112 protein-coding genes, 1 tRNA gene and 1 riboswitch (1 of these 114 only partly in view) are annotated in these 111,521 nt (G+C 66.6%); of the genes, 73 read left to right on the forward strand and 40 right to left on the reverse strand.

Features of this window, described 5'->3' with window-relative positions:
* Positions 1-162 precede the first annotated feature (162 nt).
* The 7 genes from minC to HCU76_RS16660 all read left to right on the forward strand — a co-directional run bounded on the left by minC (position 163) and on the right by HCU76_RS16660 (position 5,912).
* Positions 163-912 carry a septum site-determining protein MinC gene (gene minC / locus HCU76_RS16630; protein WP_218510041.1) on the forward strand — a complete coding sequence of 250 codons (750 nt, stop codon included), beginning with the start codon at positions 163-165 and terminating at the stop codon, positions 910-912.
* A gap of 64 nt (positions 913-976) precedes the next feature.
* Complete coding sequence (minD, locus tag HCU76_RS16635) at positions 977-1,789, forward strand: septum site-determining protein MinD (RefSeq protein ID WP_218510042.1); 813 nt, start codon at positions 977-979, stop codon at positions 1,787-1,789.
* 3 nt (positions 1,790-1,792) lie between these two features.
* Positions 1,793-2,062 (forward strand): cell division topological specificity factor MinE, encoded by a 270-nt coding sequence (gene minE, locus HCU76_RS16640; protein WP_213959003.1) that lies wholly within the window; start codon positions 1,793-1,795, stop codon positions 2,060-2,062.
* 221 nt (positions 2,063-2,283) lie between these two features.
* Positions 2,284-2,823, forward strand: coding sequence for a TIGR01841 family phasin (phaP, locus tag HCU76_RS16645; protein ID WP_213959004.1), 540 nt, complete (start codon positions 2,284-2,286; stop codon positions 2,821-2,823).
* Positions 2,820-3,728, forward strand: coding sequence for an alpha/beta fold hydrolase (locus tag HCU76_RS16650; protein WP_371319842.1), 909 nt, complete (start codon positions 2,820-2,822; stop codon positions 3,726-3,728). The genes phaP and HCU76_RS16650 overlap by 4 nt, the downstream gene beginning before the upstream one ends.
* 79 nt (positions 3,729-3,807) lie before the next feature.
* Positions 3,808-5,529 carry a long-chain fatty acid--CoA ligase gene (locus HCU76_RS16655; RefSeq protein WP_218510043.1) on the forward strand — a complete coding sequence of 574 codons (1,722 nt, stop codon included), beginning with the start codon at positions 3,808-3,810 and terminating at the stop codon, positions 5,527-5,529.
* 134 nt (positions 5,530-5,663) lie between these two features.
* Positions 5,664-5,912 (forward strand): hypothetical protein, encoded by a 249-nt coding sequence (locus HCU76_RS16660; RefSeq protein ID WP_213959006.1) that lies wholly within the window; start codon positions 5,664-5,666, stop codon positions 5,910-5,912.
* A 122-nt stretch (positions 5,913-6,034) separates the two neighbouring features.
* Here HCU76_RS16660 and HCU76_RS16665 read toward each other — a convergent pair whose 3' ends face one another.
* Together HCU76_RS16665 and HCU76_RS16670 are read right to left on the reverse strand one after the other, a co-directional pair.
* The gene (locus tag HCU76_RS16665; RefSeq protein ID WP_218510044.1) at positions 6,035-7,741 is read right to left on the reverse strand and encodes a hypothetical protein; all 1,707 of its coding nucleotides are present in this window, start codon (positions 7,739-7,741) and stop codon (positions 6,035-6,037) included.
* A gap of 299 nt (positions 7,742-8,040) precedes the next feature.
* Entirely contained in the window at positions 8,041-8,934 is an 894-nt protein-coding gene (locus HCU76_RS16670; RefSeq protein ID WP_218510045.1) for a transporter substrate-binding domain-containing protein, read from the reverse strand.
* Positions 8,935-9,090: 156 nt separating this feature from the next.
* Here HCU76_RS16670 and HCU76_RS16675 point away from each other — a divergent pair, with 156 nt between their 5' ends.
* On the forward strand, positions 9,091-10,350 hold the full coding sequence (locus HCU76_RS16675; RefSeq protein WP_213959009.1) for a D-amino acid dehydrogenase: 1,260 nt from the start codon (positions 9,091-9,093) through the stop codon (positions 10,348-10,350).
* A 160-nt stretch (positions 10,351-10,510) separates the two neighbouring features.
* On the opposite strand, the gene HCU76_RS16680 is transcribed toward HCU76_RS16675, so the two are convergent.
* Positions 10,511-11,080: a cob(I)yrinic acid a,c-diamide adenosyltransferase gene (locus HCU76_RS16680; protein ID WP_218510046.1), complete on the reverse strand. Its 570-nt coding sequence runs from the start codon at positions 11,078-11,080 to the stop codon at positions 10,511-10,513.
* A 99-nt stretch (positions 11,081-11,179) separates the two neighbouring features.
* On the opposite strand from HCU76_RS16680, the gene HCU76_RS16685 reads away from it, so the two are divergent.
* A complete protein-coding gene (locus HCU76_RS16685) occupies positions 11,180-12,604 on the forward strand; it encodes an FAD-binding oxidoreductase (RefSeq protein WP_218510047.1) in 1,425 nt (474 codons plus the stop codon).
* A 277-nt stretch (positions 12,605-12,881) separates the two neighbouring features.
* Here the strand turns inward: HCU76_RS16685 and HCU76_RS16690 are convergent, their stop codons facing one another.
* The 9 genes from HCU76_RS16690 to HCU76_RS16730 all read right to left on the reverse strand — a co-directional run bounded on the left by HCU76_RS16690 (position 12,882) and on the right by HCU76_RS16730 (position 21,283).
* Positions 12,882-13,769, reverse strand: a complete 888-nt coding sequence (locus HCU76_RS16690; RefSeq protein ID WP_218510048.1) for a CsgG/HfaB family protein — start codon at positions 13,767-13,769, stop codon at positions 12,882-12,884.
* A 101-nt stretch (positions 13,770-13,870) separates the two neighbouring features.
* Positions 13,871-14,812 (reverse strand): ParB/RepB/Spo0J family partition protein, encoded by a 942-nt coding sequence (locus HCU76_RS16695; protein WP_218510049.1) that lies wholly within the window; start codon positions 14,810-14,812, stop codon positions 13,871-13,873.
* A 66-nt stretch (positions 14,813-14,878) separates the two neighbouring features.
* On the reverse strand, positions 14,879-15,424 hold the full coding sequence (locus HCU76_RS16700) for an alpha/beta hydrolase (RefSeq protein WP_218510050.1): 546 nt from the start codon (positions 15,422-15,424) through the stop codon (positions 14,879-14,881).
* Between the two features lie 47 nt (positions 15,425-15,471).
* Entirely contained in the window at positions 15,472-16,338 is an 867-nt protein-coding gene (locus tag HCU76_RS16705) for a ParA family protein (protein ID WP_218510051.1), read from the reverse strand.
* A 154-nt stretch (positions 16,339-16,492) separates the two neighbouring features.
* On the reverse strand, positions 16,493-17,107 hold the full coding sequence (locus HCU76_RS16710) for a LysE family transporter (RefSeq protein WP_213959016.1): 615 nt from the start codon (positions 17,105-17,107) through the stop codon (positions 16,493-16,495).
* 100 nt (positions 17,108-17,207) lie between these two features.
* Positions 17,208-17,855: a 16S rRNA (guanine(527)-N(7))-methyltransferase RsmG gene (rsmG, locus tag HCU76_RS16715; protein ID WP_213959017.1), complete on the reverse strand. Its 648-nt coding sequence runs from the start codon at positions 17,853-17,855 to the stop codon at positions 17,208-17,210.
* On the reverse strand, positions 17,852-19,798 hold the full coding sequence (gene mnmG, locus HCU76_RS16720; RefSeq protein ID WP_218510052.1) for a tRNA uridine-5-carboxymethylaminomethyl(34) synthesis enzyme MnmG: 1,947 nt from the start codon (positions 19,796-19,798) through the stop codon (positions 17,852-17,854). Before mnmG ends, rsmG begins: the two co-directional genes overlap by 4 nt.
* 375 nt (positions 19,799-20,173) lie before the next feature.
* Positions 20,174-21,097 carry a transglutaminase family protein gene (locus HCU76_RS16725; RefSeq protein ID WP_213959019.1) on the reverse strand — a complete coding sequence of 308 codons (924 nt, stop codon included), beginning with the start codon at positions 21,095-21,097 and terminating at the stop codon, positions 20,174-20,176.
* On the reverse strand, positions 21,098-21,283 hold the full coding sequence (locus tag HCU76_RS16730) for a DUF1328 domain-containing protein (protein WP_218510053.1): 186 nt from the start codon (positions 21,281-21,283) through the stop codon (positions 21,098-21,100).
* Between the two features lie 177 nt (positions 21,284-21,460).
* Here HCU76_RS16730 and gstA point away from each other — a divergent pair, with 177 nt between their 5' ends.
* A complete protein-coding gene (gene gstA, locus HCU76_RS16735) occupies positions 21,461-22,069 on the forward strand; it encodes a glutathione transferase GstA (protein WP_213959021.1) in 609 nt (202 codons plus the stop codon).
* A gap of 30 nt (positions 22,070-22,099) precedes the next feature.
* Here gstA and HCU76_RS16740 read toward each other — a convergent pair whose 3' ends face one another.
* Entirely contained in the window at positions 22,100-23,344 is a 1,245-nt protein-coding gene (locus HCU76_RS16740) for a YbfB/YjiJ family MFS transporter (protein WP_218510054.1), read from the reverse strand.
* A gap of 150 nt (positions 23,345-23,494) precedes the next feature.
* On the opposite strand from HCU76_RS16740, the gene HCU76_RS16745 reads away from it, so the two are divergent.
* Entirely contained in the window at positions 23,495-24,598 is a 1,104-nt protein-coding gene (locus tag HCU76_RS16745) for an alkene reductase (RefSeq protein ID WP_213959023.1), read from the forward strand.
* Between the two features lie 117 nt (positions 24,599-24,715).
* Positions 24,716-25,120 (forward strand): VOC family protein, encoded by a 405-nt coding sequence (locus tag HCU76_RS16750; protein ID WP_213959024.1) that lies wholly within the window; start codon positions 24,716-24,718, stop codon positions 25,118-25,120.
* 107 nt (positions 25,121-25,227) lie between these two features.
* Here HCU76_RS16750 and HCU76_RS16755 read toward each other — a convergent pair whose 3' ends face one another.
* The 4 genes from HCU76_RS16755 to HCU76_RS16770 form a co-directional block, all read right to left on the reverse strand.
* Complete coding sequence (locus HCU76_RS16755) at positions 25,228-25,515, reverse strand: hypothetical protein (RefSeq protein ID WP_213959025.1); 288 nt, start codon at positions 25,513-25,515, stop codon at positions 25,228-25,230.
* 40 nt (positions 25,516-25,555) lie between these two features.
* A complete protein-coding gene (locus tag HCU76_RS16760; RefSeq protein ID WP_213959026.1) occupies positions 25,556-27,148 on the reverse strand; it encodes a mechanosensitive ion channel family protein in 1,593 nt (530 codons plus the stop codon).
* 80 nt (positions 27,149-27,228) lie between these two features.
* Positions 27,229-27,660 carry a YidH family protein gene (locus HCU76_RS16765; protein ID WP_213959027.1) on the reverse strand — a complete coding sequence of 144 codons (432 nt, stop codon included), beginning with the start codon at positions 27,658-27,660 and terminating at the stop codon, positions 27,229-27,231.
* Positions 27,661-27,761: 101 nt separating this feature from the next.
* A complete protein-coding gene (locus HCU76_RS16770) occupies positions 27,762-28,193 on the reverse strand; it encodes a response regulator (protein WP_213959028.1) in 432 nt (143 codons plus the stop codon).
* Positions 28,194-28,287: 94 nt separating this feature from the next.
* Here HCU76_RS16770 and HCU76_RS16775 point away from each other — a divergent pair, with 94 nt between their 5' ends.
* The 3 genes from HCU76_RS16775 to HCU76_RS16785 are packed head-to-tail and all read left to right on the forward strand — an operon-like array spanning position 28,288 to position 29,747.
* The gene (locus tag HCU76_RS16775) at positions 28,288-28,773 is read left to right on the forward strand and encodes a RidA family protein (protein WP_213959029.1); all 486 of its coding nucleotides are present in this window, start codon (positions 28,288-28,290) and stop codon (positions 28,771-28,773) included.
* Positions 28,774-28,799: 26 nt separating this feature from the next.
* Positions 28,800-29,432, forward strand: coding sequence for a hypothetical protein (locus HCU76_RS16780; protein WP_218510055.1), 633 nt, complete (start codon positions 28,800-28,802; stop codon positions 29,430-29,432).
* Positions 29,433-29,453: 21 nt separating this feature from the next.
* A complete protein-coding gene (locus HCU76_RS16785) occupies positions 29,454-29,747 on the forward strand; it encodes a DUF2007 domain-containing protein (protein ID WP_213959031.1) in 294 nt (97 codons plus the stop codon).
* A 61-nt stretch (positions 29,748-29,808) separates the two neighbouring features.
* Here the strand turns inward: HCU76_RS16785 and HCU76_RS16790 are convergent, their stop codons facing one another.
* The 3 genes from HCU76_RS16790 to HCU76_RS16800 form a co-directional block, all read right to left on the reverse strand.
* Positions 29,809-31,194, reverse strand: a complete 1,386-nt coding sequence (locus HCU76_RS16790; RefSeq protein ID WP_218510056.1) for a sensor histidine kinase — start codon at positions 31,192-31,194, stop codon at positions 29,809-29,811.
* Complete coding sequence (locus HCU76_RS16795) at positions 31,187-31,888, reverse strand: response regulator transcription factor (RefSeq protein WP_213959033.1); 702 nt, start codon at positions 31,886-31,888, stop codon at positions 31,187-31,189. Before HCU76_RS16795 ends, HCU76_RS16790 begins: the two co-directional genes overlap by 8 nt.
* Positions 31,889-31,992: 104 nt before the next feature.
* The gene (locus tag HCU76_RS16800) at positions 31,993-34,224 is read right to left on the reverse strand and encodes a cation-translocating P-type ATPase (protein ID WP_218510057.1); all 2,232 of its coding nucleotides are present in this window, start codon (positions 34,222-34,224) and stop codon (positions 31,993-31,995) included.
* 130 nt (positions 34,225-34,354) lie between these two features.
* Here HCU76_RS16800 and HCU76_RS16805 point away from each other — a divergent pair, with 130 nt between their 5' ends.
* The 6 genes from HCU76_RS16805 (at position 34,355) to HCU76_RS16830 (ending at position 38,968) form a co-directional block, all read left to right on the forward strand.
* A complete protein-coding gene (locus tag HCU76_RS16805) occupies positions 34,355-34,549 on the forward strand; it encodes a heavy-metal-associated domain-containing protein (RefSeq protein WP_213959035.1) in 195 nt (64 codons plus the stop codon).
* Complete coding sequence (gene cueR, locus HCU76_RS16810; RefSeq protein WP_213959036.1) at positions 34,546-34,947, forward strand: Cu(I)-responsive transcriptional regulator; 402 nt, start codon at positions 34,546-34,548, stop codon at positions 34,945-34,947. The genes HCU76_RS16805 and cueR overlap by 4 nt, the downstream gene beginning before the upstream one ends.
* A gap of 75 nt (positions 34,948-35,022) precedes the next feature.
* Positions 35,023-36,084: a cupin-like domain-containing protein gene (locus HCU76_RS16815; protein ID WP_213959037.1), complete on the forward strand. Its 1,062-nt coding sequence runs from the start codon at positions 35,023-35,025 to the stop codon at positions 36,082-36,084.
* Positions 36,085-36,182: 98 nt separating this feature from the next.
* Positions 36,183-36,932: a two-component system response regulator CreB gene (creB, locus tag HCU76_RS16820; protein WP_213959038.1), complete on the forward strand. Its 750-nt coding sequence runs from the start codon at positions 36,183-36,185 to the stop codon at positions 36,930-36,932.
* Positions 36,929-38,371 (forward strand): two-component system sensor histidine kinase CreC, encoded by a 1,443-nt coding sequence (gene creC / locus HCU76_RS16825; protein WP_218510058.1) that lies wholly within the window; start codon positions 36,929-36,931, stop codon positions 38,369-38,371. Before creB ends, creC begins: the two co-directional genes overlap by 4 nt.
* Positions 38,372-38,407: 36 nt before the next feature.
* Positions 38,408-38,968: a hypothetical protein gene (locus HCU76_RS16830; RefSeq protein ID WP_213959040.1), complete on the forward strand. Its 561-nt coding sequence runs from the start codon at positions 38,408-38,410 to the stop codon at positions 38,966-38,968.
* Between the two features lie 179 nt (positions 38,969-39,147).
* On the opposite strand, the gene HCU76_RS16835 is transcribed toward HCU76_RS16830, so the two are convergent.
* Positions 39,148-39,519 (reverse strand): DUF4148 domain-containing protein, encoded by a 372-nt coding sequence (locus tag HCU76_RS16835; RefSeq protein ID WP_213959041.1) that lies wholly within the window; start codon positions 39,517-39,519, stop codon positions 39,148-39,150.
* Between the two features lie 283 nt (positions 39,520-39,802).
* The gene (locus HCU76_RS16840) at positions 39,803-40,720 is read right to left on the reverse strand and encodes a LysR family transcriptional regulator (RefSeq protein WP_218510059.1); all 918 of its coding nucleotides are present in this window, start codon (positions 40,718-40,720) and stop codon (positions 39,803-39,805) included.
* A 110-nt stretch (positions 40,721-40,830) separates the two neighbouring features.
* On the opposite strand from HCU76_RS16840, the gene HCU76_RS16845 reads away from it, so the two are divergent.
* From HCU76_RS16845 to HCU76_RS16855, 3 genes are read left to right on the forward strand one after another with little or no spacing between them, the layout of a single operon-like run.
* Positions 40,831-42,078: an aromatic ring-hydroxylating dioxygenase subunit alpha gene (locus HCU76_RS16845; RefSeq protein WP_213959043.1), complete on the forward strand. Its 1,248-nt coding sequence runs from the start codon at positions 40,831-40,833 to the stop codon at positions 42,076-42,078.
* 2 nt (positions 42,079-42,080) lie between these two features.
* Entirely contained in the window at positions 42,081-42,551 is a 471-nt protein-coding gene (locus HCU76_RS16850) for an aromatic-ring-hydroxylating dioxygenase subunit beta (protein ID WP_218510115.1), read from the forward strand.
* A 49-nt stretch (positions 42,552-42,600) separates the two neighbouring features.
* Positions 42,601-42,915, forward strand: coding sequence for a non-heme iron oxygenase ferredoxin subunit (locus HCU76_RS16855; RefSeq protein WP_213959045.1), 315 nt, complete (start codon positions 42,601-42,603; stop codon positions 42,913-42,915).
* Positions 42,916-43,305: 390 nt separating this feature from the next.
* Here HCU76_RS16855 and HCU76_RS16860 read toward each other — a convergent pair whose 3' ends face one another.
* Together HCU76_RS16860 and creD are read right to left on the reverse strand one after the other, a co-directional pair.
* Positions 43,306-45,699: a penicillin-binding protein 1A gene (locus HCU76_RS16860; RefSeq protein ID WP_256354235.1), complete on the reverse strand. Its 2,394-nt coding sequence runs from the start codon at positions 45,697-45,699 to the stop codon at positions 43,306-43,308.
* Between the two features lie 28 nt (positions 45,700-45,727).
* Complete coding sequence (gene creD, locus HCU76_RS16865) at positions 45,728-47,149, reverse strand: cell envelope integrity protein CreD (RefSeq protein WP_218510061.1); 1,422 nt, start codon at positions 47,147-47,149, stop codon at positions 45,728-45,730.
* A gap of 190 nt (positions 47,150-47,339) precedes the next feature.
* Between creD and HCU76_RS16870 the strand changes: the two genes are divergently transcribed.
* The 19 genes from HCU76_RS16870 (at position 47,340) to HCU76_RS16955 (ending at position 64,078) form a co-directional block, all read left to right on the forward strand.
* Positions 47,340-49,406: a VIT domain-containing protein gene (locus HCU76_RS16870; RefSeq protein ID WP_218510062.1), complete on the forward strand. Its 2,067-nt coding sequence runs from the start codon at positions 47,340-47,342 to the stop codon at positions 49,404-49,406.
* Between the two features lie 13 nt (positions 49,407-49,419).
* Positions 49,420-50,313, forward strand: coding sequence for an exosortase Q (gene xrtQ, locus HCU76_RS16875; protein WP_218510063.1), 894 nt, complete (start codon positions 49,420-49,422; stop codon positions 50,311-50,313).
* Positions 50,294-50,875 (forward strand): hypothetical protein, encoded by a 582-nt coding sequence (locus HCU76_RS16880; RefSeq protein ID WP_218510064.1) that lies wholly within the window; start codon positions 50,294-50,296, stop codon positions 50,873-50,875. The genes xrtQ and HCU76_RS16880 overlap by 20 nt, the downstream gene beginning before the upstream one ends.
* A 181-nt stretch (positions 50,876-51,056) precedes the next feature.
* A tRNA-Gly gene (locus tag HCU76_RS16885) sits at positions 51,057-51,132 on the forward strand.
* Between the two features lie 415 nt (positions 51,133-51,547).
* The gene (locus HCU76_RS16890; protein WP_218510065.1) at positions 51,548-52,804 is read left to right on the forward strand and encodes a biosynthetic peptidoglycan transglycosylase; all 1,257 of its coding nucleotides are present in this window, start codon (positions 51,548-51,550) and stop codon (positions 52,802-52,804) included.
* A gap of 3 nt (positions 52,805-52,807) precedes the next feature.
* Positions 52,808-53,605 (forward strand): GNAT family N-acetyltransferase, encoded by a 798-nt coding sequence (locus HCU76_RS16895; protein ID WP_218510066.1) that lies wholly within the window; start codon positions 52,808-52,810, stop codon positions 53,603-53,605.
* An 85-nt stretch (positions 53,606-53,690) separates the two neighbouring features.
* Positions 53,691-54,779, forward strand: a complete 1,089-nt coding sequence (locus HCU76_RS16900) for an ABC transporter ATP-binding protein (RefSeq protein WP_218510116.1) — start codon at positions 53,691-53,693, stop codon at positions 54,777-54,779.
* A 155-nt stretch (positions 54,780-54,934) separates the two neighbouring features.
* Entirely contained in the window at positions 54,935-56,215 is a 1,281-nt protein-coding gene (locus HCU76_RS16905; protein WP_218510067.1) for a PotD/PotF family extracellular solute-binding protein, read from the forward strand.
* Positions 56,216-56,345: 130 nt separating this feature from the next.
* The gene (locus HCU76_RS16910; protein ID WP_218510068.1) at positions 56,346-57,263 is read left to right on the forward strand and encodes an ABC transporter permease; all 918 of its coding nucleotides are present in this window, start codon (positions 56,346-56,348) and stop codon (positions 57,261-57,263) included.
* Between the two features lie 15 nt (positions 57,264-57,278).
* Complete coding sequence (locus tag HCU76_RS16915; RefSeq protein ID WP_218510069.1) at positions 57,279-58,169, forward strand: ABC transporter permease; 891 nt, start codon at positions 57,279-57,281, stop codon at positions 58,167-58,169.
* Between the two features lie 31 nt (positions 58,170-58,200).
* Positions 58,201-58,932 carry an aspartate/glutamate racemase family protein gene (locus HCU76_RS16920; RefSeq protein ID WP_218510070.1) on the forward strand — a complete coding sequence of 244 codons (732 nt, stop codon included), beginning with the start codon at positions 58,201-58,203 and terminating at the stop codon, positions 58,930-58,932.
* 75 nt (positions 58,933-59,007) lie between these two features.
* Positions 59,008-59,916 carry a pirin family protein gene (locus HCU76_RS16925; RefSeq protein WP_218510071.1) on the forward strand — a complete coding sequence of 303 codons (909 nt, stop codon included), beginning with the start codon at positions 59,008-59,010 and terminating at the stop codon, positions 59,914-59,916.
* 235 nt (positions 59,917-60,151) lie between these two features.
* Complete coding sequence (locus HCU76_RS16930; protein WP_213959058.1) at positions 60,152-60,478, forward strand: thioredoxin family protein; 327 nt, start codon at positions 60,152-60,154, stop codon at positions 60,476-60,478.
* A gap of 141 nt (positions 60,479-60,619) precedes the next feature.
* The gene (locus HCU76_RS16935; protein WP_218510072.1) at positions 60,620-61,057 is read left to right on the forward strand and encodes a YciI family protein; all 438 of its coding nucleotides are present in this window, start codon (positions 60,620-60,622) and stop codon (positions 61,055-61,057) included.
* 19 nt (positions 61,058-61,076) lie between these two features.
* Positions 61,077-61,367: a YciI family protein gene (locus tag HCU76_RS16940; RefSeq protein WP_256354236.1), complete on the forward strand. Its 291-nt coding sequence runs from the start codon at positions 61,077-61,079 to the stop codon at positions 61,365-61,367.
* Positions 61,368-61,517: a hypothetical protein gene (locus HCU76_RS36655; protein WP_256354237.1), complete on the forward strand. Its 150-nt coding sequence runs from the start codon at positions 61,368-61,370 to the stop codon at positions 61,515-61,517.
* 26 nt (positions 61,518-61,543) lie between these two features.
* Positions 61,544-62,086 carry an SRPBCC family protein gene (locus tag HCU76_RS16945; protein ID WP_218510073.1) on the forward strand — a complete coding sequence of 181 codons (543 nt, stop codon included), beginning with the start codon at positions 61,544-61,546 and terminating at the stop codon, positions 62,084-62,086.
* A gap of 57 nt (positions 62,087-62,143) precedes the next feature.
* On the forward strand, positions 62,144-63,415 hold the full coding sequence (locus HCU76_RS16950; RefSeq protein WP_218510074.1) for an RNA polymerase sigma factor: 1,272 nt from the start codon (positions 62,144-62,146) through the stop codon (positions 63,413-63,415).
* 132 nt (positions 63,416-63,547) lie between these two features.
* The gene (locus HCU76_RS16955; protein ID WP_218510075.1) at positions 63,548-64,078 is read left to right on the forward strand and encodes a Spy/CpxP family protein refolding chaperone; all 531 of its coding nucleotides are present in this window, start codon (positions 63,548-63,550) and stop codon (positions 64,076-64,078) included.
* Between the two features lie 100 nt (positions 64,079-64,178).
* On the opposite strand, the gene HCU76_RS16960 is transcribed toward HCU76_RS16955, so the two are convergent.
* Positions 64,179-64,544: a serine/threonine protein kinase gene (locus tag HCU76_RS16960; protein WP_213959064.1), complete on the reverse strand. Its 366-nt coding sequence runs from the start codon at positions 64,542-64,544 to the stop codon at positions 64,179-64,181.
* Between the two features lie 230 nt (positions 64,545-64,774).
* Between HCU76_RS16960 and HCU76_RS16965 the strand changes: the two genes are divergently transcribed.
* From HCU76_RS16965 to HCU76_RS16975, 3 genes are read left to right on the forward strand one after another with little or no spacing between them, the layout of a single operon-like run.
* Positions 64,775-65,533 carry an endonuclease/exonuclease/phosphatase family protein gene (locus HCU76_RS16965; protein WP_371319843.1) on the forward strand — a complete coding sequence of 253 codons (759 nt, stop codon included), beginning with the start codon at positions 64,775-64,777 and terminating at the stop codon, positions 65,531-65,533.
* 21 nt (positions 65,534-65,554) lie between these two features.
* A complete protein-coding gene (gene clsB / locus HCU76_RS16970) occupies positions 65,555-66,790 on the forward strand; it encodes a cardiolipin synthase ClsB (protein WP_218510076.1) in 1,236 nt (411 codons plus the stop codon).
* Complete coding sequence (locus tag HCU76_RS16975) at positions 66,787-67,785, forward strand: YbhN family protein (protein ID WP_218510077.1); 999 nt, start codon at positions 66,787-66,789, stop codon at positions 67,783-67,785. Before clsB ends, HCU76_RS16975 begins: the two co-directional genes overlap by 4 nt.
* A 61-nt stretch (positions 67,786-67,846) precedes the next feature.
* Here the strand turns inward: HCU76_RS16975 and HCU76_RS16980 are convergent, their stop codons facing one another.
* Positions 67,847-68,485: an acyloxyacyl hydrolase gene (locus tag HCU76_RS16980; RefSeq protein WP_218510078.1), complete on the reverse strand. Its 639-nt coding sequence runs from the start codon at positions 68,483-68,485 to the stop codon at positions 67,847-67,849.
* A gap of 119 nt (positions 68,486-68,604) precedes the next feature.
* Here HCU76_RS16980 and HCU76_RS16985 point away from each other — a divergent pair, with 119 nt between their 5' ends.
* Complete coding sequence (locus HCU76_RS16985; protein ID WP_218510079.1) at positions 68,605-69,105, forward strand: polyhydroxyalkanoate granule-associated phasin; 501 nt, start codon at positions 68,605-68,607, stop codon at positions 69,103-69,105.
* 6 nt (positions 69,106-69,111) lie between these two features.
* Here the strand turns inward: HCU76_RS16985 and HCU76_RS16990 are convergent, their stop codons facing one another.
* The 3 genes from HCU76_RS16990 to corA form a co-directional block, all read right to left on the reverse strand.
* On the reverse strand, positions 69,112-70,281 hold the full coding sequence (locus HCU76_RS16990; RefSeq protein WP_218510080.1) for a metallophosphoesterase: 1,170 nt from the start codon (positions 70,279-70,281) through the stop codon (positions 69,112-69,114).
* A gap of 116 nt (positions 70,282-70,397) precedes the next feature.
* Positions 70,398-70,859 (reverse strand): carboxypeptidase-like regulatory domain-containing protein, encoded by a 462-nt coding sequence (locus HCU76_RS16995; RefSeq protein ID WP_213959071.1) that lies wholly within the window; start codon positions 70,857-70,859, stop codon positions 70,398-70,400.
* 90 nt (positions 70,860-70,949) lie between these two features.
* A complete protein-coding gene (corA, locus tag HCU76_RS17000; RefSeq protein WP_218510081.1) occupies positions 70,950-71,927 on the reverse strand; it encodes a magnesium/cobalt transporter CorA in 978 nt (325 codons plus the stop codon).
* Between the two features lie 1,475 nt (positions 71,928-73,402).
* On the opposite strand from corA, the gene HCU76_RS17005 reads away from it, so the two are divergent.
* The gene (locus HCU76_RS17005) at positions 73,403-74,194 is read left to right on the forward strand and encodes an HNH endonuclease (protein WP_213959073.1); all 792 of its coding nucleotides are present in this window, start codon (positions 73,403-73,405) and stop codon (positions 74,192-74,194) included.
* A gap of 78 nt (positions 74,195-74,272) precedes the next feature.
* Here HCU76_RS17005 and gyrB read toward each other — a convergent pair whose 3' ends face one another.
* The 3 genes from gyrB to dnaA form a co-directional block, all read right to left on the reverse strand.
* Complete coding sequence (gyrB, locus tag HCU76_RS17010; protein ID WP_218510082.1) at positions 74,273-76,891, reverse strand: DNA topoisomerase (ATP-hydrolyzing) subunit B; 2,619 nt, start codon at positions 76,889-76,891, stop codon at positions 74,273-74,275.
* A gap of 146 nt (positions 76,892-77,037) precedes the next feature.
* Positions 77,038-78,156, reverse strand: a complete 1,119-nt coding sequence (gene dnaN / locus HCU76_RS17015; RefSeq protein WP_213959569.1) for a DNA polymerase III subunit beta — start codon at positions 78,154-78,156, stop codon at positions 77,038-77,040.
* A gap of 52 nt (positions 78,157-78,208) precedes the next feature.
* Positions 78,209-79,588 carry a chromosomal replication initiator protein DnaA gene (dnaA, locus tag HCU76_RS17020; RefSeq protein ID WP_213959568.1) on the reverse strand — a complete coding sequence of 460 codons (1,380 nt, stop codon included), beginning with the start codon at positions 79,586-79,588 and terminating at the stop codon, positions 78,209-78,211.
* A gap of 283 nt (positions 79,589-79,871) precedes the next feature.
* On the opposite strand from dnaA, the gene rpmH reads away from it, so the two are divergent.
* From rpmH to HCU76_RS17050, 6 genes are all read left to right on the forward strand, one after another.
* Positions 79,872-80,006 (forward strand): 50S ribosomal protein L34, encoded by a 135-nt coding sequence (rpmH, locus tag HCU76_RS17025; protein WP_007834827.1) that lies wholly within the window; start codon positions 79,872-79,874, stop codon positions 80,004-80,006.
* An 80-nt stretch (positions 80,007-80,086) separates the two neighbouring features.
* The gene (locus tag HCU76_RS17030; RefSeq protein ID WP_218510083.1) at positions 80,087-80,530 is read left to right on the forward strand and encodes a ribonuclease P protein component; all 444 of its coding nucleotides are present in this window, start codon (positions 80,087-80,089) and stop codon (positions 80,528-80,530) included.
* On the forward strand, positions 80,530-80,814 hold the full coding sequence (gene yidD, locus HCU76_RS17035) for a membrane protein insertion efficiency factor YidD (protein WP_218510084.1): 285 nt from the start codon (positions 80,530-80,532) through the stop codon (positions 80,812-80,814). The genes HCU76_RS17030 and yidD overlap by 1 nt, the downstream gene beginning before the upstream one ends.
* Positions 80,811-82,553 (forward strand): membrane protein insertase YidC, encoded by a 1,743-nt coding sequence (gene yidC, locus HCU76_RS17040; RefSeq protein ID WP_218510085.1) that lies wholly within the window; start codon positions 80,811-80,813, stop codon positions 82,551-82,553. The genes yidD and yidC overlap by 4 nt, the downstream gene beginning before the upstream one ends.
* 89 nt (positions 82,554-82,642) lie before the next feature.
* Entirely contained in the window at positions 82,643-84,052 is a 1,410-nt protein-coding gene (mnmE, locus tag HCU76_RS17045; RefSeq protein WP_218510086.1) for a tRNA uridine-5-carboxymethylaminomethyl(34) synthesis GTPase MnmE, read from the forward strand.
* Between the two features lie 83 nt (positions 84,053-84,135).
* Positions 84,136-84,603 carry a Crp/Fnr family transcriptional regulator gene (locus HCU76_RS17050; RefSeq protein WP_218510087.1) on the forward strand — a complete coding sequence of 156 codons (468 nt, stop codon included), beginning with the start codon at positions 84,136-84,138 and terminating at the stop codon, positions 84,601-84,603.
* On the opposite strand, the gene HCU76_RS17055 is transcribed toward HCU76_RS17050, so the two are convergent.
* The gene (locus HCU76_RS17055; protein WP_218510088.1) at positions 84,596-85,126 is read right to left on the reverse strand and encodes a hypothetical protein; all 531 of its coding nucleotides are present in this window, start codon (positions 85,124-85,126) and stop codon (positions 84,596-84,598) included. The two genes, HCU76_RS17050 and HCU76_RS17055, sit on opposite strands and share 8 nt — an antisense overlap.
* Before the next feature lie 70 nt (positions 85,127-85,196).
* On the opposite strand from HCU76_RS17055, the gene HCU76_RS17060 reads away from it, so the two are divergent.
* Both HCU76_RS17060 and HCU76_RS17065 read left to right on the forward strand, forming a co-directional pair.
* Positions 85,197-85,742: a hypothetical protein gene (locus HCU76_RS17060; protein ID WP_218510089.1), complete on the forward strand. Its 546-nt coding sequence runs from the start codon at positions 85,197-85,199 to the stop codon at positions 85,740-85,742.
* Positions 85,743-85,870: 128 nt separating this feature from the next.
* Entirely contained in the window at positions 85,871-86,554 is a 684-nt protein-coding gene (locus tag HCU76_RS17065) for a hypothetical protein (protein ID WP_213957306.1), read from the forward strand.
* 17 nt (positions 86,555-86,571) lie between these two features.
* On the opposite strand, the gene HCU76_RS17070 is transcribed toward HCU76_RS17065, so the two are convergent.
* Positions 86,572-88,557, reverse strand: coding sequence for a monovalent cation:proton antiporter family protein (locus HCU76_RS17070; RefSeq protein ID WP_213957305.1), 1,986 nt, complete (start codon positions 88,555-88,557; stop codon positions 86,572-86,574).
* 133 nt (positions 88,558-88,690) lie between these two features.
* On the opposite strand from HCU76_RS17070, the gene HCU76_RS17075 reads away from it, so the two are divergent.
* From HCU76_RS17075 to HCU76_RS17090, 4 genes are read left to right on the forward strand one after another with little or no spacing between them, the layout of a single operon-like run.
* Entirely contained in the window at positions 88,691-89,692 is a 1,002-nt protein-coding gene (locus HCU76_RS17075) for an SIS domain-containing protein (protein WP_213957304.1), read from the forward strand.
* Between the two features lie 8 nt (positions 89,693-89,700).
* Positions 89,701-90,252, forward strand: a complete 552-nt coding sequence (locus HCU76_RS17080; protein ID WP_371319845.1) for a KdsC family phosphatase — start codon at positions 89,701-89,703, stop codon at positions 90,250-90,252.
* Positions 90,249-90,932 carry an LPS export ABC transporter periplasmic protein LptC gene (gene lptC / locus HCU76_RS17085; protein ID WP_256354238.1) on the forward strand — a complete coding sequence of 228 codons (684 nt, stop codon included), beginning with the start codon at positions 90,249-90,251 and terminating at the stop codon, positions 90,930-90,932. Before HCU76_RS17080 ends, lptC begins: the two co-directional genes overlap by 4 nt.
* Complete coding sequence (locus HCU76_RS17090; protein WP_218510091.1) at positions 90,929-91,708, forward strand: SDR family oxidoreductase; 780 nt, start codon at positions 90,929-90,931, stop codon at positions 91,706-91,708. Before lptC ends, HCU76_RS17090 begins: the two co-directional genes overlap by 4 nt.
* Before the next feature lie 62 nt (positions 91,709-91,770).
* Here HCU76_RS17090 and HCU76_RS17095 read toward each other — a convergent pair whose 3' ends face one another.
* Positions 91,771-92,304, reverse strand: coding sequence for an RNA-binding protein (locus tag HCU76_RS17095; RefSeq protein ID WP_213957301.1), 534 nt, complete (start codon positions 92,302-92,304; stop codon positions 91,771-91,773).
* 248 nt (positions 92,305-92,552) lie between these two features.
* Positions 92,553-92,735: riboswitch (yybP-ykoY riboswitch) on the forward strand.
* An 8-nt stretch (positions 92,736-92,743) separates the two neighbouring features.
* Between HCU76_RS17095 and HCU76_RS17100 the strand changes: the two genes are divergently transcribed.
* From HCU76_RS17100 to HCU76_RS17135, 8 genes are all read left to right on the forward strand, one after another.
* On the forward strand, positions 92,744-93,304 hold the full coding sequence (locus HCU76_RS17100; RefSeq protein WP_218510092.1) for a TMEM165/GDT1 family protein: 561 nt from the start codon (positions 92,744-92,746) through the stop codon (positions 93,302-93,304).
* Between the two features lie 229 nt (positions 93,305-93,533).
* Entirely contained in the window at positions 93,534-94,694 is a 1,161-nt protein-coding gene (locus HCU76_RS17105; RefSeq protein WP_218510093.1) for a homoserine O-acetyltransferase, read from the forward strand.
* Positions 94,695-94,835: 141 nt separating this feature from the next.
* A complete protein-coding gene (metW, locus tag HCU76_RS17110) occupies positions 94,836-95,420 on the forward strand; it encodes a methionine biosynthesis protein MetW (RefSeq protein ID WP_213957298.1) in 585 nt (194 codons plus the stop codon).
* Between the two features lie 85 nt (positions 95,421-95,505).
* Positions 95,506-96,768, forward strand: a complete 1,263-nt coding sequence (gene otnK, locus HCU76_RS17115) for a 3-oxo-tetronate kinase (RefSeq protein ID WP_218510094.1) — start codon at positions 95,506-95,508, stop codon at positions 96,766-96,768.
* The gene (locus HCU76_RS17120; RefSeq protein WP_218510095.1) at positions 96,765-97,442 is read left to right on the forward strand and encodes an aldolase; all 678 of its coding nucleotides are present in this window, start codon (positions 96,765-96,767) and stop codon (positions 97,440-97,442) included. The genes otnK and HCU76_RS17120 overlap by 4 nt, the downstream gene beginning before the upstream one ends.
* Positions 97,443-97,504: 62 nt before the next feature.
* Positions 97,505-98,326, forward strand: coding sequence for a 2-oxo-tetronate isomerase (otnI, locus tag HCU76_RS17125; protein ID WP_218510096.1), 822 nt, complete (start codon positions 97,505-97,507; stop codon positions 98,324-98,326).
* Positions 98,327-98,911: a YigZ family protein gene (locus HCU76_RS17130; protein WP_213957294.1), complete on the forward strand. Its 585-nt coding sequence runs from the start codon at positions 98,327-98,329 to the stop codon at positions 98,909-98,911.
* 218 nt (positions 98,912-99,129) lie between these two features.
* Positions 99,130-99,681: a polymer-forming cytoskeletal protein gene (locus HCU76_RS17135; protein WP_213957293.1), complete on the forward strand. Its 552-nt coding sequence runs from the start codon at positions 99,130-99,132 to the stop codon at positions 99,679-99,681.
* A gap of 55 nt (positions 99,682-99,736) precedes the next feature.
* Here HCU76_RS17135 and HCU76_RS17140 read toward each other — a convergent pair whose 3' ends face one another.
* Positions 99,737-100,507: a DUF72 domain-containing protein gene (locus HCU76_RS17140; protein ID WP_218510097.1), complete on the reverse strand. Its 771-nt coding sequence runs from the start codon at positions 100,505-100,507 to the stop codon at positions 99,737-99,739.
* Positions 100,508-100,674: 167 nt separating this feature from the next.
* On the opposite strand from HCU76_RS17140, the gene HCU76_RS17145 reads away from it, so the two are divergent.
* Together HCU76_RS17145 and HCU76_RS17150 are read left to right on the forward strand one after the other, a co-directional pair.
* Positions 100,675-102,171, forward strand: a complete 1,497-nt coding sequence (locus HCU76_RS17145; RefSeq protein ID WP_213957291.1) for a M20 family metallopeptidase — start codon at positions 100,675-100,677, stop codon at positions 102,169-102,171.
* A 5-nt stretch (positions 102,172-102,176) separates the two neighbouring features.
* Positions 102,177-103,043: an alpha/beta hydrolase gene (locus tag HCU76_RS17150; RefSeq protein WP_218510118.1), complete on the forward strand. Its 867-nt coding sequence runs from the start codon at positions 102,177-102,179 to the stop codon at positions 103,041-103,043.
* A 9-nt stretch (positions 103,044-103,052) separates the two neighbouring features.
* Here HCU76_RS17150 and HCU76_RS17155 read toward each other — a convergent pair whose 3' ends face one another.
* The 4 genes from HCU76_RS17155 to HCU76_RS17170 form a co-directional block, all read right to left on the reverse strand.
* Positions 103,053-104,231: an MFS transporter gene (locus HCU76_RS17155; RefSeq protein ID WP_218510098.1), complete on the reverse strand. Its 1,179-nt coding sequence runs from the start codon at positions 104,229-104,231 to the stop codon at positions 103,053-103,055.
* Between the two features lie 107 nt (positions 104,232-104,338).
* A complete protein-coding gene (locus HCU76_RS17160; RefSeq protein WP_213957289.1) occupies positions 104,339-104,818 on the reverse strand; it encodes a YidB family protein in 480 nt (159 codons plus the stop codon).
* 322 nt (positions 104,819-105,140) lie between these two features.
* Complete coding sequence (locus tag HCU76_RS17165; protein ID WP_218510099.1) at positions 105,141-105,863, reverse strand: 16S rRNA (uracil(1498)-N(3))-methyltransferase; 723 nt, start codon at positions 105,861-105,863, stop codon at positions 105,141-105,143.
* 11 nt (positions 105,864-105,874) lie between these two features.
* Complete coding sequence (locus HCU76_RS17170; RefSeq protein ID WP_218510100.1) at positions 105,875-106,966, reverse strand: aminoglycoside phosphotransferase family protein; 1,092 nt, start codon at positions 106,964-106,966, stop codon at positions 105,875-105,877.
* 182 nt (positions 106,967-107,148) lie between these two features.
* Here HCU76_RS17170 and HCU76_RS17175 point away from each other — a divergent pair, with 182 nt between their 5' ends.
* The 3 genes in view from HCU76_RS17175 to rsmA are tightly spaced (at most 11 nt apart) and all read left to right on the forward strand, a layout consistent with a single transcriptional unit that may run on beyond the window.
* Positions 107,149-109,557: an LPS-assembly protein LptD gene (locus HCU76_RS17175; RefSeq protein WP_256354239.1), complete on the forward strand. Its 2,409-nt coding sequence runs from the start codon at positions 107,149-107,151 to the stop codon at positions 109,555-109,557.
* An 11-nt stretch (positions 109,558-109,568) separates the two neighbouring features.
* Positions 109,569-111,017: a peptidylprolyl isomerase gene (locus HCU76_RS17180; RefSeq protein ID WP_213957286.1), complete on the forward strand. Its 1,449-nt coding sequence runs from the start codon at positions 109,569-109,571 to the stop codon at positions 111,015-111,017.
* Positions 111,014-111,521 carry the 5' portion of a 16S rRNA (adenine(1518)-N(6)/adenine(1519)-N(6))-dimethyltransferase RsmA gene (gene rsmA / locus HCU76_RS17185; RefSeq protein ID WP_218510101.1) on the forward strand. The gene runs 257 nt beyond the window's last position, so the window shows 508 of its 765 coding nt (coding positions 1-508); the start codon lies at positions 111,014-111,016; its stop codon lies off the right edge, out of view. Before HCU76_RS17180 ends, rsmA begins: the two co-directional genes overlap by 4 nt.

The raw sequence follows: 111,521 nt of genomic DNA on the forward strand, positions 1-111,521 counted from the left end.
CGCGTCGCGGCCGCGACTAGGGTTTTTCCGCACGCATCTGGCGGGCGCAGGAGCCGCCGCAAGTGCAACCTCATGCAAAGAATGTTGGCGCAGGCGGTCCTCCACGCCGGGGCATCCCGCTGCGCCCGTTAGACTCCAACGCTTTCCGCAAAGACGTTTTCCATGGCAGATGCATCCGCCGCGCGTACCCGAGCGGTTTTCGAATTCAAGAGCGCGACGCTTCCGCTGATTGCGGTGATCCTCAAGACGGCCGACCTGGCCGTGCTCACCGAGGCCATCGACGCACAGCTTGCGGACTCTCCCGATTTCTTCGAGCAGGAGCCGGTGGTCATCGACCTCTCGCAATTGCCGGGCGAGGACGTCGCGGCGACGCTCGATTTCGCCGCATTGCGCACCTTGCTGGCGCGCCACCAGACGCAGCCCATCGCGGTGCGCGGCGGGAGCGACGCGCAGAACAAGGCCGCGCGCGCCGCCGGCCTGTCGATCGCGGCCATGCCGGTGGCACCGCCGGCCCGCGCGCCTGCGCCCGCCGAGGCGCCCAGCCCCGCGCCGCAGATCGTGCGCGAGGTGCCGGTGCCGGCCAATGGCACCCTGGTGATCGACAAGCCGTTGCGTTCCGGCCAGCAGGTGTATGCACGCGGCGGCGACGTCATCGTGACCGCCGTGGTCAGCGACGGCGCCGAGGTCATCGCCGACGGCAACGTGCACGTTTATGCCCCGTTGCGTGGCAAGGCAATTGCAGGGGCTCGCGGCAACACCGCCGCGCGGATCTACACGACCTGCCTGGAAGCCCAGCTCGTGGCCATCGCCGGGATCTACCGCACCGCCGAGGTGCCGTTCCCGGCCGCGGTGGCCGGCAAGGCGGCGCAGATCAGCCTCGACGACAAGAAGCTCGTGATCGACCCGATATGAACGCCCGAGGCGGCCCGGCGGCCGCAAACTCATTCGACAGTATTTGAATTCAGAAGGAACGTAGATGGCCAAGATTGTGGTGGTGACCTCGGGCAAGGGCGGCGTCGGCAAGACGACCACGAGCGCGAGCTTTGCATCCGGGCTCGCGCTCGCGGGCAAGAAGACGGCGGTGATCGACTTCGACGTCGGCCTGCGCAACCTCGACCTGATCATGGGTTGCGAGCGTCGCGTCGTGTACGACCTGATCAACGTGATCCAGGGCGAGGCCAACCTGAACCAGGCGCTGATCAAGGACAAGCAGTGCGACAACCTGTTCGTGCTGGCCGCCTCGCAGACGCGCGACAAGGACGCGCTCTCGCAGGAGGGCGTCGAGAAGGTGTTGAAGGACCTCTCCGACATGGCGTTCGACTACATCATCTGCGACTCGCCTGCCGGCATCGAGACCGGGGCGCTGATGGCCATGCACTTCGCCGACGAGGCGCTGGTCGTGACCAACCCGGAAGTCTCCTCGGTGCGCGACTCCGACCGCATCCTGGGCATCCTCAGCAGCAAGACCAAGCGCGCAATCGAGGGCAAGGAGCCGATCAAGGAGCACCTCCTCATCACGCGCTACAACCCGAACCGCGTGGCCGGCGGCCAGATGCTGTCGCTGGAAGATATCCAGGACATCCTGCGCATCAAGCTGATCGGCGTGATCCCCGAATCCGAGACCGTGCTCAACGCGTCCAACCAGGGCATCCCCGCCATCCACGACAAGGGCACCGACGTCTCCGAGGCCTACACCGACGTGGTGGCCCGCTTCCTCGGCGAAGACCGGCCGCTGCGCTTCATCGATGCGCAGAAGCCCGGCTTCTTCAAGCGCATCTTCGGGAGATAAGCCATGTCCTTTCTCTCGTTCCTGCTCGGCGAAAAGAAGAAGACGGCCACCGTTGCCAAGGAACGGCTGCAGATCATCCTGGCCCACGAGCGCAGCGGCCGCGGCAGCCGGCCCGACTACCTGGCCGACCTGCAGCGCGAACTGGTGGCGGTGATCTCCAAGTACGTCTCGATCAAGCCCGAGGACATCAAGGTGCATCTGGAGCGGCAGGACGATCTCGAGGTCCTCGAGGTCAAGATCGAATTGCCCGACGCGATGGTGCCTGCGCGTTGAAACCGCCTGACGCGCAAACCGGTCTTCCGACAGCCACACACGCCCGCCAGCCCTGCGCTCGCGGGCGTCGTTGTTTGGGACAGGACCCTTCGCGCCACTCAGTCCCGCGCGGGACAGCGGGAAAGCCCGATGCAAAAAAGTGGGGATGAGGCTCCACGAACGTGCGCTCTCAGCGTATCGTGTCAGCCCAATTCATCAACCCCCCAGAGGAGATTCACGCCATGGCAACTGCAAAGAAGACCGCCGCCAAGAAAGCTGCAGCCAAGCCTGCAGCGGCGCCCGCCGCAAACCCGGTGCAGGACATGCAGGAGGCAATGACCAAGCCCTTCAAGGGCGCGGTCGAGAAGCTGAAGAGCCTGAAGCTGCCGGGCGTGCCCGAGGCGTTCAAGAACGTGAATCTGCAAGGGGCGGCCAGTGCCGTGCTGGACAACCGCCGCAAGGACCTCAAGGCGCTGGTCGAGGCCAACGAGAAGTCGTACAAGGGCCTGCAGGCCGTGGTGCAGCGCCAGGCCGAGATGCTCAAGACCAACATTGGCGAATGGCAAAGCGCCGTGAAGGGCATGCCGGGCAAGGACCCGAAGGAAAACCTGGCCAAGCTCGACGAGATGGGCCGCGCCGCCTTCAAGCAGGCGCTGGCCGACATGAAGGAGCTGGCAGAGCTGGCCGCTAAGTCGCAAGCTGACGCGTTCAACGTGGTGCGCGATCGCATCAACGACAACGTGAAGCAAGTCAGCGATCTGCTCAAGACCGGCGGCAAGTGAGTCAGCCGAGCTTCGCGAAAGCCAACGGCGTCGAGCTCGCTTGGGACAGCTTCGGCGACCCGGGCGCGACGCCCCTGGTGCTGGTCATGGGGCTGGGCGCGTCAATGATCGCCTGGGACGAAGTGTTTTGCGCGCACCTGGCCGCTGCGGCCGGCGTTCGTGTGATCCGCTTCGACAACCGCGACGTCGGACTGTCGACCTCGATGGCCCAACTCGGCGTGCCGGACGTGCAGGCCCTGATGATGAAGGCGCTCGCGCGCCAGTCGTTCACCACGCCCTACACGCTGCACGACATGGCCAATGACGTGGCGGGACTGATGGACACGCTCGGCATCGCGCGCGCCCACATCGTCGGTGCGTCCATGGGCGGGGCGATCGGCCAGGAAATGGCGATCCATCATCCGGGCCGCATGCTGTCCTTCACGAGCATCATGTCGTCGACCGGGGACCCGTCCCTGCCGCCGCCAACCCCCGAGGCGCTGGCCGTGCTGTTCACCCCGGCGCCACCCACGCTGGAGGGCTACATCCCTCACTACGCCAAGGTGTGGCGCGTGCTGCGCGGGCCGCATCCCTTCCCGGAGGACGAATCTCGCGACGAGGCTCGCGCCCGCGCCGTTTTCGCACGCGGGCTCAACCCGGCCGGCACGGCGCGCCAACTGGCGGCCATCTTCGCCTCGGGCAACCGCAAGCCGGCACTGCGCAACACCCGTGTGCCGACCTTGGTCATCCATGGCGACGCCGACCCGCTGGTGCCGGTGGAAGCCGGCATCGACGTGGCCGCGGCCATTCCCGATGCAAAGCTCCTGCGCCTGCCCACCATGGGCCATGCCCTGCCGGTGTCGCTCTGGCCACCGGTGATCGAAGGTATTGCCAACCATACGGCGCGGAACGCATCCACGCGCTGACTTCGAGACTCGGCGCCTGGCGGCGGTCCGCTGCCAGGCCCCCCTTCCCCCGCCAGAAAAACATCCCAAGGAGACAACGATGGCCAACAACGCCCACCCCTGGACCTCTTCCTATCCCGCTGGCGTTCGCTGGGATGCACCGCTCACGATCTCGCCGGTGCAGCAGTTGCTCGACGATGCCGCTGCCCGCTGGCCGGACCAGCCCTTCCTCGACTTCATGGGCCGGCGCATCACGTACCGCGAATTCGGCGCGATGGTCGACCACGCGGCCAGCGGTTTCCAGAAGCTGGGCGTCAAGCCGGGTGTGCACGTCGGCCTCTACCTGCCCAATTCGCCGCACTACCCGATTGCCTTCTTCGGCGTGATGAAGGCCGGCGGCACGGTGGTCAACTATTCGCCGCTCGATGCCGAGCGCGTGCTGGAGCACAAGGTCGAGGACAGCGAGACCGACATCCTCGTCACGCTCGACCTCGCCGCGCTCTATCCGCAGATGTCGCGCCTGCTGGGGCATTCGCGCTTGAAGAAGCTTGTCGTCGGTTCGCTGCCCGAGTACTCGGCCGCGCCGGGCTCGATCCGCGCTCAGATGGAAGCCGGCAAGCTGCTGGCCCCGGTCGCCATCGACGACTTCCACATGAGCTTCGCCCAGTTGCTCGACAACGACGGCGAGTACACCACGCATCCCTTCGGCGACCCGGCCGAGACCGTCGCGGTGCTGCAATACACGGGCGGCACCACCGGCCTGCCCAAGGGCGCGATGCTCACGCACGGCAACCTCACGGCCGCCTGCAGCCAGTATGTCGAGAGCCTCTCGGGCGACGACCCCATCGTCAACTTCGGCGAGGAGCGCGTGCTCGCGGTGCTGCCGCTGTTCCACATCTACTCGCTGACCGTGAACATGCTGATGGGCATCAAGCTCGGCGCCGAGATCGTGCTGCACACGCGCTTCGACCTCGAGACCGTGATGAAGGAATTCGAGGCCAAGAAGATCACCATGTTCGCCGGCGTGCCGACCATGTACACCGCCATCGCCAACCATCCCAAGGCGAAGGAGATCAACATGACTTCGCTGAAGTCGTGCGGCTCGGGCGGCGCACCGCTGCCGGTGGAAGTGGCGCAGAAGTTCTTCGCCATGACCGGCTGCAACCTCAACGAAGGCTGGGGCATGACCGAGACCTCGCCCACCGGCAGCTTCACGCCGGCGCGCGGACGTCGCAAGGCCGGCTCCTGCGGCATGCCGCTGCCGGGCATCCTGCTGTCGATGCGCAGCCTGGACAACCCCGACCAGCAGGTGCCGACCGGCCAACGCGGTGAGTTGTGCATCTCCGGGCCGAACGTGATGAAGGGCTACTGGCACAACGACGCGGCCACCCGCAGCAGCATGACCAGCGACGGCTTCTTCCGCAGCGGCGACGTGGCCATCATGGACGAGGACGGCTTCGTCTTCATCGTCGACCGCACCAAGGACATGCTCCTGTGCGGCGGCTTCAACGTCTATCCGCGCACCATCGAGGAGGCCATCTACGAGCACCCGTCGGTCGAGGAGGTGTCCGTGATCGGCATTCCCGACGCCTACCGCGGCCAGACGCCCAAGGCCTTCATCAAGCTCAAGGCCGGCGCCGAGCCGTTGACGCTGGAGTCGCTCAAGACCTTCCTGAAGGACCGCCTGGGCAAGCATGAAATGGTGGGCGAGATCGACGTGCGCGCCGAACTCCCGAAGACCGCCGTCGGCAAGCTCTCCAAGAAAGAGCTCTACGACGAGGAAAACGCAAAGCGGACAGCGGCCGAGAAGGCAGCTGCGTAACCAGGGGCCTGTTACCGGCCACCAACTGCACGGTTTGCGTACTGGAAGTTTCGACAGTCAGAAAAAAGGAATACGCCGGCAACTCGTACGGCGTACATTGGGGTTCTCATTACAGGTTCCAGAACGGACAAGCAATGGCAGCAATTTCTCGTGCGTCCAAGTCGCTCGAAGAAGCGAACAAGCGGGCAGCACAACGTGAACGACTGAGGCAGGCCCTCCCGGAAACGGTGGACCGGCTCAAGCAGCGCCACGCGGACCTGATCGATGCAGACGACATCGAGGCCTACGTGGCGCTGAACTGGCTCGAATGGCACGGCGGCGGGCTGCGACTGACCATCACCGGTCGCAATGTGCGCGCGCAGTTGGCGCCTTCCTCGATCTGAGCGCGGGGGGCCCCAAGCGCCCCAGCGCCCTCTCTTGCGCCCAGCGGCCTTGCCGGTCCCTGGTGATTCAATCCGGCCACCCGTTGGTTCGCAACTTCTTGGCAGAGTCCTGCGCCCAGGTCCTAGCGCTCCGGATTGGCCACGTTCACGGAGGTCCGGGTCAGCCCGGTGGCTGACTCTTCTCCCACAGCCGTCGAGCCGCGTGGATGAACCGGCGTGTCGACCATGCGCAGCACCGCCGCGACGGTGAGCACGCCAGCGAGGCCGATCGCGACCGCCAGCGCCAGCTGGGCCGCCAGCGAGCGCATCGGCGAGTGCGGCGCCATCTGCCACGATCCTGGCGTGGGCGCAGCAGTGCCGACCGCCTTGGCGAACGGATCGCTCGCCGCCAGCGGCATCGGCCCCGAGGTGCTGGCCCAGCCTTCGGGTGGCGCCTCGGGCGTGAGCCAGCCGAGGTGGTAGCGGGCCGACGCGGCGAGCGCATGGTCTTCCACGTGCTCGGCCAGCGTGAAGGATTCACGCAGCAACTGGGCGGCCAGTGGCGGATAGCCTTGCGCGAGTTCCAGCGTGCCGCGCTGATGCAGCGCCCAGGCCCGCTCGCGTTCATCGCCGATCTTCCAGGCGGCCTTTGCGTGCCAGTCGAGCGCGCGCTTGGCTGCATCCCACTGGCAGGCGAGCACCAGGGGAATGTCCCAAGCGCGCACGATCGCCATCACGTCGAGCCACGCATGCGCCTCGCGCGCAGCGCCCAGCGCCGACCAGATCAAGGGCAAGGAAACCAGGCCGGATGCCATGGCGCGCGGTTGGCGGCTCGCGCGGTGCGCCAGCCGCACCAATCCGTCGATGCGCCGCTGACTGACGAGCACGGGCGACGCCTCCAGTGCGGCCACGACATGCGGTATCAGCCGCACCTGCCCGTCATCCTGATAGACCCAGCCGGCGCCGATCAGCAGCTCGATCGCGAGCAAGGCATCTCGCTTGCCGCTGAGATCCGTCATCACCGCGGCCTGCACGGCCTGCGGGTGGAACGCGGCCAGCATGTCGAGCACCGCGCGCGGGGTTGCGTCGAGCCGGTCCAGCGATGCCGGATCGGCCCCGCCGCTGCGCGAAAGCCGTTCTGGATGGCCGCGCGTCGCGTGGCACTCTGCCAGCGCCACGCCGAGTTCGGCGCCGACGATGGGCGCACCGCGCAGGCGTTCCAGCAGCGCCATCGAGTCGGCCGCGGACAGCCCGCCCAGCACGATCGGCCCGGCTTCGCGCTGCAGCCGCGGCTCATGCGTGGCGAGCAGCACCGCACAGCCCGGGGCGACGTCCTGCAGCTGCTCGATGGCGGCATCGTCGAGCGCCGCATCATCGACCAGCAGCAGCGCCCGCTTGTCCACGAAACGCTCGCGCAGCTCGCGCCGCGCGGGACGGCATCGTTCCTCGACGCCAAAGAAGGCTTCGAACAGGGCTTGCAGCAGGTCGGAGCCGCCGTAGGTGCCGGGCGGCACGCGCACCACGCCGCCCTCGAAAAGCGATTGCGCCTCGGCGCCCGCGCGGCGCAGCATCCAGCTCTTGCCGATGCCCTGCTCGCCGGTGAGTTCGACCGAGGTCAGGCCGAACTGCAGCGAACCCACGACGATGCCGGTGGCTTCCTCGCGGTCGATGAATCCGGGGGGCGTGGCCGGCGCGCGGCGATAGTCGATGCCGCGCTCGACCACCTCGCGCTCGCCCAATGAGATGTGGACGTTCTCGCCGTTGCCCGCCGACAGCACGCCCTTCTGCCGCTCCATGCGGAAGTGATTGGCGCCCTCGGCGCGAGGAAGTGACAGGGCGGCGACCGGCAAGAGCTTCCTTTGTGGAAACCTCGCGCGCATCGGATGGCGCACGTTGGTTAGCGCTCCCTTAACTTCCTCAAATGTAGATCACAAGTACGCAATTCGCCAAAGGGGTTTAGGCGTGGTCACGGGCTTCGCGGGGCTCACGGGCAACGCGCACGGCCCCACCCGGAGTTGAACGTCAGCCCTGAAGGCGTGAAGATTTCGTAGCGAGGGCGCCGAGGTCGGGTTGAGGAGCGGAACCGTACTCAAGTACGGCGAGCACCGCAGGCCCGAGATCGGCGTCCGCAGTAGAAATATTCACGCCTTCAAGTCGCTGGCTTGTCGTTCGGCGCCTTGATGTTGTCCTGCAGTTGCGGGCTCATCGGCAGGCCGATCGGCTGGTTCTTCGGCGGGATCGGTTGCACGAACCACTTGTCGTACAGCTTGGCGAATTCGCCCGACTTCATCATCCCGGTGATGACGCCGTCGACCAGCGCCTTGAACTGCGGGTCGTCCTTGGGCAGCATGCAGGCATAGGGCTCGACCTGCAGCGACTCGCCGACCACTTCGAGTTCGCCCGGCGACTTGGCGTTGGACTTGAGGCCGAACAGCAAGATGTCGTCCATCGCGAAGGCAGTCGCGCGGTCGCTCTCGACCAGCAACAGCGCGTCGGCATGGTCCTTGGCCGAGATGATGTCGATGTCGAGCTTCTTCTCCTCGTTGTACTTGCGCACGACCTGCATGTTGGTGGTGCCGGCGGTGATGGCCACCTTCTTGCCCTTGAGGTCGGCATAGTCCTTGACGCCCGCCGTCTTCTTCACGAGCAGCCGCGTGCCGGTGTAGAAGTGGTTGATGGCGAAGCTCACGTCCTTGGCCCGCGCGGTGTTGTTGGTCGTGGAACCGCACTCGAGGTCGATGGTGCCGTTGGTGATGAGCGGGATGCGGTTCTGCGAGGTCACCGCCATCAGGCCGACCTCGAGGTTGGGCTTGTTGAGTTTCTTCTTGACCTCGGCCGCCACGGCATTGGCGATGTCGACCGAGAAGCCGATGGGCTTCTCGGGCCCGTTGAGGTAGCTGAACGGCACCGACGATTCGCGGTACGCGAGCGAGATCTTGTTGGCCGCGGTGATCTTGGCGAGCGTGTCGGCCGCCTGGGCGCCTCCCGCCACGCTGGCGAGGCCCAGCAATACCAGGGCGGAGGTCAGGGCAGAAATCTTCATGAGGCAAGTTCCCTTCAGGGTTGTGGTTATGGTCGGTGAATGGTCAGTCTAGGAGCGAAGCGCGCCGGCCTGCCCCCTCCTTTTCCCGAACGCACGCGCCCCGGCTACAGTGGAGGACAGACAACGACCCACCCCTGAAGAACGTCGAACCATTTCATGCAAGTCACAGTGCTCGGTGCCGGCATCGTCGGCCTTGCTGCCGCGTGGGAGCTTTCGTTGCGCGGCCACTCGGTCACGGTGATCGACCGGGCCGCACCGGGCCATGGTGCCAGCGGCGGCAATGGCGCGCAACTGAGCTACTCCTATGTGCAGCCGCTGGCCGACCCGTCCATCTGGGCCCAATTGCCGAAGCTGCTGCTGTCGCGCTCCTCGCCGCTCAAGCTGCGCCCGCAATTCGATCCGCAACAGTGGCGCTGGGGGCTGGAGTTCCTGGGCGCGTGCAATGCCGAGACCTCGCGCAGCACCACGGCGCAACTCCTCGCGCTCGCCGCGCGCAGCCGCGCAGGCTTCGAGTCGATGATGGCAAGGCTGCAGCCGGACTGCGACTTCTCGGCCACCGGCAAGCTGGTGATCTACCGCAGCCAGGCAGCCCTCGACGGGGCGGCGCGCCAGGTCGCACTACAGAGTGAACTGGGCAGTGCGCCGCAACGGATCGTGTCGCCCGACGAGTGCATCGCGATCGAGCCCGCGCTCGCGGCCGTGCACGACGAGATCGCCGGCGCGGTGTACACGGAAAGCGAATGCGCCGCCGACTGCCTGAAGCTCTGCATCGCGCTGGTCGATTCGCTGCAGGCGCGTGGCGTGCATTTCATGCTCGGCGAGACGATCGACGGCTTTGCGCTGCGCGGCGACAGTGTCAGCGCGGTGACGACCTCGCGCGGCGCGGTCGATGGGGATGCGTTTGTCCTGTCCCTGGGCAGCGCGTCGAATGCGCTGGCGCAGCGGCTCGGCGTGCGGCTGCCGGTGTATCCGCTGAAGGGCTACAGCATCACGCTGGCGGTGGACGAGACGCCGGGCGCGGCGCCCCTGGTGAGCGTGACGGACAGCGCACACAAGGTAGTGTTCGCGCGGCTTGGCCGGCGCTTGCGCGTGGCCGGCATGGCGGAGCTGGTCGGGGCGGATGCGTCGATTCCGGCGGCGCGCATCGAATCGCTGGTGGCCTCGACGCGCGCACTGTTTCCGGACTGCAGCGACTTCGCGGAACTGAATCCATGGACCGGCATGCGCCCCGCGACGCCGACAGGGTTGCCGATCATCGGGCAACTGCCTGGCGCGCCGAGGAACCTGCTGTTCAATACGGGCCACGGGGCGCTTGGCTTCACGCTCTCCTTCGGCTCGGCGGGCCGCATCGCCGACGCGCTCAATCAATTCGCGCCTTCGTCCGCGCCGCCCGAGACGGGGTGGGGGCGTGTGTAGCCGGGCTTGAATTCGGGAGCGGACAGCCGAACGCAGAAGTCGCAAAGGCCCGCAAAGGTCGCAAAAAAATCCAGAAGAAGGAAGTTTCTTCTGCGACTTTTGCGTTCTCCTGTCTTCCTTCTGCGTTCGGCTGACCCCTCCCGAATTCGCGAACCCAGGGTCAGTCTTGCGCCTGCGCACGCGCCATTCGCTCGCTCTTCCAGTAGACGTCATCACCGCCGTCGACGCGGTTCAGCACGCGGGCCAGGACGAACAGCAGGTCGCTGAGCCGGTTGAGGTACTGGCGCGGCGCGGCATTGATCGACTCACCCTGCCCCAGCGCCACCACCGCGCGTTCGGCCCGCCGCGCGACCGTGCGGCACACATGCGCATGCGATGCGGCGCGCGTGCCGGCCGGCAGGATGAATTCAGCTAGGCGCGGCAGGGTCGCGTTGTGCGTGGCCAGCGCGTTGTCGAGTTGCAGCAGCGCATCGGGCTTGAGCAGCGTGAAGCCCGGCATCGACAACTCGCCGCCGAGGTTGAACAACTGGTGCTGCACGTCGACCAGCAACTCGCGGACCGCATCGGGCATCGGCTCGCACAGCAGCAGACCGATGCTGGAGTTGAGTTCGTCGACGTCGCCCATGGCGTGAACGCGCAGATGGTCCTTGGGGACGCGCGTGTTGTCGCCGAGACCGGTGGACCCGTCGTCGCCAGTGCGCGTGGCGATCTGTGTGAGGCGATTGCCCATGTGGATAGCTTTCTGAAGTGCGGTTCATAGAATGGTAGACCGCTCGTCGCAGTCTGCTCGCCGCGATGCCGGGAGGCCCCCCCATTTGGAGACACGAAGATGAACGCCCCAGCCGCCCTCGCCCACCTCACGCCGGAAATTGCCTTGCGCGAGGTGCCCGATGCGGCGATCGCGGCACTCAAGTCGCGCTTCGGCGCCAACTGCTCGACGGCCATGGCGGTGCGCACGCAGCATGGCCGCGACGAGTCATCGTTCGACGCGCCGCCGCCCGCGGCCGTGGTGTTCGCCGAATGCACGCAGGACGTGGCGGATGCGGTGAAGCTGGCCAGCGAATTCAGCGTGCCGGTGATTCCCTTCGGCGTCGGCTCCTCGCTCGAAGGCCACCTGCTCGCGGTGCAGGGCGGCATCAGCATCGACCTCCAGCGCATGAACAAGGTGCTGTCGGTCAATGCCGACGACCTGACGGTGACGGTGCAACCGGGCGTCACGCGCAAGCAGCTCAACGAGGAGATCAAGAGCACCGGCCTGTTCTTCCCGATCGACCCCGGCGCCGACGCCTCCATCGGCGGCATGACGGCCACGCGCGCCAGCGGCACGAACGCGGTGCGCTACGGCACCATGCGCGAAAACGTGCTCGGGCTGGAAGTGGTCACGGCCGCTGGCGAAGTGATCCGCACCGGCACGCGGGCCAAGAAGTCCTCGGCGGGCTACGACCTGACGCGCCTGATGGTCGGCAGCGAAGGCACGCTCGGTGTCGTCACCGAGATCACGCTGCGCATCTATCCCCTGCCCGAGGCCGTGTCGGCGGCGATCTGCTCGTTCCCGAGCATCGAGGCTGCCGTGCGCACGACGATCCAGATCATCCAGCTCGGCGTACCGATCGCGCGCGTCGAACTCATCGACGTGAACGCGGTGCGCATGGTGAATGCCTACGCCAAGCTCGGCCTGCGCGAGGAGCCGATGCTGCTGATGGAATTCCACGGCTCCCCGGCCGGCGTGAAGGAGCAGGCCGAGACGGTGCAGGAGATCGCCAGCGAGCACGGCGGCAACGCCTTCGAATGGGCCAGCACGCCGGAAGAACGCACCCGGCTGTGGACGGCGCGGCACAACAGCTACTTCGCGGCGGTGCAGTCGCGGCCCGGCTGCCGCGTGATCTCGACCGACACCTGCGTGCCGATCTCGCGGCTGGCCGATTGCCTGCTCGAGTCGGTGGCCGAGACCGATGCCAGCGGCATCCCCTACTTCCTCGTCGGGCACGTGGGCGACGGCAACTTCCACTTCGGCTACCTGATCGACCCGAACATCCCCGAGGAGCGGGTGAAGGCCGAGAAGCTGAACCACGACTTGGTCAGCCGCGCGCTGTCGCTGGAAGGGACTTGCACCGGCGAGCACGGCGTGGGGCTGCACAAGATGGACTTCCTGATCACCGAGGCCGGCGCGGGCGCGGTGGACATGATGCGCACGATCAAGCGGGCGCTGGATCCGAAGAACATCATGAATCCGGGGAAGATCTTCAGCTGGTGAGCGCAGCGAAGCACCGGCGGTTCGCACCCGGCACTGTCGGATGACAGGGCGAGTCGTGAACGCCTGAAGCTGGGGCTGGCAAACCACTTTCAAGTGGATTCGGCATGCGCGAGGCGCCCGGTTGCCACGCTCCGAAACCTTCGAAAAGGCTACGGTTCAACCGACGTCGAATTCAGGCGCAAGGATTGCGAAACCGGCGGCGGGTAGCGCCTCCCTTTCCCACCCAGCCCGCCATGGCTACTGGTGGCGCCTTCCTCTCCCACCCGGGCCGCCGTGGCTACTTCTTGCGCGCCGGCTGCGGCGCCGAGGTTTGCGACGGTGCCACGCCGCCATCGACACCCAGCCGCCCGCCACCACCCAGGCCTTGGCCTTGCACGGTTTGCGCCCGGTAGTTGCGCAGTGCGATGACCATCTGGTTGTACGCATCCATGAAGGCCGCGGCGATGACCTTGCCCTGTGCGGTGTTCGTGTAGCCGCCCAGGCCACCCGCACCACCGCTGCCGAACACCGAGCCGAAGGCGCCGAAGTCGGTCTTGGAGGCGCTGCCTTCCGAGGCCGCGACCTGCACGCCGGAGCGGTTGTCGATCAGCGTGAGCATCGCGTTGGCTTCTTTGGTCTGCATGTTGCCGCCAACAGCCGTCAACACGCTGCTGTAGCGTCCGCCCACCAAGCCGCCAAGCGCGGCCCCGGCACCGCCTGCGTTGCTGTTGCTGAAGATGATGTCGGGCGACATGCCGTAGTCGGACGCGACCATCTGGCCGGCTCCGAAGTTGCTGCCTTGGCGCATCTCGCCGGACTGCATGAGTTGCCGTTCACGGTTCATGGCGTTCATGCCTGCCGCGCCGCGCTCGACGACCACGAAGCAGTTCGATTGCTGGATCAGCAGTCGCAGCAGGTTGGACGTGGGTGGAAGCCGGTATTCGTTGCGCAGGATGGTGTACCACCCGGCGTTCTGGTTCTCGACAAGGGAGACCGTGCCGAGCGGCGCCGCGCAGCGCTCCAGCTGGCCGCTCGCGTTGGCGGACGTGCTGCCGGCGGCGGCGCCCGTGGCGGTCGTCTTGGCGGCCGGCGAGCCCATCTGCATGTTGGTGGACTCGCAACCGGCCAGCAGGACGGCGCCCGCGACGGCCGCGGCAGCGGCAATGGAAAGCTTGGCAAGACGCATGGTGGCCCCTCGATGCTTCTGTTGGTTCGTTCGAACAATCCAAGCGAAGCATAGGCACAAAGGCCTTCGCTGCTCATTCGCCAAAAGGCAGCCGCGTGGAGCTATGTCGTCAGGCGGATGCGGTCGATGAGTCCGTTGAGCGCCTCGATGGAGCCGAAGTGGATGGCGAGTTCGCCGCTCTGCTCGAGCTTTCCGCCGCGCTTGCTGCGCTTCTTGATGCGCACCTCGACCTCCGCCATGAGCAGGTCGGCCAGTTCTTCCTCCACCCGTTGCAGGTCACGCGACTTCTCTTCCTGGCCTGTGCGGCGAGGCGATGACAGGCTGAAGTCGGCACCGAGCTTCTTGACCAGCGCTTCCGCCTCGCGCACCGACAGCTTCTTCGCCGCGATCTGGCTGGCGGCCGTGATCTGCATGGCCTTGTCGAGCGACAACAGCGCGCGGGCATGGCCCATGTCGATGTCGCCGGCCATCAGCATCGCCTGCGCCGGCTCGGCCAGGTTGAGCAGGCGCAGCAGGTTGCTGGCGGCGCTGCGCGAGCGGCCCACGGCTTGGGCTGCGAGTTCGTGGGTGAGGCCGAATTCGGAGACCAGGCGTTGCAGGCCCTGGGCTTCTTCCAGCGGGTTCAGGTCCTCGCGCTGGATGTTCTCGATGAGCGACATCGCGGCGGCCGATTCGTCCGGCACGTCGCGCACCAGCACAGGCACGCTGTCCAGCCCCGCCAGCCGGGCTGCGCGGTAGCGACGTTCGCCGGCGATGATTTCGTATTCGGCGTTCTTGGCCGCCGCTGACGCCGGGTCGAGCCGGCGCACCAGGATCGGCTGCATGATGCCCTGAACCTTGATGCTCTCGGCCAACTCGTACAGCGCGCCTTCGTCCATGCGCGTGCGCGGCTGGTAGACGCCGGGCACCATCTGGTCGAGCAAAAGGGTGTTGGGGTTCTGCGCCGCGCCACCTTCGGGCTGCGGCTCGCCAGATTCGCTGGCCGTGGGGCCGAGTAGCGCCTCGAGCCCGCGACCGAGTCCCTTGGGTTTCTTGGTGACCATGGTCAGGCCACCTTTCGCCGGGAAGGCAGATGCACGTCGGGGTGGTGAACGCGGGGGCGGGTCATTTCAGTCCTTCTGTTTCAGCAGTTCGTTGAGCAGCCTGCGGCCCTCGGGCCAATCGCCCAGGCCGGATTCGCCGTTGAGGTGTCCGCCCTGCCCGGCGTCGACGAAGCGCGAGCCCCAGTCGGCTGCCAGCTGCCGCGATCGGTCTTGCGCGCAGTAGGGGTCGTCGTTGGCCGCGATCAGGATTGAGGGGAATGGCAGCTTCTGGCGCACGATGGGCGCCCAGCCGGGGATCATCTGGCGCAGATCGTCGCGCTCCAGGTCGCCCGGCGCGACCAGCAACGCGGCGCGCACCTTGGCCGTGTGGCGTGAGTGAGAGGCCCAGGCGGCGACGAGGATGCAGCCGAGGCTGTGCGCGACCAAGGTGACGGGCGCTGGCGCGCCCAGCAGCTCATCTTCGAGCCGCGCCTGCCAATCGCCTCGCAGCGGCCGCATCCAGTCGTACTGCTCGACGCGGTGGTCGCCGTGCACCACCTCCCAGCGGCTCTGCCAGTGCGGTGCGTCGCTGTTCTGCCAGCCGGGCAACAACCAGATCGATGAGGCGGTCATTTGCTATGAAATTGATAGCAGGAGCGATGGCGGATGAGGTCGCGCACTCACTGGACGTCGTTCGAGGCGGGAGCTTCAGTGGCCGACGCCGGGGCCACGGATTGCTGCGGGGCAACCACGGGCGCCGATGCGGACGCGCTTGCACCGGCCCCCGGCATCTTGACCACCAACTCCTGCGCGAAAGCGAGGAAGGCTTGGCTGCCCTTGGCCGAAGGATCGAACACCACGCCGGGCAAGCCGTAGCTGGGCGCTTCGGCCAGGCGGACGTTGCGCGGGATCACGGTGTCGAACACCTTGTTGCCGAAGTGCGACTTGAGCTGGTCGGCCACCTGTTGCTGCAGCGTGATGCGCGGGTCGAACATCACGCGCAGCAGGCCGATGATCTGCAGGTTCTTGTTGAGGTTCGCATGCACCTGCTTGATGGTGTTGACCAGGTCGGTCAGGCCTTCGAGCGCGAAGTATTCGCACTGCATCGGCACGATCACGCCGTGCGCGGCGCACAGGCCGTTGAGCGTCAGCAGGCTCAGGCTGGGCGGGCAGTCGATCAGGATGAAGTCGTATTCGGCGCCGACCGCGGCGAGCGCGGTGCGCAGGCGCTTCTCGCGGCGGTCGATGGACACCATTTCCACCTCGGCGCCGGCCAGCTCGCGGTTGGCGCCGAGCACGTCGTAGCCACACTTGTCGGCGGTGAGGCGGGCCTCGGCCACGGTCGCCGATTCGAGCAGCACGTCGTAGACGGTGAGTTCGAGCTGGCGCTTGTCGATACCCGAACCCATCGTGGCGTTGCCCTGTGGGTCGAGGTCGATCATGAGCACGCGCTGGCCGACCTTGGCCAGTCCGGCCGCAAGATTGACCGTGGTGGTCGTCTTGCCGACGCCGCCTTTCTGGTTGGCGATGCAGAAGATGCGAGCCATCAGTGTTCTCTTCCCGGCTCAGTCGAGCCGTGTTGCGTGGGGTCGCGGGGGATCATGGATGCGGCGGTGATGCGCCGGCGCTTCTGGCGGCGCGGCACCGGGAATTCGGATGGACGGGTGCCGCAGGTCGCGCGCGGTTGAAGGTCATGCCGCATCAACTGGAAGCGGCGAGCTTGACGCCAAAGCCGATCAGGAAGATGCCAGCCAGCTTTTGCAGCTTCGATGAAATGCGCGGATTGGCGCGCAGCCGTTCGGCGAAAAAGTGCGTCAACAAGACGGCGCCCAGCCCGTAGATGAAGGTCAACACAGCGACCGTCGCCGCCATGACGCCGAAGGTCACAAGGCCCTGGTGCTTGACCGGGTCGATGAAGAGCGGAAAAAACGCCATGTAGAAAACGATCGCCTTGGGGTTCAACAGCGTGATGGTGAAGGCCTGGCTGAAGTACTGGCGGGGGCGGATGTTCAGGATCGGGGCGGCGCCGGGCTTGGCCAGCAGCATCTTGCCGCCGAGCCAGGCGAGGTAGATGGCGCCCAGCCATTGGACGCCGTGAAAGACTGCGGGGTATGCCGCCAGCAATGCAGCGATGCCAGCGACTGCGGCCCACATGAGTGCCTGGTCGCCGGCGATCAGACCGAAAGTGGCGGACAGTCCGCCCCGGATGCCACCTTTGCTGGTGGACGTGATCAAGGCCAGATTCCCCGGTCCGGGGATGGCAAGAAACAGAATGATGGCCGCGACGAACGCGCCGTAATCAGCAATGCCGAACATGGGGAAATCTGCTTGGGGGGGATGAAACCGTCGAGTGTACGCAAGGGCGGTGCCGGAGCGACTGCGCGCCCTCCCCATCGCAGGCGCTTACCGTCAAAAATCAGTCAACAACTGTTGCTTTCTGACGCGCCCAGACGATGCAGCGCTCGGCATCCAAACTTGGCACGGTCAATTGTTCCACGTGAAACACGTCGACACCTGGAGGCAGAGCGGCCAGTTCATCGACCGGCACCTTGCCCTTCATGGCCATCCAGCGCGCGCCGGGCGCCAGCAGTTGGGCAGACCCGTTGAAGAAATCCGGTAGCGAGGCGAAAGCACGGGAACTGACGATGTCGTACTGCCCTGCCAGGGACTCGACGCGCGCATGCACGCCGTGCAGATTGGGAAGCTTCAATTCGGCCGCAACCTGCTGGACAAACGCCGTCTTCTTCGCAACCGCGTCCAGGCAACTCACGTCGATGTCGTCTCGCAGGATGGCGATGACGGCACCTGGCAAGCCGGCGCCAGCGCCCACGTCGATCAACTTGCCGCCCGACGGCTGCTCCCGGCGGAGCGGTTCGACCACAGACATGCTGTCCAGCAAGTGGTGCGACAGCACCAGCGCCGGATCCCGCAAGGCAGTGAGGTTGTAGACCTTGTTCCACTTCAGGATCAGTGCGGCATACGCCAGCAACCGGTGCGCCTGGCGTTCGGTCAACGCCAGCCCCAACGCGGCGGCACCCGCGTGCAGTGCAGCGATCTGCGTCATTCCGCGATCTCGGCGGCGGCCGTCGTGAAGGCGCGATGGCCTCCCTTGCGCAGATGGATCATCAACAAGGAGATGGCCGCAGGCGTGATGCCGGAAATGCGCGAGGCGAGCCCCAAGGTCTCGGGCCGATGCTTGCCGAGGATCTGTCGCGCTTCGAAGCTTAGCGCGGTGACCTGGCTGTAGTCGAAGTCGGCGGGCATCTTCAGGTTCTCGAAATGCGCGGCGCGCTGCACTTCGTCGTGCTGGCGATTGATGTAGCCCGAATACTTTGCGGCGATCTCGATCTGTTCGATTTCAGTGGCGCGCAAGGTCGCGCCCTCCTCCGCCGCGTACTTGCCGCCGTCAAGCGACATCAGCGACTGGTAACTCACGTCCGGCCGACGCAGCAGGTCGGCCAGGTTGTATTCATGGTCGATGGCCTTGCCGAGCACCCGCTCAGACTCCGTCGCCGGCAAGTTGCGCGGGTTCACCCAGATGGACTTGAGCCGCTCTGTTTCACGTGAAACAGCGTCGCGTTTCCGCGAAAACGCATCCCAGCGCGCGTCGTCCACCAGGCCCAACTTGCGCCCGTCTTCCGTCAACCGCATGTCGGCGTTGTCTTCGCGAAGTTGCAACCGGAACTCGGCCCGACTCGTGAACATGCGATAGGGCTCGGTCACGCCCTTGGTGATGAGGTCATCGACCAGGACGCCCAAATAGGCCTGATCCCGACGCGGCATCCAGGACTCTTCGCCCCTGCATTGCAGTGCCGCATTGATGCCGGCGAACAATCCCTGCGCTGCCGCTTCCTCGTACCCGGTCGTGCCGTTGATCTGCCCGGCAAAAAACAGGCCCTGGATTGCCCGTGTCTCAAAACTCGACTTGAGCGCACGCGGATCGAAGTAGTCGTACTCGATCGCATAACCGGGCCGCAGGATGTGCGCGTTCTCCAGCCCGGCCATCGAGCGCACCAGCTTGTATTGCACGTCGAAGGGCAGGCTCGTGGAAATCCCGTTCGGGTAGTACTCGTTGGTCGTGAGCCCTTCCGGCTCCAGGAAGATCTGGTGGCTTTCCTTGTCCGCAAAGCGATTGATCTTGTCTTCCACGCTCGGGCAATAGCGCGGCCCGACACCGTCGATCTTGCCGGTGAACATCGGGCTGCGATCGAAGCCGGACCGGATGATCTCGTGGGTGCGCTCGTTGGTGTGGGTGATCCAGCACGGCATCTGCTGCGGATGCATGTCGATGCCGCCCATGAAGCTGAACACCGGCAGCGCCGTGGTCGTGCCGCCGGGCACGCCGTCCCCGGGCTGCTCCGTGCACCTGGAGAAGTCGATGGTGCGGCCGTCGAGGCGCGGCGGCGTGCCGGTCTTGAGGCGGCCTTGCGGCAGCTTCAGTTCCTTGAGCCGTGCCGACAGGCTGATCGCTGGCGGATCGCCCGCGCGGCCGGCCTGATAGTTGTCGAGGCCGACGTGGATGCGGCCATCCAGGAAGGTGCCAGCCGTCAGCACAACAGTCCTCCCGCGGAAAGCGATGCCGACTTGCGTGACGGCGCCGACCACGCGGTCGCCCTCCACCATCAGGTCATCGACCGCCTGCTGGAACAGCGAAAGGTTCGGCTGGTTCTCCAGCCGGCGGCGAATCGCGGCCTTGTACAGGATACGGTCGGCCTGCGCGCGGGTCGCCCGCACGGCCGGCCCCTTGCTCGAATTGAGAATGCGGAACTGGATTCCGGATTCGTCCGTGGCGATTGCCATCGCCCCCCCGAGCGCATCGACCTCCTTGACGAGGTGGCCCTTGCCGATGCCGCCGATCGACGGGTTGCAGCTCATCTGCCCCAGCGTCTCGATGTTGTGGCTCAACAGCAGCGTCTTCGCGCCCATGCGCGCCGCGGCCAGGGCGGCCTCGGTGCCGGCATGGCCGCCGCCAACGACGATCACGTCGAATTCTTCAGGGTAGAGCATGGGAGCAAGCGCACAGCAGGTACGCGGCAAAAGGGGGCACCAATTTTAGTCGGGCACCCACTCTCATGCCTGCGGCGTGGTCAAGCGCGCCCGGCGCGACTACCGCGAATGAAAAGCGCCGGAACGCCTGTCAATCAACTACAAATTGCTATCATTTTCATAGCGCCAAGCGACACTCGCTCGAAGGCGCCACCGGGCCGAACCGATGGGTGTCGTTGGTCCCGCCGAGGCGCCTTTCCCCTGCTGCGCCCGTACGGCGGAACGTTGCATCCGCGCAAGGCACCCGCAACCATCCGCATCCACGCCGTGCCTTTGCAAGCAACGCACTCCAGCCGTCGACACACACGCGCAAGGCGTTGCCACCGTGCGCAGCCCTCAGCCCGCCGCCTCCAGCGAGTGCGCAGCGTTCTCGCCGCCATCGTCATCGCCTCGCGGCTTCACCGCCACCGGCTTCTCGATGCCCACCAGTTCGCCCGTCGGCGCCGGCTCACGCAGCGGCGGCGCGGTCTCATCCTGGTACTCGCGCACGATGATGGTCTTCTCCGTCATGCCCACCGGGCCGAAGATGGTGCAGAAGGCCACGTCCTTTGCATCTCGCCCGGTGCCTACGCGAACGACTCGATCCACAGGCGCCATCCGGGTCGCATCGAAGAGCACCCAGCGCCCGCCCAGCCACGCTTCGAACACGGCGTGGAAATCTTGCGGCGGCTCGTCGAAAAAGACATAGCCGACCACCAGCCGCGCCGGGATATTGAGCGCCCGGCACAAGGTGATGCCCAGGTGCGCGAAGTCGCGGCACACCCCGGCGCGCTGCACGAACACTTCCTGCGCCGTGGTGGTCGAGGTGCTGCTGCCCGGTTCGTAGGTGATGCTCTCGTGGATCCAGTCCACCACCGCCTGCACGCGGCCGATGCCCGGCGGCAAGTGCCCGAACAGTTGCTGCGCCGCGCGCGACATCAGGTCCGATTCGCAATAGCGCGTCGGCATGAGGTAGTGCAGGATCGAGTCGGGCACTTCGTTCACCGGCACCTCGGCCAGTTCGGCCGGCAATATCAGCGGCGAGCGTTGCACGACGGCGCGATAGCGGATCTTCAGCGGCCCCGGCTCCACGTCGAAGCGGATAAATCGGTTGCCGCTGCCTTCGTCGCAGAACGCATTCAATTCAAGGGGCGGCTCGACCACCAACTCCTCGCTCAGCACCGATTGGCCGCCGCATCGTGCGGCCTCGATGTTGAGCAGCATGTGGGAAGGCCCGGTCACCTCATAGGCCAGCACGGTTTCGATGTTCGAGTAGTGCATTCAGTGCAGCGCTTTCCTGGCCGCGCCGACACCCAGTGCGGCAAGCACCAGAAACACCACCGCGAGGATGAGGAAGAGGCCGAACAGCACCTTGGCAATGCCGGCCGCGCCGGCCGCGACACCGGTAAACCCAAGCGCCCCGGCGAGGAGCGAAATGATCGCGAAAACAATGGCGTACTTGAGCATGACCCATCTCCTGTTGGCGGCACAACGTCCGCGGTGAATGCAAGCGTAGGTTTGCTGGCGCTTACCCCCGGACAGCCGCGCCCTCGAAGCCCCGTAGGACAAGCCCGTGCGGCAAACCCGCTAGGATTGCCCTCGCTTTCCCTCCCCGTGTCCCAACCCGAAATCAGGAGCATTCCAATGAAGCTGTACTACTCGCCCGGCGCTTGTTCGCTCTCCCCCCACATCGCGCTGCACGAGGCCGGCATCGCCTTCGAGCCGGTGCTGGCCAGCACCAAGAGCCACAAGCTGCAGGACGGCACCGACTACTACGGCATCAACCCGCTTGGTTACGTGCCGATGCTGGAACTCGACGACGGCACGCGCCTGCGCGAAGGCCCCGCCATCGTCCAGTACATCGCCGACCAGGCGCCTGCCAAGAATCTTGCGCCGGCCGCCGGCACCCTGGGCCGCTACCGCCTGCAGGAATGGCTGACCTTCATCGGCACCGAGATCCACAAGACCTTCAGCCCGCTGTTCAACCCGGCCACGCCCGAGGAATACAAGGTCATCTCCAAGGACAAGCTCAAGAGCCGCTACACCTGGCTCGACGGCCAGCTCGCCGGCAAGCAGTACCTGATGGGCGATCAGTTCAGCGTGGCCGACGGCTACCTGTTCACCGTCACCAACTGGACCAAGCCGACTGGCGTCGACATCAGCGGCTTTCCAAACTTGGCAGCATGGCACGCACGCGTCGGCGCCCGCCCGGCGGTGCAGGAGGCGATGAAGGCCGAAGGCCTGCTCAAGTAAGCGCACCTCCAGGCTGCGCGGGCGCCCGTATCAATGATGAAGCGCGCGCTGGCGCGATGCCAGCGCCGCACCGAGCCACAGCGTTCCAGCGGACACGACCAGCCCACGCGCCAGGCCGCCAGCGCCGTCGGAGATCCATCCGGTGACCGTCGGCCCCACGATCTGGCCCAGCGCGAAGGCGATCGTGAACGCGCTGATGCCGCGCGCCCAATCGGCCTGAGGCAGGTTGTGCCGCACCAGCGCGGTGGTCGACGCCACCACCGACAGGAACACCGCACCGAACATCACCCCCGACACCAGCGCCACCGGCAAGGACGGGCTCAGCACCGGCAGCAGGGTCGCCACGCCCAGCAGCATGTTCAGCAGCGCTTGCGGTTGACCACCCCGGAAGCGGTCGAGCAAGCCCGCCCACAGCCGCGACGACGCCACGCACGCCAGCCCCAGCAGCGAATAGAACAGCGTGACGAAGCCCGCGCTCGCGCCCTGCTCCCGCAACAGGGCAATGATGAAGGTCATGTAGCCGATGTAGCCCGCGCCAAACAGCGTGTAGCCGCCCAGCGCCCAGGCGAATCGATGCAGGGGCACGAATTGCGCCACCGCCTGCGGCCCGGAGCCGGCCGCCGCGGCGACGGGCACGCCCAGGCCCTGCCCCGCCATCGCATGCACCGCCCATGCGAGCAACGCCGTGCCCAAAGCACTCGCCAGCGCCAGCGCCCACCAGGCCCATGCCCAGCCGTGCGCGACGCCCGCCGCAGCCTGCAACACGGCCGGCACGACCAGGGCCGACAGCAGGATGCCGAAGCCCGTGCCGCCGTAGTAGAGCCCCAGCAGGAAGCTGCTGCGCGAGGGCTGCGCCGCGCCCAGCCGCGCGGCAAGCAAGCCACCCGCCACGAACACCCAGGCGCTCGCGAGGCCCGCCAGCAAACGCTGCGACAACAAGGCCGGCGCCGAAGTCACGAAGCCGCTGCCCGTCATGAACAGCGTCGCCAACAGGGCGCCCGCGATCAGCACCTGCATCGCGCCATGACGCCGCATCAGCGCCGGCGTCACCAACGCACCGACCAGGTAGCCGACCGCATTGGCCGTGTTCATGCCGCCCGCCAGCGCATAGCTCCAGCCGAGATCGGCGCGCATCGGCGGCAGCAGCAAGCCGTAGGAAAAACGCGCAAGGCCCAGCGACACCGCCGCGCCCATCGACAATGCGAGCGCAACCCACAGCGCACGTTCAGGCGTCAACGCAGGTGCTGCGGAAAATGTGGGGGCGGATTTCGTCATCGGGGCGGGCGGCCCATTCTGAGGCAAGGCCATGCGCGCGCGCACTTGCTCCTTTTCCCTAGCACCAAACTCGACAACCCCACCACAGCACGGTTGACCGCGCCGCCGTACGCTGGCGCGCCTCACTGCAACCTGGGAACCCACACAACAATGACCACGCTTTTCGACCCCGTCCAGGCCGGCGACCTGCAACTCGCCAACCGCATCGTCATGGCGCCGCTCACGCGCAACCGCTCGCCCAACGCCGTGCCGCGCGACATCACCGCCACCTACTACGAGCAGCGCGCCAGCGCCGGCCTGCTCATCACCGAAGCCACCGCCATCAGCCACCAGGGGCAGGGTTATGCCGACGTGCCGGGCCTCTACGGCACCGAGCAACTCGATGCGTGGAAGCGCGTGACCGATGCAGTGCATGCCAAGGGCGGCAAGATCGTGGTGCAGCTGTGGCACGTCGGCCGCGTCTCGCACACCGAGCTGCAACCCGACGGCGGCAAGCCCGTCGCACCCTCGGCGATCACGGCCAGGACCAAGACCGTGCTCATCAAGGACGACGTGCCCACCTTCGTCGAGACCTCCGAGCCGCGCGCGCTCAAGGCCGAGGAACTGCCCGGCATCGTGCACACCTACGCGGCCGCCGCGCGCAACGCCGTTGAAACCGCGGGCTTCGACGGCGTCGAGATCCACGGCGCGAACGGCTACCTGCTCGACCAGTTCCTCAAGACCGGCAGCAACCAGCGCACCGACGACTACGGCGGCAGCATCGAGAACCGCGCCCGCCTGCTGCTCGAAGTCACGCGCGCCATCGTCGACGCGGTCGGCGGCGGCAAGGTCGGCATCCGCCTCTCGCCCGTCACGCCCGCCAATGACGTGCGTGACGCCGACCCGCAGCCGCTGTTCGACTACGTGGTGAAGCAACTCGCGCCGCTCGGCCTGGCCTACATCCACGTCATCGAAGGCGCGACCGGTGGCCCGCGCGAAATCGAGGACCGCCCGTTCGACTACGAAGCATTGAAGGCCGCCTACCGCGCGGCCGGCGGCAAGGGCGCCTGGATGGTCAACAACGGCTACGACAAGCCGATGGCCGAGACGGCGGTGAAGGAAGGCGACGACCTCGTCGCCTTCGGCAAGCCCTTCATCTCCAACCCCGACCTGGTCCGCCGCCTGCGCGAGAACGCGCCGCTGAACGAACTGGACAAGGCGACGATGTACGGCGGCGGCGCCAAGGGCTACATCGACTATCCGGCACTGGCTTGATGGCCTGATACGTTATCGGCGCGGGCCTCGTGCGCGCGACGAACGAAGGCGCTGTCCGTGGATGGCGCCTTTTCTTTTGGTGGCTACGATCGTGCAAGCCGATCCAGCCTCACCACCATGACCCCACCGCTGCACACCATCATCCTCTACGCCAGGGACATGCAAAGAAGCGCCGGGTTCTATCGCAGGTTCTTCGGCTTCACGACCACCGAGGAAGTGGTCGAAGGCCTGATCGAACTCAGCGCGCCGGGCCAGGGCGCCAGCATCCTCATCCACCAGGCGGCCAGGAGCGTCAAGCTCGGCCAGGCCGGCGTGAAGCTCATGTTCAGCGTGGAGGATGTCGAGGGGTTCAAGCAACGCTGCGTCGACCTCGGACTCGACTTCGGCGCGACACACCAGGCCAACGGCTACGCGTTCGCCAATGCGAAAGACCCCGACAACAACACCGTCGCGATCTCGAGCCGCGCATTTCGCGCGCAGGCCGGATCGGCCGGCTTGCCCGAAGCGTCAGAGAAGGTGTGAAGATTTCGTAGCGAGGGCATCGGGGTCGGGTTGAGGACCGGAAACGCACTCTCGTGCGGTGAGGACCGCAGACCCGAGATCGGTGGCCGCAGTAGAAATTCACCCCTTCATCGCGGCAGCCGCTCCAGCGAAAGCTCCTGGCAGCTGCATGACGCCGGCACCGCGCAGGTCGCCACCGCGCTCCCGGCAGCCACCGCGCTCGTCCCGCCAATGCACAACGCCTGCTTCTGCGCCGGGCACGCCGTCGCGCAACTGGCGCACGCGCCCTCGGCGGGCGCGGAGCAGCGCGGGCCCTGCAACTCGGTCTTCAGCAGCACGATGTCCGAGGACGTCGTGGTCGAGGTGCATCCGCACAGCAGGGCTGCGGCGAACACTGAAAGCAGAAGCAGTTTCATTGGCATGCCCTCTTCTCTTGATTCGCCTTGCGGCCGCCCCTCATTGCGCAGGCGGCGGACGCCACCCGTCCCTGGCCACCAGCACCGGGTCGGCCGGCTGCAGCACGTAGTTGGGCGACATGATCTGCACGCCGTATTCGTTGAAGACATCGACGATGTGGCTGTGCAGTTCGTCGAGCACGTCGTACTTCCGTGCCTCGACGGCCATGAAGACGTTGAGCTCATATTCGATGTACCAGTCCTGCAGGCGCAACTGGCGCACCACCGGCGCGGGCTTGTCGAGCAGGCTCGCCGTGCGCCCGGCGGCCATCGCCAGCATCGCGTGCACCTGGCGCCACGGCGTGTCGTAGCCGATCGTCACCGAGGTCGAGATCGACATCTCCGCAGGCTGGCCCGTGAGGCTGTAGTTCAGCACGCGCGCGCCCACCACCACGGCATTGGGCAAGGTGATCTCCTGGTCGAGCCGGTTGCGCAGCTTGGTCGAGAACACGCCGAGGCTCAACACCCGCCCTTCGGCGTCGCCGATCTGCACCTGGTCGCCGGGGCGCAGTGCGCGCGAGTAGATCAGCACGAAGCCGGCCATGACCTGCGACACCACACCCGACGAACCCAGCGTGACCAGCACGCCGAAGAGCACGCTGAGCCCCTTGAACGCATCGGAGTCCGAGCCCGGGATGAACGGATAGGCGATCACCAGCGCGAAGAGCCAGACCAGCCCGGACGTCAGGCGCTTGGTGGCGCCGATGGTGTCGGGCTGCAGGGCGTCCACCGATGCGCCGCTGGCACGCGCACCTTCGAACAGGGCGTGCAAGGTCCGGACCACGACGCGGGCGAGCAGGAAGATGACCGCGATCATCGCCAGGTCCGGCAGCACGCCCACCACGGCCAGCAGCACCCGCTCCACCAGGGCCACCAGCGACTCGCCCAGCGTGTCGCCCCAGGGATGCGTGTACGGGAAGCGCGTGAGCACGAAGGCGAGCCACACGTACAGCGCCATCAGCACCAGCGCATACCGCACCCACTGGACCATGTGCAACAGCACCTGCACCGCCATGCGGCGCCAGTCGAACATCGATCGGCTGGCAGCGCGCGCACGCATGCCCCTGGTCCTGGCCTCGATCATGCTCGCGCCGCGGCGCAGCGCGATGAAGATGGCCGCAAAGATCGCGCTGGCCAGCGCGGTCCATGCGATGGCCAGCGCGATCCTGCGCACGCGACCCTGCTCCCACCGCACCTGCATTGCCGCCTGCAGCCGCTGGCCGGCTTCGGTGGCCACTTGCCGCAGCGGCGGATCGCCCGGTTCCAGGTCGGCGGAGAACACCGCGAACAAGCTCGCGCCTTCCTGCGTGATCACGTAGCCGTGCACACCGTCCTGCTCGATTTCCGCCACCAGCACGGGCGATTGCAGGCGCCTGGCCGGCACCGCGCCGATGCGCTCCGCCGCACGGGCCGCGCGCTGCTTCGCCGTCAGCCCGAACATCGTCGCGCGAAACACGAACACATGGCGGTTCGCGACGGAGAGCGGCGCCTCGACCGTCGCATCCTGCGGATGCTGCTGCGCGCCGGCACCGAAGGCCGCGAAGACCAGGACCAGCGCAAGGAATGCGGCGAATCGGGACGCGAGGGACTTCATGGAATGGGGTCAGGGGAATGGGGGTGCCCCACCCTAGCCGGCGCCCGTCGAATGCGCAACAGGACGCGCGGCGCAGGCTTTCAATTCAGCAGCAGCCAGATCGCACTGACGGCGCCCATGGCCACCACCGCCAGCGTCAGCAGGCTCACCGACGTGGAACTGGGCTCGAAGCGTTGTTCCACGATCTGCGTGTAGGTCTTTCGATAGCGCAACAGCGACCACAGCAGCAGCACCATGCCGACGATCACCATGCCGAGCCCGACGTTGGCCGCATCGCGCATCGGGAAGTGCTGGTGCTCGAGCAGCTTGTCCGCGTTCTGGCCTTGCAGCAGGTAGATGCTGAAGCGGTTGATGGTGATGCCGAAGCTCATCATCGACAGCGCGGTGCGCAGGTAGGCCAGGTGCGTGCGTTCGTTGGCCAGGTGAGAGCGCGCATCGGCCAATGCCGTGCGGTGCCACGCCATCTCGGTGGAGGTGGGTCCGGGAGCCGGGTCCTCCGCGGGCTCGATCATGCGCTTGCTCCTGCACTTTCCATCGCGACCTCCTTCAGGCGTGCCGATCAATCAATCGTCGGTTTTAGACGCTCGCCATCGTGCGCGGAACTGGACTTTGGTTAAGTCGCGCGCCCGCCGTCGCTGTCATCTCCGCCGTCGCCGTCGCTGCCTTGGCCGCGCCGGCCAATGGCGCTGACGATCGCCTCGAACAACTTGTCGCTCGAGAACGGCTTGCGCAGCAGGCCCCTCCCGCCGAGCGCGAGCGCCGAGCGATCGAGGCCGGGATCGTCGCTCGCGGTGATGAAGACCACCGGCACTTCGAGCTTCGCCGCCCGGATGCGCGACTGCACCTCGAAGCCCGACAGTCCCGGCATGTGCAGGTCCACGATGGCGCACAACGGAAGCTGCGGCCCGTCCAGCGAGGCCAGGAAGTCCTCGCCGCTGGCGTATTCGCCCACGCGGTAATCGGCCAGCCGCAGCACCCGCCCGAGCATGATGCGCACAGGCGATTCATCGTCCACCACGGCAATGAGCGGTTCGGGATTGACCACCGCCGGACCCTACGCCGCCGCGGGCTTGTCGGGGACTGGACTTTGGTTCAGTGTGCGGTATGGTGACATCCACCCCCCGGGGAAGGAGATTGAAGTGGCTCGTATCGAAGAACGCCTCGCAGCACTCGGGCTGGTGCTGCCGCCGCCGGTCAAGCCGCCGCCCGGCGTGATGCTGCCATTCCGCCCGGTGCGGCTGGTCGGGCGCCGCGCGATCATCTCCGGACACGGGCCGCAAGGCGATGACGGCGCCATCGCGGGCCCGCTCGGCAAGGTCGGCGCCGCGCTCACGCAGGAGCAGGGCCGCGTGGCGGCGCGGCTGACGGCGCTGTCGATCCTCGGCAGCCTGCAGCGCGCGCTGGGCGACCTCGACCGCATCAGCGCCTGGGTCCGCGTCTTTGGCATGGTGAACTCGGCGCCGGGGTTCAACCAGCAGCCGGGCGTCATCAACGGCTGTTCCGACCTGATCCTGCAACTCTTCGGCCCGGAGGTCGGCGCGCATGCGCGCAGCGCGGTAGGCATGGCCGAACTGCCCTTCGACCTGCCGGTGGAAATCGAAGGCGAGGTCGAACTGGCCGACTGACGCCAATCACAGGGGGAGATCCAACGATGACCAGCAAACTCATGTCGCTCGCCGCCGCGACCTTCGTCGGCGCCTGGATGGCCGGCTGCGCGACCACCGCAATCACCGCGCCAACAGCAGCCGTCACCGCGCCCGCGCCAACCATCCGGCCGCCCCCCGGCGTCACCTGGGAGTTGGCCGGCGCGCACGACTTCGAGCCGAACCGCCCGGGCCTGGGCAGCAGGCAGCGCTATGAAAGCGCCGTCGGCTGGGTCGATGTCTACCACTACGGCCTGGGCCGCAACAACTGGGCCACGGGCGTTTCCGACCCCGCCTTCGATGCGCATTTCCGCAGCACCATCAACGAGGTACGGCAGCTTGCGCAGTCCGGCCAGTACACCGAACTCAAGGTCGGCCCCACGAGCGACACGCGCATCGGCGGCCTGGACTTCCGCACCGTCAGCTACCGGTTCCGCAGCCAGGGCCGCCCGCTCGAATCCCGCACCTTCATGACCGGCCTGCAGGGCCGGTTGCTGAAGTACCGCATGAACTTCCCGAGTCCGGTCGAAGGCGACGTCGACGACATTGCGCGCGACTTCATCGACAAGAACCTGCGCAGCGCGACCGGCGCCATCGACGCCTCCGCGCCGAGGTCCCGCCCGCACCGCTCGCAAGGCTGAACCTGCCCTCTCACGCCACCCATGAACGACGACTCCGGCCCCTACCTTGGCGACATGGTCACCGTTGCGCGCGACCTCTCGCCCATCGACGCCCACATGCTGTGCGCCTGCCTCAACGCGGCGCGCGTGCCGGCCGTCGTGGCCGACGACAACCTGGTGCAGGCCAACCCGCTCTGGAGCGTGGCCGTCGGCGGCGCCAAGCTGCGCGTGGCGGCGTCGCATGTCGCGGAAGCCAGGCAGGTGATCGCCGCCTTCGAGCGCGGCGACTTCGCGCTCGACGACGACTTCGACCCGGGCAACAACGCACCACGCTGAACCTGGCTTTCGCGACGCATCAAGCCATGGCGGGCAAGGCGTGCCGGCTCAAGGGTGGGCTTCATCCCCGCGCCGGGAACGCAACGCTGGCGCGCAAGCCGCCGGTGACCGCATCGTTGTCCAGCGTAAGGACGGCGTCCAGCAGCCCCGCATAGCGCGACACGATCGACAGCCCGAGCCCGGCCCCCTCGCCCAGCTTGTGGCCGGCCGCGCCCTGGGCCCAGCGCTGCATCAGGTCGCGCCGGGCCTCCTGCGGGATGCCGGGGCCGTCGTCGACCACGCTCAGCACGGTGCCGGCGAGCTCGACCGTGATGGTGCGGCCGCCATAGCGCAGCGCGTTGTCGATGAGGTTGTCGAGCACGCCTTCGATCAGCGCCGCGTTGGACTGCACCACCACGCCCGCGCCCTCCTCGATGCCGCGTGCGCCCAGGTCCACGCCGCGCGCATCGGCCCGCGCCAGATGGCGCAGCACCGTCTGCTCGACCAGTTCGGCCAGGCGCACCGGCGCGCGCTGCTGCGTCGCGTGCGCCTCGTCGGCCAGTGCGATCGCCAGCAACTGGTCGACCATGTGGCTGGCACGCGCCTCGCTCCGGGACACGCGCTCGAGCTGTTCGCGCCAGACCTTCGGATCCGGATGCGCCAGGCCATAGTCGGCCAGTGCGCGGATGCCCGCCAGCGGCGTGCGCAACTCGTGCGCGACATTGCCCGCGAACTGGCGTTGCGCCTGCACGCTGTGGCCGAGCCGCTCGAACAGCGAATTGACCGCGTCGCCCAGCCCTTCGACCTCGCGCGAGGTGCGCACCACCGTCACCGACGCGAGGTCATCGGCGTCGCGCCGGTCGAGCGCCTGCTGCAGGTCGACCAGTGGCCGCAGGTCGCTGCGGATGCCGCGCCACAACCATACCGCCAGCAGCCCGAGCAGCAGCAGTTGCGGCACCAGCGTGTACAGCAGCAGGCGCTGGATGAGGCCGGCGCGCGCGCGCGTGGTCTGCGCGATCACGACGCTGTGGCCGGTCGGGTCTTCCTGGCTGAGCACCACGGCACGAAAGGGCCGGCCCTGGAACTGGATGTCGGAGAACTGGAAGCGCGTGCCGGGCTCGGGCGCCGGCGCCGTCAAGCCCGCCTCGCCGGCGATGCGAGAACCATCGGGCCGCAACACCACGAAGTGGACCTCCTCCACCTGGTCGAACAGCAAGGTGGTCACTTCGCGCGGCGACAGCAGCAACTCCGGCCCGCGCTCGCCGAGCTGGATGTTGGCCGACACCGCCAGCGCATCGTCCAGCATCGCGTGGTCGAAGGCCTGCCCCGTCAGGTAATGCGCGGCGCCGCCAGCCACCAAGGTGCCGATCGACCAGCTCAGCGCCAGCGGCCACAGCACATTGCGCAGCACCCTGCGCGTGAGCGAAGGCGCGGCGCGGACCCGCCGCGCCGTAGCCGGTTCAGGCACGGGATTCCGCTTCGGCTTCCAGCAGGTAGCCGATGCCGCGCAGCGTGCGGATGCTGGCGCCACTGCCTGCGAGCTTCTTGCGCAGGCGCGAGATGAAGGCTTCCAGCGCGTTGTCGCCCAGCGCCTCGTCGAAGCCCGACAGCTTGTCGGACAAGGCGCGCTTGCTCACCGCCCGGCCGGGCGGGCTCATCAGTTCCCACAGCACCTCGAACTCGCGCGCGGGCAGGTCGAGCGGGCCATCGGCATTGGAGAAGCGGCGCGCCTTGCGGTCGAGCTTGAGGTCGCCCTGCATGACGATGTCCTCGGTGCCCTGGGCGCGGCGCACCAGCGCGCGCAACCGGGCTTCCACTTCGGCCAGGTCGAAGGGCTTGCCGAGGTAGTCATCGGCGCCCGCGTCCAGGCCGGCGATGCGCTCGTCGGTGCGGTCGCGCGCGGTGAGCACCAGAACCGGCGTGCGGTCGCCGCGGCCGCGCGCCTGGCGCAGCGCATTGAGGCCGCTCGACAGCCCGCTGGTCGGGCTGGCGGTGGCCGGCAGGTTCAGGTCGAGCAGCACCGCATCGAAGGGCTGCACGCGCCAGAGGTGGTCGGCGTCCTCGACATTGGTCGCCACATCGATGCGGTGTCCCGCGTCGGCCAGGCTGCGCAACATCACGTCGCGCAGAACCGTGTCGTCTTCAACCAGGAGGATTCGCATGGCTTTTGGTACTTGGGCCAACGGGCGGGCATCGTCGTGCGCAGGCCGCGTTGGCGCGATTGATCAGGGGCGTCAGCATACGGCAGCCTTGCTGACCGAGTTGTTCAGGCTTGCGGGCGCGACGGCTTCCAGCGCCGCAGCAACAGCGCGTTCGCCATCACGCTGACACTGGAGAGCGCCATCGCCGCGCCCGCCACCACCGGGCTCAGCAGGCCCAGCGCCGCGAGCGGCACGCCGGCCGCGTTGTAGGCAAAGGCCCAGAACAGGTTCTGCCGGATCTTGCCGACGGTGCGCCTCGAAAGCTCCAGCGCCTCGGCCACCAGCGCCAGGTCGCCGCGCATCAGCGTGATGCCGGCGGCCTCCATGGCCACGTCCGTGCCGCCCTGCGCATGCGCCATGGCGATGCCGACGTCGGCCGCGGCCAGTGCCGGTGCATCGTTGACGCCGTCGCCGACCATCGCGACCACGTGCCCGCCGTGCCTCAACGCGCCGACCACCGCCGCCTTGTCGGCCGGCAGCACCTCGGCGTGGACCTCCGCCGCATCGATGCCCAGGCGTGCGGCCATCGCGCGCGCCGCGCGCTGGTTGTCGCCGGAGATCATCACCACGCGCAGGCCGCGCGAGCGCAGCGCGGCGATGGCTTCGGCCGCATGCGGCTTGGGCTGGTCGCTGAAGGCCAGCAGCGCACGCAACACCGGGCGCGCGCCTTCGAACTGGAGCAGCGCGGACAAGGTCGCGCCCTGTTCCTGCAATGCCGGCGGCGGCTCGACCGGCACGCCGAGTTCCTCGCACCAGCGCAGGCTCGCCACGGCCCACTCGCTGCCGTCCACCACGCCACGCACGCCGCGCCCCGGCAGCGCCTGCACGTCACGCGCCGATGCCACCTGCAGGCCGCGCCGCTGCGCCGCCGCGATCACGGCGCGCGCCAGCGGATGGCCGACGCCGCCTTGCAATGCCGCCGCCACGCCCAGCAACGCCGCCTCCTGGCCCTCACCCTCGCCCACCGGCAGCAGGGCCGTGAGTTCCGGCGTGCCGAGCGTGAGCGTGCCGGTCTTGTCGAAGGCCACCGTGTCCACGCGATGCGCCAGCTCCAGCGCCTGCGCGTCCTTGATCAGGATGCCGCGCCGCGCCGCCACGCCGGTACCGGCAATCACCGCCACCGGCGTCGCCAGGCCCAGCGCGCACGGGCAGGCGATGACCAGCACGGTCACCGCATGCACCAGCGCCGGCTCGATTCCCGCGCCGGCCAGCAACCAGCCGAGCAGCGTCGCCAGCCCGATCAGCAACACCGCCGGCACGAACACGGCGGAGACCTTGTCGACCAGCTTCTGGATCGGCGCCTTCGCCGCCTGCGCGTCCTCGACCAGCCGGATGATGCGCGACAGCACGCTCTCGGCGCCGACTGCGCGCACCTCGACCACCAGCCGCCCGCCGCCGTTGACCGCGCCACCGGTCACGCCGTCCCCCACGCGCTTGGGCACCGGCAGCGGCTCGCCCGTCAGCATCGATTCATCCACCTCCGACTCGCCCTCCAGCACCCGCGCGTCGGCCGGCACGCGCTCGCCCGCCCACACCGCCAGCCGGTCACCCGGCATGACCTCGGCCAGCGGCAGGTCCGACTCCCCCCGCGGACCGAGCAGGTGCGCCACCTCAGGGCGAAGCTGCTGCAAGGCCCGGATCGCCGATGTCGCCTGCCGCTTGGCGCGCGCCTCCAGCCACTTGCCGAGGATGACCAGCGCGATCACCACCGCCGAAGCCTCGAAGTAGAGGTGCGGCGCCGCGTGCCCCGCATGCGCGCCCGCGCCGGCCCGCCACCAGAGCCAGAGCGACAGCCCGAAAGCCGCGCTCGTGCCCAGCGCCACCAGCAGGTCCATGTTGCCGGCGCCCGCTTTCAGCGCATGCCAGCCGGCGCGGTAGAAGCGTGCGCCCAGCCAGAACTGCACGGGCGCCGCCAGCAACAGTTGCAGCCACGGCGGCAACATGACCGCGAAGCCCAGCGGCGCCAGCAGCATCGGCGCGAGCAGCGGCGCCGACAACAGCAACCCTGCCGCGACCGGTCCGAAGCCCTGCCAGGCCGACACCGCCGGCCCCGCCCCGACGATCGCCGCGCGCGGCTCATAGCCCGCGGCACGCACGGCGCGGCGCAGGCGCGCATCCATGGCCTCGACCGCGCTCGCCCCGCCCCAGGCCACGCGCGCCGACTCCGTCGCCAGGTTCACCGTGGCCGCGGTCACCCCCGGCACCTGGCGCAAAGCGCGCTCGACCCGGCCCACGCACGAGGCGCAGGTCATCCCGCCCACCGATATATCCAGCATCGCTTCCTTCGAGGTATTCATGTCGCCCACCTGTTCACAGGCCCAAGGCTAAAGTCTCACACCGTGGCAAGGTCAAGTCCGACGTGCACGGCCGTGCCGCGTCGGCAGCATCCACACTCCGGACCGTCCAGAAAAATGAGGAGCACTACCCATGAGCCAGAAATTCCAGGTCGATGGCATGAGCTGCGCCCATTGCGCGGAAAGCGTGACGCAAGCCGTGAAGCAGGTCGACCCCGAAGCCCAGGTCACCGTGGACCTGCCCACCGGCCATGTGGATGTGCTGACCCACCAGGCGCGCGAAGACATCCGCTTGGCCATCGAGAACGCCGGCTACCGGGCGGCATGATGGCGCGCGTCGCGATCGGCGAAGCGGCGCGCCAGTCCGGCGTCTCCGCCCGCATGGTGCGGCACTACGAAGGGCTCGGCCTGCTGCCGCCGGTCGACCGCACCGACAGCGGTTACCGCCAGTACGGCGAGGCCGACATCCACACCCTGCGTTTTGTCAAACGCGCGCGCGACCTTGGCTTTCCGATGAACGAGATCGCGGAATTGGCCGGACTCTGGCACGATCGCGCCCGGACCAGCGCCAGCGTCAAGAGCATCGCGCAGCGGCACCTCGCCGACCTCGACCAGCGCATCGCCGCGATGCAGGCCATGCGCAACACGCTGACGCAACTGGTGGATGGGTGCCACGGCGACCTTCGGCCAGAGTGCCCCATCCTCGATGATCTGGCGGGAACGTGACTTTATCGGACGTTATCCGGAGTGTGCGAAGACTGGTGCATCGCCGCCATGCAGGGACGTTTGTAGGATTCGAGTATGCATTTGCAACCCCCGGCTGATCAGGGACAGTCGACACCCGAACCTTCGCCGGCCGACTATGCCGGGCGGACACGCGCGCCCTGGCTCCCGATCGAACGCGCGGATGCCGCGCGCCTGGACTACGAGGACTTCCTTGCCCGCTATGTGCATGCCGGCCGCCCGGTCGTCATCTCCAATGTCGCCAGCGAATGGTCGGCCATGCGCCAGTGGACGCCGGCGCATTTCAAGCAGCGCTTTGGCAGCAAGCCCGTGGCCATCGGGTACGGCCGCGACATGCCCTTCGACAAGTTCATCGACGAAGTGGCGGCCTCGAGCCCGGAGAAACCGGGCCCCTACATGTACCGCTCGTTCCTGCACGAGGTGCTGCCCGAGTTGCTGCCGGACGTGATCCCGCAGAACAAGTTCGCCTTTCCACGCCGCTACGCCAGCCCGCTGATGCCCGAGAAATGGCGCCGCCCCGACGGCTACCTGAAGCTGCTCGTCGGCGGCGTCGGCAGCAAGTTCCCGGTGATGCACTTCGACGGCGAGAACGCGCACGCGGTCATCACGCAGGTCTACGGCGACAAGGAATTCATCGTCTACGCGCCGGAAGACACGCCGAACCTCTATCCCAAGAAGTTCTTCCACAACCATTCGTTGATCGACGATCCGGTCATGCAGGACCTGGAGCGCTTTCCCCTGCTGGCCCGGGCCACGCAATACCGCACCATCCTCAATCCCGGCGACATGGTCTTCGTGCCGGCCAAGTGGTGGCACGTGGCGCGCGCGCTGTCGACCTCCATCTCGGTCTGCAGCAACATCCTCGACGGCTCCAACTGGGACGACTACGTCGAGGACGTCGCAGCGCAGGAAGCCGAAACCTCGCCGAGGCGCGGCAAGCTGATTCGCCGCTACCTGAAGGTCACGGGTCGCGTGCTCGGGAAGCTGGAAGCAGTGCAACACCGCTCGCCGGCACTCGCCCGCGCACTGTTGCTGCCGCGTTGGCTCGCACCGGTGTCGGCGGAAGTGGCGCCCGAGCCCTCGCGCGCGCAGTTGCAGATCCGCATTCCGACCAGCTGAGATCAGCCCGCCACCGGGCGCCTGCGGCGCTCCCTGTCGAGCAGGCGCATCCAGCGGCCCGGCGCAAGCCGGCTGGGCGAGTCGGTACCATTCGCGCCATGCCGCCCAAGCCCCGCATCCTGATTGCCGAAGACGAGTCGGGCATTGCCGACACCCTGCAGTACGTGCTGCGCAGCGACGGCTTCGAGCCGGTGTGGTGCGCGACCGCGGAAGACACGATCAAGTCCTTCGCCGCCGAGCCCCCCGCGCTCGCGATCCTCGACGTGGGCCTGCCGGACCTGAACGGCTTCGAGCTCTTCAAGCGGCTCCAGGGCATCACGCGCGCAGCGGGCGGCGTCGAGGTGCCGATGATCTTCCTCACCGCGCGCAGCGACGAGATCGATCGCGTGGTCGGCCTGGAACTCGGCGCCGACGACTACGTCGCCAAGCCCTTCTCGCCGCGCGAACTGGTGGCGCGCGTACGCACGGTGCTGCGCCGCAGCGGACGGGCGCAGGCGCCCGTGGCCGCACCTGTCGCGGTCGCGGCGCCAACACCCGCGCCGCAGCCCTTCGTGCTCGACGCCGAACGCATGCAGATCCGCTACTACGGCCGCGTGCTCGACCTCTCCCGCTACGAGTACGGCCTGCTCAGGCTCATGGTGCAACGCCCCGGCCGCGTGTTCACGCGCGACGAGTTGCTGCAACTGGTCTGGGACGACGCCAGCGAAAGTTTCGATCGCACGGTGGACGCCCACATCAAGACCCTGCGCGCCAAGCTCAAGGCCATCGCGCCCGAGGTCGAGCCGATCCGCACGCTGCGCGGCACCGGCTATGCGTTGAACGAAGAACTGCCTTCGGTGCGTGAGTGACGCAACGCACCCGCATCTTCATCGGCATCCTGCTGATCTACACCATCGGCATTGCGTTTTTGCTCTACCGCGTGGTGGCCGACATCGATCCGCGCTACCGCGAGTCGGCGGAAGAGTCGCTGGTCGAGACATCGCATTTGATGGCCAGCCTCGTCGAGCAGGACGTGATCGCCGGCGCGCTCAACACCGCGAGGCTGGAGCCACTATTTCGCTCGGTTTATGCGCGCCAGTTTTCGGCGCAGATCTACAACCTGCACAAGACCCAGGTCGAGCTGCGTGTGTACGTCACCGACCGCACCGGCCGCGTCGTTTTCGACTCGACCGGGCGCCAGCTGGGCCATGACTACTCGCGCTGGCCGGACGTGGCGCGCTCGCTGGCCGGCGAATACGGCGCACGCACCTCGCGCGACGTGGCCAGCGACCCGCGCTCATCCGTGATGTACGTCGGCGCGCCGATCCGCTGGGGCGAGGAAATCGTGGGCGTGGTGAGCGTCGGCAAGCCGGTGCAGAGCTTCGGCCAGTTCGTGGAGGACGCGCGCGCCCGCACGCTGTGGGTGGGCGTGGGTTCGGCCTTCGCGCTGCTGGTGCTGGCGATCATCATGTCGGTGTGGCTGGTGCGGCCCTTCGGGCTCATCTCCGACTACTGGAAGTGGGTGCGCAGCCAGCCGCGCCTGAGCGTTTCGCGCATGGTGCGCCACGCCGTCGACGTGCTGCGCGGCGGCATCGGCGAGATGCGCGATGCGCTCACCGGCCGCAACTACGTGGCCGACTACGTGCAGAACTTCACCCACGAGGTGAAGAGCCCGCTGTCGGCGATCCGCGGCGCGGCCGAGCTGCTGCAGGAACCGTCGATGCCGCAGGCGCAGCGCGAGCACTTCCTCGTCAACATCACGCGCGAGACGCAACGTATCCAGGAGATCGTCGACCGCATGATGGAGCTCACGGCCCTGGAGGCGCGGCGCACGCTGGACCGCGTGGAGCCGATTGCGCTGGCGGGCTTTCTCCAGGATGTGGCGGGCAGTGCGGGCGCTGCCGCGTCGGCGCGCGCCGTGTCGGTGCGGGTCGCCATCGACGCCCCTTTCGCGACCACCGAAGGCGACCCCTTCCTGTTGCGCCGCGCCGTGAGCAACCTGCTCGAGAACGCGATCGCCTTCTCGCCGCCCGGGCGCGAGGTGGTCGTCACGTTGCAGGCCAGCGCACGGCTCGCGCGCATCACCGTGCGCGACCGCGGGCCGGGGATACCGGACTACGCGGAGGACAAGGTGTTCGAGAAGTTCTATTCGCTGGCGCGACCGCACAGCCACAAGAAGAGCACGGGGCTGGGGCTGGCCTTCGTGAAGGAGATCGCGGGGCTGCACCGGGGGCATGTGGAACTGGTGAACGGGCCGGGCGGGGGGGCGCTGGCGACCTTGACCTTGCCGCTGGCGGCACGCGGGTGAGCAGCACCTGGCAATCGAAGACTACCGGAGGCTTGAATGCCGAAGAAAACTGTCCATGTCGCTCTGGACTGGCATCGTATTGACTGGATGCCGCATGAAACATGGAAGCAGGACATCGTTCCCAAGCTGACGGCGCTGGGCATCACACTGCAGAAGCTGAGGAGATGCCTCTATGTCATTCGCCTCGACGGCGACTTTTGCATCGACTATCCGCGCGGCGCGACGCCCACCCTGTACATCGGCGAAGGGAACTTCAACCAGCGCATCGGCCAGCACCGCAAATGGGCCAGGAGTCTCGAGAACCTGGTGGGTGATTTCGCATTCCAGGTCTGCATCGCCATTCCACGCGTGCAAGGCAACGATGAAGCCTACCGGGACGCCGAGGCGGCACTGATCGACTTCTTCGCCAAGACCTACGGGACCACGCCACTCTGGAACAAGCAGTACGAAACGCGTCTGTGTCCCCACTATGAGTACAGCGCGCAGTCGATGAAAGAGGCCATCAACAAGCGAAGTGGTGCGCGATATCAATGGGCGTTGCGTCCATTGAAGTCCACGCCTTTCCACCGCTACTACGAGCAGCCGCCTCGTGCATAGAAAGTGAGTGGGGAGAGAACCGCGGCACACCATCTCCCGGAACATCAAGTTCCAGCATCGATGCGCGCGGATCGCCTTGCAGGTAGCGGACCTGCATGAGGCACTGACGAAGAAGAGCCATTGAAAGACGAGAGACGGAAGCGGTGCCGGCGCACACGCGCCGGCACGTCGCGCGCCGCTTATTGCGCGACGGTCGGAGCCTTCTTGCTGGCTTGCACTTGCGCTTGTGCTGCGAGCGGATGCGGCATCGTCGACACGACGGTGCTGTTGACGCGCGAACCGCGCGACACGTTCTGGTCCGGTGCGTAGTTGGCATACACGGCCTCGGCGCGGACGGCGGATGCGTCGGCCTGTGCAACGAAGCGCTCGGCGCCGCGCGAACCGCGCGGAATGTTCTGGTCGGGCGCGGCCGCGGTGCGCACGGCGTCGGAGTACACGGCGTCACGGCTCGCGACCGAGACGGGAGCTTGAACGCCTTCGTAGGTCTCGGCGTGCAGGCCGGCAGCCAGCAGGGCCAATGCGCTCGCGGAGAGGATGTGAAGAGTCTTCATTTCGATGCCTTTGGTTGAGGGGTTTCTTGTGCGGCTTCCTTGCGGCCTCCGCGTGAAACGGATTTTCTGGCGCCCCCTCGGCGCGTGCGCGCCGCACATCGCGAACGCCACGTTCACGAAATCGAAACGATGAGGACACTGCTTTCGGTGCAGCGCGAATGCATCGCGCCGACGGCCTCATGCCACTTCGCAATCCAGCGCAGAGCAATGCGGAGCGCCACAGATATTGCTGTCGCACGGCAACTCGATCCAACGCAGTGACGTTCTGGACGGGGAAGCCGCATCAGCGCGCAAACATCCCGAAGATCACTTCCCGCAGCCACTGGTTCGCCGGATCCTGGTGATAGCGCGCATGCCAGAACAGCGTGATCGCGGTATCGGGCAGCGGCGCCGGATGCTTCACCCACGTCAGTCCGAAAGGCTCGACGATCTTCTCGGCCAGGCGCTGCGGCAGCGTGGCGATCATGTCGGTGCCGGCCAGGATGTGCCCGACCGCGACGAAGTGCGGCACGCGCAAGCGCACGGTGCGCTGGATGCCGCGGCGCTGCAAGGCATCCTCGACGCGGCCATGGCCGGTGCCCGCGGCTTCCACCACCACATGGTCGGCGGCCGCGAACTCGGCCAGCGTGATGCGTCGCTTGCCGTCGCTGCCGAAGTCCAGCGCATGGCTCTTGCGGAACACGCACACGTACCCTTGCGGAAACAGCCGGCGCTGCAGGAAGCCGGCCTTCAGTTGCGGCAGCAGGCCGAGCGCGAGGTCGACCTGTCCGGCGCTCATCGCATCCGACAGGTTCACCGCAGAGTTGCGCACCGTGCTGATGCGCACCTGCGGCGCCTGCGCCTTCAGCGCATCCATCAGCGTCGGCAGGAAATAGATCTCGCCGATGTCCGACATGCCGATGTTGAAGCTGCGCTGGCTCGTCGCCGGGTCGAAGCTGATGCGCTGGTTCATCGCGCCGTGCAGCAGCGCCAGCGCATCCGCCACGGGCTGCGCGAGCAGTTGGGCGCGCGGCGTGGGCACCATGCCGCCCGGCGTGCGCAGGAACAGTTCATCGCCCAGCAGCTTGCGCAGGCGGGCGAGCGCATTGCTCACGGCGGGCTGCGTGAGGCCGAGCGTGTCGGCTGCGCCAGACACGCGGCGCTCCATCAGCAACTGGTTGAACACCACCAGCAGGTTGAGGTCGATCTCGTGAAGGTCCATGCCTGCAGTATTCACCAACTTGATGTGCAGTATTCGCCGGATCCGATTGGCTGATACCCTCAAAACGGCCATCGTGGCAAGCGAGCGCCGCCCACGAGGAGACAACAGCCATGGCCCACGAAGCCGCCCTGCATTGGCACGACGCAGGCACCAGCCGCATCCCCTTCGCCGCCTACACCGACGACGCGCTGCACCGCGAGGAACTGGCGCGCCTGTTCTACACAAGCCACTGGTGCTATGTCGGCCTCGAAGCGGAGATACCCAACGCCGGGGACTTCAAGCGCACCGCGATCGGCGAGCGCTCCGTCATCATGGTGCGCGACGCCAACGGCACGGACGTGCATGTGGTCGAGAACGCCTGCGCGCACCGCGGCGTCGCCTTCTGCCGCGAGCGCCACGGCAACCGCAAGGAGTTCACCTGCCCGTATCACCAGTGGAGCTACACGCTCGATGGCAACCTCCAGGGCGTGCCGTTCCGGCGCGGCGTCAAGCAGGACGGCAAGGTCAACGGCGGCATGCCGGCCGACTTCAAGCCGGCCGAGCACGGGCTCACCAAGCTCAAGGTGGCCGTGCGCGGCGGCGTGGTGTTCGCCTCCTTCGACCACGATGTCGAGTCGCTCGAAGACTTCATCGGCCCGGCCGTGCTGCACTACTTCGATCGCCTGTTCAATGGACGCAAGCTGCGCATCCTCGGCTACAACCGCCAGCGCATCCCTGGCAACTGGAAGCTGATGCAGGAGAACATCAAGGACCCGTACCACCCCGGCCTGTTGCACACCTGGTTCGTCACCTTCGGGCTCTGGCGCGCGGACAACAAGTCGCAACTGGTGATGGATGGCCGCCACCGTCATGCGGCCATGATCTCCACGCGCGGCGCGCAGGGACAGGCCGGGCAGGTCACGCAGGTGTCGAGCTTCAAGGCCAGCATGCAACTGCAGGACCCGCGCTTCCTCGACATCGTGCCCGAGCCCTGGTGGGGCGGCCCGACCGCCGTGATGACCACGCTGTTCCCAAGCGTGATCCTGCAGCAGCAAGTCAACAGCGTGTCGACACGGCAGATCATTCCAGACGGCCACGGCGCCTTCGAGTTCGTCTGGACGCACTTCGGCTTCGAGGACGACACGGAAGAGATGACGCAACGCCGCCTGCGACAGGCCAACCTGTTCGGGCCGGCGGGCTTCGTGTCGGCGGACGATGGCGAGGTGATCGAGCTGTCGCAGATGAGCTTCGAGGCCAGGCCGTCGCACCGCACGCTGGTGGAGCTCGGCGGCCGCGAGGTCGGCGACACCGACCACATGGTCACCGAGACGCTGATCCGTGGCATGTACCAATACTGGCGCGAAGTCATGGAAGCATGACCATGCCGTTCGATCACTACCTCGAACTCGTCCGGCTCCATGCCGACTACGCCAGCGCCGTCGACTCCGGCCACTGGGACCTGTGGCCCGCTTTCTTCACCGACGATTGCGTCTACCGCATCCAGCCACGCGAGAACCATGAGCGTGGCTTTCCGCTGGCAACGCTCTCCTTCGAAAGCAAGGGCATGCTGATGGACCGCGTCTACGGCATCAAGGAGACGCTGTTCCACGACCCGTACTACCAGCGCCACGTCGTCGGTGCGCCGCTGGTGCACAAGGTCGAGGGCGATCGCATCGAGTGCGAGGCCAACTACGCCGTGTTCCGCACCAAGTTCAACGAGCTGACCACGGTCTACAACGTGGGTCGCTACATCGACACCGTCGTGCGCATGCCCGACGGCCTCAAGTTCGCATCGCGCCTGGTCGTCTACGACAGCGAGATGATTCCCAACTCACTGATCTATCCGCTATGAACATGAACGCCGTGCAGGACCGCTTGACGTGCAGAGCGTGGAGTCTTCGATGAGCACCCGGTGGATCGACATCGCCGCGGCCGACGCGGTGCCGCCGGGCGACGTCATCGGCGTGGAAACCGCCGGGCTCGACATCGCGCTGTTCGACGTCGACGGCACCATCCACGCGACGGACAACAGCTGCACCCACGGGGACGGCCGCCTGTGCGACGGCTTCCTCGAAGGCCACGAGATCGAGTGCCCCCTGCACCAGGGCAAGTTCGATGTGCGCACCGGCAAGGCCACCTATGCCCCAGCGGACAAGCCGGTCCGCAGCTATGCCGTGAAGATCGAGAACGGCCGCATCTGGCTCGCGGTGGGGTAAGGCGCACCTCCGAAGTCGATCGGATGAAGTACGCCAGTTAACGGCAAAGTCAGTGCCTGCAGAGGCCTGAATTGGTAACGTTGCGAGCGAGATCACGCCGACGGCGTACTCTGCTCCGCGAATATCCCCCGGCCTTCGGCCTCCTCCTCTGTTTCGCTGCGCAGAGCACACCATCGACGTGATCCGGACGCGCAGTGGTTGATCGACCGGCTCGACGCGACGTGTCCTGGGGTCGAGGGCATCGGGTGTCTCCCGCAGCGAAATAAAGGAGGAGGCCGAAGGCCGGGGGACATTCGCGGAGGGAGACACCCGGTGTCCTCGACCTCGCCCGCCCGGTCTCGTCGTTCGTGGAAGACGCTCGGCGTCAGAAGTACCGACGCAAGGCCCTGCTCAGCGAAACCAGTCGAGTATCCGATTGCGCTCCTCGGGGTGTGCAGGCGTTTCAGCGGGCGCAGGCGCGACCGTCACAGGCACCGGCGAACTCGGCCCGCCAACCTGCTGTTCCGCCGGCGGCGTAGGCGTCGCCGCGTCGAGGCCCAGGCTCGCCACGCCATGTCCCGGCGTGAAGTCGTCGAAGTACCAGTTGCCGTCGACATTGGCCACGCCTTCGGGCGCCGTCAGCGCAGCGACCGGCACGCCCTTCAGCGCCGTCTCCATGTAGCCGGTCCACATCGGCAGGCTCAGGCTGCCGCCGGTCTCGCCGCGCACGCCGAGCTGGCGCGGCGTGTCGTAGCCGACCCATGCGATGCCGACCATCGTCGGCTGGAAGCCCGCGAACCAGGTGTCGATGGAATCATTGGTGGTGCCGGTCTTGCCGAACAGGTCGTCGCGCTTCAGCGTCTGCCAGGCCTTGAAGGCGGTGCCGTGCTTCACCACGCTGTTGAGCAGGGTGCGCATCACGAAGGCGTTGCGCTCGGAAATCGCGCGCATGCTTTCATCGAGCACTGGCGCCTTGTTCTCGAACTCGACCTTGCCCTTGAAGTCGGTCACGCGCGTCACGAGGTAGGGGCTCACGCGATAGCCGCCATTGGCGAACACCGAGTAGGCCGTGGCCATCTGCATCGGCGTGACCGAGCCGGCGCCGAGGCCCATCGGCAGCACCGCCGGATGCTTGTCGCGGTCGAACCCGAAGCGCGTGATCCAGTCCTGCGCGTACTGCGTGCCGATCGCCTGCAGCACGCGCAAGGTGACCATGTTCACCGACTTCTCGAGCGCATGCTGGATCGTCATCGGGCCGGCGTAGGTGCCTTCGAAGTTCTTCGGCTCCCAGGGCGCGCCGCCAGTCGCGCTGCTGTCGAAGACCAGTGGCGCATCGTTGACCACGGTGGCTGGCGAGAAGCCCTTCTCCAGTGCAGCCGAGTAGATGAAGGGCTTGAAGGTCGAACCCGGCTGGCGCCAGGCCTGCGTCACGTGGTTGAACTTGCTCCTGTCGTAGTCGAAGCCGCCGACCAGTGCCTTGATCGCCCCGTCGCGCGGGTCGACGGCGACGAAGGCGGCCTCGACTTCGGGCAGTTGCGTGATCTCCCATGTGTTCTTTGGTGTCTTCGTCACGCGAATGACCGAACCGCGTCGGATCCTCAGGTTGTCCGGCGCCTTGGCGGCGAGGCTGGCCAGCATCGGCCGCAAGCCCTCGCCGGCGATCTGGAAGGAGTCGCCGTTGGCACGCACCGCCACGACTTCCTTCGGGCTCGCCGACAGCACCACCGCCGCCATCACATCGCCGTTGTCGGGGTGATCGGCCAGCACGCTGTCCACCGCATCGTCGAGCGCGGATTGCTCCTCCGGCAGGTCGACCGACTGCTCCGGCCCCCGGTACGGCTGGCGCCGCTCGTAGTCCATGACGCCGCGGCGCAGCGACCTGTACGCGGCCGCCTGGTCCGCCGCCACGAGCGTCGTGTAGACCTTCAGGCCGCGCGTGTAGACGCTGTCGCCGTACTGCGCCAGCATCTCGCGTCGCACGGACTCGGCCACGTATTCCGCATGCAGGCGCGAAGGGTCGGCCGCGTCGCGCAGGTGCAGTTCCTCGTTGCGCGCGGCGGTGGCCTGCTCCGCGGTGATGGCGCCGGTTTCCTCCATGCGGCCGATCACATGCAGCTGGCGCGTGCGAGCGCGCCGCGGGTTGACCAGCGGGTTGTTGGTGCCCGGCGCCTTCGGCAGGCCGGCCAGCATCGCGGCCTCCGCCGTCGTGATGTTCTTGAGCGGCTTGCCGAAGTAGCTTTCCGATGCGGCGGCAAATCCATAGGAGCGATTGCCGAGGTAGATCTGGTTCAGGTAGATCTCGAGGATCTGGTCCTTGCTGAGCGTGCTCTCCAGCTTGTACGCGAGCAGCGCTTCGTAGGCCTTGCGCGTCAGCGTCTTCTCGGAACTCAGGTACACGTTGCGCGCGACCTGCTGGGTGATGGTCGACGCGCCCTGTCGGCTGGATCCATGCAGGACGTTCGTGACGGCGGCACGCGCCAACCCGGCGTAGTCGATGCCGCCATGCGCGTAGAAGCGCGCATCCTCTACCGCGATCACCGCATCCTTCAACACCTTCGGCACCTCGCCGATGGGCACCAGGTCGCGGCGCTCCTCGCCGAACTCGCCGATGAGCACCTCGTCGCTCGAATACACGCGCAAGGGCAGCTTGGGCCGGTAGTCGGCCAGTGCCGACACGTCGGGCAGCTTCGGCGTGATCACCACCACCGCCACGCCCACCGCGCCAAGCACCAGCAGCGCGCCGGCAACCACCGCGCCGCCGCCCCATAGGACCACACGCTTCAGCCTGGGAGAACCATTCAACATCGGGGACTTGCGCTTTCTCATCAATCAATCAATTCGCCGAGGACGACGACGGCACGGGGCCTGCCGCATTCGCGGCGCCGGCCGACAAGGCATACCAGTCGACCTTGCGGGTTGCCAGCATCAACACGGCCAGCAGGCCGAAGACCAGCAGCGCGCCCAGCAGCAACGCATTGCTCTCCGATGCCAGCAGGCCATAGAGCGCGCCATACAACACCGCCACGTACGCGCCGAAAGACATGCCGCGCCGCCAGCCGCCCAGCACCGCGCTGAAGTACGCGGCCAGCAGCAGCACGCTGGCACTCGCGGCCCCAGCATAGGCCATTCCGAACGCGAGCTTCTCCGACAGCGCCAGCAACATCAGGAAGAACAGTGCGATCGACAAACCCACCAGGCCGTACTGCACTGGATGCATGCGCAACTTGCGGAAGAGTTCGAACATGAAGGCCGCCATGATCACCAGGCCGATGAACAGCACGCCGTATTTTCCCGCACGCGTGGACATCGAGTACACGTTGACCGGTTGCGCCAGCGATACGTCGAACGATTGCAGGAATGCCGGGTCCTTGCCCTTGCGTGCCACCACGCCGCTCAGCAGTTGTTCGCGCGCGGTCGTCACGAGCGATGACACGCGCCAGCGCGCCTCGAAGCCCTGCGCCGTGATGCTGCGCTCCGATGCCAGGAAGCGCCCGACAAAGCTCGGATGCGCCCAAGGCGAAACGAGATGCGCCGTCGTCTCCCCGCCAAGCGGGACCATCGACAAGGTCTCCTGCCCGACCAGCGCGAGCTTCAGTTCGAAGGGCAAGGGCTTGCCCGCCTTCCACGTCGCCAGCGCCTCGCCCGACAACGGCGCGTGAATCCCGCCGCCCAGCAAGCCATCGTCCGCGAGGCCGGGCACGCGCTGCGCGAAATGCAGCGACTCGCCCTGCACCCCCAGCGCGGGAGAGCCGTCGAGCCCGCGCAGATCGCTGACCTTGAACGCGATGTACGGCGTCCGGGTCTCGATCTGCGAATCGGTCTCGCTGTGCGGAACACTGGCCACGTCGAAGCCCGCGAAGCCGCCGTCCAGCGTTGCCTTGAGCGAGTAGAACGGCACCTTGAAGATGCCGCGATAGCGCTCTTGCGGCAGCAGGCTGCCCTCGAGGTGTTGCCGCTCGGGGAACACGATGTGCACTGCCTCCTTGCTGCGCTGCAGGTTGCGCAGGACGTTGCCTTCGGCATTGCGCTGCACCTCCGTCCATCGCTCCACATACGGCACCACGAGCAAGGGGCCGATCAGCTGCTGACTGTCCGTGTAGGTGCGGGCCAGCTCCTGCGCGGCCTCCCGCTGGCTCTGCCCGCGCTCGTGGTTCAACGCGTCGATCTGCGCGAGCGGAATGCACAGCAGCAGCGTGAGCAACAGCAGACCGGCGAGCTTGACCAGCATGGAATTCCTGAGCGCCTGGAAATTCATGGGGTACCTCCTCGATTTCGAAGCCGCGATGCTCGCCGCGCCGTCCGAAGCGGGTGTGAAGCCCTGTGCCGCCGGACTTCACACAGGCTTCACATTCGCGCTTCTTCATTCCCACGGCCTTCCAACTGGCTTCGCCTGCGCTCGCGACATTGAGGTCCGTGCAAGTTCGCACGACCGAGGAAACACAACAATGACGCTAGCCGCCTCTCCCCGTCACAGCCCCTGGCTCTGGTTCGCCACCGTGAGCGTTGCCACGACCTGCTTCGTGCTGCTGAGCACGCGCCCCGCCGCCGCGCAGGAGGCGCCGGGGCCGCGCCTGAAGACCGAGAGCCCGTACTTCTTCGTGAAGAGCGATTCGCCCGACACCGACCGGCTGCCGCTCAAGGCCACCGAGGTCAACGTGCATGTGTCCGGCGTGATCGCCGACGTGACGGTGACGCAGACCTATCGCAACGAAGGCCAGCGCCCGATCGAGGCGCGCTACGTCTTCCCGGGCTCCACCAGGGCGGCGGTGAGCGGTCTCAGCGTGCGCCTGGGCGACCGCCTCATCACCGCGCAGATCCGCGAGAAGCAGCAGGCGCAGATCGAATACAACACCGCCAAGGCCGAAGGCAAGACCGCCGCGTTGCTGGAGCAGCACCTGCCCAACGTGTTCCAGATGAACGTCGCCAACATCCTGCCGGGCGATGACGTGAAAGTGGAACTGCACTACACCGAGTTGCTGGTGCCGAACGCGGGCACCTACCAGTTCGTGTTCCCGACCGTGGTGGGTCCGCGCTATCACAGCCCGCTGGCCGATCCGGCCGCGACGAAGTGGGTGGCGCAGCCGACGCTGCGCGCCGGCGTGGCGCCCAACACCATGTTCAAGCTCAAGGTCACGATCGATACGCCGATGGGCATCAAGGAGATCCGCTCGGCCACCCACGCGATCGACGTGAAGAAAAACGATGAAGACAAGCATGCCGACGTGGCACTGACTGCCAGCAACGAGCCCGCCAACAACCGCGACTTCGTCCTCGACTACCGCCTGGCCGGCGAGAAGATCGAATCCGGCCTGATGCTCTTCAAGGGCCAGGACGAGAACTTCTTCCTCGCGATGATCGAGCCGCCCAAGTCGGTGGCCGCCAGCGCGATCTCGCCGCGCGACTACATCTTCGTGGTCGACATCTCCGGCTCGATGCACGGCTTTCCGCTGGACACCGCCAAGACCATGCTGGAGCGTCTGATCGGCGGCCTGCGCCCGAGCGACACCTTCAACGTGCTGCTGTTCTCCGGCAGCAGCCGGATGCTCTCGCCCAAGTCGGTGCCGGCCACGCGCGCCAACATCGAGCAGGCACTGGCCACCATCAACCAGTACCAGGGCAGCGGCAGCACCGAGCTGGTCCCGGCGCTCAGGCGCGCCTATGCCGAACCCAAGCCCGACAACGTCTCGCGCTCGATCGTCGTGGTGACGGACGGCTATGTGGACGTGGAGCGCGAGGCCTTCGAACTGGTGCGCAAGAACCTCGGCAAGGCCAACCTGTTCTCCTTCGGCATCGGCAGTTCGGTGAATCGCCACCTGATGGAAGGCCTGGCGCGCGCCGGCATGGGCGAGCCGTTCGTCATCACCGACCCGGTCCAGGCGCCCGAGCAGGCCGCACGCTTCAAGCGCATGGTCGAGTCGCCAGTACTCACGCATGTGAAAGCCACCTTCGGCGGTCTCGACGTGTACGACGTGGAACCGAGCGCACTGCCCGATGTGCTCGGCGAGCGTCCGGTGATCGTCTTCGGCAAATGGCGCGGCGAAGCCAGGGGCCGCGTCATCATCGAAGGCCAGGCCGCCAGCGGCCCGTATCGCCAGGAGGTGGCCATTGATGCGGGCACCCGCCAGGACACAGCCGCGCTGCGCACGCTGTGGGCGCGCCATCGCATTGCCGCACTGAGCGACCAGGAGTCGATCGAGCCCACGGACGTGATTGCCAAGCGCATCACCGACCTGGGCCTGCGCTACAGCCTGCTCACGCAGTACACCAGTTTCATCGCCGTCGACAAGGTGGTGCGCAACCCGGCGCCGCAGGATGCGGCGAGCGTCGACCAGCCGCAGCCGCTGCCCAAGGGCGTCAGCGAACTGGCGGTGGGCGGCGCGCCGACGCTGGGCGCCGAAGTGCCCAGCACGCCGGAGCCCGAACTGCTCGGCGCCGTGGCGGTGGTGCTGTCGATGCTGGCCATGCTGCGCCGCCGTGCGCGGCGCCAGGATGCACGTCGGCTGACGCATTGAGGGGATTTGCAAGATGTCACTCGCATCCCTCGCCCGGACCCATCCCCGCGTCGTGGACTGGAGCATCCGCCTCGACCGCGCACCCGCCGCGGGCTGGCTCGCGTTGCAAGCGGCGGCTCTGGCGCCGACCTGGCTCTGGATGGCCGCCCGCCTGCGCGACGGTTCCGACGATCCGCTGGGGCTGCTGGCCCTCGGCGCACTGGCGGTGCTGGCATGGCACACGCGGCGCGACCTGCGCGCCTCGCCGCGCCTCGGCTGGCTTGCGCTGGCGATGCTCGGCACGATCGCGGCCACGCTGCTGCGGCCATGGCTGCCGCCGCTGGTCTCGGGCCTGCTGGCGGTGCTGGCGCTGGCATGCGGGCTCTCAGCCTTCCTGCCGCGCCGCGTGGCCCTGCTGCCCGTGGCGGGCCTGGCCGTGCTCGCGTTGCCGCTGTTGTCCTCCCTGCAGTTCTATGCGGGCTATCCATTGCGCGTGATCACGGCCGAAGCCAGCCGCTGGCTGCTCGCGCCGGCCTTCAGCGTGATGCGCGAAGGCAGCACCTTGTTCGTCGACGGCCGCATGGTCATCGTCGATGCGCCCTGCTCCGGCGTGCAGATGGTGTGGCTCGGCTACTTCAGCGCCTGCACGGTCGCCTTGTGGGCCGGTCGCAGCGACCGCGACTTTCTCGCGCGCCTGCCCGTGGTGAGCCTGTTCGTGATGGCGGGCAACATCGTGCGCAATGCAGTGCTCGTGGCCTGCGAAGGCGCCGGTCGGCCGCTCGCGCCGTGGGCGCACGAGACGCTGGGCTTGATCGTGCTCTCGATCGTCTGCGGCGGCATCGCATGGGCCGTGTCGTCGCGCCGCATGCGCGCCGCCGCGCAACCCTTCCCCTTTCACGGAGGCCGCCATGTCGATGCAGTTGCTTGATCGCTTGCTGTTCGCCAACCATTTCATGCAGCGCATTGCGCACAAGGCGGCCTTCGCGGCGGCCATGGTGCTGTGCATCGCCTGGTGCGCCGCCACGGCGGTGCACGCACCGGCGGCCCCCGCTGTCGCGCAGCCGGCCACATCCACGGCGTGGCCCGACACCTGGGACGGCGCACGCCTGCGTCCCCTGGCGCTCAGCGAGGTGGAGCAGCGCTTTGCCGAACACTTCCCGGGCGACATCGCCCGTATGACCGACGGCGCGCAAACCCTTGTGCTGCGCGAAGTGCGTACACCCACGCGCATGCTGCATCCGGCAGCCGACTGCTATCGCGCGCTCGGCTATCGCATCGACGAGGCGCGGCTGGAACGCGACCCACGCGAGCGGCTGTGGCGCTGCTTCCTCGCGGACAGGCCCGGCACGCCCAGGTTGCGCGTGTGCGAACGCATCGTCGACGCGGCAGGCGCCGCCTTCACCGACACGTCGGCCTGGTACTGGGCGGCGGCCAGCGGCAAGTCCACGGGGCCATGGCAGGCCATCACGACGGCACGGGTGGTCGAATGAAACATGCACTTCTTGCCCCCTCTCCCTCTGGGGAGAGGGTTGGGATGAGGGCTCCGTGCCATTGATCATTCAGGGCGATGGACAGGCCCGATGCCCTCGCCCCGCCCCCTTGCTGCAAAGGCCCAACTGGCGACGCCCTGGGCGGGGCCGATTTTCGGCATATAATCATCGGCTCGGAAACGCGGGAATAGCTCAGTTGGTAGAGCGCAACCTTGCCAAGGTTGAGGTCGAGAGTTCGAGACTCTTTTCCCGCTCCAGTTTTCTTTATCGCAGTCCACCGGACTGCGATTTCATTTGTGCATTGCACTTCGCACCGCCTGAACTCGCTCGGGCCGCTGCCGGAACACCTGGCTCGCGTGCGACAAGATCCCAAAGCCTGACGACAACGCCTGTCGATCATCGCGCGATGCGCTTTCACAGGGGCCCGCCCCCCCTGCATGCCGGTGCAGTGTTTCTCGCTTGGCAGCACTTGATAAGGCCCATGGATTTGTCGTTCCGGCCAGGCGCAAGCCACCGTGATACCCGAAGGTATCGCGAGGACTTGCAACAACACCAAGGCGGCAAGGACGCGGTTCATCGACCCTCCGGATCGGCTGGACGGCTATGGTGCCGTCGCGCCGCTGTGGCAAGCTCGCATGCCGCAACTCAACGACTTCGACGAGACTGCACCCCGTGAAGAAGATCCTGCGCTACCTGCTCTACGTGGGCCTGGCCCTGGGCGTGACGGCGGCCGTGGCCGTCGTGCTGATCGTCAAGATCGCGCTGGCGCCAGCGGCCGGGGAGTGGGCGACGCGGGTGCAGGCCGGGCCGATCGGGTTCGACGTCGGCGTGCCGACGGTGATCCGCGTGGCCACCGCGCCATGGTTCGCGCCCTGGCTGGACGGCCGCTCCCTCGGTACCCGCTACGGCCCGGTCCGCTTTGCCTGGAACGACCCGAAGCAGACCCTCGAACTGGTCTGCGCCCCCTGCAGCGCCACCGTGCCCGAACTCGGCGCCAAGCCCATCAGCGTCGACCGCCTGCGCATCACCGTGCACCGCGACGTCGTCGTGCTGACCGGCACGCTGGAGGCCATGACGCCCGGCTCCACCGCCTCGACGCTGCGCGGCCATTGGGACGGCCGGCTCTCGCAGACCAAGCTGCAACTCAACGTCGACATGGACGAAGGGCCGATCGACAAGTGGTATGCCGTGTTCGCGCCGGCCGTGCCCGACCTGCAGCGCGCACGCATCGGCGGCGCGATGTCCTTGCGCGCGCAACTCGCGCTTCCGGCCGACAGCTTCACGGTGCAGCCGAAGATCTCGCAGTTCACCGTCGAGGGGCTGGGCACCGATGTGTTGCTGAGCAACCGCAGCAGTTGCGGCCCGTCGGCCAGGCTGTCGCCGGAGAGTTGGCTGGCGCGCGCGGTCATCGCAGCGGAAGACCAGCGCTTCTTCGAGCATCCGGGCTACGACCTGACCGAACTGGGTGCCGCAGCCGCCGCCAACCAGAAGGCCGGCCAGATCGCGCGCGGCGGAAGCACCATCAACCAGCAACTCGCCAAGATGCTGGTCACCGGCAGCGAACGCACCGGCGAGCGCAAGCTGCGCGAGATGCTCTATGCGGTCGAGATGGAACAGACGCTCGGCAAGGCCCGCATCCTGCAGATCTACCTCGACAACGCGCCCTGGGGCGACGGCATCTGCGGCGCCGAGGCGGCAGCGCGGCGCTACTTCAAGCGCGGCGCGGCGCGGCTCGACCCCTCGCAGGCCGTGTGGCTGGCCGCGATGCTGCACAAGCCCGATGCCGAACTCGCCGACTGGAAGCGCACGGGCAACATCAACACCGCGCGCGCCAAGTGGGTGGCCGAGAACATGCACACCGTGAGCAAGGGCCAACGCGATGCGACGGCGCGCACAGTGGCCAACGCCCGCTTCGCTCCACCGCCCTGAGGAATGACACAGGAAGACACCGAGGCGATCGAACGCGCCACCTTGGCGGCCGTCGCGCCGCGCGCCGTGGAGGAACTCGACGGATGGCTGCTGCCCTTCGACAGCGGAACGGTCGGCCGCGCGAAATCCGCCGTGCCGCTGCGCCATGAAGCGCCGGCGGACGCCGCCGGGCTGGCCGAATGGATCGGGCAACGCTATGCCGCGCAGGGCTTGCGGGCCGCGTTCCGCATCGCCGACCTGGCTTGCTTTGATGCCCTTCACGTAGCCCTGCAGGAACGCGGCTGCCAGCGCGGCAAGCCCACCCTCACCCAGACGGGCGACCTGCGCGCGCTGCTCGCGCTCGCCCCCGGCGCACCAGGCGACGTCGACACGGCGCCCGACGCCGGCTGGGCCTCGGTCTTCCTCGGCGAGGGCTTCGACCCGGTCGATGGCGAAAGCCGCGTCCAGGCCTTGAGCCGCGCCGCCGGCACGCTGTTCGGCAGCGTACGGGAAGACGGCCGCACCGTCGCCGCCGGGGCGATGGCGCTGGGCCACGGCTGGGCCAGCCTGCACGGCATGCGCACGGAGCAATCGGCATGGGGGCGCGGCCTCGCCGGACGGGTGATGGCCGGGCTGGCGCGAGCCGCCCTGGCGCGTGGCTACCAGCGGGTGTTCCTGCAGGTCGAGGCCGGCAACGCGCCGGCGCTGGCCCTGTACCGGCGCGCGGGGTTCACTTCGCAATGGACCTATGAATACTGGACGCAAGACCCTGTCGGCACGCATGTCGGCGCCACACCCGGCGCAGAACTGACCGGCCGCTGAGCCTCGCGAAGCGCCCGATCGTGGTGCATCCGGCGCGCCGCGTGGTAGCGCGCGCATTGGCACATGTCTTGCGATTGTCATGTCAATGCAAACTGTCGCCACCCCTCCTCCTGCGGCTGTTGAGATCGTCGCGCTGACCAAGCGTTATGCGGCCGGCACGCCTGCTGCCGTCGACCAGATCGACCTGCGCATCGAAAGCGGCAGCTATTGCTGCCTGCTCGGCCCCTCCGGCTGCGGCAAGAGCACCACGCTGCGCATGATCGCCGGGCATGAATCGGTCTCCACCGGGGACGTGCTTCTGGACAACCGCAACATCACCAACCTGCCCGCCGCGGCGCGCGGCACGGCCATGATGTTCCAGAGCTTCGCGCTGTTCCCGCACCTCTCCGCGCTCGACAACGTGGCCTTCAGCCTGAAGATGAAGGGCGTCGGGAAGAACGAGCGCCACAAGCGCGCCGGCAACCTGCTCGAACGCGTCGCCATGGGTCACCTGGCCGACCGCAAGCCGGCCGAGCTCTCCGGCGGCCAGCAGCAACGCGTCGCGCTGGCCCGCGCGCTCATCACCGAACCGCGCGTGCTGCTGCTGGACGAACCGCTGTCGGCGCTCGACCCCTTCCTGCGCATCCAGATGCGCGCCGAGCTGCGCCGCTGGCAGAAGGAGCTGGGGCTCACCTTCATCCATGTCACGCACTCGCAGGAAGAAGCGATGGCGCTGGCCGACACCATGGTCGTGATGAACCACGGCCTGATCGAACAGGTCGGCTCGCCGCACGCCGTCTACAACCATCCGTCGAGCGAGTTCGTCGCACGCTTCATGGGCGGGCACAACGTCATCGATACGCCCGCAGGCCCCATCGCGGTGCGCAACGATCACATGCGCATTCGTGGTGCAGACGAGTCCGGCCTTGGTGCGGTGATCACCGATGTGGAATACCAGGGCACCTACGTGCTGCTCGGGCTGGAAGTCACGCAGGCCGCCGACGGGCGCAAAGGCGTGTCGGTGCTGCTCAACGAGTCGACCTTCCTGGGGCATCCGTACAGCGCAGGCGACCACGTCACGCTGTCGTGGGACGCCGCGGATGCCCGGGTGCTCGGGCCGGGTGTCAAGCGGCCTTCCGCACGCAGCACCCCCGGCCGCACGCCGCGGGATGAACTGGCTGCGGAAGCGGCCTGAAGCGCATGGCTTCCACGCGCCTCGACGTCGTGCGCCCGCCGTCTCCCGTGGCAACCGCCTGTCGCCCCTGCAGCGGTCCGACGCCGGGCTGACCCCGACTCCTTGCGCTTTTCACGTTGCTTTCCCTGTTCACCACCAACTCTGGAGGCCTTCCCATGTCCGACCCGACCGATTCTTCCAACCAAGGCATCCAACGCCGCGCGCTCGTCAAGGGCGGCGCGGGCCTCGCCGGCATCCTGGCCACGGGCATGGCCCCCTTCGTCCACGCGCAGGAAAAGATCGTGCTGCGCTACCTCGGCACCGCGGTGAACCAGGACAAGGCCATCGGCGAGAAGTTCAAGGCCGACACCGGCATCGAGATCCAGTACGTGGCCGTGACCACCGACGACGTGACCAAGCGCGCCGTCACCGCGCCCAACAGCTTCGACCTGATCGACACCGAGTTCTTCTCGCTCAAGAAGATCGTGCCCACCGGCAACCTCAAGGGCATCGACACCAAGAAGATCAAGAACGCCGACAAGATCACGTCGCTGTTCACCAAGGGCGAAGTCGCCGGCAAGAAGGTCGGCGACCAGGGCACGGCACCGAAGAAGGTGATCTACCTCGAAGGCGAGAAGTCGAAGAAGTTCTCGGCCACGCCGACGCAGTTCATGTCGTTGATCCCGACCACCTACAACGCCGACACGCTGGGCATCCGCCCCGACCTGATCAAGCGCCCGATCGACTCGTGGGCCGAGCTGCTGAACCCCGAGTTCAAGGGCAAGGCCGCGATCCTGAACATCCCATCGATCGGCATCATGGACGCGGCCATGGTGGTGGAAGCCAAGGGCATCCACAAGTACGCCGACAAGGGCAACATGACCAAGCAGGAGATCGACCTCACGATCAAGACGCTGATCGAAGCCAAGAAGGCCGGCCAGTTCCGCGCGCTGTGGAAGGACTTCAACGAGTCGGTCAACCTGATGGCCTCGGGCGAGGTGGTGATTCAGTCGATGTGGTCGCCCGCCGTGACCGCCGTGCGCACCAAGGGCATCGCCTGCAACTTCCAGCCGCTGAAGGAAGGCTATCGCGCCTGGGCCGCCGGTTTCGGCCTGCCGGCCACCTTGAGCGGCAAGAAGCTCGACGGCGCCTATGAATTCATCAACTGGTTCCTCGACGGATGGGCCGGCGCCTACCTCAACCGCCAGGGCTACTACAGCGCTGTGCTGGACACCGCCAAGACCAAGATGGAGGCCTACGAGTGGGCCTACTGGATGGAAGGCAAGCCCGCCACGCAGGACATCAAGAGCCCGCAAGGCGACGTGCTGGCCAAGACCGGCTCGGTGCGCGACGGCGGCAGCTACGAGCAGCGCATGGGCGGCATCGCCTGCTGGAACGCGGTGATGGACGAGAACGAGTACATGGTCCGCAAGTGGAATGAATTCGTCGCCGCCTGATTGACTCCCTCTCCCCTGCGGGGAGAGGGTTGGGGTGAGGGCGGCGGTGGTTGATGCAGTGCCTTCGTAACCGCCGCCAGCCCTCACCCTGCCCTCTCCCGGAGGGAGAGGGGAAAGACCTCGCAACACCATGAGCGCACCAGCATCTTCCGGCCATACCGCCTCCATGCCCACCCACACCATCAAGGCGTGGTGGCAGGCGGCGCCGTTCGCGCTGGTGTTCCTCCTCTTCTTCCTGATTCCACTGGCCTTGATCGCGATGGTCAGCCTGTGGAACTTCAACGAATACGAGCTGATCCCGGCCGTCACGTTGCGCAACTACCTGAGCATCTTCGAAGGCTGCTCGCACCTCACCGACAACGGCGACTACTGCGTCACGCTCAGCACCTACATCAGCACGCTCAAGTTCTGCTTGCTGGTCTGGGGCATCACGCTGCTGCTCGGCTTTAGCGTCGCGTACTTCCTCGCGTTCCACATCCGGTCACCGGGCATGCAGACGATCCTGTTCGTGCTGTGCACGGTGCCGTTCTGGACCTCCAACGTGATCCGCATGATCTCGTGGGTGCCGCTCCTGGGCCGCAACGGCCTGGTCAACGACTTCCTGATGGGCCTGGGCCTGGTGGCCCAGCCGGTCGAGTGGCTGCTGTTCTCCGATTTCTCGGTGGTGCTGGCCTTCGTGCACCTCTACACGATGTTCATGATCGTGCCGATCTTCAATTCGATGATGCGCATCGACCGTTCGCTGCTCGAGGCGGCCAGCGACTCCGGCGCATCGGGTTGGCAGACCCTCTGGAACGTGATCGTGCCGCTGTCGCGCACCGGCATCCTGATCGGCTCGATCTTCGTCATCACGATCGTCATGGGCGACTTCGTGACCATCGGCGTGATGGGCGGCCAGCAGATCGCCTCTATCGGCAAGATCATCCAGGTGCAGACCTCGTATCTGCAGTTCCCGCTGGCGGCGGCGAATGCGGTGATCCTGCTGGCAGTGGTGCTGATGATCATCTGGGGGCTGACGCGGCTCGTCGACATCCGCAAGGAGCTTTGACATGGAGCACACCGCATGAGACTCCCCATCGGAGAACACCGCGCCCCCGGCTTCTGGCCGCTGGCCTTCGTCTTCGGCCTGTTCGTGCTGTTCCTCTACGGCCCGATGATCACCATCTTCGTGCTGAGCTTCCAGGGACCCGAGGGTGGACTGACCTTTCCGCTGCGCGGCGTCTCGCTGCACTGGTTCCAGAAGCTGGCCGAAGGGCTGGGCACCGTCGACATCGGCGCGGCCTTCCGGCGCTCGCTGATGCTCGGCGCCGTCGTCATGCTCTTCACCGTCGTGCTGTCGGTGCTCGCGGGCCTCGCGTTCCGCAAGAAGCTCAAGGGCGGCAACGCGGTGTTCTTCATCACGGTGGCCAGCCTGATCATGCCGTCGATCATCGTGTCGCTCGGCATCGGCCTGCAGTTCCGGCTGCTCGACACCGGCATCAAGGACCTGCTCACCGCCATGGATGCCACCAGCACGCTGGAGAACTACGGCACTGCGCTCGGCCTGCTCACCTCGGCGCTCGGTGCGCATCTCACCTGGACGCTGCCCTTTGGCCTCCTGATCATGTTCGCCGTGTTCAACCGCTTCAACCCGGCTTACGAAGAGGCCGCACGCGACCTCGGCGCGACGCCATGGCAATCGTTCCAGCACGTGGTGCTTCCGCTGATCGGGCCGTCGATCGTCGGTATCGGCATGTTCGGCTTCACGCTGAGCTGGGACGAGATCGCGCGCACCTCGCAGGCCATCGGCGACGTCAACACGCTGCCGCTCGAACTGCAGGGGCTGACCTCGACCGTCACCACCCCATCGATCTACGCACTCGGCACCGTAACCACCATCGTGTCCTTCGCGGTCATGGGCATTGCGCTCGGCGCAGCCGCGCTGCTGCGGCGCCGCTCGGCCCGGAAGAAGTGAGCCCGGAAGCGACCGCTAAACTGAGCGCGCCATGCCCTCGCTGCTCGTCATCAATCCCAACACCTCCGAATCCGTCAGCCTGCTGCTGCAGCAATACGTGCAGCAGGAGGTTGGCGATGCCCTCGACGTCCACACGATCACGGCGCGATTCGGCGCCCCGTACATCTCGTCCGAAGCCAGCTATGCAGTGGCCAACCACACCGTGCTCGACGCCTGGGCGGCCGCGCTCGCGCAGGGTCGCAAGCCCGATGCGGTGCTGATCGGCTGCTTCGGCGACCCCGGCCTCTTCGCCCTGCGCGAGGGCGCCGGCGTGCCGGTGGGCGCGCTGGCCGAAGCGGCGTTCGCAGCGGCGGCCTGGCATGGCCGCTTTGCCATCGTGACGGGTGGCGAACGTTGGCGGCCGATGCTGCAGCGCCTGGCCGCCTCGCTCGGCCACGCGCAGACGCTGGCCGGCATCCACACCGTCGCGCCCACCGGCGCCGAGCTCGCCACCGACCCGGCCGGCGCACGCAAGTTGCTCGCGCAAGCCTGCCGCGAAGCCGCCGAACGCTTCGACGCACAGGCCATCATCCTCGGCGGCGCAGGCCTCGCCGGCATCGCCAACTGCATCGCCGAACAGGTGCCGGTGCCGCTCATCGACAGCGTGCAGGCCGGCGCGCAGTGGGCGCTCGACGCGGTGCGCGACGGGCAGAAGACAGCCGGGCCCGGCGGCTTCGGCGTAGCGTGGCAGAACGTCTCGCCGGAGATGGCCGCGCTGAGGTAGCGAAGCGCGCGCGGCGGCTCGAGCCAACACCCGCGTTGCTGGCGCGGTTCTGCGCTTGGTGCCACCATCCATCGGATGACCAGCGCAAACCCCACCTCCCACGTCACCCACCTCACCGAACTGCAGCCCGTCGCCACGCCGCGCGGCATCGACCACATCGTGGCGGGCGTCTCCACCAGCGACGGCGATGGCGTCAAGCTCACGCGCGTGCTGCAGCAGACCTTGCAGCAGCGACTCGACCCCTACCTGATGCTCGACGCCTTCGGCAGCGACAACCCCGGCGACTACATCGGCGGCTTCCCGAACCATCCGCATCGCGGCTTCGAGACCGTCACCTACATGATCGCCGGCCGCATGCGGCACCGCGACAGCGCGGGCCACGAAGGCCTGCTCTCGAATGGTGGCGTGCAGTGGATGACGGCCGGCCGCGGCCTCGTGCACAGCGAGTTGCCCGAGCAGGAAGACGGCGTGATGGAAGGCTTCCAGCTCTGGCTCAACCTCCCGGCGAAGGACAAGATGTGCGACCCTTGGTACCGCGACATCCAGAGCGCCGAGATCCCCGAGTACCTGACCCCCGCCGGCGTCCATGTGCGCGTGATCGCCGGCACGAGCCACGGCGTGCAGGGCGCGATGCAGCGCCAGCACACCGAGCCGCTCTACCTCGACATCACGCTGCCGCCCGGCGCCGAGTTCTGGCAGCCCCTGCCGGACGACCGCAACGCGCTGGTCTATGCGTTTCGCGAGTCAGTGTGGATCGGCAGCAGCGAGGTGCCGACCCGCCGCATGGCGATCCTGGCCAACGATAGCGGCAGCGACGGCCTGCGCCTGCGCGCCGCCGCCACCAACCACAGCCCGGCGCGCGCCCTGCTCATCGCCGGCAAGCCGCTGCATGAGCCGATCGCACAATACGGACCGTTCGTGATGAACACGCGCGAGCAATTGATGGAAGCGGTCCACGATTTCCAGAATGGGAGCCTGGGTTGAGCACCGCGGCGCCATGGCGAGCGAAGCCTTAGCGAGTTTCAGAGGGTGAGAAGATTTCGTAGCGAGGGCGTCGAGGTCGGGATGAGGAGCGGAGCCGCACTCACGTGCGGCGACAACGCAGTTGCGGCGAGGCTGACAATTGCGCGAAGCGCTTGTCATGCCGGAGCCGACACCGCAGGCCCGAGATCGGTGGCCGCAGTAGAAAGATTCTCATCCTGTGGGCAGAATGGTTTTCATGAGCACGCCCTACACCCCCGAGTCCACCGACCGCGCCGCGGTTGACCACCTGCCAGGCGCCACCGTCGTCGAGTTCGGCACCAACTGGTGCGGCTTCTGCCAACGCGCAGAACCGCTGATCGACGAGGCCTTCGAAGCCCATGCCGACGTGCGGCGCATCCGCGTGGAGGACGGCAGCGGCAGGGCCCTGGGCCGCAGCTTCCGCGTCCGGCTGTGGCCCACGCTGGTGTTCATGCGCGACGGCAAGGAACTCGCACGCGTGGTGCGCCCGACCAGCGCCGATGAAATCAGCCGGGCGCTCGCCCAGATCGTCGCGCCGGCTTGAACAGGATCTGCAGACCCGCGCACGCCCGATGTCGATTTCGCGTGCCCTCGTTCGACGTGTAGACAGGGCCGCCGCGCAGGGCCAGCCATCGACCGGCCGGCAGCCCTTTCACAACCCCAATCCTTCAGGAGTACCCGAGAAATGAAATTCATGGTCATCGTCAAGGCCGACGCCAACACCGAAGCCGGCGTCATGCCCTCCGAGCAACTGCTCACGGAGATGGGCAAGTTCAACGAATCGCTGGTCAAGGCCGGCGTGCTGCTCGCGGGCGAAGGCCTGCACCCCAGCTCCAAGGGCGCACGCATCCGCTACAACGGCGCGCAGCGCACCGTGATCGACGGACCCTTCGCGGAGACCAAGGAACTGGTCGCCGGCTTCTGGCTGATCCAGGTCAAGTCGAAGGCGGAGGCCATCGAATGGCTCAAGCGCGCGCCCTTCGGCGACGGCGCCGAGATCGAGATCCGCCAGGTGTTCTCGCCTGAGGATTTCGGCCCGGCCCTCACGCCGGAACTCAGGGCCAACGAAGAACGGCTGCGGGCAGAAGCCGCCGCACAACAACAGCAGCAGCAGCAGCATTGAGCGCCAGGCGGAACACACCATGCGATTCATGATCATCCGCAAGGCCGACGCCGAAACCGAATCCGAGACCAGCCCCGCAGGCCCCCAGCATGCGCAGCTGCTCCAGGACATGATGGCCTACAACCAGGCCATGCTCGATGCCGGCATCATGCGCGGCGGCCAGGGCCTCAAGCCCAGCTCGACCGGCGCACGCGTGCAGTTCAAGGACGGCAAACCCACCGTTACCGACGGTCCCTTCGCCGAGGCCAGGGAACTGATCGCCGGCTTCACGCTGATCGAGGTGAAGTCGAAGGAGGAAGCGCTCGAATGAGTGCGCCGCTGGCCCGCGAGCGACGGCCAAGGCAACGTGTCGCTGGAACTGCGGCAGCTCTATGAACTCGAGGACTTCGAAGGCGTGGCCGAGCCGCAGTTGAAGGACCTCGAGCAGCAGATGCACGCTTCGGCCGACGTGCCGCGCTGAAGCTCAAGAAGAACCAGGGAGACCGAATGCTGAAGAAGATCCTGCTCACCCTCTTGCTGCTGCTCGCGGCCGCCATCGCGATCGTGCTCGGGCTGGCCGCCGGCAAGCCCGACACCTTCCGGGTCGAGCGCAGCGTGACGATCCAGGCGCCGCCGGAGAAGATCGCGCCGCTCATCGAGAACTTCCAGAACTGGAGCACCTGGTCCCCCTATGAAAAGCTCGACCCGTCGATGAAGCGCGTGTTCAGCGGCGCACCCAGCGGCAAGGGCGCCGTCTACGCCTGGGACGGCACCGGGAATGCCGGCGCTGGCCGCATGGAGATCGTCGAGTCGATGCCTCAGCGGATTGGCATCCGGCTCGATTTCAGCAAGCCCTTCACGGCCCACAACATGGCCGCGTTCATCTTGCAAGCGCAGGGCGCAGGGGCAACGCAAGTCACCTGGTCGATGGAAGGCCCAGCGCCCCTGGTGTCGAAGATCATGCAGGTGTTCTTCAGCATGGACACGATGATCGGCACGGACTTCGAAGCCGGCCTTGCCAACCTCAAGGCCGCGGCGGAGAAGGTGTGAATATTTCTACTGCGGCCACCGATCTCGCTACGAAATCTTCACACCTTCTCGAATGACGTGAGCGCCACCCACAGTGCCATCGATGCGGTCTGGCGCATCGAGTCGGCACGGATCATTGCGACCCTCGCGCGCATCGTGCGCGACGTCGGCCTGGCCGAGGAACTGGCGCAGGACGCGTTGGTCACGGCACTGGAGAAATGGCCGCGCGAGGGCGTGCCCGACAACCCCGGCGCCTGGCTCGTGGCCGCTGCCAAGTACCGCGCGCTCGACGAACTGCGCCGTCGCAAGATGATCGAGCGCAAGCAGGATGAATACGGTCGCGAACTGGAAGTGCACGAGGCGCACCTGCACGTCGATTCCCACGAGGCACTCGACGACGAGGTGGGCGACGACCTGCTGCGCCTGATCTTCATCGCCTGCCATCCGGTGCTCTCGCCGGCTGCCCGTGCTGCGCTCACGCTGCGCCTGCTCGGCGGCCTCACGACCGACGAGATCGCCCGCGCCTTCCTCGTGCCCGAGGCCACGATGGCGCAACGCATCGTCCGCGCCAAGCGCACGCTGTCCGAGGCCCGGGTGCCTTTCGAAATGCCGCACGCGAGCGAGTTGCCGAAGCGCCTGGCATCGGTCCTCGAAGTGATCTACCTCGTCTTCAACGAAGGCTATGCCGCGACGGCAGGCGACACCTGGATGCGCCCCGCGCTTTGCGAGGAAGCGCTGCGGCTCGGCCGCATCCTGGCGGAGCTGGTGCCCGCCGAACCGGAGGTGCACGGCCTGGTCGCTCTCATGGAAATCCAGGCCTCGCGAACGCCGGCGCGCGTGGACGCGCAAGGCACGCCGATCCTCCTGCTTGAACAGGACCGGTCACGCTGGGACTGGTTGCTGGTGCAGCGCGGCCTCGCCGCCCTCGCGCGGGCGGAAGTGCTGAGCGGGGCGCTCGGCGAGGCGCTCGGCCCCTATGCGATGCAGGCCGCCATCGCCGCCTGCCATGCACGCGCCCGCACGCCCGATGCCACCGACTGGCTCCGCATCGCCGCGCTTTACGACGCGCTCGCGCAACTCACGCCCTCGCCCGTCATCGAACTCAATCGCGCGGTCGCGCTGTCGTTCGCCTTCGGTCCGGCAGCAGGCCTGGAGGTGGTCGACATGCTCGTCGCCCAAGGCGCCTTGCGCGGCTACCACCTGCTGTCCAGCGTGCGGGGCGACTTGCTCGCGAAACTCGGCCGCGCGGACGAAGCACGCGCCGAGTTCGAAGCCGCCGCGGCGCTCACGCGCAACGCCCGCGAGCGCGCCTTGCTGCTCGACCGCGCGGCCAGTTGTGCTTCTCCATAGCCTTCGGGCCTTTACGTTCACCGAACTTTACGCACGCTCACCGCCGGCTCACGCTTGCGACACAGAGCGATCCCACACTCCCTCTCACCTGCTGCCGAGTGGCATCAGTCTTCTTCGAAAGGAAGCTTTCTCATGATCTCGCTCACCCAACGTCTCGTCTCCGCCGGCTTGCTGGCAACCGCGGCCTTCGCCGCTTCGGCCCAGGCGCCCGCAGCACCCGCCACCGCGCCAGGCGCGCCCGCCGCCGAGCAGCGGATGGACCGCCAGCAACGCGATGGCAAGTTCTTCGAACGCATGCAGGCACGCCACGCGCAGCGCCAGGCCGCCTTGAAGGCCAAGCTCAACCTGAGCGCCGCGCAGGAAGGCGCATGGTCGACCTACACCGCGGCCACCGCGCCACCGGCGCGCCCACCGCAACGGCCTGACCGCGCCGAGTTCGAAAAGCTCACGACGCCGCAGCGCATCGACCGCATGCAGGCGCGCCAGGCCGAACGCCAGGCCATGTTCGCCAAGCGCGCAGACGCGACGAAGAGTTTCTACGCCGCTCTCTCGCCGGAGCAGCAGAAGACCTTCGACGCCGAGTCCCTGGCCATGATGCGCCACGGCCCGCGCGACGGCCAGGACCACCACGGCCATCGTCCGCCGCCGCCCGCGAAGGGTTGAAGCCGAGGCCGCGTCGGCGGCCTCTCAAAAGACACGAAGCCCGCGGCGCGCATGCACCGCGGGCTTCTTCACGTGCTTCTTCACTCAGGGCGCCATCCGCTCACTTTGGCGTGCCTGTCTCGTGCGCCGGATTGGTCGGCACGTCCGGCCGCTCACCCTTCTCGCCGCCGCGGAAGGTGGGGCGTGTCTTGTAGGTCTGCTGGCGCACCTCGGCACGCGTGGTGTCGCTGATCGGCGTGGGCATCACGTTGGGTTGATGGTTGATCGTGGTGCTCGCCTCGCCGCCGGGCGTCAACGAATTGGCCGGGGTGCGATTGTGGATGCGCGCTTCGGTGCGCACAGCGTCACGCGATACCGGCGCATCGACGCTCGCGCCCGGTTGCACCGGCTCAGGCTTCTGCGCCATTGCACTGCCCGCGACGGCCAGCATGCCCGCCAGCAGGGTGGATGAAATGAGTTGCTTCATGGTGTCTTCCTTTGGATGGGTTGGAAATCTCCGGCTCCTTGCAGAACCGTGAAATCACCGTAGGCCGCCGGCCCAGCGCCGGAATGTGGTCATCGGACAGACACCCCTGTAGGAACAGGCCGCCGTGAGTCGAAGGAGCGGCCTGAACGTCGCGCACTCCTACAGGCACGGCCATGCCCGCGCCGTACAACGACTAATCCATGACTCATCAACCACCCGCCACGCCCGTCATGCAATACACCCCCGCATCGCTCAAGGTGATGACGGTGAACACGCACAAGGGCTTCACCGCGCTCAACCGCAAGTTCATCCTTCCTGAACTGCGCGATGCGGTGCGCACCGTCGGCGCGGACGTGGTGTTCCTGCAGGAAGTGCAGGGCACGCACGAGCGCCATGCGCGCAATCATGAGAACTGGCCCGACACGCCGCACTACGAGTTCCTCGCCGAGACCATGTGGCCGCAGTTCGCCTACGGGCGCAACGCGGTGTATCCGAAGGGACATCACGGCAACGCGGTGCTGTCGAAATTCCCGATCGTGGATTTCCGGAACCATGACGTGTCCATCGCCGGCCCCGAGAAGCGCGGCCTGCTGCATTGCGCGCTGCGCCTGCCCGGCCGGGCCAGCGACGTGCATGTGATCTGCGCGCACCTGGGCCTGGCCGAAGGGCACCGCCAGCAGCAACTCGAGCTGCTCTGCCACATCGTGCGCGACGAGGTGCCGGCCGATGCCGCGCTGATCGTGGCCGGCGACTTCAACGACTGGCGTGGCCGCGCGCACGACGTGCTGGCCGAAGGTGCGTCATTGCGCGAGGTCTTCGTGCAGGCCAACGGAAGCGCCGCGCGCACCTTCCCGTCGCGCTTTCCGCTGCTGCCGCTGGACCGCATCTACGTGCGCAACGCGGGCGCGCATGCACCCGTGGTGCTGCCGCGCAAGCCCTGGTCGCACCTGTCGGACCATGCGCCGCTGGTGGCCGACATCGAACTTTGAAACGACACGGAGAACCGCCCCATGAGCAGCCGCTGGACCACCGGCAACAACGTCGAACTGCTGGAGAACGGCGAAAGCTTCTATCCGCGCGTGTTCGAGGCCATTGCCAACGCCGAGCGCGAAGTGATCATCGAGACCTTCATCCTGTTCGAGGACAAGGTCGGCGAGGGCCTGCGCGACGCCATGCTCGCGGCGGCGCAACGCGGCGTGAAGGTGGACCTCATGGTTGACGGCTTCGGTTCGCCGCATTTCTCGCATGCATTCGTCGAGGGCCTGACCCGCGCCGGCGTCAAGGTGCGCGCCTTCGACCCCGGCAGCCCGGTGCTCGGCAAGCGCGTGAACCTGCTGCGCCGCATGCACCGCAAGATCGTGGTCATCGACGGCGTGCTGGCCTTCGTGGGCGGCATCAACTTCTCGGCCGACCATCTCGCGGACTTCGGCCCCAAGGCCAAGCAGGACTACGCGGTGGCCTTGCGCGGGCCGATCGTCAACGACATCCATCGCTTCGTGCTGCATGCCATCGCGGCCGGCGGCAAGGGCCACCGCTGGTACCGCCGCCGCGTGGAAGCAGCCACGCCGGACGTGCAGGCAGGTCAGGCTGCAGGCGATGCCGACGTGCTCTTCGTCACGCGCGACAACCGCCACCACACCAACGACATCGAGCGCCACTACCGCGCCGCGATCCGCTCGGCGCGCCACCGCATCACCATTGCCAATGCGTACTTCTTCCCAGGCTACACCTTGATCCGCGAGATGCGGCGCGCGGCCCGGCGTGGCGTCGACGTGCGGCTGATCCTGCAAGGCGAGCCGGACATGCCGATCGTCAAGACGGCCGCACGCATGCTGTACCACCACCTTCTGCATGCGGGCGTGCGCATCTTCGAATACTGCGACCGCCCGCTGCACGGCAAGGTCGCATTGGTCGACGACAACTGGAGCACCGTGGGTTCCAGCAACCTCGACCCGCTCTCCCTCTCGCTCAACCTCGAAGCCAACGTGGTCGTGCGCGACAAGGCCTTCAACGCGGTGCTCGCCGGGCGGCTCGAGCACCTGATGCGCCACAGCTGCAAGCAGATCGAGAGCCAGCATCTCGACGACTGGAGCGGCTGGCGCCTGGTGCGCAGCTTCTTCATCTTCCACCTGATGCGCTGGTATCCCGCATGGGCCGGCTGGCTGCCGCCGCACGCACCACGGCTCGAGCGCGTGCGCGCCGGCCAGCACACGCCGGCCGGTGCAACCCGGACGGACGTGGCATGAGCATCCAGTCCGTCACCGCGCACCGTTGGTGGCCGTGGGCCAGGCGCATCGGCGTGGCCGGCTTCCTGGCCTTCGTGGTCTTCATGCTCGTGCACGAAGCCCGTGCGATCGACTGGCGTGAAGTCTTCGCGACGATGCGCGACTACCCGCTGCGGGTCGTGGCGCTGGCTGCCCTCCTGGCCTGGACCAGCCACCTGATCTACAGCACCTTCGACCTGGTCGGGCGGCGCTACACGGCGCACCCCTTGCGCCCTGGCTCGGTCATGGCGATCACTTTCGTGAGCTACGCCTTCAACCTCAACCTCGGGACGGTGGTCGGCGCGCTCGCGATGCGCGTGCGGCTCTACACGCGGCTCGGGCTGGAGGCGCCGGTCATCGCGCGCGTCGTCGGCCTGAGCATGCTGACCAACTGGCTCGGCTACTGCCTGCTGGCTGGCCTGGCCTTCCTGTTCTGGCCGGTGCCGATGCCCTCCGACTGGCACATGGGCACGGTCGCGCTGCGCGTGCTCGGCGGCGTACTGGTGCTGGCGTCACTGGCCTACATGGTGCTCTGCGCGGTCTCGAAGCGTCGCGAGTTCCACGTGCTCGGCCATGAAATCGACTTGCCGGTGCTGCGCCTGGCCTGCGTGCAACTCGCCATCTCGTGCGCCAACTGGTCGGTCATGGGCGCGACGATGTATGTGCTGCTGCTGGGCCAGGTCGCCTATCCCGTGGCGCTGGGAGTGCTGCTCATCGGCGCGATATCCGGCCTCATGTCGCGCGTGCCGGCCGGGCTGGGCGTGCTCGAGGCCGTGTTCATTGCCTTGCTCTCGCCGCCGCTGTCCAGTACCACGCTGATCGCGGCGGTGCTGACCTACCGCGCTGTCTACTACTGGGCGCCGCTCGCCGCCGCGACCGTGGTGTACCTGGCCATGGAGGCCCATGCGAAGAAGCTCGCCGCGCGCGCTTCCGCCGACGGTTCAACGTCAGGGCGGCAGCTCCAACCCTCCTGCTGACCTCGCCCACCCAACCGCGTCGACTGTCTACCCATCGCGGGCTCGCCGCCCTGCAAAGCCTTCAAAAACGGTACGCGTAGCGCAGCTTGACCAGGTTTTCCCCTGGGTTCGGCTCCCTGATGCCGCCATTGGACACATGCTGAAGGCGCAGCGAGACCTCATGGACGCCGCTCGCCCCAAAATTGCGCCCGAGCGCCAGCACCTCGGTGAACTGGAATTGCGTGCTGAACCTGCGGCTGTCGGTCTCGTAGTAGCCGTCGAACAAGGTCAAGCCGATGCCGAGGTCCATGAACCAGGGCGAAGCGCCTGCGTCGAATCGATAGCGTGCATTGGCGATCGCACCGATCTGGGTGTAGGTCTGCGCGCCCGAAAACTGCCGCTGGGCTCGCCAATTGCTCACGAAGAAATCGCCATGGGTGGTGACCTCTCCACCCCACATCTCACGGCGCGGCCCGAAGTTGTAGGTGACACCAACCGTGGCCACGTCGGACTTGGACCTGCCCTCCAGCGTGGTCCCGCCTTCCACGTAGACGCCCCAAGACGTCTGCATTTCGGATCCTTGTCGGTACTGGGCCATTGCCGGTCCTGCCAACACCACCATCAGACCAACACCCACACAGGCAGCCACCGTCTTTCGCACGCGCATCGGTTGAATCCCCCGCGGCAAATCGCGCCGCAACAAAAGATCTTGTTTTAACAATTGTGTACATAGAAACGGAAAATTACGCGGGACTTCGTAGGAAAGCTGACAAGCACCTTCTGATTTTTTGCTGCACTGCAGCAAAAAAACCCTCTTCCCCGTATAGTCGGGGCATGCGCATGCCAAACACCTCCCCCCGATTCTTCAATCCGCTGATGATCTGGACCGACGTCGCCCTCAAGACCAGCGAAATGCTGGTCTCTTCGGGTTCGGTCATCCAGATGCGCACCAGCCGCATGGCGGAACACGGCTTGCGGCCATCGCCTTCGGACATGCGCGAGATCCATCTGATGAGCGAGGAAAAGCTCGCAGCGGTCACCGAATCCGGCGCCGCCATCGCGAACCAGTTGCACACGATCAACTACGCCCTGGTCAATCGCGCGGTCCAGCAGTGGTTCCAAAGCCACCTGGCCCTGTGGTCGCTGGCCACCAGCTTCACCCCCGCACAGGCGATCACCCGCGGCCAGGTCTTCCTCGACGCCAGCACGCGCGTCGCGAACACCTGGAGCCAGCTTTCCAGCGCCAGCGCCCGCATAGCCCAGCGAGCGCTCAAACCCATCCACGCCAAGGCCACTTCCAACGCGCGCCGGCTGTCGTTGCCCCAACCCGCGGCCGCCTGACAGGGCTCAGCGCGCGCGCACCAGGCGCAGCAGCGCGATTTCCGAAGGCGCACCAAAGCGCTTCGGCGGCCCCCAGTAGCCGGTGCCCCGGCTCACATAGACCCACATGTCGCGCAGCCGGTGCAGCCCGGCCGTGAACGGTTGCTGCAGCGGCACGAACAAGTTCCACGGAAAGAACTGGCCGCCGTGCGTGTGGCCGGAAAGCTGGAGCTGGAAGCCTGCGGCCGCTGCCGCCGCTGCGCTGCGTGGCTGGTGTGCCAGCAACACGCGCGTCGTGCTCGCCAGGGGCGCACCGGCCAATGAACCTTCCGGGTCGCTCGCCTGGGACGCGTCGAAATGGCCGGCGGTGAAATCGGTCACCCCCGCCAGCACCAGCGCCTCGTTGTCGCCAGTGGAGCGGCCCGGGGAATCCTGCCGCAGCACCACATGCTCGTTGAGCAGCACCTGCAGCCCGATCCGGCGCAATTCCGCGATCCAGGCCGGAGCGCCCGCGTAGTACTCGTGGTTGCCCGTCACCACGTAGGTGCCGTGTCGCGCTCGCAATCCACCCAGCGGTGCGATGTGGTCGCGCAGCTCGGGCACGCTGCCGTCCACCAGGTCCCCGGTGATCGCCACCACGTCGGCGTCGAGCGCATTCACCGCTTCCACCATGCGCAGGATGTAGCCCCGCTTGATGGTCGGCCCGACGTGAATGTCGCTCAGTTGGGCGATCGTGAAGCCTTCCAGCGCGCTCGGCAGCCCGGCGATGGGCACGTCCACCCGCCTCACACCCGCTGTGCGCCGTGCATTCACGAATCCGAGGAGGGAGGTACCGGTGGCCATCAACGGCACCGCTGCGGCGCTCCAGGAGGTCACCAGCGGCCAATCGACGGTCCAGAGCCCGACCCAGTTGCCCAGCCATGCGCCAAGCAGGCCGACATCGCGCACAAGCGTCAGCACGAACATCGACGAAAACCAGCCCATGCTGAGCAACCCGACCCACTTCCAGGTGTCCGAAACCGGCTTCGCGGACGAGCGCCGCCCGATGAACGGCAACGGCATCGTCACGGCGGAAATGGCGAGCAGCAGCAACAGTGCCGGCCACAAGGGCGTCAAGGCCGCCAGCGAAGGCAGCAGCCGCACCCCGATCAGGAGGTGCAGCAGCAAGGTCAGCAATGTGAGAGGGCGAAGCGGCATCTGGGCCTTGGGCGACGGGCATTCCCCGGGGCCCACCAGATGCAAGGCGCGTGCCCTGCATTCAAGGCACGTCTTCGATAGAAATCGAGATGCGGGCGCGGAAGTTCTTCACGCCTTCAGGAACTGAGTGCGCTGGTGGGCCAGACGAATGTCGCCCTGCTCGCTTCACCGACGCGCACCGTCAGTTCCTGCTTCAGCACCTGGCCATTGAGGGTCGCCTCCACCTCGTAGCGGCCCGGATCCAGCCGCGCCAGCAGGAACGGCCCCTCGGATTGGGCGCTCAGCAGCGGCTTGCCGGTGGCGGCATCCAGCACCCGCACCTTCACATTGGCCGTGAAATCCGCACCGTTCGCGTTCGACGCGTCCTTGACCGCGAATTCCAGCGTGGCCGCCCAGCGCGGAGACACCGTTTCCATGAACTGCGCCTCGTCCTTGCCGATGCCGCCACTCATGTACTCGATGCCATTGGCCATGTGGATCGGCGGATTGGCCGCCTGCGCCGTCAGCGCGCCGAGCAGGCCAGCGCCACAGAAAAACGCGACCGCCACGGGCCGCATCGTCGATTGCCAGGTTGTCATGAACCAACTCCTTTCAAAGTGCGTGTGACTTCCACAAGCACACTTTGCGCCGGCGACCTTAGGAGAACCTGATCGATGCCTCGCCGGCCCCTAAAGCCAGCCCGCCTTGCGAAACCGGTAGTAGAGGTAGCCGCTGGTGCACGCGATCAGCACCAGCGCCATCACGTAGCCGTAGCGCCACTTCAGTTCCGGCATGGCCTCGAAGTTCATTCCCCAGATGCCGGCGAAGGCGGTGCACACCGCGAAGATCGCCGCCCACGCCGCCAGGCGCTTGGTCACTTCGCCGTCCTCGATCGTCACCATCGACAGGTTGACCTGGATGGCCGTGCTGATCGTGTCACGCATCGACTCGATCGATCCGTTGATCCGGCCCAAGTGGTCCACTACGTCGCGGAAGTATTCCTGCGAACCCATGCAGACCTGCGGCACCCGCCCGCCGTGCAGCTTGTTGGCGGCTTCGAGGAGCGGCGACACCGCATGCTTGAGCACCATCACGCGCTGCTTCAGTGCATACAGGTTCTGGATGCTGGTGCGTGCATTGCGCTCGACGAAGATCTGCCGCTCGACCTGCTCGAGTTCCACCTCCAGCGCATCGATCACCGGAAAGTAGCGGTCCACCACCGCATCCATCAGCGCATACAGCACGAATCCCGCGCCATTGCGCAGAAGTTCGGGCTCACGTTCGCAACGCGCCCGCACGCCCAGGAACCCGGCCTTGCTGCGGCTTCGCACCGAAACCACGTAGTTGCTGCCTACGAAGACGTCGACTTCGCCGACGTGGAGCCCGTGTTCCTCACCACCCTCGACACGCTCCACCATCTGCATCACCACGAACAGCGAATCGCCGTACTCCTCGATCTTCGGCCGTTCGTGACCCTTGTGGGCGTCTTCCACGGCCAACGGGTGGAGCCCGAACTCCACCTGGAGTTCATCCAGTTCCTCCGGCGAAGGGTCGTTCAGCGCAACCCACACGAAGCATCCGGGCCGCAGCACGTAGTCGCTGATCTCGGCCACCGGGATGTCGGCCAGCTTGGCCCCGTCTTGATACGCAACGCAGTTGATCAGCATCGTGGATTGGCTCCGGGTGGCGGTGTGGTGGCTTTGCCAGGATTGTCCGGCCGGCCCGAGGGGCGCGGTTGTCCTTGCTACTTCTTCTTATTCTTCTTATTTAAATTAGTAGTAGTAGTAAGGGCAGCGGTCTTCTGTGGACAGTGCCATCTTTTCCTTTGCCTGCAAGGACTTGCGTCATCTCAACGGCTGTGCGCAGCCCCGCTTTCCAGCTGTCGCGCCAAAGCGAACAACATCGCGCCCGGATCGCGCGCTGTGGACAACCCCACAGTTGTGCCGGAACAGTCCCCAGACTTGTGCTTTGACAGCCTCCAACGGACTCGCTAAAGGAAGATATTCACGTCGAGGCGGCGTGCACAAGGATTAAGCAGATTGTTGATTCTCTTTTGAAATCAATGAGTTACGTCATCGTTACAGGTGAGTCCGACAGTTGTCCACAAAGTTGTCCAAGTTTTGTGGGGAAAGGTTGCGACGTGCACATGACGATGAGAGGGCGGGGTTGAACATTTCTTTTCGCTTGCAGTTGCGATGAGGAGGCGCGCCTTGATGACGCGGGTGGCAGGCTTTCGAGGCACGGTGCTGCGCAACAGGCCAAGGCGGGTGGTCCAGAGGCGCCATGGGCCGGCGTCGACAGTCACGGCGGGGATAGACCCTGATTGGCCAAACACTGCCCTGGAGGCGCTGAGCATCGCCCGCATGACGCACCCAGCCACATTCCGAGATGGCATGAGAAGGGCATCCCCGGGATCGAGATGCCGGTGCGCACCACGCTCATCAACAACCGCGCGGATTTCAAAACCGGCGACGCGCCCAAACCCCTGACGTGCGAGGTTCCGTGCGCCGCGACCTGGCCCGACGCCAGTTGTTGCGGCGAGCAACTGTTGCGCCGATGCCGCCCCGCAACGCGGGCGGGGCTGTTCCTGCTATCTCTTCTTATTCTTCTTATTCAAATTAGTAGTAGTAGATAGGGGCCGCCCCGGCCTGTGGACAGCCCCCTATTTCCGTTTGCGGACAAGCACTTGCATCTCCTCAACCACTGTGCGCACCCATGCTTCCGGGCTGTCGCGCGGAGGCGAACAACATTGCGGGCGGGACCCGCGCTGTGGACAACCCCTTGCTTGTGCCGGAACTCTCCCCAGACTTGTGCTTTGACAGCGTGCCAAGGACTTGATAAAGAGGAAAAATTGCGTCTTCGCGGTAGTGCCTGCGAATTAAGCAGACTGTTGATTTCCTTTGTAAATCAATGACTTACAAGGGTCCTACACAGTAGTCCGACAGTTGTCCACATGGTTGCTCAAGATTTGTGGGGAGAAGGTTGTGACGGGGTCATGACGACGTTGCTGTCATGACGAACGCAACGCTCTAGCTCGGAAGTTTTCATTCCCAAGACCGGTAGCATCGACTTCTTGAAACCGAGGGCTCGGAACCTGCGCTCTGCCCCCGGCTGGCAGATCGAAGGTCCGAAAAAGTACCGGATGAATCAGGCAATCGCCAAGCGCGCCTGGACGCGCGACGAACTCATCGCAGCGTTCAATTTGTATTGCCAACTGCCGTTCGGCAAGCTTCACAAGACCAATCCGCAAATCGTCCAGCTCGCCAGGTTGCTGGATCGATCGGCATCCTCGGTCGGAATGAAGTTGGTCAACTTCGCGAGCTTCGATCCGGCCATCACTGCCACCGGCCGTGTGGGGCTCAAGGCCGCGTCGCGACTCGACAAGCAGATCTGGGATGAGTTCAATGCGGACTGGGAAGACATGGCGAGCGAGAGCCAAACGGTGCTCGAACGACTGGCTGCCTCTCGTGGAGAGGTTTTGCCGCCCTTGGAGGACGTTCTCGACACACAGGACGCTTTCGCCGAAGGTCGCACTCGAGCAGCCACAGTTAGGGTTCGAATGAACCAGGCGTTCTTCCGGCGAACCGTGTTGGCCAGCTATACGGGACAGTGCTGCGTGAGCGGGCTATCGCAGCCCTCATTGCTGGTTGCAAGCCACATCGTTCCGTGGGGCAAGGACAAGGCGAATCGCCTGAATCCGCGCAACGGCTTGCTGCTATCCGTCCTGCACGACAAGGCGTTCGACCGCGGCCTCATGACCATCGGCGAGGATCACAAGGTCGTCTTGTCCGGCGTGCTCAAACACAACCCTGACGCCTTCTCGCGCCAGGTGTTCATGCCATTGGAGGGACAGCGAATGAGCCTGCCGGAGCGTTTCGAGCCAGACCCGGCATTGCTCGCTCACCATCGCGAAAACATATTCGTGGGGGCCTGATTCACCAAGGTCGAGCGGGAATGCAAACGCCACCCGAAGGTGGCGTTCGACGACAAGCGACCGGAGGGTCCCCGCAGCCTACACGTCGATATTCGCCGCCCGCAGCGCATTCTGCTCAATGAACTCCCGCCGCGGCTCCACCTCATCCCCCATCAGCATCGTGAACACGCGGTCCGCTTCGATCGCATCGTCGATCTGCACGCGCAGCAGGCGTCGCACGTTCGGGTCCATCGTCGTTTCCCACAACTGCTCGGGGTTCATCTCGCCCAGCCCCTTGTAGCGCTGGCGCGAGGTGGTGCGCTCGGCTTCGCTGATCAGCCATTTCATCGCGATGCGGAAGTCGCCCACGCGTTCTTCCTTGGCACGCTCGCCTTCGCCGCGCTTCACCACGGCCTGGTCCGACAGCAGGCCGCGAAAGGTGTTGGCTGCCTCGGCCAGCGCGGCGTAATCAGCGCCGTGGACGAAGTCCTGCGTGATGACGCTGCTCTTGATGTTGCCGTGATGGCGCCGACTGATGCGCAGCAGCGGCTTGTCGGTGCGCACGTCGAACTCGCTGGCCACTTCGGCCGGCACGCCGGTGGTGTTGAGTTCGCGCAGCTTCGTTTGCAGGGCCACGGCCGACGCTTCGGCGCTGGCGGTCGTGTCGAGGTCCAGCCGCACGCCGTCGGCGATCGCGCGCAACGCTTCGGCGTCCATGAAGTTGCGCAACCGCGCGATCACAGCCTCGGCCAACTGGTGCTTGCGCGCCAGCTCGGCCAGCGTGTCGCCGCTGAGGGTGGCCGACTTCTCTCCGCCAGTCTCGATGCTCGCGTCCTTCAGCGCCACCTTCAGCAGGAAGGCATCCAGCGCAGGCCCGTCCTTCAGGTACTGCTCTTCCTTGCCGACCTTCACCTTGTAGAGCGGCGGCTGTGCGATGTAGATGTGGCCGCGCTCCACCAGCTCCGGCATCTGCCGGTAGAAGAAGGTCAGCAGCAGCGTCCGGATGTGCGCGCCGTCCACGTCGGCGTCGGTCATGATGATGATGCGGTGGTAGCGCAGCTTGGCGACGTTGAAATCGTCCGCGCCGCCGCCCGACGTGGTCGCACCCGCGCGGCCGATGCCGGTGCCGAGCGCGGTGATCATGGTCAGGATTTCGTTGCTGGTCAGCAGCTTCTCGTAGCGTGCCTTCTCGACGTTCAGGATCTTGCCGCGCAGCGGCAGGATGGCCTGGAACTTCCGGTCGCGGCCCTGCTTGGCGGAGCCACCAGCGGAGTCGCCCTCCACCAGGTAGACCTCGCACAGCGCCGGGTCCTTCTCCTGGCAATCGGCAAGCTTGCCGGGCAGGCCCATGCCGTCAAGCACGCCCTTGCGGCGCGTCATCTCGCGTGCCTTGCGGGCGGCTTCACGTGCGCGGGCTGCTTCAACGATCTTGCCGCAGATGATCTTGGCGTCGTTCGGCCGTTCCTGCAGGTAGTCGTTCAGCAACTTGCCGACGATGTCTTCCACCGGCGCGCGCACTTCGCTGGACACCAGCTTGTCCTTGGTCTGGCTCGAGAACTTGGGCTCCGGCACCTTCACGCTCAGCACGCAGCACAGGCCTTCGCGCATGTCGTCGCCGGTGACCTCGACCTTCGCCTTCTTGGCGAACTCGTTCTCTTCGATGTACTTGTTGATGACGCGGGTCATCGCGGCGCGAAGGCCGGTGAGGTGGGTGCCGCCATCACGCTGCGGGATGTTGTTGGTGAAGCAGAGGACCTGCTCGTTGTAGCCGCTGTTCCACTGCATCGCGACCTCGACGCCGATGTGCGTGCCGGGGATGCCGCCGTAGGTGTCGGCCGGGCGCTCGCCCTCCGCATAGAACGAGTTCGGGTGCAGGACAGTCTTGCCCTTGTTGATGAACTCCACGAAGCCGCGCACGCCGCCGGCGCCCGAGAAGTCGTCTTCCTTGCCGGTGCGCTCGTCCTTCAGGCGAATGCGAACGCCGTTGTTCAGGAAGCTCAGTTCGCGCAGGCGCTTGCTGAGGATCTCGTAGTGGAAGTCCGAGTTCTCCTTGAAGATCTGGACGTCGGGCAGGAAGTGCACCTCGGTGCCGCGCTTGTCGGTGTCGCCGATGACCTTCATGGGCGAGACTTCGACACCGTCCACCGTGTCGATCAACCGGTTCTGCACGAACCCACGGCTGAATTCGAGCTCGTGGATCTTGCCTTCGCGGCGCACCACCAGGCGCAGCATCACGCTGAGCGCGTTCACGCAACTCACGCCCACGCCGTGCAGGCCGCCCGAGACCTTGTAGCTGTTCTGGTTGAACTTGCCGCCGGCATGCAGTTCGGTCAGCGCGATCTCCGCCGCCGAGCGCTTGGGCTCGTGCTTGTCGTCCATCTTCACGCCGGTCGGGATGCCGCGGCCGTTGTCGGTCACGGAGATCGAGTTGTCGGTGTGGATGGTGACGACGATGTCGTCGCAATGGCCGGCCAGCGCTTCGTCGATGGAGTTGTCCACCACTTCGAACACGAGGTGATGCAGGCCGGTGCCGTCGGAGGTATCGCCGATGTACATGCCGGGGCGCTTGCGCACCGCTTCCAGGCCTTCGAGGATCGTGATGGAGCCTTCGCCGTACGAGGTGTCGGGCGGGGTGATTTCAATTGGAATCGCACTGTCGATTTCCGGGGTGTAGACCGGTTCGGTGTGCGGTACTTCGGGCTTGTTCTCTTCGCTCATCACTTTCCTTCCTCGGGCGACTCGGTGCGAGTCACCGTTCTCTCTGTTCCAGGGATACCGCGGAACTGGCGTTGCCAAGCCTGCGGTATCGCCCCTGCAAGGGGGGCAGGCTGCTCACAATCAAGTGAGGCCAAAAGGCCGTTTTGCTATATCCGCATCGGCATCACGACGTATTTGAACGAAGCGTTTTCCGGAATGGTCAGCAGCGCGGAGCTGTTCGAATCGGCCAACTCCAGCTTGACCATGTCCTGGCTCATGTTGGCCAGCGCCTCGATCAGGTACGTGACGTTGAAGCCGATCTCGATCGCGTCGCCGCCATAGTCGATGTCGAGCTCGTCCTGCGCTTCTTCCTGCTCGGCGTTGTTCGACGCGATGCGCAGCGTGCCGGGCTCGATGTTCAGTCGCACGCCCTTGAATTTCTCGCTCGTCAGGATGGCGGTGCGCTGCAGGCTGGCCAGCAGCGGCGCGCGGCCCAGCGTCACGGTGTTCTTGTGATTCTTGGGAATCACGCGGTTGTAGTCGGGGAACTTGCCCTCGACCAGCTTGGTGACGAACTCCATGCCGCCGAAGCTGAACTTCGCCTGGTTGCTCGCGAACTGCATCTCGATGACGGGCTGGTCTTCGCCACCGGCATCGCTGAGCAGGCGCTGCATTTCCAGCACCGTCTTGCGCGGCAGGATCACTTCCTGGCGCGGCACTTCGACGTCGAGCGTGGCCGACGCAAAGGCCAGCCGGTGGCCGTCGGTCGCGACCAGGCTCAGCTGCTTGCCTTCGGCGACGAACAGGATGCCGTTCAGGTAGTAGCGGATGTCATGCACCGCCATCGAGAAGGAGACCTGGCTCAGCAAGTCCTTGAGCGTCTTCTGCGGCACGCTGAACACCGGGCCGAAGCTCGCGGCTTCCTGGACCAGCGGAAAGTCTTCCGCCGGCAGCGATTGCAGCGTGAAGCGGCTCTTGCCGCCCTTGAGCACCAGCTTGCTCGCGCTCGATTCCAGGCTCACCGTCTGGTCGGCCGGCATGGTGCGCAGGATGTCGATGAGCTTGCGCGCTCCGACGGTCGTCGTGAAGTTGCCCTCGTCACCGCCGAGCTCGGCAGTGGTGCGGATCTGGATTTCGAGATCGCTTGTCGTCAGTTGCAGTTGCCCGCCAGTCTTGCGGATCAATACGTTGGCCAGGATGGGCAATGTGTGGCGGCGCTCCACGATGCCGGACACCGATTGCAGCGCGGCGAGAACCTTGTCTTGTGTGGCCTTCAGGACGATCATGCTTGGCTCTTCCTATTCTTTCTTTGAGTTGCGTTCCAACACTTGAGATCATTCAGCCCTTGAGCGTCTGCTCCAGGACGTGCAATTGCTGATTCAGTTCGGTGAGCTGCTGCCGCTCGCCGGAGATCTTGCGCACCGCGTGCAGCACGGTCGTGTGATCGCGTCCGCCGAACAGCTCGCCGATCTCCGGCAGGCTCTTCTGCGTGAGTTCCTTGGCCAGGTACATCGCGATCTGGCGCGGCCGCGCAATGCTGGCCGGGCGCTTCTTGCTGTACATGTCGGCGACCTTGATCTTGTAGTAGTCGGCCACCGTCTTCTGGATGTTCTCCACCGAGATCTGGCGGTTCTGGATCGACAGCAGGTCGCGCAGCGCCTCGCGCGCGAGCGCGATCGAGATCTCTTTCTGGTTGAAGCGCGAGTACGCGAGGATCTTGCGCAGCGCGCCTTCGAGTTCGCGCACGTTGGAGCGCACGTTCTTCGCCACGAAGAAGGCCACTTCCTCGGGCATCTCCGCCGACTCGGCGCGCGCCTTGTTGATCAGGATGGCCACGCGCATCTCGAGCTCAGGCGGCTCGATCGCCACCGTGAGCCCCGAATCGAAGCGCGACACCAGCCGCTCGTGGATGTCGGCCAGACCCTTGGGATAGGTGTCGCTGGTCATCACGATGTGCGACTTCTTGGCGAGCAAGGCTTCGAAGGCGTTGAAGAACTCTTCCTGCGTGCGGTCCTTGTTGGCGAAGAACTGGACGTCGTCGATCAGCAGCAGATCGAGCGAGTGGTAGCGCTCCTTGAATTCATCGAAAGTCTTGCGCTGATAGGCCTTGACCACATCCGACACGAACTGCTCGGCATGGATGTAGAGAACTTTCGATTCGGGCCGGTCCTGGAGCAAGCGGTTACCCACAGCGTGCATCAAGTGGGTCTTGCCCAAACCAACGCCACCGTAGATAAAAAGCGGGTTGTAGAGGTGCCCCGGCATGCCGGCCACGTGCATGGCCGCGGCGCGCGCCATGCGGTTGGCCGTGCCCTCCACCAGGGTCTCGAAAGTGAGACCGGAATTGAGGCGGTTCTTGAAACCCGTGGCGACCGGGTCCTCGCCGGGTCCGGCCACGTCGCGGGGCACGTCCGTCTCCGCAAGCGCCACCATGGGTGAAGACCGCACGGGCATTTCGCGCGGAGCAAGCGCTAACTCAACTGCCACTGGCTGGCCATAAAGCTTCTCTGCCATGGCGGCGATGCGGCCAGCGTACTGGGCGCGGATCCAGTCCAGCTTGAAGCGGTTGGCCACGAACACGGTCATGCGCGACAGGTCGTCTGCGACCTGCGCGGTGAGCGGTTTGATCCAGGTGTTGAACTGCTGTTCGGACAGCTCCTGCGCGAGCTGGTCGACGCAAGCCTGCCACAGGCTGTCGCCGATGCTGTCAGTCGACATGGGGCTGCGGACGAATGGTGAAACCCTCTGTCATCTCTTGTTTGTGTTGTGGATATTTGCTGTGCGAAGCGCCGGGCATTCTAACTTGTCAAAAACTTATCCACACGTCCGCGACGTGCCGGGAAAGCCCGAGTAAACCTGCCGACATTGTTGCCACACAAAATGTCTGCGATAATCGCGGGTTTCCCTGAATGCCTCTTAGTGTGTGTGTTTCGGGGGCGTCCGGCCCGTCGTCATTCATCCGACATCGATCGATGAGCCAGATTAATCAGGAAGAACCATCATGAAACGCACCTACCAAGCATCCAAAGTCCGCCGCGCCCGTACCCACGGTTTCCTCGTCCGCATGAAGACCCGTGGCGGTCGCGCTGTCATCAACGCACGTCGCGCCAAGGGCCGCAAGCGCCTGGCCGTCTGACGGCAGCCTCGCGGGCGCCGTTGCCGGCAACCAGTCCATCGGAGCCATCGCCCGCAACTTCTGCAGGCGCATCGGATTCCATGCAACGGCTCAAGACCCGCGCGCAATTCCAGGCCGTCCTCGCGGGTTCCACCGTGGCGCGCACTGCTCACTTCGCCCTGCACCGTTGTGCGCTCGATGGCCCATCGCTTTCCGCTGAACCCCCCACTGCCGCTGCGCCGCTGTTCACCGTCGACGACGTGTGGATCGGCGCCATGGTGCCCAAGCGCTGGGCCAAGCGGGCGGTGACGCGCAATGCGATCAAGCGTCAGGTCTACAACGTGAGCGCCCAGTCGGGCGCCGCCTTGCCGCGCGCGGCGCATGTGGTGCGCCTGCGCGCCGCCTTCGATCGCAAGGAATTCATCAGCGCCAGCTCCGAGAAGCTGAAGGCGGCCGTACGCGCCGAGCTTCAGCAACTGCTGGCGCGCGCCACCGCGACCACGTCTGCGGGCGCTGCAACCGCCGGCAGGAAGGCGAGGCCGTGATGCAGCGGCTGCTGGTCGGCTTGGTCAAGGCCTACCGGCTATTGCTGAGCCCATGGCTCGGCGCATCCTGCCGCTTCGAGCCGACCTGCTCGGTCTACGCCATCGGGGCGCTGCAGGCGCATGGCGCCGCGCGCGGCAGCTATCTCACGCTCAAACGATTGACCCGCTGCCAGCCCTGGTGCAAAGGCGGGCATGATCCAGTGCCGCCTGCAGGGGGGTCTGCGAAGACTGATTCAGGCGCGCTGTTCACATCTCTCATCTCCGACAAGAAGTCTTCTTCATGAACGATATCCGCCGAACCATCCTGTGGGTGATCTTTGGTTTCTCACTGGTGCTCCTGTGGGACCAGTGGCAGGTCTACAACGGCAACAAGCCGACTTTCCTCAGTGCGCCCCATCCCGCGGCCACGCAGCCGGCCGCTCCCGGTGCAGTCACGCAAGGCGCCGTGCCGGCCGCTGCTGGCGCCCCTGGCAACGCAACCGCCGTGCCGGCACAAGCGACTGCGCCGGTGGGTGAAAAGCTGACCGTCTCGACGGACGTGTTCAAGGCGACCATCGATGCCCAGGGCGGCACGCTGTCGCAGCTCGAACTGCGCAAGTACGTCGACCAGACCAACAACGGTGGCCTGATCGAGACCTTCAAGAAGATGATCGGCCAGCCCGTGCCGCCGAACGAGATCAAGGACGTGACCTTGATGGAAGACGGCTCGCCGGCCACGCGTTATGTGGCGCAGACCGGCCTGCTGAACCCGGTCGACACCGGCGAACGCTTCCCCACCCACCTGAGCCCCATGACGGCCAAGCCCGGCCCGCGCGAGATGGCCGACGGCCAGAACACGCTGGAAGTGGTGTTCGAGTCGCAACCCGTGGGCGGCCTCAAGTACGTCAAGACCTACCTCTTCACGCGCGGCGACTACTCCATCCGCGTGAAGCACCAGGTCGTGAACACCACCGACCAGCCGCGTGACGCGCAGCTCTACCTGCAGTTCGTGCGCCATGGCACCGTGGCCTCCAGCACGATGTTCGGCACCAACACCTTCACCGGCCCGGCGATCTACACCGACGAGAAGAAATTCCACAAGGTCGACTTCAAGGACATCGAGAAGAAGAAGGTCGAAGTCCCACCGGCCGCCAACAACGGCTGGATCGCGATGGTGCAGCATTACTTTGTCTCGGCCTGGCTGCTGAATGCGCCGGACAGCAAGGAACTGAAGCGCGAGTTCCGCGTGGCCGACCTCGGCAACAACCAGTTCTCGGTGGCCATGGTGCTGCCGCTCAACAAGCTGGCTCCGGGCGCCAGCCAGACCATCGACACCGACCTGTTCGCCGGGCCTGAAGAAGAAAAGAAGCTCGAGGCGCTCGCCCCAGGCCTTGAACTGGTCAAGGACTACGGCATCTTCGCGATCATCTCCAAGCCGCTCTACTGGCTGCTGAACCAGTTGCACAGCCTGCTGGGCAACTGGGGCTGGTCGATCGTCGCGCTGGTGGTGCTGCTGAAGGCGGCCTTCTACTGGCTGAACGCCAAGGCCTACGCGAGCATGGCCAAGATGAAGGCCATCAACCCGAAGATCACCGAGATGCGCGAGCGCATGAAGGACAAGCCGCAGGAAATGCAGGCCGAGATGATGCGGATCTACCGCGAGGAAAAGGTCAACCCGATGGGCGGCTGCTTCCCCATCGTGATCCAGATCCCGGTGTTCATTGCGTTGTACTGGGTGCTGCTGTCGTCGGTGGAAATGCGGCATGCCCCATGGGTCCTGTGGATCCATGACCTCTCGGCACCCGATCCATGGTTCATCCTGCCGGTCGTCATGACGGCGACCTCGCTGTTCCAGACCTGGCTCAACCCGACCCCGCCGGACCCGATGCAGGCCAAGCTGATGTGGATCATGCCGCTCGCGTTCAGCGTGATGTTCATCTTCTTCCCGGCCGGCCTGGTGCTGTACTGGATCACCAACAACTCGCTGTCGATCCTGCAGCAGTGGTTCATCAACAAGCGGCTGGGCGTGCTCGGCAAGAAGTGATGCCTGATCCGGCAAAGCCGGATGACCGCCAATCCCCGAAGGGCCGCTCCATGCGGCCCTTTTGTTTTGTGTCTGGAAGAATGTCCCCCATGCTTGCCCACGCCGCGGACCCGATCGTCGCCATTGCCACCGCACCCGGACGCGGTGCTGTCGGCATCGTGCGCGTCTCGGGCGCGCGCCTCGCGCCCTTGATCGAAGCGCTTTGTGCCAAGCCGCTGAAGCCACGTGAAGCGACCTACCTGCCCTTTCGCGATGCCGCCGGCGAGCCGGTCGACCATGGGCTGGCCATCCACTTTCCGGCGCCGCACTCCTTCACCGGCGAGGACGTGCTGGAGTTGCAGGCGCACGGCGGCATGGTGGTGCTGCAGTTGCTGCTGGCCCGTTGCCTGGAGGCGGCGAGTGAAGTCGATGCCGCCAGCGGTCGCGCACGGCTGCCTGGCCTGCGCGTGGCGCAACCGGGTGAGTTCAGCCAGCGCGCGTTCCTGAATGGCAAGGTCGACCTGGCGCAGGCCGAGGCAATCGCCGACCTGATCGACGCCAGCACCGAAGCCGCCGCGCGCAGCGCCGGCCGCTCCTTGTCTGGCGCTTTCTCTCGCGAGATCCATGTGCTGCGCGATGCGCTGATCCACCTGCGCATGCTGGTCGAAGCGACGCTCGACTTTCCGGAAGAAGACATCGATTTCCTCCAGAAAGCCGATGCAACCGGCCAGCTCGCCGTGCTCCAGGCGCAGCTGGCCACGGTTCAACTGCGCGCGCGCCAGGGCGCCCTGTTGCGCGAAGGCATCAAGGTGGTCATCGCGGGCCAGCCGAACGCGGGCAAGAGTTCGTTGCTGAACGCGCTGGCCGGCGCCGAACTGGCGATCGTCAGCGCCATTCCAGGCACCACGCGCGACGTGGTGGCCAAGACCATCCAGATCCATGGCGTGCCGGTGCATGTGGCGGACACAGCCGGCCTGCGGCAAAGCAGCGACGAGGTCGAGCAGATCGGCATCGCGCGCGCGTGGAGCCAGATCGAATCGGCCGACGCGGTGCTGTTCCTGCACGACCTCACGCGTGCGGACCGGCCGGACTATGCCGCGGGCGATGCCGACATCCTGGATTCACTCCGGCAAAAGCTGCCGGCCGGCGTGCCGGTGCTGGACGTCTGGAACAAGCATGACGCGGTCACCAACTTGTCGCCGCAGCATGAGGGATTGAGCCTGTCGGCAAAGACCGGCTTCGGCATCGAGGCCCTTCGCACGCGCTTGCTCGAGATCGCGGGTTGGCAGGCCGTCCCCGACGGCGTGTATCTGGCCCGGGCCCGCCATGTGCATGCGCTGGCGCGGGTCTCGGAGCATCTGTCCCTGGCGGCGGAGCGGCTGGCCGCACGCCAACCGGCATTGGACTTGCTCGCCGAAGAGCTCCGCCTGGCACAGAACGCGCTCAACGAGATCACTGGCGCCTTCGGTGCCGATGAGCTATTGGGCGTGATATTTTCTCGTTTTTGCATCGGCAAGTAACACGAACGGTTTAAATTTGTGACAATTGTTCCCGCGAGTATGTCGATTCCCGCATACTCCGTCCGGCCACCGAGGGTTGAATCATGTCTTCCGCCATCCAGGAACTTTGCCGCGCCATTGCGCAGAACACAAGCTATGACGCCTTTGCTCCCGCCTACACGCAGGCGCAGTGGGACATCCTGGGCGCCTACCTGCAACAGATCGACATGCCTGCCGGGCAAGCGCTTATCAACCAGGGCACGCAGGACCGCACGCTGTTTTTTATCGAGAGCGGCGCACTGAGCGTGCATGTGGTGGGCGAAGAAGGGCAAATGCAGCTCGCGATCCTCAATCCGGGCTCGGTCGTCGGCGAAGGGGCATTCTTCTCGCGGCTGCCGCGCTCGGCCAATGTGGTCGCCACGGGCTCCGCGCGCGTCTGGCGCCTGAGCCCGATCCGGTTTGCCGAACTGGCCAACCGCCAGCCTGGCGTGGCCCTCGAACTGACACTGGCGCTCGGTTCCGTGATTGCCCGGCGCATGGTCAACAAGCCCAAGCGCGTGGCGGTTACCTGATGCTGGCGCGACCTCGCCAGTCGCCCGTCACGGTTACAAGCTGAATGAAAGGCGCTGTCATGTCTGTGGTATGCGCGGCATGCGCCGCAACAAACCGCGATGCCGCCAGGTTCTGCAAGAACTGCGGGACCAAGCTGTCGTCGGCGGCCGCGCCGGCGCGCGCGGTTTCGGTCGCCCCCGAGGCCGCGGACGATGCCGCTTGGCCGGCGACTGCGCCCGCGCCATTGGCCCGCGCGCCGGAATTGGCGGTGGGCGTGTTCGATCCCAGCGTTCCTGCGCCTGCGCCGCCGCCCCGTCCGGCATCGGCATTGGCATCGGCATTGGCATCGGCATCGGCATCGGCATCGGCATCGGCATCGGCATCGGCATCGGCATCGGAGCGAGAGCGAGAGCGGGAAGGCACTGCGGAGTTCAAGCGCGGCGGGGTCGGCCTGACGCCGGCTGCGCCGGCCAGACGGACCGCCGCGCCCGAGGCGAGCGCGCCTGTGTCGAGCCCGCCATCTCCCGCAAGACGGGCATCCACACCCGCACCACAGCCTCCCGGGAATCCGACACTCCATCGCAGCATCGGCCTCGCCGTCCTGGTGGTTGCCTTGGCGGGGGCAGGCGCCTGGTACGCCGTGCGTGGCAGCAACACGCCCCCGCCCGTCGAAGCCGTCGCTCCGACGCCGGTGGTCGCCGCGCCCGTGGGGGCAGCGGCGCCCGCCACGGAGGCGATCCAGCCCGCGCAGACAGCACCGCCGGCTACGGACGTGGCCCCGGCCGTGCCTGCGCCTGCGCCGGCGACATCCCCCGGCTTGGCCGACTACGTCAAGCCGACGCCGCCTCAAGACGCCGCGCCACCGACCCGCCCGCCAGTCGCGGCAGCGCCGAAGCCTCGAAGGGCCGCGGTCGTCGCCTCGCCGCCCGCCGCGCCGCCGCCGCCCGTGGCGGTCGTGGCGCCAGCGCCGTCGCCGGAGCCGCCACCACCCCCGCCGAATCCGCAAGCAGGCTGCGAAGGCCGGAATTTCATAGCCAAGGCGCAATGCATGGCGGCGCAATGCGCCATGGCAGAGTTCAAGGCCACGGCGCAATGCGAGGCGGTTCGCGCGCAGCAACGAATCGAAGAAGAGAAACGCAACCCGACCTTGTCCAACTAGTCGGGCGGGAAGTCAGGGAGTAGAAAAATATGTTTTGTCCGGCTTGTTCCCGGGAAATCGAGGGGGCCTCGCGGTTTTGCGACCAGTGCGGCGCTTCCCTGTCCGCACTTCGCCGTCGGCGCACGGTCATGTGGGGCGCCGCGTTCGCGATCGTCGCGGTAGGTGGCGTCGTCGGCGCTCAACGTTGGCTGGCCACCCCGTCGGTGACGCCGGCCGCGTTGTTCGCGGCCATGTCGAACGCCATCGCGAATGGCCAGGTGACGCCGGGCCGCGATCCCATCTGCGTGGCCAACGGCATTGCCTATGACCAGGAGCCGGTCAACGTCCAGACCAGCAACGCCGCCACCTTGTCGTGGATGAACACGTTGGTCGAGGCGGGGCTCTACCAGGGTCCGAGCAGCGGGCAGTCGGGAGGCTTCCTGTCCCAGCCGATCTCGATCTACCAGCCCATGCCGGAACTTGCCCGGTGGGGTGGCGGCCGGCGGCTTTGCGTGGCGCGTGGCGTGCGCCTCGATTCGGTATCGAACGTCGGGCAGGTCGAAGAAATGCGCTTGCGCGGCAAACGCTACACCGGCGTGCTGGCCGATGTCCGCTGGACTCTGGACGAGCCGGCGCCCTGGCTGTCCATGCCCGGCGTCAGCGAAGCGCTTGCAGGCGAACTGCCCGGTTGGCGCAGCGCGCGCTGGCATGCCGGACCGCATGGCTGGGCGTTGACGCAGCGCAAGAGTTTCGTGCTGGTCGATGACCGCTGGATGGCCGGCGATGCCGTCGAGCGCGCCACGCCGACGCGCGCCAACCCGGACCAGATCTGAGGTCCAGGGAACCCCACTCACCCCTTCTGCAGCTTGTCCACCGCAATGGCCAACGCCGCGGGCTTGCCCGACAGCACCAGCGTGTCGCCATCGGCCAAATGGGTGTCGTCCAGCAACGGGACTGCCTTGCCGTCGTGCCGACGCAGGCTGGCCACGCGAACGCCCACCGCATGCAACGCGAGCCCGGCCAGCGGCTGGCCAATGGCGCGGGCGCCGGCGGTGAGCGTGAAGGAGTTCAGCCGCTCGTGGTCGACCTCGTCGGCGTTGTCGTCGTCCGCACCGTGGAAGTACCCACGCAGCAGGTTGTAGCGCGCGTCACGCTGCTCCTGCACCACCCGAATCACGCGTCGCATCGGCACGCCGACCAGCGCCAGCGCATGGCTCGCGAGCATGAGTGATCCTTCGATGGCCTCAGGCACCACTTCGGTGGCGCCGGCGCTGCGCAGCCGTTCGAGATCGTGGTCGTCCTGCGTGCGCACGATCACCGGGACCTGCGGCGCATGCGCGCGGATGTTGGCCAGTACCTTGATTGCGCCCGCCACGTCAAGGTAGGTCACGACCACGGCACTGGCGCGCGCCAGGCCCGCGGCCATCATCGCCTGCAGGCGGGCGGCATCGCCGAAGACCACGGAATCACCCGCCGATGCCGCCTGCCGCACGCGGTCCGGGTCGAGGTCGAGCGCCATGTAGGGAATGCCTTCGCGCTCCAGCATACGCGCCAGGTTCTGGCCGCAGCGACCGTAGCCGCAGATGATGACGTGCTGGCTGGTGTTGATGGTCTTGCGCGCGATGTTGGTCATCTGCAGCGACTGTTGCAGCCAGTCGCTGGCCACCAGCTTGCGCACGATCTTGTTGCTGTAGAGGATGATGAAGGGCGTCGCCAGCATCGACAGCACCATCGACGCCAGCACCGGATGGCCCAGCCATTGCGGCAGCAGGCTGCGGTCGTTTGCCAACGCCAGCATCACGAAGCCGAACTCGCCCGCCTGCGCCAGGTAGAGGCCGGTTCGCAGCGACACGCCGCTGGTGGCGCCGAGCACGCGTGCCAGCACCGTTACCAGCAACAGCTTGAACAGCAGTGGCAACGCCAGCAGCACCAGCACCAGCGCCCAGCGCTCGACGGCGACGTGCCAGTCGAGCGTCATCCCGATGGTGATGAAAAACAGCCCGAGCAGCACGTCGTGGAACGGGCGGATATCGGTCTCGACCTGGTGCTTGAACTCCGTTTCGGACACCAGCATGCCGGCGATGAAAGCGCCCAGCGCCAGCGAAAGCCCGGCGAACTGGGTGAGCCAGGCCATGCCCAGCGTGAGCAGCAGCACGTTGAGGATGAACAGTTCCTCGCTGCGCAGGCGGGCCACGATGGTGAGCCACCAGCGCATCACGCGGGGTCCGCCGTAGAGCAGGATGAACACCAGGAAGCCGCCCTTCGCGACCGCCACCGCCAAGGCCTTGAACATCGCTTCGGGCGGTGCACCCAGGGCGGGAATCAGCACCAGCAAAGGCACCACCGCCAAGTCCTGGAACAGCAGCACGCCCATCACGCGCTTGCCATGTTCGCTTTCCAGTTCGAGGCGTTCGGCCATCAGCTTGACCACGATCGCGGTGCTGCTCATGGTGAGTGCGGCCGACAGCGCCAGCGCGGTCTGCCAGCCCAGTCGCCATTGCGGCGGCAGCCAGTTGGCGACGATCAACGCTCCCGATGTGGCGAAGGCCATCGTCAGCAAGACCTGCAGCAGTCCCAGCCCGAACACGTGCTTGCGCATGGCGCGCAGCTTGGGCAGGCTGAACTCCAGCCCGATCACGAACATCAGGAACACCACGCCGAATTCGCCGAGGTGCTGGATCCCATCCGAGTTGTCCGCGAGCGCCATCGCATGGGGCCCGATGAGCACCCCGGCCACCAGGTAGCCCAGCATGGGCGGCAGCTTCAGCGAGCGGCATGCCACCACGCCGATGACCGCCGCCAGCAGGTACAGGAGTGTGAGTTGAAGCGCCGACATGGTCCGATGCTAGAGGAACTCCACGAGTATGTGGTCCTCAGGTCCGGGTTGAGCCCGGCCCGCCCCCCGACGAGGATCGAGTCGAGACCGCAAAGCCAGGTCGCCTGAAGACGCGCCGCCTAAAATCCCGCCGATGAGTTCCCTCCCCGACCTGCCGATCGGCACCGACGCCGACAAACTGCTGGCGCGCGCACGGCTGACCTTCGACATCGAAGCCGCTGCCGTGCTTGGCCTGAAGAACCGTGTCGGGCCGAGTTTCGTGGAGGCGGTCCGGCGCATCCTGAATGTGCGGGGTCGTGTGGTCGTGATGGGCATGGGCAAGAGTGGCCATGTCGGACGCAAGATCGCGGCCACCTTGGCGTCGACCGGTTCGCCCGCGATGTTCGTCCACCCGGCCGAAGCCAGCCACGGCGACCTGGGCATGATCAAGACGGTCGACCTGGTGCTCGCCATTTCCAACAGCGGTGAAAGCGACGAGCTCGCCGCGATCCTGCCCGTGGTCAAGCGTCAGGGCGTGCCCCTGATCGCCATCACCGGCGGCCTCGATTCGATGCTCGCCCGCCATGCCGACGTCGTGCTCGACAGTGGCGTCGAGAAGGAAGCCTGCCCACTCAACCTCGCGCCCACGGCGAGCACCACCGCGCAGATGGCGCTCGGTGATGCGCTGGCGGTTGCCTTGCTCGACGCACGCGGTTTCGGCGCCGAAGACTTCGCGCGGTCGCATCCTGGCGGCGCGCTTGGCCGCAAGCTGCTGACGCATGTGAATGACCTGATGCGCAGCGGCGACAACGTGCCGCGTGTCGCGCCCCGCGCCACCCTCAGCGAGCTGATGCGCGAGATGAGTTCCAAAGGCCTCGGCGCCACGGCCGTGGTCGATGCCGATGGCCGCGCGATCGGAATCTTCACCGACGGCGACCTGCGCCGCCTGGTCGAAACCGGCGCGGACCTGCGCGAACTCACGGCTGCCGACGTCATGCACAAGGGACCTCGCACGATGCGCGCAGACGCGCTCGGCGTGGAAGCTGCCGAGCTCATGGAGCAATACCGCATCACCAGCATCCTCGTCACCGATGCGGCCGGCCTGCTCATCGGCGCCATCAGCATCAACGACCTGATGCGCGCGAAGGTCATCTGATGACCGACATGCCGATCCTTCGATTCGACACCGGCACGCTGCTCGCCGCGCAGGACGTGCGCATCGTCTTCTTCGACGTCGATGGCGTGCTCACCGATGGCGGCGTCTACTTCAGCGAGCACGGCGAGACGCTCAAGCGCTTCAGCATCCTCGACGGCCTCGGCCTGAAGCTGCTGCGCCAGGCCGGCATCACACCCGCGGTGATCACCGGTCGCGATTCGAAGCCGTTGCGCGTGCGCCTCGAAGCGCTCGGCATCGAGCACGTCCGCTATGGCACCGAGGACAAGCTGCCCGCGGCCGAAGCCATGCTGGCCGCACTGGGCCTCGGCTGGAAACAGGCCGCCGCCATCGGCGACGACTGGCCCGACCTACCCGTGCTCGCCCGCTGCGCCTTCGCGGCCGCGCCGGCCAATGCGCATGCCGAGGTCCGCGCCATTGCGAACTACGTGACCGCCGCGCGCGGCGGCGAAGGCGCAGCCCGCGAGTTCTGCGACCTGCTGCTCACGGCCACCGGGCACTACCGGCGCTTGCTCGACCTGGCGCGGGGGCCGGTCGTTTGACCGCCGGCGCCCGGCGCTTGCTCGGCTTGCTGCGTCGCGGTATCGACCGCGGCAGCCTCTACCTGCCGATCATCGTGGCCGGCGCGCTGGCGCTGGGTACCTACTGGCTGGTACGCAACGCACCGCGCCTGACCGTGCCCACGCCGAAGGAGACGCCGACCCACGACCCCGACTACTTCATGCGCGACTTCGTGGTTAAGAACTTCCTGCCGAACGGCGAACTCCGCAGCGAGCTCGCCGGCACCGAAGGGCGGCACTATGCCGACAACGACACCATGGAAGTCGATCAGGTCCGTCTCCGCTCCATCTCGCTGCAGGGCCTGGTCACGCATGCCTCGGCAGACCGTGGCTTGTCCAACAGCGACGTCAGCGAGGTTCAACTGTTCGGCAATGCAATCGTGGTCCGCGACGCGGCTGTCGCCCCGAACGGCAAGCCGATGCCCAGGCTCGAGTTCCGCGGCGAATTCCTGCATGCGTTCATCGACACCGAACGCGTACGCTCCGACAAGCCGGTCACCCTGACCCGTGGCACGGACCACTTCACCGCAGATTCGATGGACTACGACAACCTGAGTGGCGTGGCCAATCTGAACGGGCGGGTGCACGGCGTGTTGATGCCGCCGCCGTCGGCAACCGCTGTGCCGAATGCTGACAAGAGAAAAAAGGGAGTCGCGCAATGACGCAAGGTCTGGTCTTCATCACCGGCGCATCGAGCGGCATCGGCCAGGCGCTGGCTTCACGCTACTACGATGCGGGCTACAGCCTCGCGCTGGTGGCGCGTCGCACCGAGCAGATCGAGGCATGGGCGGCCGGGCGCAAGCTGGACGGCGCGCGCTATCGTGTCTATGGCGCGGACGTGGCGCGGATCGACAGCATCGTGGCCGCCGGCAATGCCTGCATCGCCCAACAGGGCCTGCCCGACGTGGTGATCGCCAATGCGGGCGTCAGCATCGGCATGGATACCGCGGAGCGCAGCGACCTCGATGTACTGGCCAGTACGCTCGCTACCAACAACGTCGGCCTCGCCGCCACCTTTCATCCCTTCGTCGCCGCGATGGCAGCGCGTGGCAGCGGGCGCTTGGTCGGCATCGGCAGCGTGGCGTCCATCCGCGGACTGCCGGGCCACGGCGCCTATTGCGCCAGCAAGTCCGCCGTGGTCGCCTACTGCGAAAGCCTGCGGGGCGAAATGCGCGCCAGCGGCGTCAAGGTCGTCACGATCTGCCCCGGCTACATCGACACACCGCTGACCCAGGGCAACCGCTATGGCATGCCGTTCCTGATGAAGGCGGAAGCATTTGCCGACCAGGCATTTCGGACCGTCGAGCAGGGCGTGAGCTATCGCGTGATCCCGTGGCAGATGGGCGTGATCGCCAAGATCATGCGCATGCTGCCCAATGCCGTCTACGACCGTGCGGTGCAGGGCCGGGGTCGCAAGAAGCGACTCGGCGAAAGCTGAGGAGCAACCTGACAGGCAGCAAAAAGGCTCCCGAGGGAGCCTTTTTTGCGAGTGTCGGTCGATCAGTAACCGCTGTTGCCGCCGTTGTTGCCGCCGTAGCCGCCACCACCGCTGCGGCCGCCGCCACCACGCGGGCCGGCACCGTAGGGGCTGCGGAAACCGCCATCGCCACCGCCGCCACCGCCGTAGCCACCGCCGCTGCGGCCACCACCACCGCCGCCATAGCCGCCGCCGCCACTGCGGCCGCCGCCGCCAGAACCGCCACCACCGTAGCCGCCGCCGCCAGAACCACCACCGCCGTAGCCGCCGCCACCGCCGCCATAACCGCCGCTACGGGGAGGACGGGCTTCCATCGGACGCGCTTCGTTCACAACGACGCTGCGACCGCCGAGCGGTTGACCATTCATACCGTTGATTGCGGCTTGCGCCTCCGCGTCGCTGCCCATCTCGACGAAACCGAAGCCCTTTGAGCGTCCGGTGTCGCGTTCCATCATGACCTTGGCGCTGGTCACGGCGCCAAATTGGCCGAAGGCCTGTTCGAGGTCTCCGTCGCGCACGGAATATGGCAGGTTGCCGACGTACAGTTTGTTGCCCATGACGGGACTCCTATAAACACATCAAAGAAAGCGATGGAGTCCCGACTGCATATCCAACATGAAACGCTGAGTCGCGCGAAACTGGCCGATCACCCACATTTGCGTCATCCAAATGTTGCGGAGGTACGCTCGCTCATTATGTGTGAAATACACATTGTGCAAGAATAAATTTGTATCCCGCGCCACGCTTGAGTAACCAAGATAGCTAGTGCACACTAACTATCTTGCCGTGCCACTGGCCTAGAATGCCTGTTGTCATTGGGGAGTAGCCGCCTTCCATTGCGAGAAGGGCTTGCGTCAACAGACTTGTTCTGCGCCCAGCAGGACATGGTGCAAGCAGTTTCCCACCTGGCGAGACCTTTGACTGTGCAACTTCGGGAATATGGCCGAAGGTGTTGCATGGTCAATTGCGTCCTTCGGCCTGAGGAACTCACACATCATGGAAGCTTTTCTGGTTGCGACGGGCATCGTCTCGCTCGCGGAAATGGGCGACAAGACGCAACTGCTGGCGCTGGTGCTCGCCGCGCGTTTTCGCAAACCCTGGCCAATCGTCATAGGCATATTCGCCGCAACGATCGTCAACCACGCGCTGGCGGGCGCCGTCGGCACCTTTGTCACCCACTGGCTGGGGCCGGTCGCCTTGCGCTGGATCCTGGGCGTGTCCTTCATCGCGATGGCGGTCTGGATGCTGATCCCGGACAAGCTCGATGAAGACGAAGGCGCGGCCCGCTCGCACTTCGGCGTCTTCGGCACAACGGTGATCTCCTTCTTCCTTGCAGAGATGGGTGACAAGACCCAGATCGCGACCGTGATGCTGGCCGCACGTTTCGTCAATGACTACGTCTGGGTCGTTGCCGGCACCACGCTGGGCATGATGCTGGCGAACGTACCCGTGGTGTTCTTCGGTGAACGCATCATGCGGCGCGTGCCGATCAAGCTTGTGCATGGCGTGTCGGCTGCGATCTTCCTCGGGCTCGGCATCATCGCGATCCTGAGTTGAAGTCCCGGGCCGGGCAGCGCCTGGCCTGCCGGGGATATACTCCCCTCGCGCCGATTTGCTACAGCTTGCGGGCGCTTAACAAATTCAGCTAAAGACCGTGGCCGACCCGGCTCGTTTTTTTAGCGAGGCCGGGTTTTTTCATGCGCACATTTGCCCACGCTCATCAGTTCGTGTATCGCTGCCCCCCGAGGGGGAACTCAACGTCCTACGGGCGGCCGGGCGAACGTTGATGTCACTCGAAGCCACCCCCCAATCGATGTCCTTCGCGCGTCCGCTCGCGCTGCGCAGCGGCGCGTCGATCGCCAACTACACGCTGGCCTACGAAACCTACGGCGCGCTCAACGCGGACAGGAGCAATGCGGTCCTGATCTGCCACGCGCTCAATGCCGACCATCACGTCGCCGGCAGCTATGCGGGCAAGCCCCGGTCCGAGGGCTGGTGGGACAACATGATCGGCCCGGGCAAGCCGGTCGACACCAATCGCTTCTTCGTGATCGGCGTGAACAACCTCGGCTCCTGCTTCGGCTCGACCGGCCCCATGCATGTCGACCCTGCCACCGGCCGGGTCTACGGCGCGGACTTTCCGGTGGTGACGGTCGAGGACTGGGTCGACGCGCAAGCCGTGCTGCTCGAAGCGCTGGGCATCCAGACACTCGCCGCCGTGATGGGCGGCAGCCTGGGCGGCATGCAGGCGCTGAGCTGGACCTTGCAATATCCCGACCGCGTGCGCCACGCCGTGGTCGTGGCCAGCGCCCCGAACCTCACGGCCGAGAACATCGCCTTCAACGAAGTCGCGCGCCGCGCCATCGTCACCGATCCGGACTTTCACGGCGGCCACTTCTACGAGCAGGGCGTGGTGCCCAAGCGCGGCCTGCGCATCGCCCGCATGATCGGCCACATCACCTACCTCAGCGACGACGTGATGAACGAGAAATTCGGTCGCATGCTGCGCAGCGCGGCCGAGGGCGAAGCGGCCGGGCCGAACTACCGTTATTCGACCCAACAGGTCGAGTTCCAGATCGAGAGCTACCTGCGCTACCAGGGCGACAAGTTCGCCGAATACTTCGACGCCAACACCTACCTGCTCATCACCCGCGCGCTCGACTACTTCGATCCGGCGCGCGCATGCGGCGGCAACCTTACCGAAGCGCTGGCCAAGGCCACGGCCAAGTTCCTGCTCGTGAGCTTCACCACCGACTGGCGCTTCTCGCCGGCGCGCAGCCGCGAGATCGTCAAGGCGCTGCTCGACAACCGTCGCAGCGTGAGCTATGCCGAGATCGACGCGCCGCACGGCCACGATGCCTTCCTGCTTGACGACGCGCGCTACTTCGGCGTGGTGCGTTCCTTCTTCGATCGGATCGCGTTCAGCAATGAAGGGAGGCAGGCATGAGACATCCGGTGTCAACCCTCTTGAGAGATTTCAATCCGGCAGGCGCTCGCACCGCAGCGCACAGCGCGGAGGTTATCCAATGAGCGCCGCCCGGCCGCCCGAAGGCGCTCGCACCGCAGCGCGCAGCGCGGAGGTTATCCAATGAGCGACCTTGCCACGCAGAGACTCATCGCCCAGCTCGTACCGCAAGGCTCGCGCGTGCTCGACCTCGGTTGCGGCGACGGCGCATTGCTCGACCTGCTGCAGCGCGAGCGCGGCTGCAGCGGCTACGGCGTGGAGATTGCAGACGGCAACGTCATCAAGTGCGTGCAGCGCGGCGTCGACGTGCTGCAGTTGAACCTCGACGAAGGCCTGACCATGTTCGGCGATGCGTCCTTCGACGTGGTGCTGCAGATCGACACGCTGCAGAACCTGCGCAATGCCGAGATCATGCTGCGCGAGACCGCACGCGTGGGCCGCATCGGGATCGTTGCGTTCCCGAACTTCGCGCATTGGCCCAATCGCCTCAGCGTGGCGCGCGGGCGCATGCCGGTCACGCGCCGCCTGCCCTACCAGTGGTATGACACGCCGAACATCCGCGTCGGCACCTTCAAGGACTTCGAAGTGCTCGCGCAGCGCAACAAGCTGCGCCTGCTCGACGCCTTCGGCCTGCAGAACGAGCGCGAGGTGCGCTGGCTGCCGAACGCGCGCGCCAGCACGGCCGTGTTCAAGTTCGAACGCGCCTGACCTGCTTGCGATGCTGCCCCGCGGAACAGGCGCGGGTAGTAAGCTTTGCGGCCTCCAACCGCAACAAGAACCAGGGCACCACGTCATGAGCTTCCCGCTGGGCTGCATTGCCGACGACTTCACGGGCGCGACCGATCTCGCCAACAACCTGGTGCGCGCCGGCATGCGCGTGGTGCAGACGATCGGCGTGCCCAGGGGGCCGCTGGGCGCCGAGGTGGATGCGGTCGTGGTGGCGCTCAAGTCGCGCACCATCGCGCCCGCCAATGCCATCGCGCAGTCTCTGGAAGCCTTGCGCTGGTTGCAGGCGCAGGGCGTGAAGCAGGTCTACTTCAAGTACTGCTCGACCTTCGACAGCACGCCGCAAGGCAACATCGGCCCGGTGACCGAAGCGCTGATGGATGCGCTGGCCACCGACTTCACCATTGCCACGCCGGCCTTTCCCGACAACCAGCGCACGGTGTTCAAGGGCTACCTGTTCGTCGGCGACGTGTTGCTCAGCGAGAGCGGCATGAAGGACCATCCGCTGACGCCGATGACGGACCCGAACCTCGTGCGCGTGATGCAGGCGCAGTGCCGGCGCAAGGTGGGCTTGATCGACCACCGCGCGGTGGCGGCGGGCGCCGATGCGGTGCGCGCGCGCATCACGCAACTCAAGGCGGACGGCGTGGCCATCGCCGTGGTCGATGCGGTATCGAACGACGACCTGCTCCGGCTCGGTCCGGCCCTGGCCGACATGCCGTTGGTGACGGCCGGCTCGGGCGTCGCCATCGGGCTGCCGGGCAACTTCGGCATCGCGCCCTCGCCGCGCGCAGCTGCGTTGCCGGCGGTGGATGGCTTGCATGCGGTGGTGTCGGGCAGCTGTTCCACCGCCACCAACCGGCAGGTGCGCGACTTCATTGCGCGCGGCCATCCGGCGCTCGCGCTGGACCCGATCGCCGTGTCGGAAGGCCGCCAGGGTGCGGACGCGGCGCTCGCATGGGCCGGGCCGCTGCTGGCCAGGGGGCCGGTGCTGGTCTATTCCACGGCCGACCCGCAGCAGGTCAAGGCCACGCAAGGGCAACTGGGGGTGGAAGCCGCCGGCGCGCTCATGGAGCGCACGCTGGCCGCGGTGGCGCGCGGCATGGTGGAGCGCGGCGTACGGCGCCTGCTCGTGGCGGGCGGCGAGACATCGGGGGCCTGCGTGCAGGCGCTCGGCATCGCACAACTGCAGATCGGCGCGCAGATCGATCCCGGGGTGCCGTGGTGCCATGCGCTGGCCGATGGGGCGCCTGCGCCCGGCATGCACATCGCGCTCAAGTCCGGCAATTTCGGCAGCGACGACTTCTTTACCAAGGCCTTCGGCGCATGACCGAATCCGGGGGGCGCGAGGAGATCTGCCGCGTCGGCGCCAGCCTGTTCGCACGCGGGTACGTGCACGCCACCGCCGGCAATATCAGCGTGCGGCTGGAGGGCGGCGGCTACCTCATCACGCCGACCGATGCATGCCTGGGCGCGCTCGATCCGGCACGCCTGGCGCGCCTCGATGCCGACGGCAGGCAGTTGAGCGGCGACCGCGCGAGCAAGACCATCGCGCTGCACAGGCGCATCTATGCGGCAGCGACACGCTTCGATGCGAACACGCGCTGCGTGATTCACACGCACAGCACGCATTGCGTGGCGCTGACCCTGCAGCCGCCCGCGGGCGAGGAGCCGGAACTGCTGCCACCACTCACGCCCTACTTCGTCATGAAGGTCGGTCACGTGCCGCTGATCCCCTACCACCGCCCGGGCGCCCCTGAAGCGGCCGAGGCCGTGGCCCGGACCATCACCCGCCGCGGCGAGGCCGGCGCGCCGATCCGCGCCGTGATGCTGGAGCGCCTGGGTCCCAACGTATGGCATGACACGCCCGCCGCTGCGATGGCCACGCTCGAGGAGCTCGAGGAAACGGCTCGCCTGTGGCTGCTGATGCGCGACGGTGAGCCCGCGCCGTTGAGCGCGGCCGCCATCGACGAGTTGCGCGCCAGCTTCGGCGCGCGCTGGTAGAACACGCACACACGCCGTCGCGAATCCCGCAACACCGAGAGACAACACCGAGAGGAACACCCATGCCCCGCTTTGCAGCCAACCTGTCGATGCTCTACACCGACCGGCCTTTCCTGGATCGCTTCGAAGCCGCTGCGCGCGACGGCTTCAAGGCAGTGGAATACCTGTTCCCCTATGCCTTCCCCGCGAACGAGCTGGCCGCGCGCCTGAAGGCCAACGGTTTGCAGCAAGTGCTGTTCAATGCGCCGCCTGGCGGCGATTCACCCGAGACCGTCAACACGGCATGGGAGCAAGGTTCGCGCGGCACCGCCAGCGTGCCCGGCCGCGAGGCGGAGTTCCGCTACGGCGTGCGGCAAGCCCTCGAATACGCCGCCGCGCTCGACTGTCCGCGCATCCACGTGATGGCCGGGCTGCTTGCCGACGACCAGACGCGCGAGGGCCTGCGCGGGGTGTACATCGACAACCTGCACTGGGCCGCGGTCGAAGCCGCCAAGTCCGGCCGGGACATCCTGATCGAGCCGATCAACACCCGCGACGTGCCGCGTTTCTTCCTCAACCGGCAGGACCATGCGCACGAGATCGTCGAGGCCGTCGGCGCCCTCAATCTGCGGGTGCAGATGGACCTGTACCACTGCCAGATCGTCGAAGGCGACGTGGCGATGAAGCTGCGCAAGTACCTGCCGACCGGCCGCGTCGGCCACATGCAGATCGCCGGCGTGCCCGAGCGGCATGAGCCCGACATCGGCGAACTGAACCATCCCTACCTGTTCAGCGTCATCGACGAGCTGGCCGCGCAGGGCCACTGGGACGGCTGGATCGGTTGCGAATACCGTCCGCGCGGCGGCACCGGCGAAGGCCTGGGCTGGGCGCGTGGCTTGTTGTGAATGCCCTTCACGCTCGCCGAGCCGGTCCACAGCGAACTGCTGCTCAAGAAAAGTCGCTTCATCGGTTGCGTGCAGGCGGTGGCCGACCGGCCCGCGGCGCTGGCCGTGGTCGAAGGCCTGCGGGCGCAACACCCGGGCGCGGCGCATGTCTGCTGGGCCCTGATGGCCGGTGGCCAATCGGCCGCCAATGACGACGGCGAGCCCGGCGGCACGGCTGGCCGGCCCATGCTCGAAGTGCTGCGGCACCAACACCTGGAGGGCGTGCTGGCGACGGTGGTGCGCTACTTCGGCGGTGTGAAGCTGGGCGCCGGCGGACTCGTGCGTGCCTACACCGATTGCGTGGCGCAGGCCTTGCTCACGGCGGCGCCCGTGCCCCTGGTCCCGCAACGGAGCCTCTGTTGCGCCGTGCCGTATGCGCTCGAAGGATTGGTGCGAAGGGAGATCGGCGCGGCCGGTGGCGTGCTCGAAGAGGTGCGCCACGAGACACTGGTGCAGTTCAGGTTGTCGCTGGCGGCGTCTCAGGTGACGGCCTTCGTCGCGCGCCTTGACGATGCCGCACAAGGCCGCGTCGACTGGCGGGCTTGAATCTTCCGGGCATGGCGCCTACCATGCTATGGATTTCATAGCGTCACCTTGAAGGCGCGCGCTACGAAAAGGGCCAGCGCCTTGTCTCTGCCACAACGTAGACGATAGTTCAAGGGGAGTTCGACAAGTAACGTTTTTGGTTACGCATCTTTCCCAATGAAGTACTGACGTGCGGAAGTGCGTTCTTACGATACATAACTTTTCCAGGAGCTACACCTTTGGCCACTCAGTCCCCCTTCTTCGGCAAGCGCACCAGCGATACCGACTCTCTCCCTTCCCGCCCGGCTCCGCTGGTGGGTTCGCCAACCAACCTGTCAGGCTCCCCCGTGAACCAGGCTTCGCTCGTCAATGCACAAGTCGCCAATGCCGTAGCTCCTCCGGTCAAGGAAGGCGGCAGCAAGCTCACCGTCGGCCCGAACATCAAGCTCAAGGGCGTCGAGATCACCGATTGCGACACGCTCGTGGTGGAAGGCCTGGTCGAGGCGACGATGGAATCGCGCGTGATGCAGATCGCCGAGCAGGGCGCCTACAAGGGCTCCGCCGAGATCGACATCGCCGAGATCCATGGCACCTTCGACGGCAACCTCACCGTGCGCGAGCGCCTGGTCATCCACTCGACGGGCAAGGTCACGGGCAAGATCCGCTACGGCAAGATCGTCATCGAGGAAGGCGGCCAGCTGTCGGGCGAGATCACCTTCGGCACGAGCGGGAAGAGCGAAAGCAAGCCGCCCGTCGTCGAAAGCAAGCCTGCCCTGCAGGCGGCGGCCTAGGCTTTTCAACGTCCCCGGGGCAGGGCCGCGCGAGGCCTGCCTCCCAACGGGGATCTCAGGAGGGCGCCCAGCCCAGGCGTTCCAGCAACGCAGCTGCTGCGGCGGGCGCACGCTCCTTGGCGCCGTTGATCATGAAGACGAACACGTCCCGCTTCACGGGTAAGGTCGTCCATCCCTTCGCGCGCGTCGCCCACGCATCGAGGGCCCCCGGCGCATAGCCCGTGGGCAGGTCGGCGGCACACATCATCAGGCGCGCATAGGCGAAGTCGCCCTCGGGTTCATCGAACGACGGAAACTTGTCCGAGTCGGTGAACACCGTCGACACCTTGTACTTCTTCGCAAGCTTCTGGTAGTCGGGCGAGATGAAGCTCTCGTGTCGCACATCCATCACGTGGCGCAGTGCGCGGCTGCCCTCCTTCTTCGGCAACAAGGACAGGAAGGCCTCGAAGTCTTCCGCATCGAACTGCTTGGTCGGCATGAATTGCCAGACGATGGGGCCGAGCTTGTCGCCCAGTTCGACGATGCCGCTGCCGACGAATCGCGCGATCGAATCGCCCGCATCGGCCAGCACTTTCCGGTTGGTTGCGAAGCGCGAGGCCTTGAGTGAAAACACGAAGTCGTCGGGCGTCTCGTCGTGCCACTTGCGAAAGCTCTCGGGCTTCATCGTGCTGTAGTAGGTGCCGTTGACCTCGATGGCGGTGAGGTGCCGGCTCGCGTACTGCAATTCGAGCTTTTGCGACAGGCCCTTGGGATAGAAGTTGTCGCGCCAGGGTTCGAAGGTCCAACCGCCGATGCCGACGCGGACGGGGTGCTTGGAAGCGGCCATGAATGCGGATTTCCATTGAACGCAGAAGTCGCAAAGGTTACGCAGAAGTCGCAAAAGAAGACATCGATTTTTTGGTTCGCGACCTCTGGGTTCGGCACCAGTTCCCGCTTTCAAGCGCATGTGATCCAGCGCAAAATCGCGCATTGCCCCGTTGGAGTACCTCCCTGATGAACGCCCCCCTGCACCGTGAAATTCCAGCCGGCCAGCTCGACGCAGAGCGCGCCCTGTCCGATGTCTCTTCCCAGTGGGACGGCGACATCGTCAAGCAACTCACCAGCTACATCGAGATCCCGGCCAAGTCGCCCGGCTTCGACGAGCAGTGGTCGACCAACGGCTACCTGGAGACCGTGCTGCGCAATGCCGCGAAGTGGGTCGAAGAGCAGAAGGTCGAGGGCCTGAAGCTGGAGATCGTGCGCCTCGAAGGCCGCACGCCGGTGATGTTCTTCGAGGTACCCGCCACCGGCACGACGATGACGGACACCGTGCTCATGTACGGCCATCTCGACAAGCAGCCCGAGTTCAGCGGCTGGCGCAACGATCTCGGCCCCTGGACGCCGAAGTACGAGGACGGCCTGCTCTACGGCCGCGGCGGCGCCGACGACGGCTACGCGGTCTACGCCAGCGTGGCCGCGATCCAGGCGCTCAAGGCGCAGGGCGCGGCCCATCCGCGCATCGTCGGCCTCATCGAAACCTGCGAGGAAAGCGGCTCCTACGACTTGCTGCCCTACGTCGATGCCTTGCGACCGCGGCTTGGCGAGGTGGCGCTGGTGATCTGCCTCGACTCCGGCGCCGGCAACTACGACCAGCTTTGGCTCACCACCTCGTTGCGCGGCATGGCCAGCGGCACGCTCAAGGTCGAGGTGCTGACCGAAGGCATCCATTCCGGCGATGCATCGGGGCTGGTGCCGTCGAGCTTCCGCATCATGCGCCAGGTGCTCGACCGGCTGGAGGACAGCAAGACCGGCCGCCTGCTGCCCGCCAGCTTTCATTGCGAAGTGCCGGCCGACCGGCTGGCGCAGGCCAAGGCCACGGCCGCCATCCTCGGCGAGGAGGTCTACAAGCGCTTCCCATGGGCCCACTACGACTGCGAAGGCGCAACGGCCTTTGCGTTGCCCACCACGACCGACCCGGTCGAGGCGCTGCTGAACCGCACCTGGAAGCCGACGCTGAGCGTCACCGGCGCCGAAGGCTTTCCCGCGCTCAAGGACGCCGGCAACGTGCTGCGCCCCTACACCGCGTTCAAGCTGTCACTGCGACTGCCGCCGCTGGTCCAGGCCGACGAGGCCGTGCAGCAACTCAAGGAATTGCTGGAAGACAACGCGCCCTACAAGGCCCGCGTGACCTTCGAAGGCGGCGGCGGCGCCACCGGCTGGAACGCACCGACGATCACGCCGTGGTTCGAGCAGGCGCTGCATGCCGCCAGCCGGGCGCACTTCGGCGCGCCTTGCGGCTTCATCGGCCAGGGCGGCACCATTCCACTGATGAACATGCTGACCAAGGGCTTCCCCACGGCGCAGATGATGGTCTGCGGCGTGCTCGGCCCCAAGAGCAACGCACACGGGCCCAACGAGTTCCTGAACGTGCCCTATGCCAAGAAGCTCACGGCCGCGGTGTCGGAGGTGATCGCCGCACTGCCGGTGTCTCACGCGGTGGCCACGGCTTGAACCAGATGCTCGCCCCCGCGGAAGTCGAGGCCATCGCCGCCCAGGCGGACGGCCTCACCTTGCGACGTCCTGACGGCGAGACGCTCGCGCTGCGCGAGTGGACCGTCGAAGGCGCCTCGCCGCGCGCGGTCGTGCAGATCACGCACGGGCTGGGTGAACACATGGACCGCTACGACCACGTGGCGCAACGCCTCAACAGCTGGGGTTTCGACGTGCGCGCGCACGACCACCACGGGCACGGCAGGTCGAGCGGTCCGCGCGGCGGATTGCCGAGCACGATGCGCCTGATCGACGATCTGGCCGCGGTGGTCGACGAGACGCGCCGCGTCTATCCCGACACGCCCTTGATCCTGCTGGGCCACAGCATGGGCGGCCTGGTCGCCGCGAGCTTCGTCTCGCGCGAGGTGCGGCCGGTCGAGGCGCTGGTCATGTCATCCCCCGCGTTCGACCCGGGCCTCGATGCCATGCAGAAAATGTTGCTGGCCGTGCTGCCACGCATCGCGCCGAACCTGCGGGTCGGCAACGGCATCAACGTCGAGCACATCTCGCATGACCCGGCCGTCGTGCAGGCCTACCGCGACGACCCGCTGAACCACGATCGCATCTGCGGCCGCCTGGCGAGCTTCCTGGCGGAGGAAGGCGCGGTGGTGCAATCCGTGGCACGGCGCTGGCGGGTGCCGACCCTGCTGCTCTATGCCGGCGCCGACAAGATCGTGCGGCCCAGTGCGAGCAAGGCGTTTGCCCGCGCATCGCCGCAGGACGGCATCGTGGCCGCGACCTGCTTCGACGGGCTGTTCCACGAGATCTTCAACGAGATGAATGCGAAGGCCGTGTTCGCGACCTTGCGCAGCTGGCTCGACAAGCATTGTTGAGCCGGCTGCTTATCGAGCCGCAAGCCGAGCCGCCCGCCGCTGCGTCAGGGCCAGCCACAGCAGCGCCGCCCCGGTCAGCGCCACGGGAAGCAGGGAGCCCAGGTTCAGCAGCCGCCAGCCTTGCGTCGTCACCAGCACGCCCGAGGCGAACGATGTCACGGCCAGCGTCGTGAACATGCAGAAGTTGAGGGCGCCCTGGGCCCGGTCCCTTTCCTCCGGCGTGTAGGTGCTCAGGGACAAGGTCGTGGCGCCGGTGAAGAGGAAGTTCCAGCCCACCCCCAGCATCGTCAACGCGAAGATGAACTGGTGCAGGTCCACGCCGGACAGCGCCACCGCGATGCAGCCGAGGTTCAGCAGCAAGCCCACGCCCATCACCGGCAAGGTGCCGAAGCGGCGGATCAGATGGCCCGTGAAGAAGCCTGGCGCGAACATGCCGATGACGTGCCACTCGAGCACGAGGGCGATGTCGGGGAACGGCAGGCTGCAGACCTGCATCGCGATCGGCGTGGCGGCCATCAGCAGGTTCATCACGCCGTAGCCCAGCGACCCTGCCACTGCCGCCACGAGGAAGGCCGGCTGCCGCATGATCGCGCCGAGCGGCCGGTCGCTCGCGGCCTGTTGCCGGCTGAGCGGCGGCGGAAACGCGATGAAGCGCAGCACCGCCATCGACACCAGCGCCACCACTGCAAGCGCGAGGTAAGCGCCGACGAACGGCACATCGAAGAGGCCGCGCGTCGCCGCAGCCAGGTTCGGCCCGATGACTGCGCCGATGAGGCCGCCGGCCATCACCAGCGACACGGCCTTCTCGCGCCACGCCGGCGCCGCGATCTCCGCCGCGGCAAACCGGTACAGGCCCGCGTTGGCGTTGTAGTAGCCGGCCACCAGCGTGGCGAAGCACAGCAGCCAGAAGTGCTTGCCGTAAGCCGCGTAGGCGCAAAGGAGGGCGGAGCAGAAAGCCACCGCCAGTCCAAGCTGGAACGACCCGCCCCGGCCGAAGCGGCGCTGCGAGCGCGCCACCAGCCCGGTGCTGAGCGCGCCGCCGACCACATAGCCCATGACCGGCAAGGTCGCCATCCATCCTCTTGGCGCGAGGCTCAGGCCGACCAGCCCGTTGATGGCGATGAAGGTGACGTTGTTGGTGAGAAACAGCCCTTGGCAGATCGCCAGCAGCCAGAGGTTCTTGTTCATGAAGGCATTGTGCTGGGCGGCCTGATGCGTTTCGGGCGACGCCTTGCATCGGGGCCAAAGAAAAAGGCGCCTGGTGAGGCGCCTTTGATGCCGGGCTGGGCGGTGGCCTAGCCCTTTTGCAGAAGGCCGCTGAGCGACGACAGCAGGTCGTCGTGATTGCCCAGGCCCTGCTCCGGAACCTTGCCGTGCGGCGTGAGCTGGTCGATCAGCGAGGGAAGCAGGGTCGCAAGCATCGGCAGCAGTGTCGTGGCATCGATGCCCAGCTTGCCGGCGATGCCGGAAATCGCGTCGCCGCCGAGCACTTGGCCCAGCTGGTTGCCGGAGATCGGCGCGTTGTCGCCCTTGCCGATCCACGAGCCGATCACGTCGCCCATGCCGGCCTGCTCGAACTTCGAGACCAGCCCGCCCAGGCCGCCCGCCGTCCCGTTGTTGGCCAGCAGGCCGCCGAGTGCGCCGGCGATCCCGCCAAGATCGCCTCCCCCGAGGCCCGCAAGACCGCCAAGGCCTCCAAGACCGCCTTGTTGTTGAGGCTGCCCCTGACCGACCGAGCCTAGAACCTGACCGAGTACCGAATCCAGCAATCCCATGGTGTTCCTCCGTTGTGCGCACGCAAGCGCGCTTGATGTGTGACAGCCTCACATTGTTGATGGGCGCGCTTCGCAAACGGCAGCGGGGCTGCCGCAATCGAAGGCTCAGTGTGAAGGACTGCCTCGAAACCGCCGTGCTGATCACGCGCAGGGAGACGCTGACCAAGTCCTCCGCGGACCGCGCGTCCTCGGCGCGCGCCCTTGCGGGAACCTGATCAAAGTCTCCCTTGCGCCGAAAGGCGGGCGACCGGGGGAATTCTGCGCGCCCGCCCCGCGCCTGTCACGTCTGTCCCCTTGCGCAGCGCGGGATAGCGTCCCGGTCTCAGCTCCCGAGGGATACAAGCGCTGCGATGGCCGCGGTTTCGGCGCGCAAGACCCGCGTGCCCAGCGTGAGCGGCAGGAATCCGCGTCGCAATGCGTCCTGCTCCTCGGAGGGGCTCAGGCCGCCCTCGGGCCCACTGAGCACCGTGCAGCTGCCCGCCGCTTCCGACCGGAAAGCGCCGGTGCTGCGCGCGCCGGCTGCAAAGCTCAGGATGCCGCGACGCTCGCCCGCGCCCGGTGCGGGCAAGGCGGCGAGCCAGTCGGCCAGCGGGCGTATCGGCAAGACCTGTGGCACACGATTGCGACCGCACTGCTCGCAGGCCGCCACGGCCACGGCCTGCCAGTGCGCCACCTTCTTGTCGGCGCGCTCGCCGGCCAGGCGCAGCACGCCATGCGCCGTCATCAGTGGCTGGATGCTCGCCACGCCGAGTTCGGTGGCTTTCTCGACCAGCCAGTCCATGCGCTCGTTGGCCGGCATGCCCAGCGCTAGATGCACCGGGCGCGACGCTTCCCGTTCGACCGGATCGTGCGCGCCGACATTCACCGAGACATCGCTGCGGCCCATGCGCTCGATGGTGGCCAGGTATTCGCCACCGGCGCCATCGAAAAGCGTGATCTCGTCGCCCGGCTGCAATCGCAGCACCTGCACATGCCGCGCCGCGCCGGGCGGCAGCACCAGCGTGTCGCCGCTCGAAAGCCGGACGGAGCAGTGGAAGCGCGGCATGGTGGCGTCGGTCAGACGCGCGGAATCGCGAACCCGATGGAATCGGTCGTGCCTTCGACCTCGTCGATCACGCGCAGCAGCGGCGTGAGCTGGCTGTAGCGCGCGCAGGTCGTGCGGATGTAGCGGATGAAGCGCGGCGTGTCGGCGAGGTAGCGAGGCTTGCCGTCGCGCAGCGTCAGTCGTGCAAAGATCCCGGCCACCTTCAGATGGCGCTGCAAGCCCATCCACTCGACCGCACGGTAGAAGCTGCCGAAGTCCTCCTCGACCGGCAACCCGGCCTTGCGCGCGGCTTCCCAATAGCGCACGCTCACGTCGAGCACGAATTCCTCGTCCCAGCTCAGGAAGGCGTCGCGCATCAGGCAGGCGATGTCGTAGGTGATGGGGCCGTATACGGCGTCCTGGAAGTCGAGCACGCCGAGTTGCTTGTCGCCAGGGTCAACCATCAGGTTGCGCGGCATGAAGTCGCGGTGCACATACACGTTGGCCGATGCGAGATTGGTCTCGACGATGATCTTGAAGGCGCGTTCGAGCCGCTCCTTCAACATGCCCTCGACCGCCACGCCACGGTGCGCACCCAGGTACCACTGCGGGAACAGCGAAAGTTCGCGCTCCAGCAGCGCCTTGTCATAGGGAGGCAGCACGCCCGGCTTCGACGCGAGTTGCCATCGGATCAATGCGTCGATCGCCTGCAGATAGTGCGGCAGGTTGGCCTCGGGCCGATCGGCGTCGATCACGTCGAGCATCGTCTGCCGGCCGAGGTCGTCGAGCAGCAGGAAGCCATCGGCCTGGTTCCAGTCGAGCACGCGCGGCGCCTTCACGCCGGCGCCGGCCATCAGCCCGGCCACCTGGACAAAGGGTGCGCTGTTTTCCAGTGCGGGCGGCGCATCCATCACGATGCGCGTGCCGATCGCGGCATCGACGCTGTCGACGCGGAAGTAGCGGCGGAAGCTGGCATCGGCCGAGGCCAGCTGCACGGTTTCGGGTCGCAGTCCCTGGGCCGGTGCGATGGCCGCAAGCCATCGTTCAAATGCAGATGCGCGGGCGGGGTCGCTCCACGCGATGGCCCGGTCGGCGCCGTTGGGCGTTGGCGAAGGTACTGTCATGGATAATCGATTCTACAAATCCGCCTGGCGCGGACGGCCGCCGGCAGCCTTGCGACTCGGCTTCGGCCCGAACCTTGCCAATCCCGACCGGCCCCCTCTGCCTCCATTGCCCGACGCCCTTGCCTGTGCCGACGCCTGACCTGACCCGTGCCATCCAGCGCCGGTGCCGACCCCCGCTTCCGTTGGCCGTGCTTTCGCTCGCGCTGTTGCACGCGCACGGTGCGGCCGCGCAAGCGATCGACCTGGCGGGACCGCTCACGCTCAAGCGAACGCCGCAGTTGCAGGAAACTGTGCCGCAGCCCTTGCGCGGCGACCAGACGAGCTTCATCACCGGCGAGCAGATCTCGGGACAGCCTGACCTGCAAACCGTGGTCACCGGCAATGCGCAGCTGCGCCGCGGCGACACCGTGATCAACGCCGACAAGCTCTCCTACGACCAGCCCACCGACCTGGCCAAGGCCGCCGGCCACGTGCGCGTGAACCAGGCCGGCAACGAGTACTCGGGGCCGGACCTCGAGCTCAAGGTCGAGAGCTTCGAAGGCTTCTTCAACAACGTGCGCTATCGCTTCCTGGCCACCGGCGGCCATGGCGACGCGCAGCGCATCGATTTCGTCGACGCGGCCCGCTCGGTCGCACGGGAAGCCACCTACACCACCTGCCGGCGCGAGGACTATCCGGGCTGGATGCCGGCCTGGATGCTGAGCGCGACCACGCTGCATACCGACACCGAGGAAAACGTCGGCGTCGCGGAAAACGCGCAACTGTCCTTCATGGGCATCAGCACGCCGCCGTTTCCGAGCCTGAGCTTTCCGCTCAACAGCAACCGCAAGACCGGCCTGCTGCCGCCGACGATCGGCGTGGACAACGTCAATGGCATCGAGATCACCCAGCCCTGGTACTGGAACCTCGCACCCAACCGGGACCTGACCCTCACGCCCACGCTGATGAGCAAGCGCGGCATCGACCTCAGCACCGACTTCCGCTACCTCGAAAAGGGCTACAACGGCGAGGCACGCGTGGACTACATGCCGAGCGACGTCTTGCGCGGTCGCGATCGCTGGGGCATCTGGTCCTCGCACACGCAAACCTTCGATGCGAAGGCCCTCGGGCTCAGCAGCTTCAGCGGCTCGCTCAACATCAACCGCGTGAGCGACGACGACTACTGGCGCGACTTCTCGCGCACCCCTTCGCTCACGCAGCGCCTGCTGGCAAGCGACGGCACGCTCAACTGGAGCAAGGGCGACTGGAGCGGCCAGGCGCGTGCGTTGTACTACCAGACGCTGCAGGACAGCACGACGTCCGCGACCATCATCCCGCCGTACAACCGCATGCCGCAGGTCACTGCCGACTACAACAAGTACGACTGGAACGGCTTCGACATCTCGCTCAACAACGACTACACGCGCTTCGATGGCGACCCGGCTCTGCAATCCCGCCAGTTCGCATCCGGGGCCTTGCTCACCCAGCCGAACGCCGAACGGGTGTACTCGCAGGCAACCATCAGCCGTCCGTTCCTGACGCCTGGCAGCTTCGTCGTTCCTAAACTCCAGCTGCATGCGCGAGCCTATTCGTTCGATGATCCGCTCGAGGTGCGGTCCGACGCGCAGGCCTACGGAAAATTGAATGGAGTCTCGTCTGCCAACGTGACGGTGCCGACTTTCAGTCTCGATGGCGGACTGGTCTTCGAGCGCGACACCAGCTTCTTCGGCCGCTCGCTGGTCCAGACGCTGGAGCCGCGCGCGTTCTACGTCTACACGCCCTATCGCGACCAGAGCGCGATCCCGGTCTACGACACAGCAGCGAACGACTTCAATTTCGCCACCGTCTACACCGAGAACGCGTTTTCAGGCAACGACCGCATCGCCGACAACAACCTGCTCACGCTGGGCGTGACCTCGCGCCTGATCGATCCCGACACGGGCGCGGAAGCCGCACGCTTCGGCATTGCGCAGCGTTTGCGATTCAGCGATCAGAAGGTGCAACTCCCGGGCGTTCCGACGGTCGACAAGGGCGTGGGCGACGTGCTGATGGGCGCGCAGATCAACTGGACGCCGAAGTGGAGCCTGGACACCACCATCCAGTACAACCCCGATAGCCACATATCGACCCGCAACACGCTGAGCCTGCGCTACAGCCCGGGCCCGTACCGCACCATCAGCGCGGCCTACCGCTACCAGGCCGACTCGACCCCCGGCGCGGGCGACGGCAACAAGTCGCTCGACATCGGCTGGCAATGGCCGCTCAATGACCTCTGGGGCACGAAGGACGAGAATCTGGGGCCGGGACGCGGGCTCGGCGGCGGACGCTGGTTTGCCGTCGGTCGGCTCAACTACAGCCTGATCGATCGCCAGATGACCGACGGCATCATCGGCCTCGAGTACGACGGCTGCTGCTACATCGGGCGTGTCGTGCTGGAAAGGCTTACGACTGGTCAGGTCACCGCGAATACGCGCATCATGTTCCAGATCGAATTCGTGGGCTTCACCAGCGTCGGCACCAGCCCGATGCGCACCCTGCAGACGAATATTCCGCGCTACACACCGCTGCGCCAGCCGGTCACCGGCCCCAGCCGTTACACAAATTACGATTGAGCATCCCAGTCATGAAACACCTTCGCTCCACCCTCACGCTGGCCGTTGCCACGGCACTCGCCATGGCGGCTGGCGCGCAGGCGCAAGGCCTCCGTCCCGCCACCACGAGCAACGGCTCTCCCGCGGGCACGCCCAGCCGCGGCATCACGGACATCATGAAGGCGCCCCAGAGCTTCGTCGTGCCCCCGGCGCAGACGCCGCGTGCGCCCGCGGCCCCGGCGGTGCAGCGCTCGGCCGAATACATCGTCGCGCTGGTCAATTCGGAACCCATCACCAACTCCGACGTGCAGGCGCGCGTGGAGCGCATCATCGAGCAGAACCCCAACGAAGCCGGCAAGATGCCGCGGGCGCAATTGAACTCGATGGTGCTGGAGCGTCTGATCAGCGAGCGCGCCCAATTGCACCTCGCCAAGGAACAGGGCATCAAGGTCGACGATGCCGCAGTCGACCAGGCCGAACAGATTGTCGCGCGCCAGAACCAGCTCAGTGTCGAGGAGTTGCGCCGGCGCGTGGCGGCCGATGGCATCTCGCAAGCGGATTTCCGGCGCGACCTGCGCAACCAGCTGACGCTGACCCGCCTGCGTGAGCGCGAGGTCGATCCGAAGGTCAAGGTCAGCGACCTCGAGGTCGACCAGTTCCTGCGCGACCAGCGCTCGGCGCCCAACGCCGCATTGCCGTTCGACATCAACCTGGCGCAGATCCTCGTGGCCGTGCCCGAAGGCGCGACCGAGGCCCAGGCTGCCCCGTTCGAGCAAAAGGCGCAGGCCATCGCCAAACGCGTGCGCGCCGGCGAAGACTTCGCGAAGCTGGCGCGCGAGTTGTCCGACGCGCCCGACAAGATCGCCGGCGGTGCGATCGGCTTGCGCAGCGCGGACCGCTATCCGCAGCTGTTCCGGGAAGCGGTCGAGACCACCGCGGTCAACGGCATTGCCGGGCCGGTGCGCTCGCCGGCCGGGTTCCATGTGCTCAAGGTGCTCGCCAGGTCACAGCCGGGCGCCGCCGATGCAACCGTCACGCAGACCCAGGTGCGCCACATCCTGCTGCGCACCGACGCCAAGATGAGCACCGAGCAGGCGATGGCCAAGCTCGCCGATTTCAAGCTCCGCATCAAGAACGGCACGGCCGATTTCGCCGGGCTCGCGCGCGACAACTCGCAGGACGGCAGCGCCAAGGACGGTGGCGAACTCGGTTGGTCGCGGTCCGGCCAGTTCGTGCCTGAATTCGAGGAGGCCATGAACCGCCTGTCGCCCGGCGAAGTGAGCGATCCGGTGGTGTCGCGTTTCGGCGTGCACCTGATCCAGGTGGAAGGCCGGCGCGACACCAGGCTGAACCCCGCTGAGCAGCGCGATGCCGCACGCACCGCGCTGCGCGAAAAGAAGCTGGACGAGGCCTTCGACATCTGGGCGCAAGAGGTGCGCGCGCGCGCCTACGTCGAGTTCCGCGAGCCGCCACAGTCTTGAAGCACATTGCGCGCAAGCGCTTCGGACAGCACTTCCTGACCGACGGCGGCATCATCGACGCGATCGTGCTGGCGATCGCGCCACAGCCGGGCGACGCAATGGTGGAGATCGGGCCGGGGCTCGCGGCCCTGACACAACCGCTGGTCGAGCGGCTGGGGCGGCTCACCGTCGTCGAACTGGACCGCGACCTGGCCGCACGGCTGCGCGACCATGCGCAACTGGATGTGATCGAGTCCGACGTGCTGAAGGTCGACTTCGCGGCGCTGGCCGCGCAAAAGGCCCCCGCCGCACTGCGCGTGGTGGGCAACCTCCCCTACAACATCTCGACGCCGATCCTGTTCCACCTGCTCGGCTTCGCGCACCTCATTGCCGACCAGCACTTCATGCTGCAAAAAGAGGTGATCGACCGGATGGTGGCGCGCCCGGCCACCTCCGACTACAGCCGGTTGAGCGTGATGCTCCAGTGGCGCTACGCCATGGAGAACGTGCTGTTCGTGCCGCCGG

It is taken from the genome of Variovorax sp. dw_308 (assembly GCF_019207085.1).
Lineage (GTDB): Bacteria > Pseudomonadota > Gammaproteobacteria > Burkholderiales > Burkholderiaceae_C > Variovorax.

Coding starts and splice junctions, on each gene's coding strand:
- HCU76_RS16905 (WP_218510067.1), top strand. CDS start 54,935: ATGTCCGACCCGACCGATTCTTCCAACCAAGGCATCCAACGCCGCGCG.
- HCU76_RS16750 (WP_213959024.1), top strand. CDS start 24,716: ATGACCCCACCGCTGCACACCATCATCCTCTACGCCAGGGACATGCAA.
- HCU76_RS17030 (WP_218510083.1), top strand. CDS start 80,087: ATGCAACGGCTCAAGACCCGCGCGCAATTCCAGGCCGTCCTCGCGGGT.
- dnaA (WP_213959568.1), bottom strand. CDS start 79,588: ATGTCGACTGACAGCATCGGCGACAGCCTGTGGCAGGCTTGCGTCGAC.
- HCU76_RS16930 (WP_213959058.1), top strand. CDS start 60,152: ATGAGCACGCCCTACACCCCCGAGTCCACCGACCGCGCCGCGGTTGAC.
- HCU76_RS16705 (WP_218510051.1), bottom strand. CDS start 16,338: ATGGCTCGCATCTTCTGCATCGCCAACCAGAAAGGCGGCGTCGGCAAG.
- gstA (WP_213959021.1), top strand. CDS start 21,461: ATGAAGCTGTACTACTCGCCCGGCGCTTGTTCGCTCTCCCCCCACATC.
- HCU76_RS17170 (WP_218510100.1), bottom strand. CDS start 106,966: ATGACAGTACCTTCGCCAACGCCCAACGGCGCCGACCGGGCCATCGCG.
- xrtQ (WP_218510063.1), top strand. CDS start 49,420: ATGTCACTCGCATCCCTCGCCCGGACCCATCCCCGCGTCGTGGACTGG.
- rsmG (WP_213959017.1), bottom strand. CDS start 17,855: ATGACGCAGATCGCTGCACTGCACGCGGGTGCCGCCGCGTTGGGGCTG.
- cueR (WP_213959036.1), top strand. CDS start 34,546: ATGATGGCGCGCGTCGCGATCGGCGAAGCGGCGCGCCAGTCCGGCGTC.
- HCU76_RS16700 (WP_218510050.1), bottom strand. CDS start 15,424: ATGACCGCCTCATCGATCTGGTTGTTGCCCGGCTGGCAGAACAGCGAC.
- creB (WP_213959038.1), top strand. CDS start 36,183: ATGCCGCCCAAGCCCCGCATCCTGATTGCCGAAGACGAGTCGGGCATT.
- mnmE (WP_218510086.1), top strand. CDS start 82,643: ATGCTTGCCCACGCCGCGGACCCGATCGTCGCCATTGCCACCGCACCC.
- HCU76_RS17070 (WP_213957305.1), bottom strand. CDS start 88,557: ATGTCGGCGCTTCAACTCACACTCCTGTACCTGCTGGCGGCGGTCATC.
- HCU76_RS16855 (WP_213959045.1), top strand. CDS start 42,601: ATGAGCACCCGGTGGATCGACATCGCCGCGGCCGACGCGGTGCCGCCG.
- HCU76_RS17095 (WP_213957301.1), bottom strand. CDS start 92,304: ATGGGCAACAAACTGTACGTCGGCAACCTGCCATATTCCGTGCGCGAC.
- HCU76_RS16880 (WP_218510064.1), top strand. CDS start 50,294: ATGTCGATGCAGTTGCTTGATCGCTTGCTGTTCGCCAACCATTTCATG.
- HCU76_RS16860 (WP_256354235.1), bottom strand. CDS start 45,699: ATGTTGAATGGTTCTCCCAGGCTGAAGCGTGTGGTCCTATGGGGCGGC.
- HCU76_RS16945 (WP_218510073.1), top strand. CDS start 61,544: ATGCTGAAGAAGATCCTGCTCACCCTCTTGCTGCTGCTCGCGGCCGCC.
- HCU76_RS17155 (WP_218510098.1), bottom strand. CDS start 104,231: ATGAACAAGAACCTCTGGCTGCTGGCGATCTGCCAAGGGCTGTTTCTC.
- HCU76_RS16965 (WP_371319843.1), top strand. CDS start 64,775: ATGCAATACACCCCCGCATCGCTCAAGGTGATGACGGTGAACACGCAC.
- HCU76_RS16680 (WP_218510046.1), bottom strand. CDS start 11,080: ATGGGCAATCGCCTCACACAGATCGCCACGCGCACTGGCGACGACGGG.
- HCU76_RS16760 (WP_213959026.1), bottom strand. CDS start 27,148: ATGAAGTCCCTCGCGTCCCGATTCGCCGCATTCCTTGCGCTGGTCCTG.
- HCU76_RS16935 (WP_218510072.1), top strand. CDS start 60,620: ATGAAATTCATGGTCATCGTCAAGGCCGACGCCAACACCGAAGCCGGC.
- HCU76_RS16985 (WP_218510079.1), top strand. CDS start 68,605: ATGCCAAACACCTCCCCCCGATTCTTCAATCCGCTGATGATCTGGACC.
- metW (WP_213957298.1), top strand. CDS start 94,836: ATGAGCGACCTTGCCACGCAGAGACTCATCGCCCAGCTCGTACCGCAA.
- HCU76_RS17065 (WP_213957306.1), top strand. CDS start 85,871: ATGTGGGGCGCCGCGTTCGCGATCGTCGCGGTAGGTGGCGTCGTCGGC.
- HCU76_RS16925 (WP_218510071.1), top strand. CDS start 59,008: ATGACCAGCGCAAACCCCACCTCCCACGTCACCCACCTCACCGAACTG.
- HCU76_RS16940 (WP_256354236.1), top strand. CDS start 61,077: ATGCGATTCATGATCATCCGCAAGGCCGACGCCGAAACCGAATCCGAG.
- otnK (WP_218510094.1), top strand. CDS start 95,506: ATGAGCTTCCCGCTGGGCTGCATTGCCGACGACTTCACGGGCGCGACC.
- HCU76_RS16845 (WP_213959043.1), top strand. CDS start 40,831: ATGGCCCACGAAGCCGCCCTGCATTGGCACGACGCAGGCACCAGCCGC.
- otnI (WP_218510096.1), top strand. CDS start 97,505: ATGCCCCGCTTTGCAGCCAACCTGTCGATGCTCTACACCGACCGGCCT.
- HCU76_RS17130 (WP_213957294.1), top strand. CDS start 98,327: ATGCCCTTCACGCTCGCCGAGCCGGTCCACAGCGAACTGCTGCTCAAG.
- HCU76_RS16850 (WP_218510115.1), top strand. CDS start 42,081: ATGCCGTTCGATCACTACCTCGAACTCGTCCGGCTCCATGCCGACTAC.
- HCU76_RS16990 (WP_218510080.1), bottom strand. CDS start 70,281: ATGCCGCTTCGCCCTCTCACATTGCTGACCTTGCTGCTGCACCTCCTG.
- HCU76_RS16995 (WP_213959071.1), bottom strand. CDS start 70,859: ATGACAACCTGGCAATCGACGATGCGGCCCGTGGCGGTCGCGTTTTTC.
- HCU76_RS16830 (WP_213959040.1), top strand. CDS start 38,408: ATGCCGAAGAAAACTGTCCATGTCGCTCTGGACTGGCATCGTATTGAC.
- mnmG (WP_218510052.1), bottom strand. CDS start 19,798: ATGCTCTACCCTGAAGAATTCGACGTGATCGTCGTTGGCGGCGGCCAT.
- HCU76_RS17120 (WP_218510095.1), top strand. CDS start 96,765: ATGACCGAATCCGGGGGGCGCGAGGAGATCTGCCGCGTCGGCGCCAGC.
- HCU76_RS17005 (WP_213959073.1), top strand. CDS start 73,403: ATGAATCAGGCAATCGCCAAGCGCGCCTGGACGCGCGACGAACTCATC.
- HCU76_RS16660 (WP_213959006.1), top strand. CDS start 5,664: ATGGCAGCAATTTCTCGTGCGTCCAAGTCGCTCGAAGAAGCGAACAAG.
- HCU76_RS16895 (WP_218510066.1), top strand. CDS start 52,808: ATGACACAGGAAGACACCGAGGCGATCGAACGCGCCACCTTGGCGGCC.
- HCU76_RS17100 (WP_218510092.1), top strand. CDS start 92,744: ATGGAAGCTTTTCTGGTTGCGACGGGCATCGTCTCGCTCGCGGAAATG.
- HCU76_RS16725 (WP_213959019.1), bottom strand. CDS start 21,097: ATGCACTACTCGAACATCGAAACCGTGCTGGCCTATGAGGTGACCGGG.
- HCU76_RS16915 (WP_218510069.1), top strand. CDS start 57,279: ATGAGACTCCCCATCGGAGAACACCGCGCCCCCGGCTTCTGGCCGCTG.
- HCU76_RS16785 (WP_213959031.1), top strand. CDS start 29,454: ATGAACGACGACTCCGGCCCCTACCTTGGCGACATGGTCACCGTTGCG.
- HCU76_RS16695 (WP_218510049.1), bottom strand. CDS start 14,812: ATGGTCACCAAGAAACCCAAGGGACTCGGTCGCGGGCTCGAGGCGCTA.
- HCU76_RS16955 (WP_218510075.1), top strand. CDS start 63,548: ATGATCTCGCTCACCCAACGTCTCGTCTCCGCCGGCTTGCTGGCAACC.
- HCU76_RS17090 (WP_218510091.1), top strand. CDS start 90,929: ATGACGCAAGGTCTGGTCTTCATCACCGGCGCATCGAGCGGCATCGGC.
- HCU76_RS16655 (WP_218510043.1), top strand. CDS start 3,808: ATGGCCAACAACGCCCACCCCTGGACCTCTTCCTATCCCGCTGGCGTT.
- HCU76_RS16870 (WP_218510062.1), top strand. CDS start 47,340: ATGACGCTAGCCGCCTCTCCCCGTCACAGCCCCTGGCTCTGGTTCGCC.
- HCU76_RS16805 (WP_213959035.1), top strand. CDS start 34,355: ATGAGCCAGAAATTCCAGGTCGATGGCATGAGCTGCGCCCATTGCGCG.
- HCU76_RS17160 (WP_213957289.1), bottom strand. CDS start 104,818: ATGGGATTGCTGGATTCGGTACTCGGTCAGGTTCTAGGCTCGGTCGGT.
- HCU76_RS16730 (WP_218510053.1), bottom strand. CDS start 21,283: ATGCTCAAGTACGCCATTGTTTTCGCGATCATTTCGCTCCTCGCCGGG.
- HCU76_RS16910 (WP_218510068.1), top strand. CDS start 56,346: ATGAGCGCACCAGCATCTTCCGGCCATACCGCCTCCATGCCCACCCAC.
- HCU76_RS17140 (WP_218510097.1), bottom strand. CDS start 100,507: ATGGCCGCTTCCAAGCACCCCGTCCGCGTCGGCATCGGCGGTTGGACC.
- HCU76_RS17075 (WP_213957304.1), top strand. CDS start 88,691: ATGAGTTCCCTCCCCGACCTGCCGATCGGCACCGACGCCGACAAACTG.
- creD (WP_218510061.1), bottom strand. CDS start 47,149: ATGAATTTCCAGGCGCTCAGGAATTCCATGCTGGTCAAGCTCGCCGGT.
- HCU76_RS16780 (WP_218510055.1), top strand. CDS start 28,800: ATGACCAGCAAACTCATGTCGCTCGCCGCCGCGACCTTCGTCGGCGCC.
- HCU76_RS16670 (WP_218510045.1), bottom strand. CDS start 8,934: ATGAAGATTTCTGCCCTGACCTCCGCCCTGGTATTGCTGGGCCTCGCC.
- HCU76_RS16815 (WP_213959037.1), top strand. CDS start 35,023: ATGCATTTGCAACCCCCGGCTGATCAGGGACAGTCGACACCCGAACCT.
- HCU76_RS16795 (WP_213959033.1), bottom strand. CDS start 31,888: ATGCGAATCCTCCTGGTTGAAGACGACACGGTTCTGCGCGACGTGATG.
- gyrB (WP_218510082.1), bottom strand. CDS start 76,891: ATGAGCGAAGAGAACAAGCCCGAAGTACCGCACACCGAACCGGTCTAC.
- HCU76_RS17165 (WP_218510099.1), bottom strand. CDS start 105,863: ATGCCGCGCTTCCACTGCTCCGTCCGGCTTTCGAGCGGCGACACGCTG.
- phaP (WP_213959004.1), top strand. CDS start 2,284: ATGGCAACTGCAAAGAAGACCGCCGCCAAGAAAGCTGCAGCCAAGCCT.
- HCU76_RS16800 (WP_218510057.1), bottom strand. CDS start 34,224: ATGAATACCTCGAAGGAAGCGATGCTGGATATATCGGTGGGCGGGATG.
- minC (WP_218510041.1), top strand. CDS start 163: ATGGCAGATGCATCCGCCGCGCGTACCCGAGCGGTTTTCGAATTCAAG.
- HCU76_RS16740 (WP_218510054.1), bottom strand. CDS start 23,344: ATGACGAAATCCGCCCCCACATTTTCCGCAGCACCTGCGTTGACGCCT.
- HCU76_RS16960 (WP_213959064.1), bottom strand. CDS start 64,544: ATGAAGCAACTCATTTCATCCACCCTGCTGGCGGGCATGCTGGCCGTC.
- HCU76_RS16675 (WP_213959009.1), top strand. CDS start 9,091: ATGCAAGTCACAGTGCTCGGTGCCGGCATCGTCGGCCTTGCTGCCGCG.
- HCU76_RS16840 (WP_218510059.1), bottom strand. CDS start 40,720: ATGGACCTTCACGAGATCGACCTCAACCTGCTGGTGGTGTTCAACCAG.
- HCU76_RS16745 (WP_213959023.1), top strand. CDS start 23,495: ATGACCACGCTTTTCGACCCCGTCCAGGCCGGCGACCTGCAACTCGCC.
- HCU76_RS16765 (WP_213959027.1), bottom strand. CDS start 27,660: ATGATCGAGCCCGCGGAGGACCCGGCTCCCGGACCCACCTCCACCGAG.
- HCU76_RS16685 (WP_218510047.1), top strand. CDS start 11,180: ATGAACGCCCCAGCCGCCCTCGCCCACCTCACGCCGGAAATTGCCTTG.
- yidC (WP_218510085.1), top strand. CDS start 80,811: ATGAACGATATCCGCCGAACCATCCTGTGGGTGATCTTTGGTTTCTCA.
- HCU76_RS17050 (WP_218510087.1), top strand. CDS start 84,136: ATGTCTTCCGCCATCCAGGAACTTTGCCGCGCCATTGCGCAGAACACA.
- corA (WP_218510081.1), bottom strand. CDS start 71,927: ATGCTGATCAACTGCGTTGCGTATCAAGACGGGGCCAAGCTGGCCGAC.
- HCU76_RS17180 (WP_213957286.1), top strand. CDS start 109,569: ATGAAACACCTTCGCTCCACCCTCACGCTGGCCGTTGCCACGGCACTC.
- dnaN (WP_213959569.1), bottom strand. CDS start 78,156: ATGATCGTCCTGAAGGCCACACAAGACAAGGTTCTCGCCGCGCTGCAA.
- minD (WP_218510042.1), top strand. CDS start 977: ATGGCCAAGATTGTGGTGGTGACCTCGGGCAAGGGCGGCGTCGGCAAG.
- HCU76_RS16900 (WP_218510116.1), top strand. CDS start 53,691: ATGCAAACTGTCGCCACCCCTCCTCCTGCGGCTGTTGAGATCGTCGCG.
- HCU76_RS17145 (WP_213957291.1), top strand. CDS start 100,675: ATGAACGCCCCCCTGCACCGTGAAATTCCAGCCGGCCAGCTCGACGCA.
- minE (WP_213959003.1), top strand. CDS start 1,793: ATGTCCTTTCTCTCGTTCCTGCTCGGCGAAAAGAAGAAGACGGCCACC.
- HCU76_RS16920 (WP_218510070.1), top strand. CDS start 58,201: ATGCCCTCGCTGCTCGTCATCAATCCCAACACCTCCGAATCCGTCAGC.
- HCU76_RS17150 (WP_218510118.1), top strand. CDS start 102,177: ATGCTCGCCCCCGCGGAAGTCGAGGCCATCGCCGCCCAGGCGGACGGC.
- rpmH (WP_007834827.1), top strand. CDS start 79,872: ATGAAACGCACCTACCAAGCATCCAAAGTCCGCCGCGCCCGTACCCAC.
- HCU76_RS16835 (WP_213959041.1), bottom strand. CDS start 39,519: ATGAAGACTCTTCACATCCTCTCCGCGAGCGCATTGGCCCTGCTGGCT.
- yidD (WP_218510084.1), top strand. CDS start 80,530: ATGCAGCGGCTGCTGGTCGGCTTGGTCAAGGCCTACCGGCTATTGCTG.
- clsB (WP_218510076.1), top strand. CDS start 65,555: ATGAGCAGCCGCTGGACCACCGGCAACAACGTCGAACTGCTGGAGAAC.
- HCU76_RS16710 (WP_213959016.1), bottom strand. CDS start 17,107: ATGTTCGGCATTGCTGATTACGGCGCGTTCGTCGCGGCCATCATTCTG.
- HCU76_RS16755 (WP_213959025.1), bottom strand. CDS start 25,515: ATGAAACTGCTTCTGCTTTCAGTGTTCGCCGCAGCCCTGCTGTGCGGA.
- HCU76_RS16690 (WP_218510048.1), bottom strand. CDS start 13,769: ATGCGTCTTGCCAAGCTTTCCATTGCCGCTGCCGCGGCCGTCGCGGGC.
- HCU76_RS17080 (WP_371319845.1), top strand. CDS start 89,701: ATGCCGATCCTTCGATTCGACACCGGCACGCTGCTCGCCGCGCAGGAC.
- HCU76_RS16975 (WP_218510077.1), top strand. CDS start 66,787: ATGAGCATCCAGTCCGTCACCGCGCACCGTTGGTGGCCGTGGGCCAGG.
- HCU76_RS17105 (WP_218510093.1), top strand. CDS start 93,534: ATGTCACTCGAAGCCACCCCCCAATCGATGTCCTTCGCGCGTCCGCTC.